The following is a 113,909-nucleotide window of genomic DNA, read 5'->3' as shown; positions in this document are numbered from 1 at the left end:
GAAGGCAGCGGCCAAGGCTAAAACAGAGTCATCCTTTAATTCTTCTCAGCCGTCTTATCCTGCCGGAGAAGTCGATGAATCCGCGCCAGCAATGCATTGCCTGTCTAGAACGGAACCCGCCCTCCACATTCGACGCTGCGGTATGGATCGCTGCGGAGCACGACGGGGAGGTTGATGTTCAGGTTATTCGCGATCAGCTCGCCGCGCTGGAGCGCAGTGTCAGTGCGGCATTACCTTTATTGCCGGTCGCCGAGCTTGCCCAGCCCTTGCTTCGGCAACTGGCGACGCTGGGGTTCCAGCAAGACGATGCCGCTCAGCCCAAACCCCAGGCTGCCTTGATTCACAAAGTGCTTGAACGTCATCGCGGCCAGCCGCTGGGGCTGGCGCTGGTTGCGCTGGAGATAGCGAAGCGACTGGAGATTCCCCTCGAAGGCGTGAACTTCCCGGGGCATTTTCTGCTGCGGGTGCCCGGCGCCGACCATACCCTGGACCCTTGCGGCGGACGCAGGCTCTACCCCAAGGACTGCCGTGAGTTGCTCCTGCGTCAGTTCGGCGCGGACATGCCGCTCAAGGCTGAGCACATGAAAACCGCGACGCCTGCAGCCATGCTTCAACGCCTCTCGCGAAACCTGCGCTATCTGCATCAGTTAAACGATGATTTGCTCGCGGCACTTAAAGACGCAACCCGCGTGATGGAACTGGGCCAGGCCAGCACCAGCGATTACCTCGCCCGTGCCAGCCTGTACCAGCATCTGGACTGCCCCCAGGCCGAACGTTTCGACCTGGAGCATGCGTTGATGTTGAGTGATGACCCGCTGCAGAAGTTGCGCCTGACGCAGCGTTTGCAGTCTCTGCCGAGTGGGCGCGCCATCCATTAAACGGTCTGGGCTGCCAGTTTTTTTACCGCCCACTGACCGACTTTGATAACCAGTGCCTGATCATGAGTCAGGACTGTCTTGACGCCGGTGCCTCCCAGTATTGATCCAAAGACAGCAGATCCAAAAAACCAGGACGCGGTCGCGCGGTCTCCGTCGTGATAGGCGAGCATGCCTCGTTGTATATCAATGGCGGTGTGAAGCACTGTCCATGCAAGCGCTCCACCGGGAAACGGCATCAGCAGCGCGGAGCCGAGTAACCTTACAACCGAATAAACCTTCTCGACCCAGCGCTCCGTCCGGCTTTTGGTCTGAGCATCGACATCGGCAATGATGCGACTGATTTGCTCGTTGTAAAGATCATGGATGTCAGTGATTCGATCGGTATTCTGGTACTCCCTGTTTTCAACGCGGACCCACTGCACCGGGAGATTGCGGTCCATGGCGTCGAAACGAGACCCCACACTCGGCTGTCCTTTGTAGGGAACACGAAGGTAGTAATAGTGGCGCATGGCAGGCGAGCGCATAAGTTGCACGTAGTCGGTCACCTTTCGGAAGCTGACGCCATCGGGAGCATCAGGGGTATATAACAGATTGAAGTCGCCATCCGAGGAGCTGAAATCCCGGAGCATATAAACGCCTTGAACGATGTAACCGGCAAAGCGGAACATTGAAGCGCTGCTGCGGCTGATACGGCGTTGCAGCCCCTCGTTTTTGTCGAGCACCTGCTTATCCAGCGAAACAATCAATGGCACCAACCATTGATATTGCGCAGTGGATAAATTGCCTTTCAAAAATTCTCGCATCGCCGCTGAGCGCATATCGAACTGCAGACGCCTGCCAAATAACGCCCTGCGATAGCGATACTGCTCGTGAGAGGTGTCCAGGAACTCTCTCCTGATCCACTGGATGTAACGCTCACCCAACGCCGCTTCCCGCAACGATTTGTCCACTCGTTGGACGAAGTACAAGGGCAGCGCCCTGAGGTCCTGCCCTACCGAGGAGTACATCGGCGCCGCAGGAGTAAAAGCGTACTGGTCGGAAAACCCTTCCATGAACAGGCTGGTCAGGGACCTCAACCGCGTGTACGCACTGAAGTCCGGATTCGCGACGTACGCAGCGTTCTCCAGATCCACGAAGATCGTATCGGTATCGACGCGCTCGTTGATGCCTTGGCTGGCAATGTAATCATTGAGCAGCTTGCTGCCTTCGCTCCTGGCGAATTGCTCGAAAGACACCATCGCCTGCGTTGTGTGCACAAACGCCTTGTTCAGTTCGCTGACCCGATGATCAAGCAATGCAAGGGCGCCACGGTTCGCATAAGCAGTTTCCATGGTGAACCCCAACAAATCAGCATCATCCCGAGTCAGCGTCCGGTCGACCTTATGACGAATTGCATCTGAGAGACGATCTTCGAAGTTGTCCCCTTCCAGCTCATGGAAAACGACACTGGAGTCACCCCACAACGTGCCCTTGAGACGAACTTTTTCCAGAAAATCGGAATGGTCAGCCTCGGCGGTTAAAGCCGTCTGGTCTTGCACATAATTGCCGCCCGCATCGGTCGCCAGCCAGCTGCCGACTTCGAAGGACAACTGGCGCCACGAGCTGAACCCGAACATATCCTGGCCGCCTGGCGCACCGGGTGCGTAAAGAACGTAATGATCGTCGCCTGCCGCATCCTGCTTACGGAACACCAGCAGATCTTTGAAGCGCATGCCGTTGACAGCCAGTTTCAGGCTGCCCAGCGTCATCACTGCACCGTCTTGAATAATGTCGGCGCGCACCAGATGGATGAGGTCCTGGCTTCGGTCGTCCATCAGATGGCCTTGCAGCACAGCAGCCCAAGCACTCAGCGCCAACGCGGCGTCTCGCCTGTGGGTCAGGGCTCGCAAGGTCTCTTCATGGGTAAACTGCGCCCTGAGCTGCTGCAGGTAACGGCGCTGCACATCCAGCTCATCAAGCATTGTTTTCACAAACTCGAATGTAAACGCAGGATTCGAATACGCAACAGGGACCATCACCTTGCCGGGACCTGAAACTGCCGGCAGGCCATGCATCGCGAAATCAAGCAGCGACTTGCGGTGGTTCGCCGAAAAAATGCCGCCCTGAAGGTCGAACTCATCCGGCACGCTGATCATTATTTGCTGCGCGTCGATCGAATAGCCCAGATGCCTGCGCACATAGCGATCAATCTCATGACGGGCAAATACTTCCAACGATTCCAGCCCCTCAAACAGCGCATCAACTGCACGCTTGCGTTCGCTGAATTGGTTATTGAGGTTCGCATAGTGCTCGCGCTTCTCGGGGGCCGCGTATTTAAGCCATTGAGGCTGAGTGAGATCCTCGGCACGAATGGAAAGGCTCCTGAATCGGTGCCCCATCCCTTCATCAATATGAGCACACACCTGCACTTCACTGACTTTTTTCAAAAAGGTGTGATTGCCCTCGCTGTTCGCTCTGGCCTGTTGCACCAGAAACTCGAAGTCCATGGCCTGCTTGTTACGAAGTCCCTGAACATGGCAGTGCAGCAGTGGCTCGATACAAGGCTCGTATTCAAGATCGTCGTTGCCGAATACATGATTTTCGGGCAATCCCGCAAGATCCGATAAATAAAGGTTTTTCAGCAACGGCTCCTTACCCGATGGCCAGGACAGTCGCCGAGCCAGCTGGCTGTTGAGCTCAGAAAAAGACTCATACCGCTCAACTCCGCCTGCGGCCATGACCAGATAACAGGGTCCGGAGGCGTGGCGGACATCGACCGCCTGTTCATCCCGCGCGACCGCGAAGACCGAGAGCAGCGGTGCTGTCATTTCGCGCGACAGACGCAGGGATATCTTGAAAAGCCCGCCAGTGGGTTGGTGACTCAATGCATGCAGCAGGCGTGTTTTTTCCTCGTCGTTGAGTCGCTGCTCAATAACCTGAAACTCAATGTCGTGCTTGAGCGCCGAATGATGATGCGCACTGACGATTTCGTGGCGCGCCGCACTTTTGCCGCCCGCCGGGGAATGCTCACGGCTGTCCCATGCCCAGCCAAGCGCCGCGTGATAAGCCCCGGGAAACATCGCCAGCACTTGGCCAAAAATACTTTTGATCGTGGAGAAATCTTTTTCTGCCACCAGGTGCTGCACCTCGGTGCTGTCGTGGCGGTAATACAGGCGCTGGGAATCTTGATCGAAGGCGCTGGCCCCTTGCGTCATTGCCTGAATCAGGGCATCAGTAAGTGAACGCGAACTTTGCACCGCTCCGGACACGGACGCGGTGTTCAGAAAAATAATGTCCGGGTTCCACACTGATACATTCCCGCGCAGAAAGCTTGAAAGACGGTCAAAAGCGACATCACGAAGCGAGGGGAGCTTGTCCAGTACCGAGGTGCATTGCGAGCACGCCGTGGTAAAGGCGAGAAAGTGCCGGGTGGTGGCGTGCTGCTGAAGCGCACCTTGGTTATTGAAGGGAATTGCAGCAGATAAATCATTCATGGATACAGCTCCGATAAAGAACCGTCACGCCCACCGGCATCCGGCCAATGGGTACAACGTGAGCGGTTCGAGCGGGCTATTGTCCGACGTTTGCTCAGCTTGGTAAGCGGTACATATTGCTTGGCTCATGAGGCTGGACGGACGCAGTTCGCAGGAAATGAACACCGTACTCGACTGACTGGAGTCTTCTCCTACTGTTGAGATGTCAGAGTGCACGGCGGAAATCCAGCCGTCTGCGGCCCCCGAAAACATCGATGGGCGCATTCAAAGTTGAGGGTTTGAAGTCTGATGAATGACTGATTTTTCTTAATGGCTGAAGCAGTCACTCAACGCTGTATTGTTAGCGCCTGAATCAACGTTTGGTTTGCGCTGCTGCGATTGCTGATGGGCTTGCCTCAGTCAAGAGCGCCAATCGAGTGATAGTACTGGGCCAGGCCAGCACCAGCGATTACCTCGCCCGTGCCAGCCTGTACCAGCATCTGGAATGCCCGCAGGCCGAACGGTTCGACCTGGAGCATGCATTGATGTCGAGTGATGACCCGGTTCAACGGGTGCGACTCACTCAACGTCTGGTTCAGCTCCCCGGAATGGGTGCGCTGCATTGATCATCGGAACTGCGGCAGCCCAACCGACGATGGCTTTGACGTCTTGCCCAGGCGCTTCAATTTCTCCGCCTTACGGATCTTGCGGACTTGCTTGGCGGTTTTGTAGGCGCCCTTCGCAGCATCGATGAAGTAGCGTTTCGCGCGTTCATGGTTGCCGTCCTGGTAGGCGTAAATGCCCCGAAACAGATCGACCGTCGCGTGCAGGGCTGTCCACACCGCTTTGGTTTTCGGGTTCAGATTTGCAACATAGCCGCCGTATTTGCGAACAAAGTTGTACGTCTTGAGCAAGCGCCGCTCGTTGACACTCTCGGTCTGAGCATCAATGTCCACCATCAAGTGGGTAACGATGAAGTCGTGCAGATCTTCGAAGTTCCTGACCGACGGCACTGAGTGAGCGACCTTGTAGAATGTGTTCCCCACCATGGGCGACTGTTCAAGTTTTTGCAGCAATGGGCCGATGGTGCCCTGAGCCCTGAAGTTCGCGCGGTCGTAGTAATACCGGTTCATGCCAGGGCGCGACACCGAGCGAACAATGTCGTCCTCCTGACGAAACAGATGACCGTCAGGCGCGTCAGGCGTGTAGGCCAGCGTCCCAAAGCGGGCGTGGGTGGCGTCCGGTTTGAAGAGGTAGATATCGACAAGTGTCTTGTGCTCCATCACCAACCGATGAAACGTTCCCGGAGTCTCCACCGTATTCCCGACAATGCTGCCATCCAGCCCTGCAATCATCCGTACGAGCCAGTTGTACTGATCGAGCGCAAGGCGCCCGGCGACATATTCGTCCAGCGCGTCACGGCGCATCTGGTAATGAGTCTTGCGGGAGAACAAGGCGACGATCGTCTTGGGCGGGGAATTGGAAATGCTCCAGGTATGTCGGCGCAGCTGCGTCAGGTACTCATCCGCGTAATTTGAGCCGCGGATCATGCTGTCAACGATTGCGCCGGAAAGTGCGGAAAGGTCCTGGCCGATGGATGAGTGCAACGTGGCGGCGGGGTGAAAGGCGTACTCTTCCTCCGAGTAACCCACCATGAACAGATCTGTCAGGCACTTGAGCGTGGTATAGCGGCCAAAATCGGGCTGACCCTCAGCCGTTGCGTTCTCCAGATCGCAGAACACGGTATCCGGGTCGATACTTCCCGGTATGCCGGAGGCCCTCAAGTGCGCAGTGATCAAGCGTTCGCATTCACGCCGGGCCGCTTCACGCCAAGGCGTGATGCCGAATTTGTCGTAAGCGGCATTCAGTGCCTCAATCCGGTGGTCCAGCAACACCTGCGCGGTCCGCTGCTGATCGGTAACGTGCTGCATCCGCGCACTGGACACACTCGGATCCCGCGCCAGAATTTGCTCGATCTTGTAATAACTCAGGCCCGACAGTGCGTCCGTAAGGAAGGAGCCATTGATGGAGATGAACTGCACGCTGTCGGCAGTCCACTCCGAGGGCACCAACTGAACTCTCGCGATATAAGGGACGACGTGATGATCCGGGTTGACGACCGTTTGATCCAGCAAGTACTGCGCGCCCTGTGGGGTCGCCAGCCAACTGCGGATTTCAAACGACAATTCACGCCAGGTGGAGAAATCGAACAGATCGCGGCCGCTCGGGTGGCCGGGCGCATAAAGCACATAGAATTCATCCTTGCCGCGGATCTCACGCAGAACAACCACATCCTCGAGCCTCCGGTTGCCGCCCTTGAGGTACAAGGCTCCGATTTTCAACGTGCTGTCTCTGCCTAGATTGGCCTGCACGCGCTCAATCAGCGCCTGGCCACGTTCCGACAGCTGCCCTTGCAGCGTTGCCGCACAGGCACTCAATGCGATATCGCTCGCGCGCAAGGCACTCAGGGCTTTCAGGGTGTCCTGCTCGCGGTAGCGACGCTCCAACTCGAGCCCGTAGCGGCGCTTCAAATCGAGGTCTCGCACCAAGCGGCAGACAAAATCGAAATTCAGGCGTAGATGGGAGTACGCGGGGTCAATCTCAATACTCGGCCCCAGGCGAAGCTCGACCTCGGGCATGCCTTCGAGGGCAAATCCAAGCAATGTATTGGTGTAAACGCTTCTCAGCGGCGCATCAGCGAAGGACATTTCATCCGGTAGATTGATCCTCAGGCTGGAAGGATCGAACGTATAGCCCAGGTGCTTCATGAGGTAGGCGGCGATTTCTCGACGCGCATGGATTTCAGCCGTTTCGGTGCCAACCAGTTGCGCCTGCACACGCTCTTCACAACGCGCCTGCTCTTGCGCGAGCGCGTCATAGCGCTGACGGTCAGCAGCAGGGGCGGACATGAGCCAATCCGGCAGGCTGCGCTCCTGCACGAATGCCAGCAGCGCCAGATAGCGAACATTCAGGGCCTGCTCCAGATCATCCAGGCGGCTGACGTCGTCGAACATCCGCAGCAGTGCCTGCGAGTCGCCACTGCTCAGCGATGCCTGGGCACTGAGGTGATCGAAGTCATTGATCTGTTTCTCTTGCAAGCTCGCGATAAAGCGCGCAGCGGGCGTATCGTTTAGCGGCGAGTAACTCAGCTGCACCGAGCCCGGGGCGGCCTCGGCGATCAGCAACTGGTGTTCGAGCGAGAGGTAACCCGCCAAGAGTTCGCGTGAGTCCTCTTCGCCAAGGCGGTGATACAGAGAAGCCTCCATCGCCCCAAGCGTAGCGAACTTTTCCACCCCGCCCGCAGGGGTCATGAGGAACACGGGTGAGCTGTTTCCATCGGCAGCCAGGGACGAGCTGTCGGTATTTTCAGCGGTTGCCACAAAAGCGCCGATCAGCGGGAGCGCAGCGCCTTCCGATGTGCGCAACGACAAGGCATAACGACCTTTGCAATCGACATCGTCAACCACCTGTCGCAGCCGAGTCCGGTCCGCCCCGTCCAGCTCACGTTCGCCGACGGCCAACTGGATGGCATGGTGGAAAACCCAGGACTGCAGCTTCTCCAGCACAACATCGCGCGTACCCGTCACAGCGTCCTCGCCGGGAATGGGCGTGAAGGTCTGCTCCTCGAAGGTCCAGTACTCGTCGAGACTGAACTTGAAGAAACCCGGCAGCTTGCTCAGCAGGCTCGGAAACAGCGTCCTGATGGCTTCGATGTCCCAGCCCGGCAAGGCGTGAGCAGGATGAGCAGAGTCTCGACGGGTGGACACCACGGCCTGTTTATCGTCGAGGTACGCGCGGTCCCCGATAAAGGCGTGCAGCAGCGCCTGAGTCAGCGCAAGCGGCTGCGGATCAAACCCGGCCGTGTTTTTCCTGTGAATGAACAGCGCGTCAGGGTTTGGAAACCGGGTGCTTCGAGCAAGGGCGTCGACCAGCATCTGCCTCGCTGCCTCCTGCAAGGTGGGGGCTTGGCGCAGTTGCTCGACGATCGACGCCGACAGCTCGCCTTCGCTTTTTGCATGATCGAGCAGGGAGCCCGCATTCTGGCGGGCACTGTTTTCAACAGAACGATAAGTCATCTTTACAGCTCCAGGATAACCATCCACGCCACCCAGGCATCCAGCCAAAGTGTGAAAAACGTGAACAGTCCAAATGAGCCGTCATCTAACCCGCTGAGTCGCAGAACGATGGAATAACTATTGATTGAGATGAGCGGCAGGCGCCGACCCGTTGTGCAGGAAATAAAGTTGAACATCGCCTGTTTGTGGTGCCGTCCTACTGTTGCTGCGGCGGTAACACTGCTTGTCACAAAATGCGCTTTTTCGCTTACAGCAAACCCCTTAACCTTCGCGCCATCCGAGCAGCCCCTCACCCTCTGCCAACCGTGGCAAAGGAAGGGGGTGCTCAATCGTCGTTACCGACGTTGTGTTTTGAAGCTCCTGGATTCAACGTCTTATTTGGCCGCTGCGATTGCAGCGGCTTTTTTTTGTGGGACCAAATGACGATTTCCGAGAGTCCTTATGACCACCGTGGGTCCAACCTTCACTCTCAAAAACAAGCTCAGAAAAATCCCACAGCATGTCTAGCGACATTCCTACGCAACGTTCTGTTTAAACATTAGTCATCGGCGAGGTGGAGACACCACGCGACGATACCCAACAAAAAATGGCTAATGGAGCTCTAATATGTTCAAGAAAAAAATGACCTCACTGATTCTGGTGGCAAGCCTGGTGTCGCTTGCTGGTGCAACTGCTGCGCAACCTATTGCAAGCACGATGAATTTCTGCACGAAAGTTTCGGGCGCTATACCGGCCGGCACCGTAAACCCAGGTGAGCAACAGGTGATCTATGGTCCGTACACGGTCACATGCGGGACGACTTCCCATCACTTCAATGTGACCGGCGCTTCAGGACAAGTTCCTGTGTTCGTCCAACAGCTTCAAGGTGGCAGTTGGTCTTCGGTGACTGGTAAAACGTACGACCCATCAGGCTTGTTCGGCGCTGGCACATTTCGACTGGTAATCGATAACGTACAAAGTCCTGTGCCGACCAGTTACTCAGGGAGTTACGTCGTCCCCATGTAACAGCTGAAAGCTTGGGGCACTCTAGTGGTGCCCCACGCCCGAACTCATATCCTCAGGCGCGAATATTCACCAATGAACGCTCGCGAGGTCGCTTAGCATGCTCATCCAGCGCCATCAGCACAGAAACCGCGGTGTTCAAATCCACCACGGCGCCTTTTGCCATCTCATTGCCTTGCTTGATAGCGCCCTGCAGTCGAACAAAGTGGTCGGTAAAAAATTCGTACGCATTGACCTCCTTGTCGATATTGATTTCTTTTCCCAGCGCATCGAACTCGACATTGATGCCGCCCAGAGTGCCAATAAGGTCTCCATCAATAATTCCTTGCTCGGCCAGTAGAGCGCCGATATCCCTCAACTGCCGGTTACTGGTCTTACGCGGATCAAATCCAGCCAGATTGATGTTCAAGCCCTCCAGCTTTTTAACATCAGGAATGCTCTTGTCCGCCCAGTACTGACGTACTTTCTGCTTCACCGCTTCCTCTTGAGGGTTGAGGCCGGAGCGCACGTTAAATTGCTTGTCCGGGACAGCGCTGTATACCCTCAGCCGCTCTTGCACCTTACTCAAATTGCCAATCATAAAACCTCCTGAAAATCGGTTGATCCTCAGGCATGTCGGGCGACTGGGGGCGGGGTTTAGGCTGAAAAAGTGAAGACGGAATCATTGCCTCATTCAGAGACCGTTCCTACGTCGCGGCAAATAACCTTCCTACAAAAACGGCCAGTTCGATCGCCGAACTGGCCGCTTATTGATCAAAGCCTGATCAGGCAAATCTCTGCAGATTGGCCATCATTTCCTTGAGCGCTTCGACGTTGTCAGCAGGATGCACCGCATCGCTGAAGTCACTGATGGTTTGCCATTGCGCCGCGACGTCTTCCGGCGAAAAGCCTGCGTGCGGGTCGAATCCGGCGCCCAGGCTGCGCTCCCAGCGGACCTTGCCGATCCAGCCGCCGCCTACTTCATACAGGCCGGCGCTGTCCTGACACTGCTCGCTGCCCAGGTACACCACGAGTGGGCTGACCAGTTCAGGCTTGAGCAGCTCGAACACGCTGGCGGGGATCAGGCCTTCAGTCATGCGTGTGCCGCCGGTGGGGGCGATGGCGTTGACGAGGATGTTGTTCTTGCGCCCTTCAACCGCGAGCGTGCGCGTCAAACCATATAGACCGAGTTTGGCCATGCCGTAGTTGGCCTGACCGAAGTTGCCGTAAATGCCGGAAGTGGACGAGGTGAAGATGATGCGGCCGTAGCCCTGATCCCGGAGATGGGGCCACGCTGCGCGGGTGACTTTGTAGGCGCCTTCGACGTGGACGCGGTAAACCAGGTCCCAGTCGGCGTCTTCCATTTTGGCGAAGCTTTTGTCGCGCAGAATGCCGGCGTTGTTGACCACGACGTCGACGCGGCCGAAGGCATCCAGAGCGTTCTGGACGATCTTGTCGCCGTCGGTGACCGAATCATGATTGGCAACCGCTTCGCCGCCCGCTTCACGGATTTCCGCGACCACCCGATCCGCCGCCGAGGCATTGGCCCCTTCGCCATGGGCCGAACCGCCGAGGTCGTTGACGATCACCCGCGCGCCGTGTTTCGCGAACAACAATGCGTGGGCTCTACCCAACCCGCCGCCCGCACCGGTGACGATTACCACTTTGTCTTCGAAACGTACGGACTCGCTCATGCTGCTCTCCCCGATGATGAAGCCGGCGCTGCGCCCACGGCCCCTGACTCATCAGGAGCCATGAAGGGCAGCAGACGCGGGCGTGATGGTCATCGAGTGTCAACGACTCGGCGCCGGGTCACAATCAACAGGGGACACGCTGAATGGTGGTCGATAACGCCGGGGGATGGCTCTGTCATGCCTCGTCAGAGACGGGGCATGGGCGCGCCATTCAGCTATTCAGCTATTCAGCTATTCAGCTATTCAGCTATCAAGCCGGCCAATGAACTCCGCCAGCCACGGCTCGGCATCGCTTTCCGGGGTCACGGTTTCGCTGGCATCGAGTCGCAGCATTTCCTGCACCTCGCGGATCCCCAGTTCGCCGAACAGCTCGCGCATCAATTCGCCGCCCGCACAAAACGTGTCGCCATAACTCGCGTCGCCCAGGGCGATGACGCCGCCAGGCAGCCCGCGCCATCCAGCAGGCAGTACGTCACGGATCTGGTGATAGAGCGGCTGAATGTTGTCCGGCAGCTCGCCCATTCCGGTGGTGGAGCTCACTGCCAGCAGAGCCTGGGGTGCAAAGGCCTGCAGATCGGCAAGGGCAGCGCGCGGATTGAACAGCACCTCGTGCCCTGCATCCTTGATGATCTGTTGGGCGTGGCGAGCGACCTCTTCAGCCGAGCCATACACCGAGCCCGCAATAATCGCGACTTTCATGGGTTAATCCTGTGACGGGTAAAATCGTGCGGCATTATGCCCCAGCGCGCCGCGATGTCATGGTCTCCCGCTTGTTGATGCCTGATAGGAGCGCCAGGTGATCAGAGCACCGCTGATGCAAATGGTTTTCAACGATGTCGGTCATCTCCTGTCCTATACTCTCAAGCAATTCACGTTCGGATCGTCGCCGCAGATCCACAGCACGCCGAGTGGAAAAGCCTCGAGTTAAATGATCAACGGGCACACGCTCGGCTGGAGATGAAAATCCTGAAGGAGTAACATCCTGCAACTGACGAACGGTCGCAACCAACATGCGAACCATCTGTCTGCTCTCTCAATAACCGGTTACTCGAGCTTGGCCATGCAGCGCGACAATATCCTCACGCCGGATGAACTGGAGTTCATCCAGAACATGCAGCACAACCCCACGCTGAATTTGCGAGACAAATCCAGCAGTCTGGTGGTTAACGGCGGCGTGCAGATTCAAGATCTGCTGACCCGTCTCGCTGCCCATGAGCAAGTCACGATTCAGGCCCAGTTTGATAATCAGCAAATGACCTTCCCGCTGCATCTTGTCGAAGACGAGTTTCACGCGCTGCATCTGGAGCTGGGTGCGCCAAGCATCTTCGAGGAAGGCCCGCGCATTCGCCCATGGCGTCTGATCCTGCCTGAGCCGATTCCGCTGGAGACCGCAAAGGGCTCGCTCACCGCACTCTGGGTTCATGAAATCTCGTTCAAAGGCATCCTGCTGGAGATGCGCAAGCAGACCAAACCGCCGAAGTCATTCGCCGCGTGGTTCACGCCTCAGGGCTATGCGCCCATCGCGTTGCGTGGCAACTTCGAACGCCTGAACCATCATGGTCTTGCGGCGTATCGGTTGAGCCAGAACAGTAAAGAAGACACTGAACGTCTGCGTCAGTACATCCTTCAGGAACACCGCAAGATTCACCCCTCGATGCACCTCTAGGATTGCCTGATCATGCGATCCCTCCCGGCACCCTCTTCCGTCCGATAAACACCTCTGGCTTTATCGCAGGTTTCAGGAATAATCCTTGCTTGCTTTTCCCAGTGAAGCTGACGCATCGCCACCACCCCGGCGACCCGTCATGTGATTTCCCTACCCGGGAAGCTCACTTGTTTATCGGAGATACACAATGTCTACCTCACCCGTCACGCTGATGGTTGCCCGTCGCGTCGCCCATGGCCGCTATCAGGAACTGATTGCCTGGCTGCATGAAGGCGAACAACTCGCTACAGACTTCCCCGGCTATCTAGGGTCAGGTGTGCTCGCTCCTCCGCCCGGGGATGACGAATTCCAGATTATTTTCCGCTTCGCCGATGAAGCCACCATGCACGCCTGGGAGCATTCTGCCTCCCGACGCTCCTGGTTGGTGCGCGGCAGTGGTTTGTTTGCCAAGAATTCTGTGCACCGGGTGAGCGGTATCGATGGCTGGTTCGGCGCCGCTGGTCAGCGTCCGCCGCGCTGGAAGCAAGCCGTTGCCATCTGGCTGGCGTTCTTTCCGGTGTCGCTGATCTTCAACTTCGTGCTGGGGCCACTGCTCGGTCAGCTGGAGCTGTTCCCGCGCATCATGATCAGCACGTTGATCCTCACGCCGCTGATGGTGTTCTGGTTCATTCCGCTCTCGACCCATCTTCTGGCGGGGTGGCTGCACAGCAACGTGCCTGCTCAGGTCAGCGGAACAGAGCCGGCATCTACCCGCTAGCGCTCAGCGACAAACGCTTTCCCGATCTGGACGCCGCCGACCTGCGATACAGCGGCCCGGCGTGGCGCCGTTTCAAAAAACATGTACAGCCCTGTCGGTGTTGTACAAGAACCGACCGTTGGGGTAACTTTGCCCCACGGTCGTTTTCGATGGTGCACGCGAGCATCCACTGTTCGCCATTCAGCACCGACTCGCCCGACCTCTCTCCCCCGTTGATGAATGCGTGACGACCATGGCCTGCTCCCCTGCCCCTGTCTTAATCACTGGCGCCAGCCAGCGCGTCGGCCTGCATTGCGCCGAGCGTCTGTTGGCGGAAGGCCAGCCGGTGATCATCACCTACCGCAGTGAGCGGCCGGGCGTGCAACGCTTGAAGGCGCTGGGCGCGGTAATACTTCAGGCTGATTTTTCGTCGGAGACGAGCGTGCTGGATTTCATCGCCCGACTCAAAGAGCAGACCGACAGCCTGAGGGCCATCGTGCACAACGCGTCCGACTGGCTCGCCGAAACGCCGGGGGACGAGGCGGATGTATTCATGCAAATGTTCAACGTCCACATGCTGACGCCTTATCTCATCAATCTGCACTGCGCAGAGCTGTTGAGGCGCTCGGAGACGGCCGACATAATTCACATCAGCGACGATGTCACCCGCAAGGGCAGTAGCAAGCACATCGCTTACAGCGCCAGCAAGGCGGGGCTGGAAAACCTGACCCTGTCCTTCGCAGCCCGATACGCGCCCCATATCAAGGTCAACGGCATTGCCCCGGCCATGCTGATGTTTCAACCCGACGACGATGCGGCATACCGCGCGCGCACGCTGGAAAAATCGGCACTGGGGATCGAACCCGGCGCCGAGGTGATTTACCAGAGCCTGCGCTATCTGCTGGATAACCCCTACGTCACCGGCACCACTCTGACCGTAAACGGCGGACGGCACGTCAAGTAAGCCGCCCCGAGGAACCATTGATGACCCTGTCACTGCCACAGCATTACCGTGAAATCCTCGTCGGACTGGGTGAAGATCCTGAACGAGAAGGCCTGCTGGATACGCCCAAGCGCGCGGCCAAGGCCATGCAGTACCTGTGTCATGGCTACGAGCAGACACTGGACGAGATCGTCAACGGCGCGTTGTTTGCCTCCGCGAGCGACGAGATGGTGATCGTCAAAGACATCGAACTGTATTCGCTGTGCGAGCATCACCTGCTGCCCTTCATTGGCAAGGCCCACGTCGCGTATATCCCCACCGGGAAAGTCCTTGGCCTGTCGAAAATCGCGCGCATCGTCGATATGTTCGCGCGGCGCCTGCAGATTCAGGAAAACCTCACGCGGCAGATCGCCGATGCGATTCAAGACGTGACCAAGGCCGCAGGCGTGGCCGTGGTGATCGAGGCTCAGCACATGTGCATGATGATGCGCGGCGTTGAAAAACAGAACTCGACCATGAACACCTCGGTGATGCTCGGCGCCTTCCGCGAGTCGACCACGACCCGCATGGAATTTCTGCAATTGATCGGACGGAGCAAGTAGTCCATGGCAAGACTCGAACCCGGCACCGCACGCATCAGGGTCAAAGACCTGTGCCTGCGTACGTTTATCGGCATCAACGAAGCCGAAATTCTCAACAAGCAGGACGTGCTGATCAACCTGACGATCCTGTACGCGGCGCAGGAAGCGGTGCGCGACAACGACATTGATCACGCGCTGAACTACCGGACCATCACCAAGGCCATCATCCAGCACGTGGAAAGCAACCGCTTTGCACTGCTTGAGCGCCTGACCCAGGAAGTGCTCGACCTGGTGATGACCCATGAGGCGGTGCAATACGCCGAAGTCGAAGTGGACAAGCCCCACGCGCTGCGTTTCGCCGAGTCGGTGTCGATCACCCTGGCGGCAGCCCGCTGATTCCTTCGCTCGCCGGTGAAGGCCCACGCTTGCCCGGCCTGCCTGCCACTCTTATCATCCGCCCATCTTTACTTCCCACAGAGCACACCATGACCGAGCAACAACGTCTTGAACTCGAAGCCGCCGCTTTCCGCCGTCTGGTTGCGCACCTGGACAGCCGCAAGGACGTGCAGAACATCGACCTGATGAACCTCGCCGGTTTCTGTCGCAACTGTCTGTCCAAGTGGTACAAGGCCGAGGCCGACGAGAAGCACATCGACATCACGCTCGATGACGCCCGCGAAGTGGTTTACGGCATGCCGTACAGCGAGTGGAAATCCACGTACCAGAAAGAAGCCAGCACCGAGCAGCAAGCTGCGTTCGCCAAGGAACCCAAGCATGACTGACCTGCCCGGCCTGCGCGCCAGCCTCGCCAGCGGCAATCATCTGTTCGCAGACACCCTGGCCTTCATCGCCGCGCATTACGACTATCAGCCTCAGGCGTTCAGCAACGGCCCGGTGGAAAACGCCGCTGGCCAGAACGAAGGTTCGTGCAAGACCCTCGGCCTGGCGCTGCTGGAAGGCCTGAGCGATGAAGAAGCGCTTCTGGCTTTTGGCGAGCACTACCGTTCTGTGCTCGATACACCGGACGGTTCGGACCACGGCAACATCCGCGCGCTGATTGCCAACGGGCTGGCCGGTGTGAAGTTCTCAGCCGAGCCGCTCAAGCCCAAGGCCTGACCGCGCGCTCGACGCTGATGGGGCCGTTTGCCCGATATAAAAAAACCGGCTCAATGAGCCGGTTTTTTTGCAACTGGAGGTCAGGTCAGAACGAAACGTTCGCCAGGCCGTCCAGGTAGCGCTCGACGTCCAGTGCCGCCATGCAGCCTGCGCCAGCCGAGGTGATTGCCTGACGGTAAACATGATCCGCCACGTCGCCGGCCGCGAAAACACCGTCAACGCTGGTGGCTGTCGCATTACCTTCGCGACCGCCTTGAACGACCATGTAGCCGTCTTTCAACGCCAACTGACCGTCAAACAAGCTGGTATTCGGCGTATGGCCGATGGCGATGAATACGCCGTCGACGGTCACTTCGGAATAGGTGCCGTCATTGTTCTTCAAGCGCGCACCGGTCACGCCCATGTTGTCGCCCAGCACTTCGTCCAGGGTGGCGTTGAGTTTGAGCTCGATCTTGCCCTCGGCAACACGTGCATGCAGTTTGTCGATCAGGATCTTCTCGGCGCGGAAGGTATCGCGACGGTGAACCAGGGTGACCTTGCTGGCGATGTTGGCCAAGTACAGGGCTTCCTCGACGGCAGTGTTACCGCCCCCGACCACTGCGACCGGCTTGTTGCGATAGAAGAAACCATCGCAGGTCGCGCAGGCCGACACACCTTTGCCCATGAACGCTTCTTCGGACGGCAGACCCAGATAACGGGCGCTGGCGCCGGTGGCGATGATCAGCGCGTCGCAGGTGTAAGTGGCGTTGTCGCCTTTCAGGCTGAACGGTTTGCCTGCCAGATCCACTGCATTGATGTGATCGAAAACGATCTCGGTCTCGAAACGCTCGGCGTGTTCACGCATACGCTCCATCAAGGCCGGGCCGGTCAGGCCATGGGGGTCGCCCGGCCAGTTGTCGACTTCGGTGGTGGTGGTCAATTGACCGCCCGCCTGCATCCCGGTGATCAGCAACGGCTTGAGGTTGGCGCGCGCGGCATAGACTGCAGCGCTGTAACCGGCAGGGCCGGAGCCGAGAATAATCACTCGCGAATGACGTACATCAGACATGACACACTCCTATTGACCGGCCATCGTTACGCGTGGTCGGAGTCACTGGGTCTGAACCGGCGTACCGGTTGAGAGGGTTGGGACTGACGGGGCCTGTGGCAACACGAGGCGCCCGCCGATCCTGAAAACGAGAAGCTGCCACTCGGGGCACAGCAACGGTGAAAGTTGGCCGCAAGCTTATCGGGGCGGAGAAGATTAAGGAAATATCGTTTCACAATCCAGCTCATAGGCCAGCCCTATGTGCGTCCTCCGCTTTGCACATGCAGTCCTGCATAGACTTTATCGCTGCACGATTGTTTCAGCGAATGTCGCACCTGCAGCGGCGCTTCCGCCCTCGTCGCAAAGCCGGTAAGGTCGGCGCGATATCACTGCCTGGAGGCACACATGCCTGCACCCGTCCTGTCTGGCCCTCAATACCTGCGCGAAGGCCTGAAACTGGTCCTTAGCCCCGGCCTGCGTTTATTCGTCCTGCTGCCATTGGTTATTAATCTGGTGCTGTTCAGCGCCATGATCTACTTCGCCGGCCACGAATTCAGGCTCTGGGTTGACTCCTTCATGCCGACCCTCCCCGGCTGGCTCAGCTTTCTCAACTACATCCTGTGGCCGTTGTTCGTGGTGCTTGTGGCGCTGATGGTGTTCTTCACTTTCACCATGATCGCCAACATCATCGCCGCGCCGTTCAATGGATTTCTCGCCGAGAAGGTGGAAGTGGTGTTGCGCGGGACGGACGATTTTCCTGCCTTCAGCTGGGGTGAGCTGGTGGAAATGGTGCCGCGCACCCTGAGCCGGGAAATGCGCAAACTGGGCTACTTCCTGCCCCGCGCCATTGGCCTGTTCATCCTTTCGTGGATCCCCGTGGTGAACCTTGTCGCCGCGCCGCTGTGGCTGATGTTCGGCGTGTGGATGATGGCTATCCAATACATCGACTACCCCGCCGATAACCACAAAATGAGCTGGCAAGACATGCTCGCCTGGCTGCGTGCCAAACGGTGGCAAAGCATGAGTTTCGGCGGGATTGTTTATCTGGTGCTGCTGATACCGGTGGTCAACATCCTGATGATGCCGGCGGCGGTGGCCGGGGCGACGTTGTTCTGGGTGAGGGAGCGTGGTGCGGAGACGCTGGCGGAGCGCATCCGCTGATGAAGAGAAAAGGCCTCGATTGAGGCCTTTTTTATACGCACGCTTTTTTAAACGGGACGATCAGCGCGCTGGGAATCCAGGGTTGCTGCCGACTATTCGACGTATTTTAAGCAGCCCGTTTCCGGAAAGCTGGCTCGCGCCACATCAAACTGCACAACTCTGCTTCCGCCTTCAGCCGGGAGCGTCGGGCGGCTCAAACGCCGTGCCCCTTGCGATCTGTGTAGGGCATTTCCTGATCTCCATTAGGACGCGTCCGGTTCGTGTTTTGCCTATGGAATGACGGTGAGGAATGCCTCATCTTCGCCCGCTTCAGCCCCTGTCATGGATGAGTTGATCGGTTCTTTATGGACCGGTCGGGGGTGCATTCTCCTGCCAGGGACGCTCATTCATGCTCACCGTATTGCCGCCTTTTTTCGATCACAGTCGCCATAAACTCGTCGTTCATAACCTGCCGGTGGCGCTTGATGTGCTGACGTTTGAGGGTGAGGAGCGGCTGAGTCAGCCCTTTCATTACCGCGTGGAATTTACCTCGGTTGAACGGGACATCGGCGCCGAGCGGATGCTCGGGCAGGATGCGCACTTCAGTCTGCATGCGGCGGCCCACACGTTGCCGACTGCGATTCCAGGCTTGCCGGTGCCTTCGGTTAAACCGTTGCGCACGTTGCATGGGGTCATCACCGGCTTCAAGCGCCTGTCCGGTTCCGCTGATGAGGCGCGCTATGAAGTGACACTGGAGCCGCGACTGGCATTGCTGGGGCGTGGAAAGCAGTTTCGGATTTATCAGCATCAGTCGGTGCCGCAGATTGTCGAGAGCATTCTGCGCACACGGCATGATTTTGAGGGGCAGGATTTTCTGTTTTCGCTGGTGCGGGAGTATCCGAAGCGTGAGCAGGTGATGCAGTACGGCGAGAGCGATCTGGCGTTTGTTTCGCGGCTGCTGGCGGAAGTGGGGATCTGGTACCGCTTCACTAACGATGAGCGATTGGGCATTGCGGTCGTCGAATTTCATGATGATCAGCGTCATTACGTTCGCCCTCGGATCAGTCTGCCCTACCGGCCCCAGTCGGGTTTGGGCAGCAGCGGCGCGGATGGGGTCTGGGGTTTGCAGTCCAGTCATGGAGTGGTGGAAAAGAGTGTTCACTTTCAGGCTTATCACCACCGTGACGCCAGTGCTTGGCTGGACGGGGATGTAGATCAGACGCGTGGGGATTCCACGACTTATGGCGAGGCGTATCACTATGCCGAGCCGTACAAAGTGCTGGGAGACAAGCTCGATCAGGATGAGGATTTAGAGGGCGAAAGCGGGTTCTTCTACGCCCGCCTGCGGCATGAGCGGTATCTGAATAACCAGACGCGGCTGACCGGGATTAGCAGCAGCGCTTCGTTGGGATTGGCGCAGGTGCTGGCGATTTCCGGTGGTGCGCCTCAGGCGTTTGAGCCGGGTGCTGTGATCACGCGATTGCATTTGCGTGCAGCGCGGGATCGAAGCTTTGAACTGAGTTTTGAGGCGATTCCGTATTCCGAAAGCTTGTGTTTTCGGCCGCCTTTGCTGGCAAAGCCTGCGATAGCCGGCACCGTTCCGGCCTGTGTCACCAGCTCGCTGGCCAACGATCCCTATAGCCACATCGACAGCGAAGGCCGCTACAAGGTCAGCTTTCTGTTCGACCGCGACAGCTGGAAACTGGGTGAGGAAAGCCTGTGGTTGCGCCTCGCCCGCCCCTATGCCGGGGATACCCACGGACTGCACCTGCCACTGATCTGCGGCACCGAGGTGGCGATTGCCTTCGAGCAGGGCGACCCGGACCGGCCCTACATCGCCCATGCACTTCACGACAGCCGACATCCTGACCATGTGACGCTGCTGCGCAGCGATTACAAACGCAACGTCCTGCGCACCCCTGCCAACAACAAGCTGCGTATGGAGGACAATCGCGGCAAGGAACACATCAAACTCAGCACCGAGCACAGCGGTAAGAGCCAGCTAAACCTTGGGCATCTGGTCGACAACGAGAAAGACAAGCGCGGCGAAGGGTTTGAATTGCGCACCGACGGCTGGGGCGCGATTCGGGCGGGGCGCGGGCTTTTCATCAGTGCGGATGAACAGACCAGAGCCCACGGTCAGCAGCTCGACATGGACGCTGCAATCGACCAGCTCGAAACCGCACTGTCCCTGGCCCGCACCATGGCCCAGGCTGCAAAGAGTGCGGGCGCCATTCCCGCCGATACGAGCGGCCAAACTCAACTGAACGATGCGCTGACTCACCTCACCGAGCCCGGTCTTCTGCTGCACGCACCGGCCGGCATTGGCATGGTCAGCCCCGAAGCGATCTGCCTGTCCTCTGGTCGCGAAAGCGTCGCCATCACCTCGTCACGCTCAACCGACCTCAGCGCCGGACGCAACATCACCGGCACTGCCGAAGGTGCAATCAGCCTGTGCGCCGTCACCAAGGGCCTGCAACTCAAAGCGGTTCAGGGCGACCTGCAAGTGCACGCGCAAACAGGCGCACTGCACGCACTGGCCAACAATGACATCAAGATTGAAAGCCTGGCCGGCCGGATCGAAATCAGCGCCCCGAAAGAGCTTGTTTTCAGCTGCGGCGGAGCCTTCATCCGCATCAAGGATGGCGAGATCGAGCTGGGTGCGCCCGGCAACATCTATCACCGGGCCGCTTATGTGTTGAAGGCCGGTGCCACCACGCTTACGACTCCGGTGACGCCAATACCTTATGGCTATGGGGCGGGGTACACCCTGGTCGATGCGCAACAGGCCGCCGCCCGTTTCGTCCGTTACCGGATCACCACGCAGAACGGCGAGGTGTTCAGCGGCGTGACCGACAAGGACGGTAAGACCATGCCCGTCCACACAATGTTGCCTGGAAACATCGCGATCGACTTTCCACGGCCCGAAGAATGGCTGACACCGCGTCCCGCACCTGAACTTGAGGAGGAAGAAGAGGAAGAGGTTGAACTGGAGCAGTTGATCACGTTGCGCATCGGCATGTTCTTCGATGGCACGGGTAACAACCGCGATAACAGTGAAAAAGCACGCGCTTGCTACGCCCGTGACGTGAATCTCGCAGAGGCAGCGCCTGACATTGTCGCGTTCTGCCAGAAGCACGGCTTTGATGGCAATGGCGGCGCACCGGACGACAGTTTCGGGAATGACAGCAGCAATGTGGCGAAGCTGTTTGAGCTCTACAGAGACGACAGCGACAAGCAAATTCCAGATGAGGAGATAGAGGCCGCACTTCGAGTCTACGTCGAAGGCATTGGCACGAGCAGCACGAAAGGTGACTCGCTGTATTCCCAAGCCACCGGGCTCGGCGCGCAAGGGGTCAGAGCCCGTGTTGAAGAAAGTCCCGGCCTGTTTCTTGAAACACTACGTAAGTTTGAACAGAACAATCCCAATAAGCGCATACAACGCATCGAATTCGACATCTTCGGATTCAGTCGAGGCGCTGCAGCAGCAAGGGATTTCGCAAATGAGCTGCTAAAAGGGGAAGAAAGCATTCTTGCAGCAGCCCTGCCTACCGGATCGCCCGTTTTGGCTGACAGGTTCGCTTGGCAGCGTCAAAAAGATTTCTGCATCAACTACATCGGCATTTTTGACACCGTGGCCGCCATTGCGGACTGGATGCACGGAGACTTCAACGGTAATAACGCCATCAACCCCGGAATCGATATTCGGCTGGCGCCGGGTACTGCGCGAAAAGTTGTACACCTCGTTGCCAAAGACGAGCGCCGCTTTAACTTTTCGTTAAATCAGGCTGGCGGTACCGAGATCTCTCTCCCAGGCGTGCATTCTGATCTGGGCGGCGGATACCTGCCCGATATGGTCGAGCGCGTGATGCTGAGCAAACCTCGCAACAACGAAATCGCTAAAAACGCACCTAACCACAGCGCTGTCAGTTATCAACTCACCCAGCAAGACTTGCAACTGGTCGAAGCGATCTACGCCAACTACGCCCTGCCGCTGGTAATCCGCACCTGGCATGTCGACGTCACCCACAACGCCAAAGGCGATGTCTCTCACACCAAGCGGGTTTATGCCGCAGTAAGCTGCCAGCGGGAAGTGCGCAACGATCTGGCGCTTGTTTACCTCAGGATCATGCGTGAGCTGGCGGTGCAGCATAGCGTGCCGTTTCGAGAAGTTCCTGACGAGGATAAACGGCTTGCCTTGCCTTCTGAGCTCCAGCCTATCCACGAGAAACTCAAGGCTTATGCGTTGGGAAAATCCAGCTCCTACGGTTTAAGCCCAACCGAAGAGGCATTGCTCTACCAACGTTACATTCACCTCTCTGCTCACTGGAATCCCGTCACTAACCCATCGGCTGAACGCGACACGCTGTTCACCAACCGGCCTGGCGAAAACTACCTGCGAACGGTGCATCTCAATGAATAAGCTCGTCCTAGGGGTCGCACTGATACTGCTGCTCACCAGTTGCACGACTGCTAGCAGCCGGTCAATGCCATATGACGCATGGCGCCTTGGCTTCTTCGCTCCCGATTACATGGAGGTCTGGATTGAGACAGCCAATGTGTTGGATAACAGCGGTTATGTAATTTTTGAAGCAGGCAGGGGGATACCCTCAATGACGTATCCCCGCGCTTTTAGCAAAGGGATTCCCGAGGTGTTCAAGGGCGACCCGAAGGGGTGGCCAGAGCGCCCCGGATGGGGCGCTGGGAAATACGTCAAGCGCGCAGACCTACCCAAAGAACTCTATATCCGCTGGCAATCGCTGGTTGAACCGCAGATTTATCACGCCCGTATCGATATTCCGGAGTCAATGAGGAAACTTATGCTTAAAGGAGAGAAAACCTTTTGCCGTGCCGATGCGAAATGGATCACCGATTACCGCAAAGCCATTGTCATCGGCCTGGCACCGGGCGGCATTGTAAAAGTTTGGGTAACAGGCCCCTGCTTGTCTCCCATTGAAGTTAAGAGGGTGCAGGCCACAGTTGATCCGACCGGGCCAAGTGACGGCTTATCTGATGGCAAGTTCGTTCAGCCATCGGCTGAGTCCAGAGCCTATGTCGAGAAATTCGGCATTCCGTATGGTTCGTGGTGAGAAATTAATGAAGGTGTTCATTGCTGGATGGACTACCGCCCGTTGCAGGGGAGCTCACCGCTTACGGGTTAGGGAAGTCCAACACCTACGTATTGAGTCCGGCCGAAGAGACATTGCTCTATCAACGCTATGTCTAGCTCTCCTACCACTGGAATCCGGCCAATGACTGGAACAGTAAATTCGATACCGTATTCATCAATCGCCCAAGTGATAACGGTCTGCGCATGGTGCATCCCAATGAATAAACTTTTGTTGCTAGCCCTGTCCTTGATGCTGCTCACTGGCTGCACTGCCGCAAACAGTCGCTCAATGCCATACAACGCGTGGCGCCTGGGTGTATTTGCCCCTGATTATACGGAGGCCTGGATTGAAACAGTCAATGTCCTAGACATCAGCGGTTATGTCAGCTTTGAAGCAGCCAGAGGTGTGCCGTCTATCGGCTATCCAAGAGCGCGAAGCAAGGGTCTACCAGACAAATTCAAAGGCGATCCCAAAGGCTGGCCCGAGCGCGTGGGATGGGGCAAAGGCAAATATCTCAAAGCTGACCTTCCTAAAGAGATTTATGTTCGCTGGCAATCACTGCTCGAACCACAGATCTATCACGCGCGCATCGACATCCCCGAATCAACCCGAGAGATCATGCGCAAAGGCGAAAAAGTATTTTGCCGTGCCGATGCGAAATGGATCACCGACTACCGCAAAGCCATCGTCATTGGCCTGGCACCGGGCGGCGTTGTAAAAATTTGGGTAACAGGCCCCTGCTTGTCTCCCATTGAGGTCACGAGGGTTCAGGCCAAGGTCGATCCGACCGGGCCAAGTGACGGCTTATCGGGTGGCAAGTTCGTTCAGCCATCGGCTGAGTCCAAAGCCTATGTTGAGAAATTCGGCATTCCATATGGTTCATGGTGAATAGTCGCTCTGAAATTCAGTTACCAACATCGATGGCCAATCATTCAAAGAACTTTTCTCAGCGCTTGAGGCGCGACATATGAAAGGGATGTTATGAATTTACTCAAGTTAACGGGCAGTTCTAGTTTCAAATTCTGCCTTATCGTTCTCCTATGGGTAATCGCGACTTGCACTCGCGCTGAAAGCCAAGCGTTGGAAGGACGATATTACCTGTACGGCGTGATGGAAATGGCGGCTGGACTGCAGCTGGAAAAAGACGGCACATTTACGGCGGGAGTCGAATATGGAAGTGCCAGTGGCTATGCAAAAGGGAAATGGTATGTCGAAGACGACGTCCTGACGTTAGAAAGCGAACCCACTCTTCGACCCGCTCATGAGCTTGCCTTCGACTCATTCAGGGAGCGGCCCAGGGATGCACTCTTGGAATACGCCATCCAGAATAAATACTCTCCATTGGATTTCTGGACAAGTCACTACATTTTGGAAATGCGTTACGCTCGTTACCGTGAGCCTCCTCGCATCAAGCCGGAGTTCGTCCACTTCCAATTTGACCATGGGCCCGCTGCCTCTATAAAGCTCACACCTGACCCATCGTCCCGTGCACTGCTTCACTACGACCCCGACAGGACAATTACAAAAATGGGGCTCAGTACTTCTCAAATGGCCACCCCGACACGCTGGTTCGACGTAGCACCCAGTAGCCGCATGTTCAACCTTTGGTGGAAAAAACCAACGAAGCAGCCGATCACTTACACAGAACCTGATGAGTTCACTTTAGCTGAGGCCCATCGAAGACTCGAAGAGCAAGATGCTCAGCAAATCGACACTCACTACCTGGTTGAAGTCTTTCATTACGATCCGATGAAGCCGCCTCCCATTAAGCCGATGACGGTGTATTGGCAATTCAAGGACGGATCGACCGTATCGAGTGTCTGGACGGATTCGGGTCAAGAAAGGATAGCCCTGCCCTACCAGGCCAACAAAGAACTGGAGAAAGTTGGCATGGGGATGGAGGGGGCGACCGAAGCCATTGAGTGGTTTGAGGTTACCCCGGAGGCGAGGTGGCTAATCGTAGAGTGGGACGCCAAGCCCGACCCGGCATTCGGAGCGCTATCGGATCTGTTTCAGTATCTGCAACTGGACGTCGCGCCCGGCTGCCTCGCTTTGGAGATAGGCGGCAGCACAGGTTGCTTCCGGCCTGGGTGACCCAGCGCGACCTGCTTGGCATGCTACTCGTAAGGCGGTGGCGGGAGCGACGTTTTTTCGGGTGAGGAAGCGTGGGGCGGCGACGCTGGCAGAGCGCATTCGCTGATGAAGAGAAAAGGCCTCGATTGAGGCCTTTTTTGTGTGAGACGCAGGGGTTCTATTTGTAATACCAGTAGAGCCCATACAACCCGCAAGTGATGAACATCATCACCGTCAGCTTGACCAGCGACACGGTTTAAAACGGCGGGCCGATTGTAGGCAAAGCCGTCAAATCGGCAACAGGTGGCGCGTTGAATTGCTCGGACACAGTGTTTCCTCCAGAAGTGAGGCGACGCATGCTAAAGGCGGAAACACTCTTTTAATCAACCTTGAGAAAATCAGGACGATTCCTACGACAGTATTCGCCACGTCCCACAGCCTTCCTGTTTAACCATGGGCATGCCCACTCCGGGCGAGCATTTGCCGCCGCGTTCGATCGCCCGGCGTGTTCATCAGCAGGAGTTAGATGCCCATGGATTCAACCCCACTGAACACCCTGATCAAAACCACTGTCAGTCCTGCGTCCTTTGCAATGGACCGACAGAAGAAGCCGGAACCCCATGCCCCCGCGTTCATGCAGGCACTGGCGCAGGCGACTCAGCCGTTCGTTTCGAACACCCTCAAAGCTGAATCCGCGAACCTTGCCAGGCCCGCAGAACCCCGTTCGCACCTGCAACTGACCAGCCTGAACCCGCTGCAGACCCATTACGTGCCAGAACCGGCTGCCTTCGAACGCATCGGCGAGTCGAGGCTTGTGCCCTTCACTGTTGGTGGCTGACGCGTCCCGTGTCACCGCAGTCTTATTCGAACCTGACCGGGTCGTATGTCGCTCTTAAATCGGTCAGGTTCGAGCGACGCCAATTCCAAATCCCGGCCAGTCATTTGCAGTCACAAATCCATCACTGAACCGCCACACAAGCGCAACGACCCCCTCAGAAACTGATGTCATGAGTAAATCCCTGCGCATTACCCTGATCACCGAAACCTATGCCCCGGAAATAAACGGCGTGGCCAACACGCTCAGCCGTTTGTGCGACGGTCTGCGCCTGCGGGGGCATCGGGTTGAGGTGATTCGGCCACGGCAAAGCGAGGACGAGCTGCGCGCGGCCGGGGAGGATTTGATGTTGTGCCGTGGCTGGCCGATTCCGGGGTATCCCGGGTTGCAGTGGGGGCAGTCGTCGATGCACAAACTCCTGCGTCGATGGCAGCGCAATCGTCCGGACGTGCTGTATATCGCCACGGAAGGCCCGTTGGGGCTGTCGGCGCTGCGTGCCGCACGGCGACTGGGGATTGCCATCGTCAGCGGTTTTCACACCAACTTCCAGCAATACACCCGGCAGTACGGGCTGAGCTTCGTCACTCGCCTGCTGACGACCTACCTGCGCTGGTTTCACAACCGCTCCAACGCCACCCTGGTGCCCAGTTTCACGCAGAAATCCGAACTCGAACGCCGAGGCTTCGAGCGATTGGAGTTGCTGTCCCGGGGCGTTGATTGCCAGTTGTTTCACCCGTCGAAGCGTTCGAGTGCGCTACGTGAAAGCTGGGGCCTTGAACCGGGCGATACGGCAGTCCTGCATGTGGGACGGCTGGCGGCGGAGAAAAACCTGGGGCTGCTGAAAATCACCTTTGACGGACTGGTGAGCACCTATCCCGAGAAAAACCTGCGCCTGGTGATTGTCGGCGACGGACCGGTCAGGCCGACGCTGCAACGTCAGCTCCCGAACGCCATCTTCTGCGGCACCCAGCGCGGGGATTCGCTGGCGGCGCACTATGCGTCGAGTGATCTGTTTCTGTTCCCGAGCCTGACTGAAACCTTCGGCAACGTCGTGCTGGAAGCGTTGGCGTCAGGGCTGGGGGTGGTCGCCTATGACGAAGCCGCAGCGGCCCAACATATTCGCCACGGCCACAATGGCGCGGTGGCGATGCCCGGGGATGAGGAAGGGTTCATCGACGCCGCACGCTGGATGCTGGAAGATGAAGAAACCTTGCGTCGGGTCAGGCTGAATGCCCGGCAACACGCGAGTCGTCAGGGATGGGCCGGGATTATCGACTCATTCGAGACTTATTTGCGCGCTGCGAGCGAGACGCGGGATGGGGTTGTTTTGGGGGTGTGAACGGGACAGTAGCGACCCAGCGATGGGTGCAGTCAGGGACAGATTAATTTACGGTGAAGCGCTGTAAATAAATCAGTCCCTTTTCTTGCAAATAAATCAGTCCCTTTTCTTGCATTTCCTTCACTAGTCCCTTTCCTTCACTCCAATCGGCTCAGGGCTTCGCGGCTGAACGGCAAGATGTCGTGCTCGCGGCCTTCCTTCACTTTCATGGCCCAGTCCGGGTCGACCAGCAGCGCACGGCCGACTGCGACGAGATCGAACTCCTCGTCACCCAGACGCTTGAGCAGGTTTTCCAGGCTCGCGGGCTGAGCGACTTTGTCGGTGTTGACCATGAACTGCAGAAACTCGCCGTCCAGTCCGACACTGCCCACCGTGATGGTAGGTTTACCGGTGAGCTTGCGCGTCCATCCGGCCAGGTTCAGGTCGGAGCCTTCGAACTCAGGCTCCCAGAAACGCCGTGTCGAGCAGTGGAAAATGTCGACGCCTGCGTCGGAAAGGGGCTTGAGGAACGCGTCGAGCTCTTCCACCGTTTGCACCAGCCGTGCGCTGTAATCCTGCTGTTTCCACTGCGAGTAACGAAAGATGATCGGATAATCCGGGCCCACTGCTGCTCGTACGGCCTGGATCAGTTCGATGGCAAAGCGTGAGCGGTGCGCGAGGTCTCCGCCGTACTCGTCGGTGCGCTGATTGGTGCCTTCCCAGAAGAACTGATCGACCAGATAGCCATGGGCGCCATGGATCTCGACGCCGTCCATGCCGATGGCCTTGGCGTCTTTCGCCGCCTGGGCGAACGCCGCGATGACCTCGTCGATGTCTTGCTTGCTCATGCCATGAACGACAACGTTGCCGTCCTTGAGCTTCTCGGTCGGGCCATAGGCCGGCACCGTGCCATCCGGCTCAGTGCCCAGCCGACGCACAGCGCCCACGTGCCAGAGTTGCGGCACAATCTTGCCGCCTTCTGCATGAACCGCTTCCACCACTTTGCGCCACCCCTCCAGCGCCGCGTCGCCGAAGAACTGCGGCACGTTGGGGTAGCCATTTGAAGCCTTGTGCCCGACCGTGGTGCCTTCGGTGATGATCAAACCAACGCCCGCAGACGCACGACGACGGTAGTACTCGATGACGTTGGAATTGGGTACGCCGCCGGGTGAAAACGAGCGGGTCATCGGCGCCATGACGATGCGCGTCGGCAACTCGAGGCTGCCCATATGGAAGGGTTTGAACAAGGCTTGAGCAGGCATGCAGGCGTCCTCGGCATTCTGGAAATATGATGAAGGTCATACAGAATGAGCCGAAGCGCAGGTGATACGAAGCACTATTGACTGGAGTGATTAAGGCTCAGAAGACGCGCAGCAAAGCGAAATACTAGGGCAGCGCCTTCTCGATCGCGCTCACCACCTTGGCGTCATCCGGGAGCGTACTTGGGGAGAAGCGTGCCAGAACGCGGCCATCCTTGCCGACGAGAAACTTCTCGAAATTCCAGGTGATGTCCCCGGGAAACTCGGCGCCTTCGCCTGCGAGCATCTGGTACAGCCGATGCCGGTGCGGTCCGTTGACGTCGAGCTTGTCGCCCAGCGGAAAGGTCACGCCGTAGTTCAGCGAACAGAACGCCTGAATCTCTTCCTGAGTACCGGGCTCCTGACCAGCGAACTGATTGCACGGCAACCCGAGAACGCTGAAGCCTTGATCCTTGTACTTCTGGTACAGGGTTTCCAGCCCGGCGTATTGCGGGGTCAGGCCACATTTTGAAGCGACGTTGACCACCAGAACCACTTTGCCCTTGAGCGGCGCGAGGGGTAGCTCCTGGCCATCCAGAGCCTTCAATTTCAGCTCGTGAAATACACTCATGACGACTCCCCTAGAAACCCTTGGCCGAAAAAGGCGCCCTGTCAGACTGCAAAAACAAATGTTTTCACAAGACCGCGAGGACGCCTGGCCAGCTCACTCAGCTTAGCAGGACAATCAGTGGTGATGACCACCTTCGCCGTGCACGTGACCGTGGGCCACTTCTTCTTCGCTGGCATCGCGGATGTCGACGATCTTCACATCGAAGTTCAAGCGCTGACCGGCCAGTGGGTGGTTGCCGTCGACGGTGACGTCGTCGCCGTCCAGATCACGGATGGTCACGATCTGCATCTGGCCGTCCGGAGCGGAGGCATGGAACTGCATGCCGACTTCCAGTTCGTCGACACCTTCGAACATGCTGCGGTTCAGGGTGCTGACCAGTTCGGCGGAGTATTCGCCGTACGCATCTTCAGGCTCGATGGCCACTTTCAGTTCGTCGCCGACTTCCTTGCCATCCAGTGCCTTTTCCAGACCCGGGATGATATTGCCTGCACCTTGCAGGTAAACCAGCGGCGCGCCGCCGGCAGAACTGTCGATGACCTCACCAGCGTCATTGGTCAGGGTATAGTCGATGGAGACAGCCTTGTTGGCGGCGATCGGCATGGGGCGAGACCTTTTGCAAATAGATATGAGCGGCCAAGTCTAACCAAGCAGTCGCGCGAAAGCGAACGCAACTCAGACGGACGGCCCCGATTGGAATCCCCTAAAGCTCCCTCCCCCCACTCAATCATTACCGGCTTTGTTCAGGACGAGGACGGTCATTGGGTGGTTGAACTGTCCTGCGGTCACACCCAGCATTTGCGCCACGACCCGCCTTGGCAATCCCGGTCCTGGGTGCTTGATCCCGCGCAGCGCCAGGCAACAATCGGCCAGTCCTTTCACTGCGGCTGGTGCGCGTCGGGGTCAGATAACGATAACCTTGGGCCCCCTTGAGACGCTGCGACTGAACAGCGTCCTGGTTTATCCGGTCCGATGGCTGAATTCATAGCGCCATGACCCTTGCACTGCTCATTTTCGAGAAGCCCGCATGCAGACTTTCTTTATCGCGCCCACAGATTTTGGTGTGGGCCTGACGTCCATCAGCCTGGGGCTGGTGCGCACCCTGGAGCGTGCCGGGCTCAAGGTTGGTTTTTTCAAGCCGATCGCCCAGCCTCATCCCGGGGACGTGGGCCCCGAACGCTCGACTGAACTGATCGCCCGCACCCACGGCCTCAAGCCGCCCAAGCCATTGGGGTTGAGCCACGTCGAGCGCATGCTCGGCGAAGGCCAGCTCGACGAGCTGCTGGAAGAAATCATCCAGCTGTATCAAGAGGCCTCGATTGGCCGCGACGTGCTGATCGTAGAAGGCATGGTCCCGACCCGCAGCGCCAGCTACGCGGCGCGGGTCAACCTGCACATGGCCAAGGCGCTGGACGCGGAAGTCATTCTCGTATCGGCCCCGGAAAACGAAGTGCTGACCGAGCTTTCCGGCCGCGTGGAGCTGCAGGCGCAGATGTTCGGCGGCCCGAAAGATCCGAAGGTGCTCGGTGTGATCCTCAACAAGGTCCGCACCGACGAGAGCATGGAAGCCTTCTCGGCACGGCTCAAGGAGCACTCGCCACTGCTGCGCAGCGGTGATTTCCGCCTGCTCGGCTGCATTCCGTTTCAGGCGGACCTGAACGCACCGCGCACCCGTGACGTCGCCGACCTGCTCGGTGCGCAAGTGATCAACGCCGGCGATTACGAACAGCGGCGCATGTCGAAGATCATCATCTGCGCCCGCACGGTGCTCAACACGCTGCAACTGCTCAAGCCGGGCGTGCTGGTGGTCACACCGGGGGATCGTGATGACATCATTCTGGCCGTGAGCCTGGCGACGCTGAACGGCGTGCCGTTGGCCGGACTGCTGCTGACCAGCGACACCCTGCCCGATCCGCGCATCATGGACCTGTGCCGAGGCGCACTGCAGGCCGGGTTGCCGGTCCTGTCGGTGAGCACCGGTTCCTACGAGACCGCGACGCAGCTCAATCAGCTGAACAAGGAAATCCCCATCGATGACCGCGAACGCGCGGAGATCATCACCGATTTCGTCGCCAGCCACCTCGATGCCAACTGGCTGCATCAGCGCTGCGGCACGCCGCGTGAGATGCGCCTGTCGCCCGCAGTGTTCCGCTATCAACTGATCCAGCGCGCCCAGGCGGCAAACAAACGTATTGTGCTGCCCGAAGGCGCAGAGCCATTGACCGTGCAAGCGGCGGCCATTTGTCAGGCCCGCGGCATTGCCCGCTGCGTGCTGCTGGCCAAGCCCGAAGAAGTGAACGCCGTCGCGCGAGCCCATGGCATCGAACTGCCGCCGGGGCTGGAGATTCTCGATCCGGATCAGATCCGCGAGCGCTATGTCGGGCCGATGGTGGATCTGCGCCGCAGCAAAAACCTCAATGCGCCGATGGCCGAGCAGCAACTGGAGGATCCGGTGGTGATCGGCACCATGATGCTGGCCCTCGACGAAGTAGACGGGCTGGTGTCGGGGGTGATCCATTCGACCGCCAACACCATTCGGCCTGCCTTGCAGCTGATCAAGACGGCGCCAGGCTGCACCCTCGTTTCATCGGTGTTTTTCATGCTGTTTCCGGAGCAGGTGCTGGTGTACGGCGACTGCATCATGAACCCGCACCCGACCGCCACCGAGCTGGCGGAGATCGCCGTGCAGAGCGCGGATTCGGCCGTGGCGTTCGGCCTGTCACCGCGGGTGGCGATGATCAGCTACTCCAGCGGCAATTCCGCCAGCGGCGAAGAAGTGGAAAAGGTACGAGAGGCCACGCAACTGGCGCGCGAGACCCAGCGTGGTTTGTTGATCGACGGGCCTTTGCAATACGATGCCGCCGCCAACGAGCACGTCGCCCGGCAACTGGCGCCGGACAGCCCGGTGGCGGGTCGCGCCAATGTATTCGTGTTTCCGGACCTGAACACCGGCAACACGACGTACAAAGCGGTGCAGCGCAGTGCGGATTGCGTAAGCCTCGGCCCGATGCTGCAAGGCCTGCGCAAGCCGGTCAATGATCTGCCGCGCGGCGCTCAGGTCGACGACATCGTCTATACCATTGCACTGACGGCGATTCAGGCGGCCACGTTGCCGCAATAACATTGCGCTGCAATATCGCTTGCCCACAATAACCCCGCCGGGACCCACCGGCGGCCGACTGCCCCCCGGAGTTCGATTCACATGGATTTCCTGCCCGCCCCTTTGCGCGGCGTCATCGCCTCGTTGCTGTTGGCGCTCAACACAATTCTCTGCTGCACGCCGCTGTTCGTCGTTGCCATCTTCAAGCTGTGCCTGCCCTTCCAGGCCGCGCAAAAGGTGACCGACTGGCTGATGAGCCACATCCACGAAGCGTGGATCAGCAATAACAACGTCTGGATGGACGTGATCGGTCACACCCGCTGGCACCTGAGTGGGCTGGACAGGCTGGACTATCAGCACTCGTACCTGGTGACGAGCAATCACCAGAGCTGGGTTGACATCATGGTGCTGCAGTACGTGCTCAACCGGCGCATCCGCCCGCTCAAGTTCTTCCTCAAGCAGGAGCTGATCTGGGTGCCGGTGATTGGCCTCGCCTGGTGGGCGCTGGGCTTTCCGTTCATGAAGCGCTACAGCAAGGCTTATCTGGCCAAGCACCCGGAAAAGAAAGGCAAGGACCTCGCCACCACCCGCCGCACCTGTGCGAAGTTTCGCAACAATCCGGTGGGCATTTTCAACTTCGTCGAAGGCACGCGCTTCACCGAAGCCAAGCACGCACAGCAGAACTCGCCATTCCGTTATCTGTTGAAACCGAAGGCAGGCGGCATCGCCTTTGTGCTGGACGCCATGGGCGAGCAGCTGGAATCCATCGTCAACGTGACCATTCATTACCCGGCCGGTCGGCCAGGGTATTGGGACTTGCTCTGCGGCAACGTGCGCGAAGTGGTCGCGCATTTCGAAGAAGTGCAGATCCCGCCGCAGTTCATTGGCAAAAGCTACGACCAGGACGATGCCTACCGCCTGGAGTTTCAGCAGTGGATCAATCGGCTATGGGAAGACAAGGACGCGTTGCTCGCGCAGATGCATGAGCGGTATCCAGGCTGAACGCTTGTAAACCACAAACAAAAACCCCGGCTCACTGGCCGGGGTTTTTGGTTTCACGTCACGCGTTTATTGCTGCTGTTGGTATTGCTGGCCAGGAATCGGCTTGAGGTTGACCTCAACGCGGCGGTTCTGGGCGCGACCGTTGACGTCGGCGTTGCTGGCGATCGGCGAATCAGGACCGGCACCGCGCACCGACAGGTGAGCCGCATCAACCCCCTGGGAGGTCAGGTAGGTCGCGACGCTCTGAGCGCGCTGCTGCGACAGGTCCATGTTGTGCTGACGGCTGCCGGTGCTGTCGGTGTAGCCGACGATCTCAATCATGTTCTGGTTGTATTGCTTCAGCGAGCCAGCCAGGTTGTTCAGCGGCGAGTAGAAGCTGCTGGCAATGGCCGAGGAGTCGGTGGCGAACGTGATGTTGCCCGGCATCACCAGCTTGATGTTGTCGCCCTGACGTTGCACTTCAACACCTGTGTTGGCCATGCTCGCGCGCAGCGCGGCTTCCTGCTTGTCGGCGTAGTAACCGTAACCGGCCGATGCGGCACCCGCCACGGCCGCGCCAATCAGCGCACCTTTGCCACGGTTGTTGTGATCGATGGCAGCACCGGCGACGGCGCCGGCCAATGCACCCAGGCCGCCGTACTTGGCAGTCTTGCTCATGCCGCCGGAGTTCTGCGCCTGCCCCTGATTGTCGTATGGGTTCTGCGTTGCGCATCCGGAAAGCACGGTCAGTGCGGTGGCAGCAATGATTAAACGGCGAAAGGTCAACATCAAGGAGAGCTCCTGTTTTGCTTTTCTCGGGCCAAACATAAAGGCCGACGATTTGGGCAATTAGAGCATGCACCCCGTCAAAAATTCCTTAACGCGGGCTGAACCGCCAGTGCACGACCAGAGGCCGCATTTCTTTACTCACAAAAGCAAATATTTAGGTGCGTTTTTGACATGCTGTTCATCGTATTTATTGACTGATCCGAACCTTGGTGGTTGCCCATAATCTACATAAATCATTGATGCAGATGCGTTTATGGCAGCGCCACCCTAATGCACTCAGAATTTAACAGGGTTTAATTTCTCCAGCGCTTTCCTATACTGGCAATGCGCAAGTACTGGAAAGCGCAGTGATGAAGCACTCAACAAAGATCGCTCTCACTTTCAGGTAAGGCAGCGCTGTATAACCGCGCAAGAGCTGACTCTATGCTAAGAAAAATCCCCGTTTCCGACCTCACGCTGGGCATGTACATCCACGAGTTCTGCCGCCCCCGGATCAACGATCCGTTCTGGACCGCGCACGTCGAACGCGAACTCAGCGACGACGCGGTGTTGCGGCACATTCAGGCGTCGACCCGTGAAGTCTGGATCGATACCCACCTTGGCAAAAGCCCTGCCGACAGCTCGCCAGCCGAACAGACCTTCCCTGAGTGTCCCGACCCATCCGAAACTGCGCCGTGCAGCCTGGAAATGGAACTGGCCCGCGCGCGCCTGATTTGTGGGCGCGCGAAAGCGTTAGTGATGACCATGTTCAGCGATGCCCGGATGGGCCGGGCGATGAACACCGAAGACGTCGATCTGCTGGTGGAGGAAATTGCCACGTCCGTGATGCGCCACCCCCACGCACTCATCAGCCTGTCGCGCTTGAAGACGACCGATGAGTACACCTATATGCACTCGGTGGCGGTGTGCGCACTGATGGTCGCGCTCGCGCGGCAGATGGATCTGGATGAGGACCAGGTGCGGGAAGCCGGCGTTGCCGGGCTGATGCATGACGTCGGCAAAATGATGATCGACCCGGCCATTCTCAATAAGCCCGATCGCCTGACCTACGAAGAGTACGAAGTCATGAAGCACCATCCGCAGGCCGGTCTGGAAATCCTCCAGGGCTGCGAGCGGGTGACCCGACTGGTGATGGACGTGTGCCTGCATCATCACGAAAAAATCGACGGAAGCGGTTATCCCCACGGGCTGAAAAGTGACGAGATCAGTCTGCTGGCGAAAATGGGTGCTATCTGTGACGTCTATGACGCGGTGACTTCGGACCGGCCCTACAAGAAAGGCTGGGACGCCGCGCATTCGGTTCGCGAGATGGCGTCCTGGAAAGGCCACTTCGATGCGACGGTATTCCAGCACTTCGTCAAGACCGTCGGTATCTACCCCGTGGGCGCGTTGGTTCGTTTGAAAAGCGAGCGTCTGGGCGTGGTGGTCGAGCAGGATGAAAAGTCCCTGCTGCACCCGAAAGTGAAGGTTTTTCTGTCTACCCGGACCCGCATGCCCTTCGAGCCGCACGTCATCAACCTCGCCTGCCCCTCGGTAAGCGATGGCATCCTCAAGTTCGAACTGGCTGAAGACTGGGGCCTTCTGGACGTGGTCAGCATGTGGGCGGGTCAGCCCGCCGCCTGAGTGTACCGTCGGGCCGATCATGCATCAAAGGCTGGTCGCCGCCGGCCTGGGTCGCAACGGGATAATGCCGACCTGCATGCCGAAGGGTCTGAACACCGCGTTGAGGGTCTGCACCGTCGGATTCCCCTCGTCCTGCTCGATCTGGCGCAGCGTGCGCAACGAGATTTTGCACATGCGCGCGAACTGTTCCTGGCGCAATCCCGTGATTTCGGTCCGCAGCCGTTTGACGGCAGCGCCCATCGAAACGGTCCCGTCCAAAAGCTGCTCCCGAAGTTCGTCGAGGATGATGCCGCGCTGGCGTATGTCGTCGTTCATCGCAGGCCCCATCCCTTGAGCGTTGCATCCAGCTGCCCCAGCCTGATCCGTGGATGATTCAAGGTCTTTTGCGGCAAGCCCATTTCATTCAGCAAATCAGGCAATGCCCGCAGGCGTTCGGCATCGGTTCTGAGGCCCTCAAACAATTCGTCGGGGTCGGCCCATGCGGATAACGCCTGGCAGGCCTCACGCCAGTCCACGTCGCCGGCGCGTTCGATGGGGTCAGGCCATTTGGTGGTGCGCGTCACGCCTTCATCGTCCATGACCATAGGCGCCAGGTCGTAAATCGGCGCCAGAGCGAGTCGCTGTTCATTGCGCAGGATCGACGTGTTGCGCCCATGGTTGTCGCTGTTTCCCAGAATCTGATTGATCAGGTCGCGCCTTATGTACTCGGCAACCATTTGAGGGATGTCCCCCTGCTGAGCATTCGCCGACCAGGCGTTAGCCAGCGCGGCGACGGCTTGCACGTGCGTCATGTACGCGCCGGGGCGGGTGATGTCGGCGAGCGAGTACACCGATTCGACAGCCAGCCGGCGGAGGCCCTGTTCATCGACGCTGCGGTCGAAGCGTTTCATCCACAGGCTGGGCTTGCGGGCCTCTTCAAGGCTCATGCCATCACAGGGAACGGTGTATTCACCGATGCGTTGGAGGGCCTGGTAATAGCAGAACTCGCTTCTGAGAATGGTGCGATCCGTCTCGTTGCCTTTGTTGCGACAGAATTTCACGAACCAGTGTTGACGGACTTCGCTGTCGGCGAGCGTTGCATCAGGGTGCATGAGTCCTGCGGTGTCCTCGGCCAGCAACAGCTTGGGCGCCTCGCCGCCCGCTCCCGTCGCACCCCCTACGGCTGCGCCTTGTTCATACGCGTATTCGAAAAAGCGGCTGTCCCGAGCAACGACCTCACCCCGGTCAAAACCGATGCTGCTGGCCTTGGGCAAAGCTTCGAACGATTCCTTGATGCGCAGATGCCCGACGGGCGCAGGGGTGCAGCGCTGCAAGAGCACCAGATCGGCCGGGGTGTTTTCGCCTTCAGGCACTGCCAGACGCGCCAGCAGGAAACGGCGTGCCGCTCCCGCGGGAACGATGTCATGCAAAAACGCCGGCAGCCCCGCCGTTCTGAACAAATCCCAGCCCAGTGGAATTCGAGCGCTTACGGATGGCGAGGTGGGACGATCAAGCGCATCGAGGTGGTCAATTAGAAATGCCTGCTCATACGCAAAGCTGCACGGGCTGTTCTGCCCTGACTCTGGCTTCTCGATGTCGAAACGCATCGCATCGTGCCATCGTCCCGACAGGTAGAGTTGGAGGGTCAACTGCATGACAGGGCGCTCGGCAATTTAATGCCTAAACCTTACGGCCTGAGCGCATAAAAGGCAATTAAATGCCTAAAATGGGTAGTATTTGAAAAAAAAGGGTATTTAAGTGCCGATCGCTCAGCCCAGCAGTCCTAGCTCTTGCGCCCGGGCCACTGCTTGCGTGCGTCGCTCGACGCCCAGCTTGCCGTTGATGTGGCTGGCGTGGGTTTTGACGGTGTGCAGGGAAATGAACAAGCGCTCGCTGATCTCCTGATTGGAACAGCCTTGCGCGATCAACTGCAGCACGCTGAGTTCTCGGGCGCTGAGGTGGTCGCCGCCGTTGCAGCCGAGCGGTTCAGGGGTGACGCGCAGGCATGGCAGCCTCTGACCGGGAGCAGCTTCAGGCAGTTGCTGAAGCAGGTAATCGACCAGCCGGCATGGGGGGCGTTTGTGCAGTTGCTCGCGCAGCCAGTCGGGATGACCACGAATCAGGCGCTGGAAGGGCAGAACCGCACCGCCCGAGGCGAGCAGAAGGCTCTGTTGAAACAGCTCATCTGCCTCGGGCCCGCGTGATGTGTCGAGCAACAACAGGATGCGCTGACTCAGCGCATTGAGTCCGAGCAGTCCTGCGCCGATCCGCCGGGCGTACTCCACCAGACTGAGCAGCCGCGCCATTGCCTCTTCGGTACGGCCCTGAACGTGGTCAAGAACCGCCCGCAGCGTTTCGATCTGTTGAGGCAGTTGCGGCGAGCATTCGGGGGCGGCGGCAGGTTGATTGCCGCCATAGGTCTGTCCCAGTCGCAGCAGCCAGGCGTCAGCCAAGTCGATGCGGCCCTGGGCCAGCCAGAGCTCGCATTTGGCGAGAGTGATCATTGCCAGGTAATAAACCGGCGGCACGTCCCAGATGTGCATCAGCCGCTCGGCCTCGGCCAGCTCGGCGAAGGCTTCGGCGTAGCGTCCTTCGCGCCCCTCCATTCCGGCAATCACGCAGTGGCCGATCAGCACGCTGATGTCACGGCAGGCGCGCGCCTCGGCGAGTCCGGCGCTCAAGCGCTCGCGGCCTGCCTCCGGTTGAAGGCACTGCACCAGCAGATAACCTTCGTACAACGTCAGTCGCGCGCGCACCGCGTATAACTTTTGTGAAGACAGGCCGTTCAAACGTCTTAAGCCCTGGCGCACCTCCTCCATCGAGCGAAGCGTTTCGCCACGGGCCTGCAACGTGCGGGCCCGGTCGTAGTGCGCCAGTGCTTCAAACAACGGATTGGCCACCCGTTGCGCCAACTCCAGGGCGTCACGGTTCAGCGCCCGGGCGCGCCATAAATCTCCATCGGCGATGGCCAGATTCGCCAGCGTCGACAGGCACAGCAAACGCTGACCGTACCGCTTGGGCGGCAGACTTACCAACGCTTCGCTGCAATAACGTCGGGCCGTTTCACTGTCGCCGCGGCCTCGGGCGATGATCCCGCTCAGCGCCAGCCACTGCGCCAGCATTGAATTTTGCGCGGTCGCGGAAGGGGCCGGCAGGAATCGACTGAGGTGGTTGCCCAGCTCCTCGGCTGCGTCCAGCTGACACGCCAGGCCCAGGGCCCAGGCGTACAGCACGATCAAACGCGGCGTGCTGACCAGCAGGCTGTCGGGCAAGTCCATTTTCCAGCGCAGCAGCATGCCGACGTTTTGCTCGGCAAGCAGTTGTTCTTCGGACAGGTTCTGCACCAGATTGGCCGCCACATCCAGATGTCCCGCGCGCAACGCCTGCTCAATGGCTTCGTCGAGCAGCCCCTGGTCGCTGAACCAGCGGCAGGCATTCAGGTGCACGCGCCGTTGTTGCGGTGTGACACTGGGTCCGGCGCGCGCGCGCAGCAGGTCAGAAAACAAATGGTGATAGCGAAACCAGCGGCCATGCTCGTCCAGCGGGACCAGAAACACCTGATGGGCTTGCAGGTACCCAAGCATCTCATCGCTGTCATGACTGTCACGTGCGGCATTGCACAGGGCACCGCTTAAGCGCTCCAGACAGGCGGTTTCATAGAGAAAAGCCTGAACGTCGGCCGGCAGACAATCAATGACCTCTTCGAGCAGGTAATCACGGATCAGCCCTTCCCCGCCGTTGAGCCCTTGGGTCAGCGCGTTACTCCCCGCTTCGTTGGCCGCCAGCAGCCAGAATCGCAGGCCGGCCACCCAACCTTCACTGCGTTGCAGCAAGGCGTGCAGTGCTTCATCGCTCAAGCCATGGCGCTGCGGATCCAGCACCGCAAGCGACTCGTCGTCGGTCAGACGCAGGTCCTGCTCGGACAACTCCAGCAATTGACGGGACAGCCGCAGCCGCGCCAGGTGCCAGTTCGGCCTCTGCCGGCTGGTGACCATGATGTTCATGCCCGCAGGCAGATGATTGAGCAGAAATTGCAGGCAGCGATCCAGCACGGGGCCCTGCACCAAGTGATAGTCGTCGAGCACCAGCAGCAGCGGTTTGCTCAGCATCAGGTGCATCGCCAGTTCGTCCAGCAAACCGTCCAGCCACTCTTCGAAGGCAAACGGCTGGTGACGCTGACGCATCTTCAGAAGGCCGAGCGCCTGGGCGCCGAGTTGGGGGAAAAACTGCTGGAGACCGCAGAGAAGACGTTCGAGAAAACGGCCCGGGTCGCTGTCCCGGTGGCTCAGACCCAGCCAGAGGTTCTGCCACTGATCGGGCAGGCTCTCGCAGAACTCCACCGCCAGTGAGCTTTTACCGAACCCGGCCGGCGCGCTGACCAACAAGAGGCGCCCGGACAGACCCGCACTCAGCCGCTCGCACAATCGAGGCCTCGATACGTAACCTTCAGGCAGTGGCGGACGGAAGAAACGGCCTTCCAACGCAGTGACGGCGTGATTTGCGAATCCTTGCAAACGCGACAGATCAGTCATGGCCGGCTCTTGTTGGAGTGCTTGTTGTTCGGCGTTCAGATGTCGGGAGACTAGCGGCTATGGGAAGCCTTTTGAACATTGTTAGACGAAAGACTGTAAGAAAACGTATCCCATCAACAGGGGGAATGTTGGTTTATATGTCTGGAGAGGTACATTCACGGCCGTCGGGAGACTCGGCATGTGGCAAAGGAACGCTGCGCAGGTTGCCTGACAGCGAGAACCTGTCAGCTCAGGCAAAAAAAAACACCCCGACCACTCGGGGTGTTTCCTTTCTGCGCTATGGGGTTCAGCCATAGGGTGAAACAGCGAAGGACTTCAGTGCGCTGTAGCTGTGATCAACATTGCACGCTCTCCGCTTGTACGGTCAGCCGTTAGCGCACGCCTTCCTGGCGCAGCGCGTTGGGCGAGAAGTCGCTGGCAGTGGCGGTGAAGCCGAAGTCATACGCCCTCTTCTCTTCGTTCTTCATGCCCAGCGCCAGGTAGCGACCTGATTGCAAGTCGTACAGGGCTTCGAGGGCGTACCACGGCACTTGCTTGTCGTAGTAGTTTTCGGCGTGGGCTTCAGCCACGCGCCACAGTTGACCACGACCGTCGTAGTGATCGATGACCGCTGCCTGCCAGGTGTCTTCGTCGATGAAGAAGTCACGTTTGGCGTAGATATGGCGCTGGCCTTCTTTCAGCGTGGCGGTCACGTGCCAGACCCGACGCAGTTCATAGCGCGCCAAGTCCTGATTGATGTGGCCGGCCTTGATGATGTCGGCGTATTTCAATTTCGGATCGTCGAGCTTGTAGCTGTCGGACGCGATGTACATCTCTTGTTTGCCGATCAGCTTCCAGTCGTACCGATCAGGCGCGCCGTTGAACATGTCGAGGTTGTCGGAAGTACGCAGGCCGTCGGCGGCGGTGCCCGGCCCGTCATAGGACACTTGCGGCGCACGGCGTACACGACGCTGCCCGGCGTTGTAGACCCACGCCGCACGCGGCTCTTTGACCTGATCGAGGGTTTCGTGCACCAGCAGCACCGAGCCTGCCAGACGCGCTGGCGCCGTCACTTCCTGCTTGAAATAGAACAGGATGTTGCCCGGATTCTTTGGATCGAAATCCTTCATCTTGTCGCGAAAGACGAACTCATCGTGGAAGTACACCGGGTTGAACGAGCCGTTGGTCTGCGGCGTGGCCTGGGTGACCAGACGCGAGACGCTGCCGCCACGATAACGGGTGATGTGGTTCCAGATCACCTCGAGGCCGTCTTTCGGGATCGGGAACGGCACCGCGGTCTCGAAATTCTCCAGGCCGTTACCGCCGCCCACCAGCTTGGTCCTGGTGGCGTTGTTCTTGATCGCAGCGAACACGTCAGCCGGCACAGTGGCGCCACGGTGGGACGGGTAAACCGGCATTTTGTAGGTGTCCGGGTAGCGCTTGAACATCGCGTACTGGCCCGGGGCAAGTTTGTCCTTGTACTGATCCACGTTCTGCGCCGTGATGGTGAACTGCGCTTTTTCACTGGCGTATGGGTTGGCCAGGAAACCTTTGTCGTCCACCGCGCCCGCGTTGGTCGGCATCGGGCTCCAGGCCGGGATGGTGTTGGCAGCGTTGCCGGCTTTCTCCGCGCCCATTGGCGTCAGCGTGGTGCCCAGCTTGGCGGCTTCGGCGTCGGACACCGCCGCCATCACGCTGGTCGCCAGCAACGACAGCCCCAACACGCCCACCTGCAACAGACCCTTCGTGATTTTCATTTTCATTATTGTCCTTAGAAGTTCATGCCGAAGCTGAGTGCTACGAAGTCGCGGTCGTCCACGGTGGTGTACTTGCCGTCGAAGAAGTTGGTGTAGGAAAGGTTGGCGGTGTAGGTGTTCTGGTACTCGGCGTCGAGGCCCAGACTCACGGCCTTGCGACCTTCCTCGAAGTTGCCGCCAGGACCCGGCGAGTAGCCGTCGACGTCGTGGGACCAGGCCACGCTCGGGCGCAGGTTCACACCGGCGAAGACGTTGTTGTAATCCCAGATGGCGCGGGCGCGGTAACCCCACGAATCGGTGGTGGTGAAGCCATCGTTTTCGCAGTAGCGGCTGAGGTTGTTCTGCGCGGCAGCGCCCAGGGTGCTGGCGTTGAGGGTCTGGCACTGACCACCCGGCAGCGGGCCAGGGCCATAGCTCGGGTCGCGGCCATAACGCAGTTTCGAGGTGCTTTCCAGACCGCCGACATGGGTCCAGCCGACCTCACCCACCACGGTCAGACGTTCGGCGCCCATCACTTGGTCGAAGAAGTGCGTGAAAGTGGTCTGCGCCTGGCTGATTTCCTTGCGGCGATAGCCTTTCTGGTCCTGGCCGGGTGCGCCCTGCAGCAGCGACACGTTCGAGTTCAGCGGCGACAGGCCGGAATACAGAATGTCGGTGGTGTTCAACTGCACCGGTGCGTTCGGGCGGTAGCTCAGTTCACCGCTCCACGCCGTGCCGGTGGGCAAGGTGGTGGAGAAGCTCAGGCCGAACAGGTGGATGTCTTCCGGGTATTCAACGTAGTAACTGGAGTTGCCGGCGACCACGACGGGCAACAGGGTTGGCGCGAGGGCCGCAGCAACACCCCGAGGAACGCCATTGGCCGCCAGACCGCCCACCAGACCCGCTGCGCTGTAGGCGCTCGCCGGCCCGCCCTTGCCGCTGAAGATCGGCAGACGGCTGTGGTAATTCATGTAATAAGCGCCGAACTCGGTGTCCAGCGGCTCGAAGTTATAGTGCATGGCCAGGCCGTACTGGCCGCTGTCCCGGGCATCGCGATCAGGGCCGCGGGCAACCACGGCGCCCTCGTCAGGGCTGCCGAAACTCACGCCGCGGGCTGCCAGCGTTCTTTGAACGGGGCCACGCAACGCGGCTGGCAGAGCCGAATTGAGGCTGTCGCGGGTGCGCAGCACGGCAAGGTTGCTGTTGCAGCCGTCCGCGATGACGTCCGGTTGCGAGAAGAAGGTGCCGCAGTTGTCGACGACGGTCTGGTCCCATTCCAACTGGTAAAAGCCTTCTGCCGACAGGTTTTCGGTCAGGCTTTGCGACAGGTAGAACATGTTGACCGGAATCAGGCCTTCCTTGATTTCCGAGCCAGGACGCCGGAACGCGGACACGTCGACCGGGTTGATGCTGTTGATGCCGCCCTGGATGAAGGTACTTTCACCCCAGCTGACGACTTGCTTGCCCAGACGCACCGAACCCGGTTCATCGGCAATGGAATAGTTGTGATAGACGAAGGCGTCGAGCAGCTCGAAACCTGAGGATTTGGCGCCCTCTTTGCGGCCGGAATCGCTGATGTCCTTGAAGTCGCGGCCTTCATCCTTGAGCTCGAAGTCGTACCAGTACTTGCCCCGCAGGAACACACCGGTGTCGCCGTACTTCAGTTCGAGATCGTGAATGCCCTTGAAGATCTTCGAAAACGTTTCTCCGCTTTTGAAGTTCAAGTGACCGTCGTCGGAGGTTTGCGAAAGACCGTGACCGCCGTTGTTGGAGCCGATCAGGTTCTTGTTGGCATTCTGGGTGGACCAGCTTGCCCCAACTGAGAGCGACGAGTCGAAGTTGCCTTCGATTTCTCCGATATTGAAACTGACGCCGAATGCAGGGCCGGCGAGCGTGGAAGCGAGGCTGACGGCCAAGGGCAATTTAGCCCGGCGCCAGAACTGGTTAGCTGATGTCATCGACGCTACTCCATGTGCTTTTATTTTTATGGCAGTGGGTGCTTCCGGAAACGACTCAGGCGGACGGGCCGCAGTGCCTGGTGTCAACGCTGATCGGGCAGCCAATCAACTGCGAAACGATCGATGCGCTTTCTCCGGTACCAACCTACTGCCGACTATAGCCAGCAGGTGCTGCTGCTTGATCCCTCTAAAGTGTGATTTATAGCGCCGACACCTCTGGCACGCCGACTCCAGAGTGGCCAATCACATCGCAGGGGGAGCATGGCTGAAAAAGAAGAATTGGCAAGGAAGACGCCGGAGTAGAGCCTTCGCGGCACATTTTCAAAGCAATGAACGATGAAAATGGCCGCGAAGGAAAGCGTCAGAGCGTGGAGAGGAAAGCGCTGTTGCTGCCCTGCCATTCGAGGATGTTCTGGCGGATCTGCTTCTTGTCGAGCTTGCCGACGCTGGTCTTGGGAATTTCGGTAACAAGGGCGATCTGGCTCGGAATGGCCCACTTGTTAATGTGCCCCTGTTCCACAAACGGCTTGAGGTGTTCCTTCAGGATCTTGGCATCCAGAACGTGACCCTCGCGGGCGACCAACAGTGCAAACGGGCGCTCGCCCCACTGCGGGTCAGCGATGCCGACCACAGCCACTTCACGGACACCGGGATGGCGACTGCAGAGATCCTCCAGCTGCAGCGAAGACACCCACTCGCCCCCCGTCTTGATGACATCTTTGATGCGGTCGCGAATGTCGATCCCGCCCATGCTGTCCAGCGTCGCCACGTCACCGGTGTGCAGCCAGCCGCCGGCCCACAGTTCGGCGCCCTTCTCCGGCTCCCGGTAATACCCTTCGCTCAGCCACGGCGCACGCAGCACCAGTTCGCCCTGGGTCTCGCCGTCGGATGGCAGAAAGTTGCCCTCGCCATCGACAATCGCTGCCTCGACCAGCACCCCCGGCGCCCCGGCCTTGATTCGGTACGTGGTGCGTTCGTCTTCACTGGCGGCCATCAGGTCGTCGTTCAAGTGCGCAACCGACACCAACGGCCCGGTCTCGGACATGCCGTAGGCCGCAGACAGCTGAATGCCCTTGGCCTTGGCCGCTTCGTACAGCGAACGATTGAGCGAGCTGCCGCCGATGATGATGTGCCAGCCGGTGAAATCCATGTCCTGGGCGGCTTTGGCGTTGAGCACCATCTGCATAATGGTAGGCACGCAGTGCGAGAAAGTGACCTTTTCCTTTTGCCAGAGCGCCACAAGCAACTCGGGGTCGTAGCGGCCGGGATACACCTGTTTGGCGCCCAGCATCGTTGCGGCATATGGCACGCCCCACGCATGCACGTGGAACATCGGCGTGATCGGCATGTAAACCTTGTCGCCGCCAAGGATGCCTTCGACGCTGCCCATGATCGTCGCAACGGCCAAGGTGTGCAGCACGAGCTGGCGATGGGTGAAATACACCCCTTTGGGGTTGCCCGTGGTGCCGGTGGTGTAGAACGTGGTCGCCACCGAGTTCTCGTCGAAATCCTCGAACTGATAGTGCGGACTCGCCGCGGCCAGCAACGCTTCGTACTCGCCGACGAGATTGGGCAGGCCGGTGGTAGCGCCATCGGTATCGGTCAGTAACAGTGTCTTTTCCACCGTCGTCAGTTGCCCGGCGATGGCGTTGTAGAGGGGCACAAACTCGCTGTTGACCAGCACCAGCTTGTCTTCAGCGTGGTTCATGGTGAACAGGATCTGCTCGGGCGACAGCCTCACGTTGATGGTATGCACCACCGCACCAATCATTGGAATGGCAAACATGCATTCCAGGTAACGATGGCTGTCCCAATCCATCACCGCCACGGTGTCACCCGCCTTGACCCCCGCCGCGGTCAGCGCACCGGCCAGCCGGCAGATGCGCTCGTTGAGCATTTGATACGAATAGCGCGAATGGTCCCGGTAAACGATCTCACGGGTCTTTTCGTAGCGCACGCCTGACAGCAGCAGTCGCTTGATCAACAGAGGGTACGGGTACGCCCCTTCGGCGGGCGGAATCACGCGGGTGTGCAGCATAGGAATCCCTTTTCACGGTGCAGGTGCGGGCTTGAAAATATGCACTGTAGGGGCTTGATGCGTCGATCGGATCAGCCGAAGGGATGAATTGTGTCAGCGCACGTCACCGAGCCTACACGTGTGAGATACCAGCCAAAGGATACAAAAATAAGACCAAACGCAGACGAATTGTCTGCGTTGGGCTTTTTGGGGCAGCTAGCCGGCCATTAAGTCTTCAAGGGGCAAGACTGGCCGACATGCTCGGCGTGTTCAGGTAAGGCCCGATTGAGGATGCATATTCAGCCACCGCAGCATCAATCCGTTGCTTCAGCAGGACCGTGGCGCGCTCGACTTCCGCCATCGCCAGTGGACCTGGAACAAAAAGCAAATGGCGAAGCGCTTGGCTGTCAGCAAGGTCATCTTCCGGCTCACCGCTTCCGTCCGAACGCGTCTGTGGAATGGGTTCCCTGGTAGCCGCTACTAACTCTGTCGCCAGTCGGGCTTCTCGCAACGCTGACTCTTGGGCTCGCTGATTGATCAGTGCTTGAGCCGCAGCTTCGGCCTGTTGCTCGGCGAGCTGGCGGGCGGCCAATTCAGCAGCCTCCTTCGCCCGACGCTGCTGAATCTCGCGGGCTTGTTGCTCCGCAAGCTGTTGAGCGTGGAGGCGAGCCGCCTCCTCCGCTCGTTGTCGCGCCAACTGACGAGCTGCTTCCTCTGCCTGTTGCTGAGCAAGTTGGCGCGCGGCCTCCTCGGCCCGTCGTTGAGCCTCTTGCCGGGCTGCCTCAATCATTTGCGCATGAGTCGATGAAAGCTGATTGATGAAGTTGCTCAAATACCAAACAACCTCACTGGCAATGATTTGGCGATGCACCTCCACAAGGGGGGCGGACATAAAAGAAAGATCCGCCCCTACCATGCTATTGAACTGATCCAAGGTGAGATGCCCTGCATCGTCACGTTCCCCAGGGGCATAAGGGGGAATAGACGCAAGCTTGGCTGCTCTCAGTTGCGATGCCGCGTCCCGATACCGCTCAACAATCTGAAGATCAGACATTCCAGTTGTTGAGCCTAAGTGAGCGATAACTTCGCTCTGGATTGAGCCTGGAAGCTGCTGAAGTAACACTGTGTAATGAGCCATTGATAAATTCCTTTTAAATAAATATGGAGATGCCCAATTGGTAGTCAATCAGACGCCGACTTGAAACCAGCTTTACCATTAGCTGTTCGCCAGGCCTTGACTTCTTTTACTATTCCTTCCGGAGAATCATCAGCACCGGGTTTGGGGTAGTAAATCAAATCGGAGCCATCAGGGTGTTCGCCGAGGCGCTCAAAAGTCATTACCGCTTGGGTGTGCTGATACTCGGTTTTGTAGTCCACAACACAGATTTTTCTAACGAGTTCTAGAAACTCTGCTTCGGTGAAGTCTTGAATCGTTTCAGCGTTCATTGTCACGTCCCTCATTACGTAAATCTCTGTGGATTGCGTCGTGGTTAGCTGGGGTATTGAGTCTTAAATTATCAACGCCGTACACATCTCCTCCCTGTGAGATTGGAACAACGTGATGTATTTCGAGTTTTACCCTGCCGCCTTTCCTATCTTGCCTTGCCGCAAAAGGCGCGAGGCCAGATTTGATGAGAGCAATGTTCCTCTCACTCATATTTGCAGTGATCTCAGGGTGTTTCGACATCTCGCGCCATATGGCCCGCTTCAGATTTCGAAATTCAGCATAGTTCTTACCTCGCAGTGCGTCTGCAATCACTGACGGCACTGGCGAACCCAGACCATTGGATGCCGACGCCTGCCAGTTAGGATCGATATCGCCACCGAAACCGCTCACAACCCCTGGCAAATACCTGGGGCTGTTGAACATGACATACACAGGCGGAAGGCCCGAGTCCGCCGGAAAGACAAGTATGTAGTCCTCAAAATCCTCTATGTCATAAGTCGGGAAATGTCCAAGCTGCTCCGAAACGGGCAAAATAGCGGCCCCGGAATATTCAGGGCCCTTGGAATCATCCGCCGGTAAAACAGTGGGACTGCTCTCTGGGCTAACCGCGGGTGTCCAGATCAGCGCGGGGCGGTCTGCCCCGTCCTGTTTGAATTCATACGCTTTGATGCTCGCGTTATAGACAAACGTTCGCACACGGACTTTGGAGCTGACCATCAAACCGTCGGCTTCAGCCCAGACCGTTTTTAGTTCGCCTTCACCCTCCTCAATCCTTAACCGGTGGGTAACCTCAACCGTTCCAACGCGGCCTGCGATGAAATCGAGGTCGACATTGCCAGAGACCCCAATTTCCGACGCAGGCGAAGCAATCAGTGGGGGCGCGAGTTCACCGTCAGCCAACTCGGTTGGATAAAGTAAAGCAAGTTGCGGAAACGACCGCCCTAGTGCCTTGGCTGCCTGTCGGGTGAACAGCCTCTGCGCGATAGCTTTGGCTGTTTCAGACGCAGTGGGAAAGTTCTGCGTTGGAGCATTCGGTCCTGCCACCATCGACCAGAGTCGGCTTGCTTCAGTAGCATGCTTTAAGACCAGAGACTCGTCATTGGCTACGGAGTTACGCGTCTTCCAGGCTTGCTCGGCATAGTGTTCTGAAAGCGCCGCAGATTTATCGAGCAACTGAGTCACTGCTTTTGCGTGCAAGTCGGCTTCAAGCGCCTGCTCATAGGCAAGACTCCACGCTTGGTGAGTCTGAAAAGCTTGTTCTGAGCTAACGCTTCGACTTTGTAAGATTGCTCCGTAGTGCTCGCTGGTTATTTGGAGAGGATCACCCCCAGTAAAAGCATGCGAGCTCTGACGATTACTTTCAGAAGCCGCTTTTTTTTGGGCGATCAAGTAGTTGATCCGGGCTTTATGCTCAAGTATCGCGTTCAGTGACTGTTGACGCTGGGCGTCGTATAACAAGCTGTCTTCGCCTAGTTCGGACATGAGCGAGACAGTTAGTGCGGCTACATTGTGATCATGCTGAAGATCAAGCTCACGTTTTCGAGTTGCTTGCGCGAGAGGTAAAGATTCCAGGGCTTGACGGTGAGCCGCTGCTTGACGCTCTTGCTCGGCTCTCGCGTTTGCCGCAGCCATAGCCGCTTGAGCTTGCGCCTCCCTTCTGGCTTCTTGCTCAGCCGCAGCGTGAGTTTGGGCTCGAACCCGTGCCTCAGCGTCAGCAACGGATTGCTCGTTAGCTTCTTTTTGAGCCTGTAACTCAGCGGCTGCCTTGGCCCGGGCAGCTTCAGCTCGCTGACGCGCTTCCTGTGCGCGGCGGCGCTTATCGCGAATGCGCAGACGGCGACGTTTGGAGCTAGACAATGTCCCGGCTCTGCCACCCTCACCGCCTCTGCCACCCCCCCATCCAATGCTCCATCCATCACGGGAGGGTCGAAGCCCCCCGCCAGAGCCGTAAGGATTACCAAGAGGTATTCCTCGATTGACTACAATATTTTTTTCTCCGGTGTTGCTCATACAGGTTCTCCTTTTTGTCTGTATGGCAACCACGTAACGCTCATCCCTCTGATGTCAGGTAATACATAGTTATGGAGATTTTTTTATTTGTTGTGATATAGGGCGCAGCACTGCGAGCCCTGCCTTTTTCACATCGGAATAAAAAGCAAGGACGAAAAAAACCCGCCGTTAAGGCGGGTATGTTTCCAAACAGGTTACCTAGCAACTGTCCAAGTCTTTTTTGATCGAATCGCATTGCTCAGCATTCACCTTAAGGCGCGACGTCGCAACAGACCATCACATCAACCTCAATGCATTTCCGTCAACGCCAGCTTCAAGCCCAGCGCAACCAGCACACCACCCATCGCCCGATCAAACCAGTGACCCATCCGCGCAAAGCCCGCGCGCACCCGGGGCTGGCTGAACAGGCGTGCCACCAGGCAGAACCACGCGCCGGTCGCGAATGCCAGGTAAACCCCGTAGCCGGCTTGAACCAGCATTGGCGTGTGCGGATTGATCACGACGGTGAACAGTGAGAGGAAAAACAGCGTTGCCTTGGGGTTCAGGCCGTTGGTGACGAACCCGGCCGTGAAGGCGCCCCGCGCGGTGCGCTCGCCTTTGGCGATGTCCACGGGCGCATCCGATGCGCTGGCAGGTTTGGCGCGCAGTGCTTTGATGCCGACGTAAATCAGGTAAGCCGCTGCAGCCCATTTCAAGGCATTGAACAGGACGATGGATTGCGAAACGATCAAGCCAATCCCCAGCAGCGAATAGCCGACGTGCAGGAAAATCGCGGTGCCCACACCCATGGCGGTGTAGGTGCCGGCCTTGCGCCCGTGGGTCACGCTCTCGCGCACCACGACCGCAAAGTCCGGTCCGGGACTGGCGACGGCCAGCAGGTGGATCAGCGCAACGGTTAAGAATTCGGGCCAGTACATTGAAGTTCTCCAGGCGTTATGGCGAGCGGCAGGCTCTGGTAGGCTCGTCACATTACGCTTCCCACCCACCGAGCAAAAGGTACAGCTGATGCCCAGTCAACGCCGAGCAGTTTTCCTGGATCACACCTCTCTGGATCTGGGGGATCTCGACCTCGCGCCGTGGCGTGAAACCTTCAGCGAACTGGTGCTGCACGCGAGCACCACGGCCGATCAGGTGGCCGAGCGCTTGAAGGACGCCGACGTGGCCATTTCCAACAAGATCATGATTGATGCCGACACGTTCGCCGCCTGCCCGAAGTTGAAACTGGTGCTGGTGACCGCAACCGGCGTCAACAATGTCGACCTCGATGCCGCGCGTAAACACGGTGTGGTGGTGAGCAATTGTCAGGGCTATGGCACGCCTTCCGTAGCTCAACACGCAATGATGTTGCTGCTGGCGATGGCCACCCGCTTGCCTGACTATCAAAAAGCGATTCAACAGGGCCAGTGGCAAAAATCGAAGCAGTTCTGCTTGCTGGACTTCCCCATCGTCGAGCTGGAAGGCAAGACACTGGGGCTACTGGGCCATGGCGAACTGGGCGGCGCCGTCGCGAAGCTGGCGGAAGCCTTCGGCATGCGCGTGCTGTCGGGTCAGATTCCCGGTCGTCCTGCCCGCCCTGATCGCGTGCCACTGAATGAGCTGCTGCCACAGGTCGACGCCCTCACCCTGCATTGCCCACTCAACGAGCACACCCGGGACATGATTTCCGCCCACGAGCTGAGCTTGCTCAAACCCAAAGCCTTCATCGTCAACACCGCTCGCGGTGGCTTGATCAACGAGCAGGCACTGGCCGATGCCCTGCGCAACGGTCATCTCGGCGGCGCGGCCACCGACGTGCTGACGGTCGAGCCACCGGTCAACGGCAATCCGCTGCTGTCGGGCGATATTCCGCGATTGATCATCACGCCCCACAGCGCCTGGGGCAGTCAGGAAGCGCGGCAGCGCATCGTCGGCCAGATCAACGAAAACGCTTTGGCGTTTTATGCAGGCGACCCCGTTCGGGTCGTGAGCTGACACGCAGCGCTTTGCAGGCCCGCCACTCCGTTGCACAGGGCACGTGCGCGGCGCGGCAGGCCTGTTAAACTTCGCCCTTTTTTTAAGGAGCCGACGATGGACCCGCGCAGTGAAGTGTTACTCCGGCAGGCCGATTTGTTTCAGGGCTCCTTGTTGCTGACCGGCCTCCCCGCCGACGACTTGCTGGGCACGCTGCCCAAAGCACGTGGCTGGAGCTGGCACGCTGGCGACTTCGACACCCTCGGTACGCGGTTTCCCGAGCGCGTGCACTTCGGCACCGAAGCACCGGCCGAACCCTTTGAAGCGGCGGTGCTGTTTTTGCCCAAGGCCCGCGACCTCGCCGATTACCTCATCAACGCGCTCGCTTCGCGTCTGGCCGGACGTGAGCTGTTTCTGGTCGGTGAAAAACGCGGCGGCATTGAAGCCGCGGCCCGCCAGCTGAGCCCGTTCGGGCGCACGCGCAAGCTCGACAGCGCGCGTCATTGCCAGCTCTGGCAAGTCACCGTCGAAACGCCTCCGCCAGCCGTTGAACTCGACAGCCTGGCTAAACGTTTCGACATTGAAATCGAAGGCGGCGCGTTGAAGGTGGTGAGTCTGCCGGGCGTGTTCAGCCACGGCCGTCTGGACCGGGGTTCGGCTCTGCTGCTGGAGAACATTGATCGGCTTCCCGCTGGCCATCTGCTGGACTTCGGCTGCGGGGCGGGCGTTCTCGGCGCGGCGGTGAAACGCCGCTACCCCGAAACACGCGTAACGATGCTGGACGTCGATGCGTTCGCCACCGCCAGCAGCCGCATGACCCTGGCTGCCAATGGCCTCGAAGCCGACGTGCTGACGGGCAATGGAATCGACGCCGCGCCGCACGACCTGGACGTGATTCTGACCAATCCGCCGTTTCATAGCGGCGTGCATACCGACTATGCAGCGACCGAGAACCTGCTGAAAAAAGCACGGGAACATCTGAGAAAAGGTGGTGAACTGCGCTTGGTAGCCAATAGCTTCCTGCGCTATCAGCCGATCATCGAGTCTCATCTGGGGCCGTGCGCAATCATGGCCGAGGGCCAGGGTTTCCGGATTTACCGCGCGAAACGTGCGTGATAATTAGCGCTTGCCGAACGGCAAACGGCTAGGCAGAATCCGCTCCGTCCTAGGGGAGTAGTCTCCCACGAGCGCCATGCTCGTCCGGCACGCATCAACATACTTGGTCCTCAGACCATGGTGCGTGCGACCCCAGATCCGCTCAGACGGATCGGTGGTTTGACAAGACCTATGACACGAACATCCTGACCCGGGGCGGGGAGGTTGTACGTGTCATAGCCGTGTTGACCCGCCCCTTAGGAAAACCCTGATGCTGGAATCCCTGTTGGTCCCCACCACCGTCGTCGCACTGGCTGAAATCGGTGACAAGACCCAACTCCTCGCACTCGTGCTCGCCGCTCGCTTCCGCAAACCCTGGCCCATCATCGCCGGGATTGTCGCCGCCACGCTGGCCAACCACGCCGCAGCCGGTGCCGTTGGCGCATGGTTCAGCAGCTACCTTTCAGACGCCGTTCTGCACTGGATCCTGGCCGCCAGCTTCACCGCCACCGCGCTGTGGACGCTGGTTCCGGACAAGCTGGACGACGATGAAGCCAGTACGGGGCGCAAGTACGGCCCCTTCCTGACCACGCTGATCGCGTTTTTCATCGCGGAAATCGGCGACAAGACGCAGATCGCGACCGTCATGCTGGCGGCGCAGTACCCAAGCTTGTGGCTGGTGATCCTGGGCACGACGCTGGGCATGTTGCTGGCCAACGTGCCGGTAGTGCTGGCGGGTAATTTCGCTGCGGAGAAACTGCCGCTGACGCTGATTCGTCGTCTGGCAGCAGGGGCATTTTTCATTCTGGCGATCGTTGCGGTGTACAAGGCGATGCAGATCAGCGGCTGGGTGTAGTCACAGACCCCATGCCCTTGCAGGAGTGAGCTGGCTCGCGATGCTTTTCAATCGCTCCGCAGATACGCGGCGACCGTTCGAGGATCGCGAGCAAGCTCACTCCTACAGCGTTTCATGCACGCACCCGCTCCGAAAAACGCCGCGCCAGCTCACCTATCGGCGTCAGGCGCTGATCAACCCTTCGGCGCCTGCTGATACAACGGCATCACTTTCGGAATCGCCGCTTGCAGCGAGGCGATCCGGTTGGACGAGGCCGGGTGGGTGCTCATGAATTCAGGCTGCGACGCGCCGCCCTGAGCTTCCATCTTCTGCCACAGCGTGATCGCGGCGTTCGGGTTGTAACCGGCGCGAGCCGCCAGTTCGAGGCCCAGCAAGTCCGCTTCGTTTTCATTCGCGCGGCTGTTCGGCAGTGTCAGGCTGTAGTCGACCACGGTGTCGGCCAACGCCAGACTGTCCTGCCCCAACCCCAATAAGGCACCGGCGCCCTGCTTCGCCATCTGCACACCGTAGGCCTTGGACATGGCTTCACGACCGTGTTCACGCAAAGCGTGGGCGATTTCGTGGCCCATGACCGCCGCCAGTTCGTCATCGCTGAGCTTCAACGTATCGATCAGGCCGCTGTACACGATGATTTTGCCGCCCGGACCGCAGTTGGCGTTCAGCTCATCGCTTTTGATCAGGTTTACATCCCACTGCCACTGCGCCGCGTCGGGCCGCAATTTCGGCGCCTGAGCAATCAGCCGCTTGGCGATGGCCTGCACGCGCTTGCCCTCGGCGCTGCCGTTGTCGAGCACGCCTTTGGACGTGGCTTCGCTGACCGTCTGCTGATACGACTGGGCGTACATCTTGTTGACTTCGTCAGTCGACAGCATGCTGAACATGTATTGCTTGCGCTCGACACCCACCGAATCGCCGGTGGTGGTATTGACCGCCTGACACCCGGCGATCAACAAAGCTGCCGTCACACCACAAAGAGCAAAAATCCCGCGCATCTCGTATCTCCATTGAAACAATCGCGCCATCCTAGGCAATACGCACGCCGAGCACCAGATGCCAGCCGTCTGCGATGTGAAAAGGCGCAAGAAAACCCAGGCGTGTAACAGGAAAGAAATATCCGGATCGCGATTCACTTCGGTAGAGACAGCGCTACAACGGCGTCAGGCATTCCGGGGCGTTGAGCTTCGGATCATTCACCAGATTGGCCAGAGGCCGTTCGCGCAGTTGCGTCTGCGGGGCGGCGAGCAATGATTGCAAGGTGATCAGCGGGCAGTCCGGATCAAGCCAGGCGCGCTGACCTTCCTCGTCGAGGATCAAAGGTCGGCGCTGGTTCATGGCCGACTGCGTGACCACGGCAACGCTCAGGTAGGTGTGGCCTTCCACGGGATAGGCTTCCCAGATCGCCGCAAAATACAGCGTCGATCCTTCGGCCGGCGTTAGCCAGAACGGCCGTTTGCGCACGCTGCCGCGCCATTCATAGAAGCCGTTGGCCGGGAGCAGGCAGCGTCGCTCCCGAAAGGCCTGCTTGAACATCGGTTGCTCGGCCACGGTTTCAGCGCGGGCGTGGGCGGGTGTGCGCGACATATCGGTCAACCAGGGCGGCGTCAGCCCCCAGCGTGCCCTCGCCACCTCCCGCCCTCGCTCGGCGTCCTCCTCGACCTCGCCCGACGTTGCCCGGACCATCAAGACAGAGGCAGCAGGAGAAATATTCCACTGCGCTTGCTGGTCGCTCGGAAATCCGGGCAAGGCCGCAAAGGCAGGCGACCAACGAAACAGCGCATAGCGTCCACACATGGGTTCAGCACAACTCTTTTTGAAAGCGAATGAGGCGTGCGCGAACCGGATTCAGCACAGCAACACATCGGGGTAGCTGTCCGGCTCGTCACCGGGCAGCGGAAAGGCGGCATTGTACTCGGTGATCAACAGACGTGCCTGCTCGGCCTGGTCGTCAGCGACCGTCAGGCCCAGTAACCCGAACGCCGGCAAATCCCCGACCGCGCCCAACAGATGACGCCCGGTGATGTGGGACTCGATGCCTTCACTGGCCAGCATGGCCTGCAGCAGCTCGCCTTCCATGAGGTGCTCGGGCTCATAAATCTTGCGCATCACTCGTTCTCGCTGCGCACGTTCAGCGACCAGTCTTCCCCATCGGTCTGCAGACTGAAGACGATCGGCCGGCAGCAGACGGGGCAATCCTCAATGTAGGTCTGATCGCCACCGGACAGATCCAGCACCGCCTCCACCGGTTCGCCACAATAAGGGCAGTCGTAATCCTGTATTTCCTGCATCGCAGTCTCCGGGCCCAGTTTTGCGTATAATCGCCGACTTGTTTGCGGGTCGAGCTTTATTCCTCAGCATCCGGGCATCAGCCTGAGTCGCCATCTTGAGCGAAGCCGCTTTGTTGCGCGGCCGCCGCCCAGGCACCACGCCTGTGGTGTCGTGACTCGCTGCTGCAACCGGACTCGACCTCCTTTACCTTAGCCGTTTCCGACAAGAGAGCATGATGGGCGAATTCGATGCCATCCGACCGTACGACGACACCGAAGTAAAAGCCGTGCTTGATCGGCTGCTGGGTGACAAGGCGTTCCTCGCGATCCTCACGCATTTCCGATTTCCGCGTCTGGCCGGCTCCCTCGGCTGGATTCTGCAGCCGGCCATCGCGCGCAAGCTGCGTCGCCAGTTCGCCGGTATCGATACCGTCGCGGCCTTGCAGGACAAGGTCGAGCATTACGTCGACCACACCATCGAACGCGCCACTGACGGTGTGACCTACACCGGCGTCGAGCAGTTCAAGTCCGGGGTCGCGTACCTGTTTCTGGCCAACCACCGCGACATCGTGATGGACCCGGCCTTCGTCAATTACGCGGTCTACCACGCAGGTCTGCCAACGCCGCGCATCGCCATTGGTGACAACCTGCTGCAAAAGCCCTTCGTCAGCGACCTGATGCGCCTGAACAAGAGCTTCATCGTGCACCGCTCGATCATCGGGCGACGGGAGAAGATGGCCGCCTACCAGTTGCTGTCGGCGTACATCAATCATTCGATCCGCAATGACTGCCAGTCGATCTGGATCGCCCAGGCTGAGGGCCGCGCCAAAGACGGCGACGACCGCACCGAATCGGCCATCCTCAAGATGTTCCACATGAGCCGCAAGGACGAGCCGTTTGGCGAGGTCATTCAGTCGTTGAACCTGACGCCGGTGTCCATCAGCTATGAGTACGATCCGTGCGATCACGCCAAGGCGCGGGAGCTGTACATCCGCGCCACCACCGGCAGTTACACCAAAGTGCCGGGCGAGGACGACGTCAGCATCGCGCTGGGGATCACCGGCTACAAAGGCCGCGTGCACGTGAACTTTGCCCCGCCGATCACCGAGCTGTTCGAGGACACCAAATTGCTGGCCACCGAAATGGATCGGCAGATCCTCGGCGGCTATCGACTGTTCCCGGTGCATTACCTGGCGTACGCGCAGTGGGCCGACGCCGACCCCGAACTCAAGGTGCCGAAGGCCGCCGAGGTGTTCCCGGCGGACGAGCTGGAGCGTGCGGAGGATGAATGGCAGCGCCGCCTCAATGGCTGCCCCGCCGAGCACCGTCCGTTTCTGATTCAGCAATACGCCATGCCGGTACGCAACCAGTACCGCGTGAAGGCCGGTTTGCCACTTTAAGGCCGCCTTCCCTTCCACGAATAAACGGCGCTCTCAGGGCGCCGTTTTTCGTTGTGCGCCTCCGTTGGCGGTCGATCCCGCCTTCACAAATGTGTCACCGCTGACACACTCAAGCGTAAGACTGGCTTGCTAGGGTCGTCGCCTATCCAAACGAGTGAAGGCGTACGCTATGCGATCCAGCAAACCGGTTGCCCATGTGATGGTGTCTTCCCTGGTACTTTCGTTGCTCGCCGTGTCGGTTCAGGCAGCGAGCCGTGCGGGAGACGACACCATCAACGGTGTCGACCTGCTTTCCGGATTCGACACGCTGTGGACGACCGGTGCGACCTGGGACACGGGCACACCCACCGCCCTGGGTCAGAGCCTGCTACGGCGCAACCTGCAAATCGTGGTCGACCGCGCCAACACCCGGACCCTCGCCCAGGAAACCGCCGCCTACTTCGACGACCGTCGCGACCAGAGCTATAGCGCAATCAGCGGCCTCGGCTCGTTGAGCGCTGCCTTCAAAGCGGGCGCTGGAGCCTTCACGACCATCACCCAGTTCGACGACAGCAACAAAACCGTCAAATACGACGACAAAGGCAACGGCGCAGGCAGTTCGTCTTCGGCACTGGGCAAAGTCGTCGATCTGGTCAGCGCTGTGCGCAACGATGCCTCGACCACGCCCGCCAAATCCCACTACTTGTATCCGCGACCGTGGCGGCAAAGTCTCGACGGCCAGAGTCTGGCCTTTGTGGTTGCGCCCTCCCTGCGCCCGGCAGAAAGCACCACGCCAGCCAGCGACTCGGGATTCCCCAGCGGCCATACCAACGCCGCGTACCTGTCTTCATACGCCCTGGCCTACGCGATTCCCGAGCGTTTCAGCGAGTTGATGCTGCGCGCCTCGGAGATTGGCGACAACCGCATCGAGGCCGGCATGCATTCGCCGTTCGACGTGATGGGCGGGCGCATCACCGCAACCTATTTCGCCATCGATAACCTCTCCAACCCGGCCAATGCCCAACTGCGCGCCGATGCTCGCGCACAGGCACTGGGCTATTTCACGGCGCAGTGCGGCGGTGACGTCAACAACTGCATGGCCACCATCGACCCGGCGACCGATGGCACGTCTCAACACGCTCAGGACAAGGCGCTGTTCACCTCGCGCATGACCTACGGATTCGATCCGGTGGGCCCGACCAACCTGGCCGCCGTGGTGCCGACCAACGCCGAAGTGTTGCTGGAAACCCGCTTCCCGTACCTGGACGCCAGCCAGCGCCGCGAGATTCTGGCAACCACCGAGATTTCGTCCGGCTATGCGGTGATCGATCAGTCAGGGGGCTACGGCCGTCTGAACCTGTACGCAGCGGGCGATGGTTATGCGGCGTTCAACTCCAACGTCACGGTCAACATGGACGCCAGCCTCGGCGGCTATAACGCCATCGACGCCTGGCGCAACGACATCAGCGGCAGTGGCGGGCTGATCAAGAACGGCAGCGGCAATCTGATCCTGACGGGCGACAACACGTACTCGGGCGGCACGGTGATCAACGGTGGCGTGCTGACCGGCCATGCCAAGGCATTCGGCAGCGGAACGATCACCGACAACGCGACGCTGGTACTCGATCAGTCGACCAACGACACCCTTGCCAGCACCCTGGCGGGCAACGGGGCGTTGATCAAACGGGGCGTTGGCTCGCTGAACCTGACCGGGAACAACAGCCTGTCCGGCGCAACGACGGTGCAAGCAGGTCGGCTGGCGGTCAATGGCAACCTGGGCAACTCCATCGTCAGCGTGCAGCAAGGCGCAACGTTGGGCGGCAATGGCACCGTCGGCGGCATCAATGTCGCTCAGGGCGGCGTGGTGGCACCGGGTAATTCGGTCGGGCAACTGAACGTCAATGGTGACGTGAACCTTGCTCAGGGCTCGGTCTATCAGGTCGAATCGGACGCCAACGGCAAAGCCGACCGCATCGTCGCCAGCGGCCGTGCAACCCTCAATAACAGTACGCTGTCGCTGGTTGAGGGCGGTAACTGGGTGGCCGCAAGCCGTTACTCGATTCTCTCGGCCGCCGGCGGCGTCAGCGGTGCATTCGCCAATGTGCAAACGAACTTCGCGTTTCTCACCCCGACGCTGAACTACACGGCAACCGATGTCGGACTGACGCTGGACCGCAACGCACAGACCTTTGCCAGCCTGGCGACGACCCGCAATGCCAGAGCCGTCGCGCAAGGGCTGGACAGCGCCGGGGCTGGCAACGCGCTCTGGGGTCAGGTGGTGCAGGACGACGCGTCGACCGCGCAGGCCACGTTCAAGGCGCTGTCCAATGAGCTGCATGCGTCGACCCAGTCCGCGCTGATCGAAGACAGCCGCCTGGTGCGCAACGCGGTGAACGATCGCTTGCAGCAAGCGCAGTCGGCACCGGCACTTCGCGGCACGACGCAGACCCTCGCCGGAGATGATTCCCGTGGCGTGGTGTGGACTCAGGCCATCGGCGCGACCGGCAAAACCGACAGCACCGGTGACGTTTCGGGCCTCGATACGCACACCAGCGGCTTGTTGTTCGGCGCTGACGTGCCGCTCGACGAGACCTGGCGCGTGGGTGCGCTGGCCGGTTTCAGCCACAGCAGCTTCGACCTGCGCCATGCCTCCGGTTCCACTGACAGCGACAACTACCATCTGGGCGTCTATGCGGGCGCCAAGTGGGGCCAACTGGGCCTGCGCCTCGGCGCGGTTCGCACTTGGCACGAGCTGACGGCCAAGCGCACGCTGGACTTGCCGGGTGCTTCCGAGCGTTTCAAGGAAGATTACAACGCAGCGACCAATCAGGTGTTTGGCGAACTGGGTTACGCCATCGAGCTGGGCAACGCGCAGGTTGAACCCTTCGCCAACCTCGCCCATGTGCGACTGGACACGGACTCCTTCGATGAGAACAGCAGCGCGATCAGACTGGAGAACAAGTCTCAGGACAACAACATTACCTTCAGCACCCTCGGCCTGCGTGCCGCCACGCGGTTGAACGCTGGCACCGTCGCGATCAAGCCCAACGCGACACTGGGCTGGCGTCGAGCCTACGGCGACGTGACGCCAGAAAGCCGTGCGGCCTTCAGCGGCGGCGACACTTTCGAACTCTCCGGCGCACCGATTGCCCGCAGCGCAGCGGTCCTTGGTGCAGGTGTCGATCTGGGCTTGAGCGACACGCTGAGTGTCGGGCTGAGCTACAACGGACAGGTGAGCAACGATGCGTCGGATCAGACGTTGAATGCGCGGGTGACGCTGGCTTTTTAAGCCATCAAAGCTTGGTGCTCACCCACGACAGCAACAGCGCGAACGCCAGGCACGCCGTGCCGAACCGATAGCTCAGGCGGATCATGCGCAAGGTGGGCACATCCATCAGGTGCATGGGCTCGTCGATCTGGGCTTGCTCGGTGAGGTGGTGCAAGTGGGCCATCTCTCGCTGCTCGCGAGTGCGGGTGGTATGGAGCAGCCAGATGCCGGGGCCCGCAGCGAGCAAGGCGCAGAGGTTGATGGCGATGCCGGGGGCGTGATGGATAAGCGACATGGTGCCTCGATGGCGCCTGGTTCTTGGGCGCCGCAGACTCGGTTTGGATCTGCCGCTCACACTAATCGCTGTCACCTTAACGTCACCTGAACCGGGCACTGTGTGGGACCTCAAACCGACCCACCGCCACGGAGAGCGTCATGCTGCACGCCCACAACCAGGACCGCCTTTACCTCATCGCCCCCAGCGACGAACAGGAAGCATTGATCGACGCGCTGGCGTTCAACGTCCAGGACAGGCACTGGCTGGTGTATTGCGCCCTCGGCGGCCATGCGCACAACGACCTGCCGGAAGTGGATCTGCAAACCGGTTTCAGTTTTCTGGATTTCTATCAGGCGGCTTGAATGCGCCGCGATGAAGATCCCGAGTGCCCTCCCGCTGAATGAACAAAAGCCCCGGCTTCTCGCGAAACCGGGGCTTTTTGTTTATCAGCATCAGGCGTTGAGCTTATTGGCCGAGGGTGCGGCCAATCGTCTGATCCTGGAACAGGCGAGTCAGGGCGTCGCTGAGCACGTCGCTGATCAGCTTGGTATTGGTCTCTTCGTTTGGCGCCATGCCGAAACGTTGATCCATCGAAGCCGCATAACGGCCGCTGTAGTTACGACCGCCATTCTGAACGTCAGCGCGGAACGTGGAACTGATGTTGGCTTCGGTGACGTACAGGCCTTCTTTCGGCGACTGATACTTCAGGTCAGCCAGGGTGACGGTCAACTGCGGGCCACTACCGTTCGGCACGGGCGTGAAACCGAGCAACCGCACACCTGCTTCAGCCTGAGCCTGCAACCTTGGCAGCAACTGCTGACCGTTGACAGTGATCGAACTGGTTTCCGGGTACAGGCCACCACGGGTGCCAAGCTGCTGCGACTGACGACCGTCAACCACGCGCACGACCACTTGCTGGCCGTGACCGACCGGAGCCAGTTGAGCGTTCAGCTTGGGTTCCGGGGTGAGGGATTGCGGGCTGTGGGCACAGCCCGCCAGGGTCAGACTGCCAGCGGCAAGCAAACCGAACAGAACGCGACGCAACATGCTCATTTCTCCATGGGCCAAGGCACAAAATGTGCCGCAGTATAGCGACCTCCCAAGGCCGCTCACTAGGGTAAACATACGACAAAGTGCCATTGCGGCGGTTCCGGCCAGGCAGGAATGCTCCCGCAGTCAAAATGAACACAATTGCGCAATCGCAACGTCACAGCGGTGTCATCCCTGCCGGCCATACTTTTTTTAACTCTCCAGCAAGGAGTCCTGCCATGGACTTTCTTTGGTCGTTGTTCTCGCTGCGCCGCCGTCATCGCCACTATGCACGTCTGGACACCCACGGCATCTGCATGGCGTTCAAGCACTGCGCCGAAACGCCTTGCGGTCAGGGCTGGGTCGAAGTCCACGAGGCAAACCTGTGCTGGCTGCAGCGCCCGCTCCCTGCGAGCGCCCGCGTGACTTCCCGGTCACGTGCGATTACCGCCCGGCATATGCTCAGCATCTGACCAAAAGCCGAATAAAAGTCATTTTTCCTGGATCATTTCTGCCCGTTTCATCGCTATAATCTTCCCCCGATTATAAGGACGTCTCCTGATCGGGCCTCGCAGCATCGTCGATAACCACTATCGACTCCTCCGTACCGCCCACAGAGAGCCTTCCACACAGACATGTGCAGCCCGATGTGGCCGCGGCGCAGACGCCGGATCGTCGATCCATTCGATCGTCCTGCGCCAGTCCTTGCCTCACATCGCGTATGAACCTGATCTGCCAGAGCTGCCATCGCGCAGCCCTTTTTGAGGTTCGCGTCTCCAAAAGAGCGTGAAAAAAACGGGTTTTCACAACTTCACAAGAGTGTGGCAAGCAAATGAATAGTTTCGCGTTTGTAAATGCACCGTTAGCGTCTGACCCAGCCCCCTTGCAAAGGACCGACCGCAACGCAGTCTCCGTCAAAAGAGCCTGAAGCCTGTCCGCTACGGATTTGGTTGCACAACCGGACGCCTTGACGATAGTCGAATGGCTGCACGGGCCGAAAAATGCGTTCATGCTTGCCTCATAAAAGCATCAACCAGGCTCGTTCGGTGGCGTCCGCTGAAGATGCAAAAAATTGCGAAGAATCGGACATGGCGATCCCGGCCAGGTTGAACGAGGCACTGCGCGAACACCGCGCCGCCCGAACCTGGCGACTGACCACGGGAACGCATGCCGTCAATTTGGTGCTGCAGATTTTGGAGACGCGTTAATGGCGTATAACGAAGCAGTCGACGTAGTGCTGGTCGGGGCAGGCATCATGAGTGCCACCCTCGCCGTACTGCTCAAAGAGCTGGACCCGAACCTCAAGGTTGAAGTCGTCGAGCTGATGGATTCCGGTGCTGCAGAGAGCTCCAACCCCTGGAACAACGCAGGCACCGGCCACGCCGGGCTGTGCGAGCTGAACTACACGCCGGAAGCGGCCGATGGCTCGATCGATACCAAAAAAGCGATTCACATCAACACCCAGTTCGAGGTCTCGAAACAGTTCTGGGCCTACCTGGCCCGCAAAGGCACGTTCGGCTCTTCGCGCTCGTTCATCACGCCGGTTCCGCACCTGAGCTTCGTGCAGGGTGAAAAGGGCATGGCGTACCTGAAAAAGCGTTACGAAGCCCTGCGTACCCACCACGCCTTCTCCTCCATGGAATACACCGAAGACAAAGCCAGACTGGCCGAGTGGATGCCGCTGATGATGCCTGGCCGTCCTGTCGATGAGCCTATCGCAGCGACCCGGGTCATGCACGGCACCGACGTCAACTTCGGCAACCTGACCAACCTGCTGCTCAAGCATCTGGCCAGCGCACCCGATGCGCAGGTCAAATACTGCAAACGGGTTACCGATCTGAGCCGCAAGGGCGACGGCTGGACCGTCACCATCAAAGACGTGAACAGCGGCAGCACCCGTGACATCGACGCCAAATTCGTGTTTCTGGGCGCGGGCGGTGCAGCACTGCCATTGCTGCAGATGTCCGGCATCGAGGAAGGCAAGGGTTTCGGCGGCTTCCCGGTGAGCGGCCAGTGGCTGCGTTGCGACAACCCTGAAGTGGTCAAGCGCCATCAGGCCAAGGTGTACAGCCAGGCGGCGGTGGGTTCGCCGCCGATGTCGGTGCCGCACCTGGACACCCGCGTCGTTGACGGCAAGACCTCCCTGCTGTTCGGCCCGTACGCCGGTTTTACCACCAAGTTCCTCAAGCACGGTTCGCTCATGGACCTGCCGCTGTCGATCCGCGCGGCCAACATCGCGCCGATGCTGGCGGTGGCCCGCGACAACATGGACCTGACCAAATACCTGATCAGCGAAGTGCGGCAGTCGATGGAGCAGAGGCTCGATGCACTGCGCCGTTTCTACCCGGAAGCCAAAGCCGAAGACTGGCGTCTGGAAGTGGCCGGCCAGCGCGTACAGATCATCAAGAAAGACCCGAAAAAAGGCGGCGTCTTGCAGTTCGGTACCGAGTTGGTGTCGGCGAAGGACGGTTCCCTCGCCGCACTGCTGGGCGCCTCGCCAGGCGCTTCAGTGACCGTCTCGATCATGCTGGATCTGATCGAGCGCTGCTTCCCGGACAAAGCCCGTACCGAGTGGGCCGCCAAGCTGAACGAGATCTTCCCGGCGCGGGAAAAGGCACTGGAAACCGATGCGCAGCTTTATCAGCGCGTCAGTGCCCAGAGCGACGCCAGCCTGGATCTGGCGCAGAACAGCGCAGCGGCAACGTTCGCCTGATCGCTGGCCTGCTCTAAGAAAGCTGTAAAACAAAACCCCGCCACATCAGGCGGGGTTTTGTTTTTTGCATTAGGCCGGATCGGCTGTAGCCGCAAAGCAATTTTGCGGCTTGAACATCACTTCATCACGAATCTGACGGAATACGCCTGCATCGAGTTCGTGCCTTTGATCACCGAGGCAATGCACTCGGCTGGGACCTTCCCGATTGATGTGCCCGTTGCAGATTTCTCCGGCGCCGGCGTGATCGAGACCCAACTGAACGTCACTGAGTGGGCCGCCCTGAACTCACAGACTTTGCCCTCGCCGCTCACGCGAAAGCTCGCCGCATCATTGCGCGGATTCTTCAGCGGGATGGACACAGACGCGGTGGGTGCGTCAGCCGAAAAGCCATAGCCGGTGTAATCGGCATTGGCCGGCGCCCAACTGGCCCATACCAGCGCGAGGTCGGTGCCAGACTGATTCCACATTTCGATGTTGAGCTGGATTTTGCTGGGATAAGCCGCCTGAGCGGATACTGCCGCAACCATCATGGTGATGACGGCGATACTGCGAGTGACGTAATTTCCTATCGTTTGCATGTCATGAATTCCCTTTCCAATCATTAAGGCGAGCGTCCTGCTCGCGTCCTTGTGAACGGTGTCACAGGTCTGATTATGGTTTGACGCACGGCTTTCGGTAGTCGCAAACGCCGAAGGCTGCGGTAGGAAGGGTCTTTCGATTATGTAGTGACGGGGTGGAAGCAGGAACCTGCTGAATAACCGGAGGGGAGCATTGGGCGCCGGAGGATGGCGCCCGGGAATTGCATGATTCAGCCTTTAGCGTTCTTGATCAGCTCAATGTATTCGTCGGCGTTGCGTTGATCCTTGATCAGCGTAACGAAGTCATCGCCGTGCTCGTCTTTGCCGTCGAGGTCGTAACCGGCTTCCTTGAAGAACGTCAGAAAACGCCCGAAGTCGTCGACGCGCAGGCCACGGTAGGCCTTGATCAGCTTGTGCAGCGAAGGCGAAGTGGCGTCGACCGGTTCGAAATCGAGGAACAGCTTGATCTGGGCGTCGCCGATTTCATCGCCAATCACCTGCTTCTTATCTTTACGCATTGCTGACTCCAACTGACTTGCGGGACATATCACGGGCGGGCAGTTTACCCCCCGCCCGGCCGCGGGCTCAACGCGCGCGTACGCTGCCGGTGTGCAGGTCAGCCCAGACGTGACCGTTGGCATAGCTGAGGAACTGGCAGTAGACCTTTTCGTTACGCAGCAAATCCACGAGCACGCGGTATTGCGTTGCCGGGTAATACAGCGTCAGCGTGCGCGAAGGTTCGTCGTAGGTCGGTTTTTTCAGGCTTTTGCTTTCGCCGTCGAAGTGGATCAGCACGTCGGCAATGGTCGCCCCCTTGTTCATGGGTTTGCCTTTGAGGCGCAGGATCAGCGGTGAAGTGACCGGGATCGGCTGCTGATTCGACTGCCGCTGGCTGCCGACCACCACCGAATACTCGGTGATCTGCAGCAATTGCTGCTGCTCGGGTTCGCCCTCGCGCACAGACAACTCGTCCGGCGGCAGGTATTGCGCGTGCATGGGTTCAGAGAAGGCGGGGAGTGGCAGCGTCAACAGCAACATAAACGCAGCGGTACTTCGAAACGATAACGTCATGGGCGCCTCCCGAAAAAGTGGGGGGCACTCTAGCATGCGGAGTCATGCCGCCCCTCCACACTCTCCGGTCCCTGCAACACCCGAAATCTTTGTTGACTGTGGCATCTGTGGAGCGAGCAAGCTCACCCCGACACTATGATGATGCTTGTCTTACATGCCTTTGACGGCATAGATCCCGGCTGCGTTGCGCCAGTAGCCTTTGTAGTCCATGCCGTAACCGAAGATGTAGCGGTCGATGCAAGGCAGGCCGACGAAATCGGCCTTCAGGTCAGGACGCGCCTTGCGGTCGTGGTCCTTGTCGATCAGCACCGCGGTGTGAACAGCGCGCGCGCCGGCATGTTTGCAGAAGTCGATGATCGCGCCGAGGGTGTGACCTTCGTCGAGGATGTCGTCAATGATCAGCACATCACGGTCGATGAACGAGACTTCGGGCTTGGCTTTCCAGAACAGGTCACCGCCGCTGGTTTCGTTACGATAGCGGGTGGCGTGCAGGTAGGACGCTTCCAGCGGGAAATTCAGATGAGTGAGCAGCTTGCCGGCGAAGATCAGGCCACCGTTCATGACGCAAAACACCACCGGGTTACGGTCGGCCAGCACGCCATTGATTTGCTCGCCGACGCGGGCGATGGAGGCCTCGACTTCGGCCTCGTTGTAAAGGCAGTCAGCCTCGCGCATGACTTGACGGATATGCTCGAGATCAGCGGACATGACTCTCTCCAAGGGGGCTGTGTAAGGAAAAGCGGGCAAAGGTACGCATCCGCCGACATCAGGGCAAGTGTTTCTGGACTAATGTTGCACTGCCGTTCCAGAAATGTCGGCGCCCGAACCTAACCGTAAGGACAAGTTACAGCTGAATAGATTAATCTAAGCCGTTTTTTTTGCCCGCCCGCTGGAGCCTTTCCCCTATGCCCATTCGTGAGATCCGCCATCCGCTGATCCGCCACAAGCTCGGCCTGATGCGCCGTGCCGATATCAGCACCAAGAATTTTCGTGAACTGGCTCAGGAAGTCGGCGCGCTGCTGACGTACGAAGCGACCAAGGATCTGCCGCTGGAAACCTACGAGATTCAGGGTTGGGCCGGCACGGTTCAGGTCGAGAAGATCGCCGGCAAGAAGATCACCGTGGTGCCCATCCTGCGGGCCGGCATCGGCATGCTTGAAGGCGTCCTCAGCCTGATCCCGGGCGCCAAGGTCAGTGCCGTGGGCGTCGCGCGCAATGAAGAAACCCTCGAAGCCCACACGTATCTGGAAAAGCTCGCTCCCGAGATCGACCAGCGTCTGGCGCTGATCATCGACCCGATGCTCGCCACCGGTTCCTCCATGGTTGCCACCATCGACCTGCTGAAAAAAGCCGGTTGCCGCGACATTCGCGCGATGGTCCTGGTGGCTGCGCCGGAAGGCATCGCCACGGTCGAGAAGGCCCACCCGGACGTCAACATCTATACCGCGTCCATCGATCAGCAACTGAACGAACACGGCTACATCATTCCGGGCCTGGGCGACGCCGGCGACAAGATTTTCGGCACCAAGCAGAAGGACGCCTGATGAAGCCGGATGAGTTCAACGATCCACTCTGGCGCACGATCTTGTCGGGCGCGCAGATGCTGTTCGTGGCATTCGGCGCGCTGGTATTGATGCCACTGATCACTGGCCTCGATCCCAACGTGGCGCTGTTCACGGCGGGTCTGGGCACCTTGTGCTTCCAGGTGGTGACAGGCCGTCAGGTGCCGGTCTTCCTTGCGTCGAGCTTTGCGTTCATTACCCCGATCATCCTCGCCAAGGGCCAGTTCGGTCTTGCTGCGACCATGGGCGGCGTGATGGCAGCGGGCTTTGTCTACACTTTCCTTGGCCTGGCCGTGAAGGTCAAAGGCACCGGCTTCATCGACCGCCTGCTGCCGCCGGTAGTGATTGGCCCGGTGATCATTTCCATCGGTCTGGCGATGGCACCCATTGCCGCCAACATGGCGATGGGCCGGACGGGTGATGGAGCCGCTGAGCTCATCCCATACAACACCGCCATCATCATTTCGATGGCGGCGCTGCTGACGACGTTGATCGTCGCGGTGTTCGGCAAAGGCATCTTTCGCCTGGTGCCGATCATCTCGGGCGTACTGGTGGGTTTTGCGCTGTCGTTCTATTTCGGCGTGGTCGATGTAGCGAAGATCGCCGCCGCACCCTGGCTGGCCTTGCCGCACTTCACGGCGCCGGAATTCAACTGGCAGGCCATCCTGTTCATCGTGCCGGTGGCACTGGCTCCGGCCATTGAGCACATCGGTGGCGTGATTGCAGTGGGCAGCGTGACGGGCCGTGATTATCTGAAGAAGCCCGGCCTGCACCGGACATTGCTGGGTGACGGCATCGCGACCACCGTGGCCGGCGCCTTCGGTGGCCCGCCCAACACCACCTACGCCGAAGTCACCGGCGCGGTGATGCTCACGAAAAACTACAACCCGAAGATCATGACCTGGGCGGCAATCTTCGCCATTACCCTGGCGTTCATTGGCAAGTTCGGCGCGTTGCTGCAGAGCATTCCGGTGCCGGTCATGGGCGGGATTCTGTGCCTGCTGTTCGGCTCGATCGCGGCGGTGGGCATGAACACGCTGATCCGCCACAAGGTTGATCTGGCCGAAGCGCGCAATCTGGTGATCGTGTCCGTCACGCTGGTGTTCGGCATTGGCGGCGTGCTGATCGGCACCGGCAACGGCCCTGATGATTTCGGCATGAAAGGCATCGCGCTGTGCGCCGTCACAGCCATCGTGCTGAACCTGATCCTGCCGGGCAATGACGCTTGGAAGAACAAGCACCTGGATGATCAGCTGCCGTAGTTCTACAGCGTTATGAAAAGGGGGCATCATTCACGTGATGCCCCCTTTTTTTTGGGATTCTGTGGGAGTAGCTTAGATTTGCGGCGTACACCGAAACTGTGGGAGTGAGCTTGCTCACGAAGGCGGCGCATCAGGTTCATCAATGCCGCTTGAGCAGACGCATTCGCGAGCAAGGTGGAACGCCACCCCGGTCGCTCCCACGGGGAATGAACACAACACCTAATTTCAGGTTATTACACCACCATCGCCGGTGCCTTTTCGCACAATGTATTCAGCGCCTTCGCCCAGTTCGGGTCGTCGTTGAGGCATGGAATAAGCACCAGCTCCTCGCCCCCGGCTTCCCTGAACACTTCAGCCCCGCGATCACCAATTTCTTCCAGCGTTTCGATGCAGTCCGCGACAAACGCCGGGCACATGACCAGCAGTCGCTTCACGCCTTGAGCAGCAAGCTCCTCCAGATGCGGTTCGGTGTAGGGTTCGATCCACTTGGCGCGGCCCAGGCGCGACTGAAACGACACTGACCACTTGCCATCGGCAATCCCCATCAGCTTGGCGAACTCTGCCGCTGAGCGCATGCACTGCGCGCGGTAGCAGACCGCCAGGACCTCGGGCGACGCTGTTTCGCAGCAGTTGCCGCTTTTGAAACAGTGATTGCCCGTCGGGTCGAGCTTGGTGAGATGCCGCTCGGGCAAGCCGTGAAAACTCAGCAACAGATGATCGTATTCCTGCTGCAAATGCGGTCGCACACTGGCCACCAACGCGTCGAGGTATTCCTGCTGATTGAAGAACGGTGTCAGCAGCGAGAAATCGAAATTCAACTTTTTGTCACTGACGACGCGTTTGGCGTCTTCAATCACCGTGGTCACTGTGCTGTCGGCGAACTGTGGATACAGCGGCGCCAGGGTGACCTTTTTGATGCCCTGGGCTGCCAGGCGCGTGAGCACGGTCTCGATCGAGGGCTCGCCGTAACGCATCGCCAGTTCGACCGGGCCGTGTTTCCATTCCTTGACCATGGCCTGCTGAAGTCGCTTGCTCAGCACCACCAGCGGCGAACCCTCGTCCCACCAGATTGACGCGTACGCATGGGCCGACTGCTCCGGGCGCTTGATCAGAATCAGCGAGACGATCAAGCGACGTACTGGCCACGGCACGTCAATAACGTAAGGGTCCATCAGGAACTGATTGAGGTAGCGGCGCACGTCAGCGACCGACGTGGACGCCGGTGAGCCCAGGTTAACCAGCAATAAAGCGTGATCGGTCATGCAACACCTTGATGTCAGTGGCGGCCCAGAAGATTTTCCAGGGCTGCGCGCAGATCAGTGAATCGGAAAGTGAAACCCGCCGCTTGCAGACGGTCTGGCCGAGCGCGTTGACCGCCCAGCAGCAGGATTGACAGCTCGCCCAGCAATAAGCGAAGTGCTACGGCCGGCATCGGCATGAATGATGGTCGGTGCAGCACGGACGCAAGCGTCTTGGCAAAATCCCGATTGCGAGCCGGTGAAGGCGCGCAGGCATTATATGGACCTCGTGCGTCATCCCGGTTCATCAGAAAATCAATCAGGGCGATTTGATCCTCGATGTGAACCCACGGCATCCACTGGCGTCCGTTGCCGATCGGCCCGCCCATGCCCATCTTGAAGGGCGGCAGCAGGCGTTGCAGCATGCCGCCTTCGTCGGCCAATACCAGACCGGTGCGCACCAGCACCACGCGAATGCCCAGCGTTTCCGCACGTTGCGCGGTTTCTTCCCAGGCAATGCACAGGCGACTGGCGAAATCCTCGCTGACCGGTTGCGCGTCTTCGTCGAGTTCGCGCTCACCGCCATCGCCATACCAGCCCACCGCCGACCCGGAAATCAACACGCCGGGTTTCTGCTCGCGGCGTTCAAGCCAGGTGACCAATTGCTCGGTGAGGGTAATGCGACTGTCCCACAGCAGTATTTTCCGTTTGCGGGTCCACGGGCGATCCGCGATGGGCGCGCCGGCCAGATTGACCACAGCATCGACGTGCTGACTGCCGATGTCATCGAAGTGTGCAATCCCGCGAACACTGGCGCCGCATAGCCGCTCCACTTCCTCGGGTTTGCGACTCAAGACCGTCAGTTGATGGCCCTGCGCGAGCCAGTGTTTACACAAACGACGCCCTATCAAGCCTGTACCGCCGGTCAGCAAGATGTGCATGACTGAGTTCCTTACGTGGCGTTCATCGCAATTGCGGAGTCTATTTCTTCACAAGCCATGAGCTCGTGCGCGGAATGATCACTCAACTTTAGGTCAAGTTACGGCGCTTCACTCCACCGCTGTTCTTTAGGACAGCCCGATCGTGCAGTTGAACGATTGCAGCAAAGCGTCAGACTTGTCAGCGAGCCCTTGGAAGTCCGCGTCCTGCCTCTGCAGGGCGACAACTTATACCGAAAAACGGCATTGTACAGCTTTTGCCTGAGGCGTAGTCTGTGCAGACAAGGTAACGAGGCCCCTATGACTGTTCCCATCGCAATCATCGGTACCGGCATCGCCGGACTCTCCGCCGCCCAGGCGCTGCAAGCCGCCGGGCATAGCATTCATCTCTTCGACAAGAGCCGCGGCAGTGGCGGCCGCATGTCCAGCAAACGCAGCGATGCCGGCGCACTGGACATGGGTGCGCAGTACTTCACCGCCCGCGATCGCCGCTTTGCCGCCGCCGTGCAGCAGTGGCAGGCCGAGGGCCACGTGGCCGAGTGGAAGCCGCTGCTTTACAACTATCATGGTGGAAAACTCAGCCTGTCGCCCGATGAGCAAGTGCGCTGGGTCGGCGCGCCGCGCATGAGTGCAATCACCCGGGCCATGCTCGGCGACCTGCCGGTGACCTTTTCCTGCCGCATCACCGAAGTCTTTCGTGGCGAACAACACTGGAATCTGCTGGATGCCGACGGCCAAAGCCATGGCCCGTTCAGTCATGTCGTCATCGCCATTCCCGCGCCCCAGGCCACTACCCTGCTGGCCGACGCACCGAAACTGGCAAGCGTTGTGGCGGGCGTGAAAATGGAGCCGACCTGGGCCGTCGCGCTGGCCTTCGACACCCCGCTGGATACGCCACTTGAAGGCTGCTTCGTGCAGGACAGCGCCATCGACTGGCTGGCCCGCAACCGCAGCAAGCCCGGACGCGACAGCCAGATGGATACGTGGATTTTGCACGCCACCAGCGCCTGGAGCCGTCAGCACGTCGACATGCCCAAGGAGGACGTCATCGATCAGTTGCACGGCGCATTTGCCGAGCTGATGAATTGCGCAATGCCGGCCCCGGCGTTCACCCTCGCCCACCGCTGGCTGTACGCTAGACCGGCTGGCGGGCGCGAAGTCGGCGCGTTGTCGGATGCGGATCTGGGCCTTTACGTCTGCGGCGACTGGTGCCTGTCAGGCCGTGTCGAGGGCGCATGGCTGAGCGGCCAGGAAGCCGCACGGCGTTTGCTGGAACACCTCAAATGAATCGACTCAATCCGCGCAAGCTGCTGCTGTCGAAGTGGACGGCAGCATCCCCTCAACATCGTGAGAAGCACTTTCTGGTCACCGAACTTTTTTGTGATGAAGAAGGCACAGTGCTGGAGATTGAGCTGCAGGCGGTGATGACCAAACGCAGCCAGAAGCTGCCCTGGCAGACGCTGCAAAATGACCAGAGCTGGAAGATGGGCTGGAAATAATCCCCTCCAAATCGTCCCACCACCCCCGTAATTTCAGCTAAATCCCCGCATCTTGTCGTTTCATTCCGCGATCTTGTACAAATTATTTGACTTGCACTGCCACAAACCTATCATGGGCAAATGTTGTACAGAGAAACGAATCTGTATAAGAAGTCCATCGAGGGTTTGTCCATGTCTGCTGTACTCGATCATTCATCAGATCAAGCCTCCAAACCCAGGTTGGGCGTCAGCGCCTGCCTGATGGGTGTGGAGGTCAGGTTCAACGGCGGGCATAAGGAATCTCACCTTCTGACCCGAGCCCTCACCGAATATTTCGATTTCGTGCCTGCGTGCCCCGAAGTTGCCATCGGCATGGGCATTCCTCGCGAAGCCATCCGTTTGGTGGGTGACCCGGAGCATCCCCAGGCGGTCGGCAGTGTTCACCACGCCATGAACGTGACCGAGCAACTGGCTGATTACGGCGAACACATGGCCACCGAGATGTCCGACATCTGCGGCTACATCTTCATGCAGAAATCGCCGTCGTGCGGCCTGGAGCGCGTGAAGGTTTACCGCGACAACGGCGTGCCGTTTGAAACCGGCGGACGCGGCATTTATGCCCAGGCGTTTTGCGCACGCCACCCTGATCTGCCGGTGGAAGAAGACGGTCGCTTGAACGATCCGGTCCTGCGAGAGAACTTCATTACCCGTGTGTTTGCCTATGCCGCCTGGCAGGCGCTGCTGAAAAACGGCATCACTCGCCGCGCGCTTACCGAGTTTCATGCCCGCTATAAATACCAGCTGATGGCCAACGACCCCATCCAGTACAAGACGCTGGGGAATCTGCTGGGCACCATGGGCCGAAATGACCCGGCCGAGATCGCCCCGCGCTATTTCAGCCAGTTGATGAGCGCGCTCAAGAAACCGGCGACACGGCGCACCCATACCAACGTCTTGCAGCATCTGTGCGGCTATCTGCGCCAGACACTCAGTGCGTCCGACAAGAAAGAAATCCAGGGCCTCATCAATCAGTACCACCAGGGCATCGTGCCGCTGGTTGTACCGCTGACGCTGCTCAAACACCATTTCCGTCGACACCCCGACCCGTACATTGCACTGCAGGTGTACCTGCAGCCGCATCCGGAAAACCTCAGTCTGCGCAACGCGATTTGACCATGACCCCTAATGAGCAACAACCGCCGGAAGGCGACCCGCAGGACCCCGCGAGCGCGTTTGAAAACGGCTGGCTGCCGATTCGCGAAATCGCCCGCCTGACCGGCGTAAACGCTGTGACATTGCGCGCCTGGGAACGCCGCTACGGCCTCATCGTTCCCCACCGCACGCCCAAGGGCCACCGGCTCTACAGCCACGAGCATGTCGACCGCGTGCTGACCATTCTTACGTGGCTGAACCGCGGCGTGTCGGTCAGTCAGGTCAAGCAACTGATCGACGATCAGCAGGCACCCGCGCCGAGTGTCGAGAACGATTGGGACATTCTTCGCCAGACCCTTCAGGACGCCATCGGCGCCCTGGCCGAGCGACGCCTGGATGATTCGCTCAACCGCGCGATGTCGCTGTATCCACCGCGCACGCTCTGTGAACAACTGTTACTGCCGTTGCTGGCGTCCCTCGAGCAGCGCTGGCAAGGCCAGTTCGGCGCGCAGCTGGAGCGGGTGTTTTTCTACTCGTGGCTGCGCAGCAAGTTCGGCGCCCGGCTGTATCACAACAATCGTCAGGTCAGCGGCGCGCCCTTGCTGCTGGTCAACCAGTCCGATCTGCCGCTCGAACCGCATTTGTGGCTGACCGCGTGGCTGCTCAGCAGTGCCGATTGCCCGGTTGAAGTGTTCGACTGGCCTTTGCCCGCCGGCGAACTCGCCCTGGCCTGCGAATACCTCAAGCCACGCGCCGTGCTGTTGTATTCCAGCAAATCACTGAATGTCGGCCACTTGCCTCGTCTGCTGCACAACATCGAGTGCCCGAAGTTGATCGTCGGGCCCGCGGTGCGCATTCATTCGACGGAATTATCCGCAGCCGAGGCTGAAGTCTCCGGCCTCTCCCTCGCCGAAGACCCTTTGACCGCCCAGGCCGCGTTGCAGCGGCTGGGGCTCATCTAAGGAATAACCATGCAATTGATATGGCTGCGCAGCGATCTGCGTGTGCACGACAACACCGCGCTGAGCGCTGCCATGGAGCAGGGCCCGACTCTGGCTGTGTACATGATCAGCCCGGGCCAGTGGCAGAGCCATGACGATGCCCCATGCAAAGTCGATTTCTGGCTGCGCAACCTCCGCGAATTGAGCAAGGCACTTGCGGCGCTGAACGTCCCTCTGCTGATGGTCCAGGCAGACACGTGGGCGCAGGCACCCAAGGCGATCCTTACCTTGTGTCAGCAACACGGGATCGACAGCGTGCACGTCAACGACGAGTACGGCATCAACGAGACCAAACGTGATCGTGAGGTGGAGAGCGCACTCAACGGCGCGGGCATTCTGTTTCATCGCCACCTCGACCAGCTGTTTTTTCAGCCGGGCAGCGTGCTGACCAAAAGCGGCGGTTACTTCAAGGTCTTCACGCAATTTCGCAAGGTCTGTTACGCCCGCTTGCATTACTCCATGCCAGCGATGGTTGCATTGCCCAAGGCACAGCAGAAGCTGTCCATCAAAAGCGATGTCGTGCCGGACGCGGTCAAGGGTTTCGCCGCGCCAACCGAAAGCCTGCGCTCGCTCTGGCCTGCCGGTGAGGACGAAGCGCGTGATCGCCTGCACAACTTCACCGACGAGCAAGTGCATTACTACGATCAAGAGCGCGACTTTCCTGCCAAGCCTGGCACCAGCCAGCTGTCTGCGTACCTGGCGGCCGGTGTGATTTCGCCCCGCCAGTGTCTGCATTCGGCGCTGCGCAGCAACAATGGGGAGTTTGAAACCGGCAATTCGGGTTCGGTGACCTGGATCAACGAGCTGCTATGGCGTGAGTTCTACAAGCATGTGCTCGTAGGCTTTCCCCGTGTCTCCCGTCATCGCGCCTTCCGGCCGGAAACCGAAGCGCTGAAATGGCGCCATTCGCCGGAGGATCTGGAAGCCTGGCAACAGGGCCGTACGGGTCTGCCGATTGTCGATGCAGCCATGCGTCAGTTGCTTGAAACCGGCTGGATGCACAATCGCCTGCGGATGATCTCGGCGATGTTCCTGACCAAGAATCTGCTGATCGACTGGCGTGAAGGTGAACGCTATTTCATGCAGCACCTGATCGACGGCGATCTCGCGTCGAACAATGGCGGCTGGCAATGGAGTTCATCAACCGGCACCGACGCGTCGCCTTACTTCCGGATCTTCAATCCGCAAAGTCAGTCGGAGCGCTTTGACCCGGAAGGTCGATTCATCAAGCAGTGGGTGCCTGAACTGGCTGAGTTGAACAAGCGCGACATCCATAACCCCACCGCGCAGGGCGGGCTGTTCGGCGTGGAAAGTTACCCCGCGCCCATCGTCGATTTGAGAGCCAGCCGCGAACGCGCGCTGCAAGCGTTCAAGTCGCTGCCCCAGCGCAAGGCCGAGACGCAGGAGAATGGGTGAGCATTCGTCACACCGGTTAGCCGTCCGCTGCGCGGTGATTTAAACTGCCGCCCATGACGACTGTGATCCCTTCGCTTCAACTCCCTGCCGAACCCGCTATCACGTGTTCCACCTGTGCGGCCTGCTGCTGTCAGCTGGAAGTCATGCTGATCACCGACACCGGGGTGCCCGAGCGGTACATTGACACCGATGACTGGGGCGGCGAAGTCATGCTGCGCCTGGACGATGGATGGTGCGCAGCGCTGGATCGCGACACGATGATGTGCACGATCTACGACCGTCGGCCGTTGATTTGCAGGGAATTCGAAATGGGTGCGCCGGAGTGCATTGCCGAAAGAGAAGGGATTGCGACGGCCTATTTGTGATGGTCGCGACAAGCAGGAAGCCTGGGGTTTGATGTTCGCCTGCACCAGCCGCGTTGGCTGATACATTCCCGGCCAAAGCCGGTCCTACGAGGTGATTTTTCAGTAGGACCGGCCTCAGCCGGGAAGAAGCGGGTGGTACGTTGCAGGTGCGGTTAAACCCGCTCGCGCAATACGCAATCAAACGCTTAGAACGGCATCGTGTAGTGAATCGCGTAGCTTTCGATACCGTCGTTATTTGTGGTCATGCCGCCGTTGGAGTAGTGAGTGGCGCGCAGGCCAACTTCATGTCCGCCCGCGAAGCGCAGACCAAAACCCAGACGGTCTTCAAACTGGAACGCGCTGCCCAGTTTGTTGCCTTCCACTTCGGTGCGCTGGAATACAGCGGCGCCGATACCGGCCTCGATGTACGGCTTGACGCTCTCACCCGAGAACTCATAAACGAATACCGGGGAAAAAGACAGGCTGTTATTACTGGAATTCTTGTCGCCTTCCCAGTATGTATAGGCACCGCTCCAGTAGCCGGTCAGGCGACCAACACCGGTTTGCCACCAGCTTTTATCCCAATCAAACTGCGCGCCCAGACGATAAGTCATGGTGGATTCGCCAGTCTGTCCTACGGAAAACTCGACCCCATCAGCTTGTGCAATTGCGCTTTGCCCCAACAAAGCAGCCGCAATCGCAGCCAAACAAAACAGTCGCTTCATCTGAAACATCCTATTTTCGAAAGCAGTTAGAAATTTTTTATATCGACAGAAGTGCTGTAGAAGCCGGCGGCTGAACTTTAGTTCACCCACAGGCGAAGCGATTCACGTTTTTTTCACGAAACGAAGCTTCGCACATTGTCGGAGTTGTTACAAAGCACGCGTAGGACGTTTCTGAAATCTTCTGGATCGCCGGTCGTCCAGAACTGGGCAGTCCGAGGATGACCGCTCGCCAGCAGCTCGCGCTCACCCAATAACCGCTGCAACTGCCGGGCTACAGCGGCGCCGGTATCGATGAGCGTAATGGACGCCGGGATCATTTCCCGCAGCAACGGCTTGAGAAACGGGTAATGGGTGCAGCCCAGAATGATGGTGTCGCAGCCCGCGGCGAGTAGCGGCGCGACGTAGCCCTGCAGCAGCTGGCGAATCGTCGGGCTGACCAGATCGCCCGTTTCGATCAACTCGACCAGTCCCGGACAAGGCTGCGTAATGACGTGCACGTCTGCCGCGAAGCGATCGAGCAATGCGGCAAACTTGGCGCTTTGCAAGGTGCCCGTGGTCGCCAGCACACCCACGACACCGGTTCGTGTCGCTGCGGCCGCAGGTTTGACCGCCGGCTCCATTCCCACCAGCGGCCAGTCAGGATAGCGGGCGCGCAAGTCAGCGATGCCCGCCACCGTCGCCGTATTGCAGGCGATCACCAGCGCCTTGGCGCGCTGAAGCTGGAAGAACTCGGCAATCGTCGCGCATCGTTCGCGAATGAATTCGGGGGTTTTCTCGCCGTAGGGGATGTGGCCGCAGTCGGCGACGTAGAGCAACGATTCCCGTGGCAGCAACTGCTGTATTTCCGCCAGCACCGACAACCCGCCGACGCCGGAATCGAACACCGCCACCGGGGCATCGCTGTCTCTATTCATGCTCGGCGGCAGCTCGGAGCCCGGTACCGCAGACGCTGCAGCCAGGATCGCGTTTGACTTTCAATTCGCGGAATCGCGTGCTCATGGCATCGATCAGCAGCAGTCGCCCCACCATTGGTTCGCCAAAGCCGGCCAGCAGCTTGAGGGCCTCAAGGGCCTGCAAACTGCCGACCAACCCTACCAACGGGCCGATCACGCCGGCCTCGCTGCAGGTCAGTTCGGTCTCGCTGCCGTGCCCGTACAGGCAGTGGTAGCAAGGACTCTCCGGACGGCGCGGGTCGAATACCGAGAGTTGCGCTTCGAGGCGGATCGCAGCGCCGCTGACCAATGGCTTGCACGCGGCGACGCAGGCCGCATTGACCGCCTCGCGCGTCGAGAAATTGTCCGAGCAGTCCAGGACCAGATCGACCCCGGCAACGGCTGCCGCCAGTGAGTCGACATCAAGGGCCGCGCGATGGGCGACCAGTGTGATCTGTGGATTGATGGCGGTCAGCCGGGTGATGGCTGAATCGACTTTGCTTAACCCCACGCTCGGGGTGTCATGAATGATCTGGCGTTGCAGGTTGGTCAGATCGACGCTGTCGAAATCCGCCAGATGCAATTCTCCGACGCCGGCCGCCGCCAGGTACAACGCCACCGGCGAACCCAGTCCGCCGAGGCCGACAATCAACACGCGGCTTTGCTTGAGGCGCAGCTGACCCTCGATGTCGACTTGTTGCAGAAGGATCTGCCGGCTGTAGCGCAGCAGCTCCTCGTCCGTCAGCACGGCACCCGCCCGAAGGTGATGCGTTCGTGGTCGCCCAGATCGCGACGGGTCTTGATCTCTTCGAACCCGTGCTCAAGCAACAGCTCGCGCACTGCTGCACCTTGATCGTAGCCATGCTCCAGCAACAGCCAGCCACCGGCTTCAAGATGCGCGGGCGCTTGCGACACAATCAGACGCAGATCATCCAGGCCATCGGTGCCGGAGACCAGCGCGCTGCTTGGCTCGAAGCGCACGTCACCTTCGACCAGGTGCGGGTCGTTGGAGGCAATATAAGGCGGGTTGCTCAGGATCAGGTCAAAACGCTGACCCTCGACAGCACTGAACCAGTGGCTGTGCAGGACCTTGGCGTTATCCAGGTGCAGGCGCTGGCGATTGCGTTCGGCAAGCTCGACCGCCTCTTCAACGCGATCCACCGCCGTGACGTTCCACTGCGGACGATCCTTGGCCAGCGACAGCGCGATGGCGCCGGTGCCAGTGCCCAGATCGAGCAGCGTGTGGGGAATCGCACCGGGCAAAAGCTCCAGCGCGGTTTCCACCAGCATCTCGGTTTCAGGCCGCGGGATCAGCGTATGGGGCGCGACTTCCAGGTCGATATTCCAGAACCCTTGCAGGCCCAGGATGTACGCGACGGGTTCGCCGGTCCGTCGACGCTTGAGATAGCCGTCGAAGGCATGCGCCGCTTCGGTGCTGACAATACGCTCGGGCCAGGTGTGGAGAAAACTGCGCGGCTTGCCCAGGGCAGCGGCCAGCAACAATTCTGCATCCAGACGCGCTGTCGGAGAGTCCGGCAGCTCGGCGCTTCTTAACAAGCTGGCGATGATGGTCATTTAATCACCCAGTGCCGCAAGTTGATCTGCCTGATACTCGGCAAGTAACGGTTCTATCACTGCATCGACCCCGCCGGCCAGAACTTCATCAAGGGAATAGAGCGTCAGGTTCACGCGGTGATCCGTGACTCGCCCCTGTGGAAAATTGTATGTACGAATGCGTTCCGAGCGATCCCCGGAACCTACCAGCAATTTACGCTCGCTGGCGATAGCGTTGGCCGCCGCAGCGGTCTGCTGATCGTTGAGCTTGGCCGACAGCCAGGACATGGCCCGCGCGCGGTTCTTGTGCTGCGACCGTTCTTCCTGACACTCCACCACAATGCCGGACGGCAAGTGCGTGATGCGGATGGCCGAATCGGTCTTGTTGACGTGCTGACCACCGGCGCCGGATGAGCGATAGGTGTCAACGCGCAAGTCGGACGGGTTGATCTCGATGGTCTGCTGTTCGTCAGGCTCTGGCAACACCGCCACCGTACACGCGGAGGTGTGAATTCGGCCCTGGGATTCGGTTTCCGGGACGCGCTGAACACGATGCACACCCGACTCGAATTTCAGCTTGCCGTAGACGTGCTCGCCTTCGACCCGCGCGATGACTTCCTTGTAGCCGCCATGTTCGCCTATGTTCTCGGACAGGATCTCGACACGCCATCCACGTCGCTCGGCATAGCGGGAATACATGCGGAACAGGTCGCCGGCGAAAATCGCTGCTTCGTCGCCGCCGGTGCCGGCGCGGATTTCCAGAAACACGTTGCGGCCATCGTTCGGGTCTTTGGGCAGCAGCATTTTCTGCAGATCAGCCTCAAGCACCAGCAACTGATCCTTGGCATCGCGCACCTCTTCGACTGCCATTTCGCGCATGTCGGGATCGCTGTCCTTGAGCAGCGCCTGCGCGCCTTCGAGGTCGGCCTGCACTTTCTGCAGTTGCCGGTACACCTGAATCACGGGCTCGACTTCGGCGTACTCGCGGGAGTACGCGCGAAATTTGGTTTGATCAGAGATGACTTCGCCATCGCCGAGCAGCGCGGTCAATTCCTCGAAACGGTCGCTGAGCACGTCCAGCTTATTAAGCAGTGAAGCTTTCATTGCGGGGATTTATCCGTGGAGCCCTCGTTGAGGGCAAAGAGTTCCTGGGCCATGGCCAGCGCATCGACGCGGCCTTCAGCGGACAGCTTTTTGAGTTGCACGCTGGGGGCGTGCATCAATTTATTCGTCAGGCCACGTGCCAGCGCCATCAACACGTCTTCGGCGTTGCTGCCATTGGCGAGCATGCGCTGGGCCTTCTGCAGTTCTTCGTCACGCAGGCGTTCGCTCTGCTGACGATACGCCTTGAGCACGTCGACCGCCGCCAGTTCGCGCAGCCTCGACATGAAATCGTCGACGCCCACGCTGACCAGTTCCTCGGCCGCCTGCGCTGCGCCCTGACGGCTCTTGAGGTTTTCGGCGACGACTTCGTGCAGATCGTCCACGGTATAGAGGTAGACGTCGTCGAGCTCGCCGACCTCAGGCTCGATGTCGCGCGGCACGGCGATGTCGACCATGAAGATCGGCTTGTGCTTGCGCAGTTTCAGCGCACTTTCAACGGCGCCCTTGCCCAGAATCGGCAACTGGCTGGCCGTGGAACTGATGACAATGTCGCTGTTGACCAGCTCGGCCGGAATGTCGGCCAACAGCACCGCGTGGGCACCGAACTGCTCGGCGAGAATGTTCGCGCGTTCGAGGGTGCGGTTGGCAACGACGATACGCTTGACCCCGAGATCGTGCAGGTGACGCGCGACCAGAGTGATGGTCTCCCCTGCCCCGATCAGCAACGCCTGACTGCGCTGCAGGTCGCTGAAAATCTGCTTGGCCAGGCTGACGGCGGCAAAGGCGACGGAGACCGGGTTCTCGCCGATGGCTGTGTCGGTGCGCACCTGCTTGGCAGCGCTGAAGGTGGCCTGAAACAGTCGCCCGAGCAACGGCCCAACCGTGCCGGCCTCCCGGGCCACGGCATACGCCGATTTCATCTGGCCAAGGATCTGCGGCTCGCCGAGCACCAGCGAATCCAGCCCCGACGCCACGCGCATCATGTGCCGCACCGCCGCGTCGTCTTCGTGCACATAGGCACTGGCGCGCAGCTCATCGACATTCAGGTGGTGATAATCCGCCAGCCAGCGCAACACGGCTTCGGCGGTCAGCTGATCCTGCTCGATATACAGTTCGCTGCGATTGCAGGTGGAGAGAATGGCCGCTTCCCGGCTTCGGGTCAGGCGGCAAAGCTGCTGCAGCGCCTCAACCAGCTGTTCAGGCGTAAATGCCACGCGCTCGCGGACATCGACTGATGCAGTCTTATGGTTGATACCCAGAGCAAGAAAGGCCATTCAAGGTCGCTGATGGTGACGTGAAGCCGGCAATTGTCCTACTTCGATAGAGGGAGGACAACCACCGCAATACATTCAGAACGTCCGCAGCCCGCTATTGTCCCTATACAGATTGCGTATCACCGCGTCCGGCCTGCGACAAAATGTCCGCGCGCAGGCTGTAGATTGAGCGTATCCAGATTTCGCGCGGGCTGTGGGTTTGCTCCCGGCCTTGTGTCATGATGCTTCCAAACCGCAGGTAAGCCGCCCCTCTTCTATATGAATAAATCCTCCGCGCTGTTCCTTGCCCTTGTCGCTCTGAGTGGCTGCCAGTCTACGGCCTCCGTTTCTACGGAGCCCTCCGCTCCGGCGAAAGAAGCGCCGCCCGCACCCGATGCCAAACCTCAGGTGTACGGCTCGTTTACTCAGGAAACCGTCGTCAGCCTGCTGACAGCCGAACTTGCCGGCCAGCGCAACCGTTTCGACATCGCGCTGGACAACTATGTGACCCAGGCGATTCAGACACAGGATCCAGGGATTTCCGAGCGTGCCTTCCGCATCGCCGAGTATCTGGGCGCCGATCAGGCGGCCCTCGACACATCGATGATCTGGGCGAAAAACGATCCGAGCAATCTCGAGGCACAGCGCGCGGCAGCGATCCAGCTGGCGCGAGCCGGGCGCTACGACGACTCCATGCGCTATATGGAGAAGGTCCTTCAGGGCCAGGGCGACACGCATTTTGATTTTCTCGCGCTGTCGGCGTCGGAAACCGATTCCAATACGCGCAAAGGGCTGATAACCAGCTTTGATCGCCTGCTGATGAAATACCCGAAAAACGGCCAGCTGATCTTCGGCAAGGCGTTGCTCCTTCAGCAGGAAGGCGACAGTGCCGCCTCCCTGAAACTGCTCGAAGACAACCCGCCGGGCGAAGGCGAAGTGGCGCCGATCCTGCTGCGTGCTCGCTTGCTGCAAAGCATGGACCGCGGCAAGGAAGCGATCCCGCTGCTGGAAAAAAGCATCAAGAAATACCCGGACGACAAGCGTCTGCGCCTGACTTATGCGCGCATGCTGGTGGAACAGAACCGCATGGAAGACGCCAAAGTGCAGTTCTCCAGCCTGGTTCAGCAGTACCCGGATGACGACGAGTTGCGCTATTCCCTTGCCCTCGTGTGCCTGGAAAACAAGGCATGGGACGAAGCGCAGGGTTACCTCGAAGACCTCGTCGCCCGCGGCAGTCACGTCGACTCGGCCCACGTCAACCTCGGTCGCATCTACGAAGAGCGCAGCGACCCACAGACGGCGCTGGCCGAATACGCTCAGGTGGGCCCCGGCAATGACTTCCTGCCTGCGCAACTGCGTCAGGCCGATATCCTCATGAGCAACGGCAACAGCGCCGAAGCCTCGAAGCGGCTGGCTCAGGCCCGCGCCGACCAACCCGACTACGCCATTCAGCTGTTTCTGGTCGAAGCCGAGACCCTGGCCAACAACAACCAGAGTGATCGCGCCTGGCAAGTGTTGAGCCAGGCGCTCAAGCAGTACCCGGACGATCTGAATCTGCTCTACACCCGCTCGATGCTGGCGGAGAAGCGCAACGATCTGAAACAGATGGAGAGCGACCTTCGGGCGATTCTCAAACGCGAGCCGGATAACGCCATGGCGCTGAACGCGCTGGGCTACACGCTCTCGGATCGTACGACGCGCTACGCCGAAGCCAAGGAACTGATCGAGCGCGCGCACAAGATCAATCCGGAAGACCCGGCGGTGCTCGACAGCCTCGGCTGGGTCAATTACCGCCTGGGCAATCTGGATGAGGCCGAACGTCTGCTGCGCCAGGCGCTGGAGCGTTTTCCGGACCACGAAGTCGCTGCGCACCTGGGCGAAGTCCTCTGGGCCAAAGGCGAGCAGCGTGAAGCCCGCAAAGTGTGGGCCAAGGCCCTTGAACAACAACCTGACAGCCCGGTCCTGCGCAGCACCATCAAACGCCTGACCGGCGCCGAGACTCTTTGAATTTATGCAATTGCGCCACGTACTCGTATTCAGTCTGATCGCCCTGCTCGCTGGCTGTGCCGGCATGTCCTCCCGCGAAGCCGTACAAGGCAAGGGCGACGCCAATCAATGGCGTGCGAACAAGGAACAACTCAGCAGCCTTGATGGCTGGCAGATCAACGGCAAGGTTGGCATCCGCGCACCAAAGGATTCCGGCAGCGGCACGCTGTTCTGGCTGCAACGCCAGGATTACTACGACATTCGCTTGTCCGGCCCGCTGGGTCGCGGTGCTGCCCGCTTGACCGGTCGCCCTGGCGCAGTCTCACTGGAAGTGGCCAATCAGGGCCGCTACGAAGCGCCGGATCCGGAAACCCTGCTCAAGGACCAACTGGGCTGGAAACTGCCGGTGTCCCACCTGGTCTGGTGGGTGCGCGGCTTGCCCGCCCCGGACAGTAAAAGCAGCCTGACGCTCGACGGTGACAGTCGCTTGTCCAGCCTGGCGCAGGATGGCTGGCAGATCGAATACCTGAGCTACACCCAGCAGAACGGTTTCTGGCTGCCTGAACGCATGAAGCTGCACGGGCAGGACCTGGACGTCACGCTGGTCATCAAGGACTGGCAACCACGCAAACTGGGGCAATGAGCATGTCGCAACCACGACTGACACTGCCCGCCCCTGCCAAACTGAATCTGATGCTGCACATCACCGGGCGCCGCGCTGACGGTTATCACGAACTGCAGACGCTGTTTCAGTTTGTCGATTACGGCGACGAGCTCAGTTTCGCGCTTCGGAACGACGGAGAGGTGCGCCTTCAGACGGAAATCGCCGACGTCCCCCACGACAGCAATCTGATCGTCAAAGCGGCTCGCGCCCTCAAAGAGCAATCCGGTTGCTCGCTTGGCGTTGATATCTGGCTGAAAAAAGTCCTGCCCATGGGTGGCGGCATTGGCGGCGGAAGCTCCGATGCGGCAACGACATTGCTCGGCCTGAATCATCTCTGGCAGCTTGGCTGGGATGAAGATCGGCTAGCGGCGCTGGGCCTCAAGCTTGGGGCAGACGTGCCGGTTTTCGTGCGTGGACATGCCGCTTTTGCGGAGGGCATCGGCGAGATACTGACCCCCGTAACCCCAGAAGAACCTTGGTATCTGGTGCTGGTGCCGCAAGTATCTGTAAGTACAGCAGAAATTTTTTCAGATCCGCTGTTGACACGTGACACTCCGCCCATTAAAGTGCGCCCCGTTCCCAAGGGAAACAGTCGAAACGACTGCTTACCGGTTGTAACAAGGCGGTATCCAGAAGTTGGTAACGCTTTGAATTTGTTAGGTAAATTTACCGAAGCAAAATTAACCGGAACTGGAAGTTGTGTGTTTGGGGCCTTCCCAAGCAAAGCTGAAGCTGATAAAGTCTCGGCCCTTCTTACAGAGACCCTTACGGGGTTTGTAGCAAAAGGCGCAAACATCTCGATGTTGCACCGGAAGTTACAAACGCTGCTCTAAAAGGAACCGAGTGCCAGGCACTCGTGCAACAGATACAGGGGCGTCGCCAAGCGGTAAGGCAGCAGGTTTTGATCCTGCCATGCGTTGGTTCGAATCCAGCCGCCCCTGCCATTTTCCTATAGTCATCCAGGCATACCCTAAGCCTCCAGGTACTGCGCGTGTCCAAGATGATGGTCTTTACGGGGAACGCCAACCCCGATCTGGCTCGGCGTGTCGTACGTCAGCTGCATATCCCTCTCGGTGACATCTCTGTTGGAAAGTTTTCCGACGGTGAGATTACCGCTGAGATCAATGAAAACGTTCGCGGTAAAGACGTCTTCATTATCCAGCCGACCTGCGCTCCGACCAACGATAACCTGATGGAACTCGTCGTGATGGCTGACGCCTTCCGTCGCTCCTCGGCCACTCGTATCACTGCTGTAATCCCTTACTTTGGTTATGCCCGCCAGGATCGCCGTCCGCGTTCCGCCCGTGTGGCTATCAGCGCTAAAGTGGTTGCGGACATGCTCACCGTCGTCGGTATCGACCGTGTGCTGACTGTCGACCTGCACGCCGACCAGATTCAAGGCTTCTTCGATATTCCGGTAGATAACATCTACGGCTCCCCGGTTCTGGTGGATGACATCGAAGACCAACGCTTCGAAAACCTGATGATTGTCTCCCCGGATATCGGCGGCGTCGTGCGTGCACGTGCTGTTGCCAAGTCCCTGGGCGTCGATCTGGGCATCATCGACAAGCGCCGCGAGAAGGCCAACCACTCCGAAGTGATGCACATCATCGGTGATGTCGAAGGCCGTACCTGTATTCTCGTCGACGACATGGTCGATACCGCCGGCACCTTGTGCCACGCGGCCAAGGCGCTGAAAGAACACGGCGCTGCCAAGGTTTTCGCGTATTGCACACACCCTGTTCTGTCGGGCCGTGCAATCGAGAACATCGAAAATTCCGTGCTGGACGAATTGGTGGTGACGAACACCATCCCGTTGTCCGCTGCAGCACAGGCCTGTGACCGTATCCGTCAACTGGATATCGCACCGGTAGTCGCTGAGGCGATGCGTCGCATCAGCAATGAAGAATCGATCAGCGCGATGTTCCGATAAGGGCCCTGCCCTGCCGAACCATCCGTTGACGAAAAGCGCCCCGCCCCGACACTCAATGCCGGGGCGGGGCTTTTTTGCCCATACCGTGTCTGGCGCTGGTCGCAAACGCCGCTCGGTCATGGCTATATTGGAGATGCAAAATGAACGAATTTACTCTGAACGCCCAAGCGCGTACTGACCTGGGGAAAGGTGCGAGCCGCCGCCTGCGTCGTCTCGCCGCCTCCGTCCCAGCCGTTGTTTACGGTGGTGGCCAGGAAGCAACTTCGATCACCATCGAAGCCAAAGAACTGGCAAAAATGTTCGAAAACGAAGCTGCCTACAGCCACGTTATCGAGCTGAACATTGCTGGCGCCAAGCAGAACGTCATCGTTAAAGCGATGCAGCGTCACCCTGCCAAGCAGTTCATCATGCACGCTGACTTCATCCGCGTCGTGGCTGGCCAGAAACTGACCGCTATCGTTCCAGTGCACTTCATCAACGAAGAAGCACCGGTCAAGAAAGGCGGCGAGATCTCGCACACCACCACCGAGCTGGAAGTGACCTGCCTGCCGAAAGACCTGCCTGAGTTCATCGAAGTTGACCTGGGCGCTCTGGAAATCGGCGACAACGTTCACCTGTCCGACGTTAAAGCACCTAAAGGTGTTGAATTCGTTGCTCTGGCGCACGGCAAGGACCTGGACATCGCTAACGTCCACGCTCCTCGCATCGTCCAGGACGAAGAAGAAGGCACCGCAGAAGGCGAAGCAGAGTAATTATTACTCGCTAGCCGGTTGAACCCGTGATGATGCTCGCCATCATCACACTCGACCCAAGGAAGAGCCCCTGACGTGACCGCCATCCAACTGATCGTCGGCCTGGGAAATCCAGGCCCCGAATACGAACAGACCCGGCATAACGCAGGGGCTCTTTTCGTTGAGCGCATTGCCAGCGCACAGCGTGTCAATCTGACCGCTGACCGCAAATATTTCGGCCTGACGGCTAAATTCAGTCATCAGGGCCAAGACGTTCGTCTGCTGATCCCCACCACCTACATGAACCGCAGCGGCCAGTCCGTGGCAGCTCTGGCGGGTTTCTTCCGGATTCCTCCGCAAGCCATTCTGGTGGCCCACGACGAACTCGACCTGCCTCCGGGCGTCGCCAAACTCAAACTGGGTGGCGGGCACGGCGGGCATAACGGGTTGCGCGACATTATTGCGCAGCTCGGCAACCAGAACGGCTTCCACCGCCTGCGGCTTGGCATCGGCCACCCGGGCGACGCCAGTCTGGTGTCCAACTTCGTCCTGGGTCGAGCGCCACGCGCCGAGCAGGAAAAGCTGGATGCCAGCATCGACTTTGCCCTCGGCGTGCTGCCGGATGTACTCGCTGGCGACTTCGCCAAGGCGATGCGCGTCCTGCACAGCCAGAAGGCCTGACATCACTCGAGGGGAAACACCATGGGATTCAACTGCGGCATCGTCGGCCTGCCCAACGTCGGCAAGTCCACCCTGTTCAACGCCCTGACCAAATCCGGTATCGCGGCGGAGAACTTTCCCTTCTGCACCATCGAACCGAACACAGGCATCGTGCCCATGCCGGACCCGCGCCTGCAGGCCCTGGCCGACATCGTCAACCCGAAGCGCATCCTGCCGACCACCATGGAGTTCGTCGACATCGCCGGGCTGGTAGCCGGTGCATCCAAAGGTGAAGGCCTGGGCAACAAGTTCCTCGCCAATATCCGCGAGACAGACGCCATTGCTCACGTGGTGCGCTGCTTCGAAGACGAGAACGTGATTCACGTCTCCAACAGCGTCGACCCGAAGCGCGACATCGAGATCATCGACCTGGAACTGATTTTTGCTGACCTCGACAGCTGCGAGAAGCAACTGCAGAAAGTCACGCGCAATGCCAAGGGCGGCGACAAGGACGCAGTGGTCCAGAAAGGCCTGCTGGAGCAACTCATCGCTCACTTCACGCTGGGCAAACCCGCGCGCAGCCTGATGAAGAGCATGAGCGCCGATGAGAAAGCCGTCATCAAGGGCTTCCATCTGCTGACCACCAAACCGGTCATGTACATCGCCAACGTCGCTGAAGACGGTTTCGAGAACAACCCGCACCTTGACGTGGTTCGCGCGATCGCCGAAGAAGAAGGCGCCATGCTGGTGCCGGTCTGCAACAAGATCGAAGCGGAAATCGCCGAACTCGACGACGGCGAAGAAAAGGACATGTTCCTGGAGGCTCTGGGCCTTGAAGAACCTGGTCTGAACCGCGTGATCCGTGCCGGATACGAAATGCTGCACCTGCAGACCTACTTCACTGCCGGCGTCGAAGAAGTGCGTGCATGGACAGTCCGTGTCGGCGCCACCGCGCCACAGGCCGCCGGCGTGATCCACACCGACTTCGAAAAAGGCTTCATCCGCGCCGAGTGCGTCGCCTACAACGACTTCATCCAGTACAAGGGTGAAGCCGGTGCCAAGGAAGCGGGCAAATGGCGTCTGGAAGGTAAGGATTACATCGTCAAGGACGGCGACGTTCTGCACTTCCGCTTCAACGTCTAACGCCCTCGTGGACCTCCACGAACCTCGTTGAACGTCAAAGCCCGCGTATCACTCAGTGATCCGCGGGCTTTGTGGTTTTAGTGCAACTCAGACAATCGGCTGCGCTACGCGAAACAGCAGCACCACGCCTTCGCGCTTCAGCGTGACCTCGCGAAAGTGCGTCCGCAAATGCGCTTCGAAGCCGGCCTGAGTGTCCCCGCTATTTCCGAAAATGCCTTTCTTGTTGTAGACCGCCATCAGCTTGCGACCGAAGCCGTTGTGCCCCGCCTCGTCCCCTAGAATCGTTGCGCCAAACAAAACGCCGTCCGGGTTCAGGTTGTGCTTGAGCTGAGCGAAGATCGCCGCCTTGGCATCCGTCGGGCCTGGCAGGCAGTGCAGCAGGTAAAACAGCGATATCGAGTCGAAGCGTTCGTTGCCCGGGATCGGCGTCATTACGTCATGCTGAAGGGTGTGCGTGTCTGGCCGGCCGATCCTGCTTTTAGCGGCGGCGAGGCTGCTTGGATTGAGGTCCATGAGGGTGATGCGGGTGTTCGGCGGCAGCTTGGCTTTCGCCAGGTAATAACCCGTGCCGACGCCGATATCCAGATGGTGGGCACGCACACTGGCGCGGAAGAACGGCAAAAGCACCTCATCGGTTGGGCAGCGCCAGGCATACCGATTGGAAATGCCCAACACCCAGGCGTCGTACAACGCTAACGTCAGGGGCGAATAAACCGCCGCACCTGCGGCACTGCTGTCGGTCATGGAGAAATCCCCTACGGCGATGGGTATCAGAAGACGATGAGAAGGCGACGAATCTTATACGTCGCCAGCCGTTCCTCTTTCAACCCACGGCGCAGGGTGCGGCATGATGGCGCGCATGCAATCGCGGGCCGATCACCCTCACGCTTCGCCTGCGCGGCTTACCCCAACCGGAATCTCGCGGTGTTGTCGCTCAAGGCCCGGCTGCCTTTGGTCAGGGTGTCTGCGGCATGATTTACCGCACGCGCACCGTCAAGCAAGCGGCCAGCGGCCTGATCCACCTGCTGAATATTGCCGCTAACCTCGTCCGCCGTCGCGGCCTGCTCTTCGACTGCGGTGGCGATCTGCGCCAGCGTGTCAGTAACGATCTGCACCGCGCTGGCGATCTCTTCCAGCCGCTCGCCCAAGCCGGTCACCGACTGCGCGTCACTCACCGCCTGACCACACGCCGCCTCCATCAGGCTAACGGCCTGGCTGACGGTCGACCGCAGGCTGTCCACGGTCCCGGCAATTTGCGCGGTGGAAGCCTGTGTCCGCTGGGACAAACTGCGCACCTCGTCAGCGACCACGGCGAAGCCACGGCCTTGCTCGCCCGCACGCGCCGCTTCAATGGCAGCATTGAGCGCCAGCAGGTTGGTCTGTTCGGCGATGCCGCGAATGGTGTCCACCACGGACTGGATCTGCTGCCCCTGCTCGCTGACCTTGCTCAACGCATTAGCAGTGTCGGTCAACTTCTGGTTCAGTTGCTGAATACTCGCCGTGGTGCGCTGACTGTCGCGGCTGCTGTCTTCGGCGATGCGTCGGGTGGCCTGGGCGCTGCCGGATGCGGCTTCGCAACTGCGGGCAACCCCCATGGACGTCGCGGCCAGCTCGGTGGCCGCAGCGGCGATCTGGCTGATCTGCTGTTGTTGATCTTCCACTTCGTTGAGCGTGCTGCCTGACTGCGCATTGAGGGTCAGCACCGCAGAGCCCAGTTGCTGGGTTTCGTGGTTGACACCCAAGAGACTGGTGCGCAGTTGCACCACCGCGACGTTGAGGGCGGTGCTGATGGCTGCGAGTTCGTCACGCCCCTGAACGGCGACCTCGACGCACAGATTGCCGTCACGCAGCGACTCGGCCAGGGTCGTGATGCCCTTGGCGCTGCGCTGGATCGATGCCTGGAGGCACATGAAGAGATACAGCGCCGCGAGCGCTAGAATGCTGAAAATCGCAGCGATCGGCACGAACTGCAGAGTGGACTGCTCATGGTAATAATCGAGCCGGCTGGTCAATGATGAGAGCGATTGCTTGCGTAAGGCCGCCAATCCATCGCTGACACCGTCGACGCTGCGCTCGAACGCAGCAGGGTCGAGCTTGATGCTGCCGCCGAACACGCCGTCGTCGAGCACTTTCAATTCGTTATCAAGGCGCTGAAGACTGTCTTCATACTGACGCGTCCAGACCTCCATGCCCGGGTACGCTTTCGATTTCAGCGAGCTCACGGCTTTGACCAGTTGATCACGGGCGTCACCGATGCGACTGCGCAGGTCGCGCATCTGAAGACGGCTCTGCAACGAGAACTGCCCTGATGCGATCGACGACTGGCCGATACTCGCCATCCGCCCTACTCGCTCGACCAGTTCCGGCGCCTGCTGTGTGGCGATTTGCATCAGCAAGTAGGTTTCAAGCCAGGGATCAAGGATCAAGCCGCTGTCCATGGCGATCTGTTCACGCAGACTCTGCAGCGCCGTAAGGGCAGAGGTAAAACGATCGTAGCCGTCCGGCCACCAGCCGACGCTGCGCAGAGATTCCGAATCCATGCCTTTGACCGAGGCCTGCAGCGCTTGATACCGCGTCATGATGTCCGCGCTGGCGTTCTGTGCCTTGAGTTCATCGCCCAAGGACGCCAGGGTGCGGGTCAGGTCAGGGTTGGCGGCATCCAGCGCGTTCATGGCTGCCTTCGCGGCCGGCGTCGGATCACGAAGAATGTCGGCAGCCTTCCAGCGCGCGGCGCGGTTGCGCTGTGCTGTCAGTTGCACATCCAGCGCATCGAGTGCCATGAGCTGGCGCACACCGGCTTGCTCCTGAGAAATCACCTCCAGCTTGCTGCGGTAATCCTGGCCGATCATCCACAGGCTGCCCGCGAGCGGCAAGATGAACAGAAAGAAGAGCACCTGAAACTTGCGCGCGAACCCGAGACGTCCGAGCAGGCGGATGCCTGGCGACAAAAGACTCTGCATAACCGACCACTCCTCACCGACAGACGCTGCGCGACGAATGATCATCGCTGCGCTGCCTTACATTTTTTACCGGCAAAATGCCATGTCTATGTTTTAAAAACGATAACCGCCCATCTTTTGAACGAGGGGCGCACTCAGACTTATCGAAATCCGCAGCCACCTAGCTCTATAACGGCAGCGTTACGGCAGGCATAAGCAAGAACCGGACCGATAGCACGAGGCCATCAAACCGGGCACGAGATCGAGGACAGTGCACGCTGAGTGCGCGAAAGTGGGGCAAAAGCACTCAGCGCGAGGAGTGAAACTGTCACCAGCGTGCAGGGATGAGAAAATGGTAGAAGAGCCGGGAGGCTAACCGATTGATCGCGTGGATAAATTTTTTCAAAGAGACGCTTGACACATATCCGATCTGAGCGAATAATGCGCGCCACTTGGCTACATAGCTCAGTTGGTTAGAGCATAGCATTCATAATGCTGGGGTCCGGGGTTCAAGTCCCTGTGTAGCCACCAAGTACCTCAACAAAGCCCGCCTTGTGCGGGCTTTGTTGTTTCTGGCGTTCTGTGCCTAAGGCGGGATCCCAAATCGCCGATAGCCCTGTACTGCATCTCGCAGTGCACGGAGGCAATATGAAAAAGATCGCTATCGCTGGACTGGTCGCTCTGCTTTCAATCGTTTCACTTTCCGCGTCGGCGTGTCCGAAAGGGACGCATCCAACAGGCGGGACGGGCTCACACCATAAAGGTGGCACCTGCGTGTAAGACTAGCCCGGCAATTGCCGGGCTTTTTGATTCCGTAGTCTGCGCGCATCCAACGCCAATCGCCCTGCGGTCCGGGCGAAGACGGCAATCCGTGACAACGGCGCCCTCGTCCAATAGATTACGCCCCTCGAAACGCCCCGAGCTTTTCGCGCCTCAACCCCAGTTAACGAAGCAGTGGATGTTCAATGTCTGATTCCCATACCGATCCGGCGGCAAACGCCGTGTCGTCGAAGCAAGCCTACGAAGAAGCCATCAACCTTTCACAACATGTGCCACAGGCCAAAACCATCAGCGAGATGGTGCTGGACGCATTCCAGAGCGCCAAGGAAAGCGACCAGATTCGCGATCTGCGCCTGGCCATACGCGCCGCCCATGACCGATTCGATGATGACCAGGCCTACGAGCTGATGGGTCAGCTTAAGCAGCTCAAGGACGCCGAAGCCGCCGACATGGCCGCGCTCGAAGACCTGAGCGCGAAGTTTCCGATCAGCCGGATTCTCTCCAGCTATAAAGACGACCCGAGTTTTCAGGAGCTCGTCTACAGCCTGGCGTTGAAGGTGCTCAATCAGACGCATCAAGCGGTCAGCAACCCGAGCGGCGGCAAGAGCAAAGCGGCGCGGCCGAAGAAGGAAGCCGAGGTTTTCGTCATCAGCAAGGACGGCGCCAGCGTCACCCTGCCCCTGCGCACGCCGCGCTCGAAAGCCAACGCGGACCGCGAAGCCTTTGAATTCCTCGGCTTCTCGTTCATCGGTGAAGGCGATGACGCCGAGCTGCAGAGCGAAGTGTTCGTGGACAAGGACGGCAACCAGCAGCCGGCCACGCGCAAAAACATTGTCAGCGCGATCCAGCAGCAAACTGCGTTTGAGGGATTCAGCGCCGTTCAGCAATAAGCTGCAGCCATAGGCGCGTCCATAAGCTCAACAGCAAGCTCAACACCCGCACCGGTGGCGATCGCAGCGCCATGATGTAACCTCAATGGCTGGCCACAGCGGTACCCACTGGCGGTCGCCGCCCTCGAGAGGTGTTGAGCAATGCAGATTCTTGGTGAAACGATCATCGGACAACGCGCTGTACAAGGTCAGGGCGGAGAAGTTTTCGCCCTCGCCGCCGCCACCGGTGAACCCCTGACGCCGTCGTTTAGTGCCAGCACGCTGGAGGATGTAAACGCTGCGTGTGAACTGGCCGAAGCGTCATTCGACCGTTATCGGCAACTGAGTGACGACCAGCGCGCCAGCTTCCTTGAAGCCATCGCCCAAGGCCTTGTGGATCTGGGCGATGTGCTGACCGAGCGCGTTCATGTCGAAAGCGGCCTGCCCAAGCCACGCCTGGAAGGCGAGCGGATGCGCACGGTCAATCAGCTGAAACTGTTTGCCAGTCTGCTGCGTGACGGACGCTGGCACGGTGCCGTGGTCGACACTGCGATGCCGGAGCGCCAACCACTGCCGCGCGCCGACCTGCGTCTGCGGCGCATCGGTCTTGGTCCGGTGGCGGTGTTCGGTGCGAGCAACTTCCCCCTTGCCTTCTCGGTTGCCGGCGGCGACACCGCTTCTGCGTTGGCGGCCGGCTGCCCGGTCATCGTCAAGGCGCACCCGGCCCACTTGGGCACCAGCGAACTGGTGGGACGCGTGATCCAGAAAGCGGCGCGCGACACCGGCATGCCGGAAGGCGTGTTCTCACTGCTGATCGACAAGGACATTGCTGTCGGCCAGGCGCTGGTCAGTCATCCCTTGATTCAAGCAGTGGGTTTCACTGGCTCGCGTCGTGGTGGTTTGGCGCTAGTGGCGGCCGCCCAGGCGCGTCCGGTGCCGATCCCGGTGTATGCCGAGATGAGCAGCATCAACCCGGTGTTCCTGCTGCCGGCTGCTTTGCTGGCCCGCGCCGAAACCATCGCCAAGGGGTTTGTCGAGTCGCTGGTCATGGGCGCCGGGCAGTTCTGTACCAACCCGGGCATCCTGCTGGCACTGGAAAGCGACGCGCTGGAAACATTCGTGTCGGCCTCGGCCAAGGCGCTGTCTGACAAGCTGCCGACCACCATGCTGACGCCGAACATCCACGGCGCTTACTGCAACGGCCTGAATAACCTGCACAGCGCATCCGGCGTGACGCTGGTGGCTGAAGGTCAGGAAGCCGACGGTTCATTCCAGGCCCGCCCGGCCTTGTTCCGCACCGACTCAGCCACATTCCTCGCCAACCCCGCGCTGGAGGACGAGAACTTCGGCCCAAGCGCGCTGCTGATTGTCTGCTCCGACGTCGCCGACCTGCAGAAGGTTGCTGCCAGCTTCGATGGGCAACTGACCGTGACGCTGCAGTTCGACGACGGCGACGAGGCGACCGCCCAGTCGCTGCTGCCGATCCTGGAACGCAAGGCGGGACGGATTCTGTTCAATGACTTCCCGACCGGCGTCGAAGTGAGCTATTCAATGGTCCATGGCGGCCCGTTCCCGGCAACCTCCGACAGCCGCAGCACTTCGGTGGGCGCAACGGCCATTGATCGTTTCCTGCGCCCTGTTTGTTATCAGAACGTGCCGGACTCGCTGCTGCCTCCTGCGTTGAAAGCCAGCAATCCGTTGAAGACCTGGCGTCTGGTCAACGGCGAGCTGTCAAAGGACTGAGCGGCATCAACGCCGGCCATTGAAGCTGCTTCACCGCGCGCCTTCCAATCCGGGGCGCGCGCTTCCAAGCCGGGCGTGGGTCAGTCAGCGGATCGCTGCAGCACCTTGCCGTCCACCCCATCACCGATTACCAGAAAATGCCCGCCCGCCACATGGTGAAGGGTGCGCAGCGCGTCATGCCCCTCGAAATGCCAGTGCCCTTCGGAGAACACGCGTTCATCCGCCCACGCCGCAACCACTTCGCCGATGAACAGGTCGTGGGCGCTCTGATTATGTGGCTCGGGAATCAATCTGCACTCCAGCCAGCCTGCGCAACCTTCCAGCAGCGGCGCTTCAACGTGGGAGCCCGCGAAGGTCTCCAGTCCATACGCTTTGAATTTATCCAGGCCTTGCTCATGGGAGATGTCCAGCCCTGAGGTCGAGCCAACCGTTTCAACAATATCGATCTGGCTGAGGGTCGGCACGTTGATTACAAACGTCCCGGAGCCCTCGAGCAACTGCCGCGTCCAGACGGACTTATCCAGCACAACCGTGACTTTCGGCGGCTGGAAATCCAGCGGCATCGCCCACGCTGCCGCCATGATGTTGCGTTGCCCGTCGTGGGCAGCGCTGATCAAGACCGTCGGACCGTGGTTGAGCAAGCGGTAGCATTTGGCGAGGGGTACCGGACGCCGGTGAGAAACAGTCATGGCAATCATCCTGGCAACGAGAAAAGTCATCGAAAACTACAGGGTTTCTTGTGCCGGGGAAACGCCACCCTCCCCAGGGCGATGGAAACTGTCGCCTCCCTGAACTTCACCCAAATCACACTTTGCAGATCACGCTAAAGGTGATGTAATACTATAACAAATTATTTCAGGCAGTCCTTGTTGTGAAACGCGATCCCCGGCTTCCTCCCTCCCTTGCAACGTCCGCACTGGCTCAATCGGCCAGCAAGCGCGTGATGATTTCCCTCGCCGTGCTGGTCGTGCTGTGGATCGGCGTTACCTGGGCGGTAGCGATTCCATGAGCGCTGCCATCGACCTCCACGACCTGACACTGACCTACGAACGCCGGCCAGCGGTGCATCACGCCAACGGCCGATTCGCGGCGGGCAGCCTGACGGCGATCGTCGGCCCCAACGGCGCCGGTAAGTCCACGCTGATCAAAGCCATCGCCGGCACGCTCAAACCCGCGGTCGGACGCGTCGAGCGCAACCAGTTGCCAACGCGGCACATCGGTTATCTGCCCCAAGCCGCAGAGATCGACCGCAGCTTTCCGCTCAGCGTGGCCGACACCGTGATGATGGGCGCATGGCGCAGCATCGGCGCGTTCCGCGGCGCCACGCGCAAGCACGCTCAACAGGCCAAGGAGGCGCTGGGTGCCGTGGGTTTGGCGGGATTCGAGCAACGCAGCATCAGCTCGCTGTCGTCGGGGCAGTTTCAGCGCGTGCTGTTCGCCCGGCTGTTATTACAGGACGCTTCGGTGATTCTGCTCGACGAGCCCTTCACCGCCATCGATGCACGCACCACGCGGGACTTGCTGGAATTGATCCGCACTTGGCACGGCCAAGGGCGCACCGTCATCGCCGTCCTGCATGACATCGAGCAGGTGCGTCAGCACTTCCCGAGCACGCTGCTGCTGGCCCGGGAAATCATTGCCTGGGGCGACACCGCCGACATCCTCAACGACGAAAACCTGCGCCGCGCCAAGAACATGGCCGAGCACTGGAACCCTGACGCGCAGCCGTGCGACGCCGATGCGGAGCAAACCCTGTGACGCTCTATAGCCTGTTGATTCAGCCCTTTGTCGATTTTGGTTTCATGCGCCGCGCTTTGGTGGCGTGCCTGGCGCTGGGCATCGGCTCCGGCCCGGTCGGCGTGCTGCTGATGCTTCGCCGCATGAGTCTGGTGGGCGACGCCATGAGTCACGCGGTCTTGCCGGGTGCCGCCGTGGGTTTTCTGTTTGCCGGGTTGTCACTCCCGGCGATGGGCTTTGGCGGCCTGATCGCAGGCCTCGCCGTGGCGTTGCTATCGGGGTTGGTGAGCCGTTACACAACACTGCGTGAAGACGCCAGCTTCGCCAGCTTTTACCTGACGTCGCTGGCTGCCGGCGTGCTGATCGTTTCCCTGCACGGCTCCAACGTTGACCTGCTTCATGTGCTGTTCGGCACCATCCTGGCGATCGACGATCAGGCGATTTTCATGGTCGGCGGCATCGCCTCGTTCACCTTGATTCTGCTGGCGCTGATCTATCGCCCGTTGATCCTCGAATGCTTCGACCCGGGTTTCCTGCGCGCAGTGGGCGGTCGAGGTTCGCTGTATCACGTGCTGTTTCTGCTGCTGGTGGTGCTCAATCTGGTGGCGGGGTTTCAGGCGTTGGGCACGTTGATGGCCGTCGGCATGATGATGCTGCCCGCCACGGTCGCACGATTCTGGGCTCGCTCGCTCACCGGCATGATCGTGGTTTCGACCGCAGTGGCGACGCTTTCGGGCTTCATCGGGCTGATCGTTTCCTACCACGCCAGCGTTGCGTCGGGCCCGGCCATCGTGCTCACCGCCAGCGCCTTTTACGGGTTCTCACTGTTCTTTGGACGCAGCGGTTTTGTACGCCGACTGTTCCCGAGGGTTCATCTGTCCGGCTGATCGTCCTCTTACCGCAAGGAAACCACCATGAAACGTTTTACGCTTCTGACCGCCGCGCTGGCGTTGTCGGGCCTGGCCAACTTCGCCCAGGCAAAAACCCTGGAGACTGTCGCTTCGTTCACCGTTATCGCCGATATGGTGCACAACGTCGGTGGCGATCACGTGCACGTGACCTCGCTCATCGGGCCCAATGGCGACCCTCATGTCTACGAGCCCACGCCCAATGACGCCCAGGCACTGAAAAAAGCCGACGTCGTGTTCGTCAGCGGGTTGCATCTGGAGGGTTGGCTGGATCGGCTGATCACCGCCTCCGGCTACAAAGGCCAACCCGTCGTGCTGTCTGACGGGATCATGACCCGCAGCATGGAAGAAGACGGCAAGAAGATCACCGACCCCCATGCCTGGAACAGCGCGGTAAACGGCGTTGTTTACGTCAGAAACATCATCAAGGCCCTGCAGAAAGCCGACCCTGAAAATGCCGCCGATTACCAAGCCAACGGTGACAAATACATCGCCCAACTGCAGGACATGGACGCCTACGCCCGCGCGCAGATCAGCACCATCCCGGTCGCACAGCGCAAGGTGCTGACGTCCCACGACGCCTTCGGCTATTTCGGCGATGCCTACGGCGTGACCTTCCTCTCACCGCTGGGCTTTTCCACTGAAACCGAGGCCTCGGCGGCTGACGTCGGCAAGCTGATCAATCAGATCAAGCAGGAGCACGTCAGCGCCTACTTCTTCGAGAACTCCGGCGACCCGCGCCTGGTGCAACAGATCGCCAAAGCCAGCGGCGCGCACCCGGGCGGCGAGCTGTATGTGGAATCGCTGTCGCCCGCAGACGGCCCGGCGGCGACGTACGTAACGATGTTTCGCTACAACGTGGACAAGCTGGCGGCGGCCATGAAAGGCCAGTGATGCAACGTCGCAACGGCTGACTGATCTCTGCTGCGCGACGTGCGTGGCAGGGATCAGCAACCCGGCTCAGCGAACCGGCAGCGCTGATGCGGGTCAATCTGTATGCTGGCGCCCCGTTCGCCGACATCGACAGGATGATCCATGACCGCCCTCTCCTTCGCGCCTTTTCAGCCCCTCGCCGACCTCCTGATTCCCCACACCGTGGCAGAGAGGCTCGACGGCTCCCACGACGTATCCCATCTGCACCGGGTCTGGAGCAACGTCTGCGCCATTCGTGACACGGAGGGAGGCGATCACCAGATCCTGCTCGCCGCCACCCTGCTCCACGACTGCGTCTCCGTGGAAAAGAACTCGCCCTTTCGCTCAAGCGCCTCACGCCTGGCCGCGGCGAAGGCGACCGAACTGCTCGCAGAAATGGGCTGGGACGAAGAGCGGACCCAGGCCGTCGCCCACGCCATCGAGTGCCACAGCTATTCGGCCAACATCACGCCCACCTCGCTGGAAGCGAAGATCCTGCAAGACGCCGACCGTCTCGACGCCCTTGGCATGGTCGGCGTGGCGCGGCTGTTCTACGTGTCCGGGCGCATGGGCAGCCACCTCTACGACCCGGTCGATCCGCAGGCGCAACAGCGCGATCTGGACGACAAACGCTTCGCCGTCGATCACTTCACAACCAAGATCTTCACCTTGGCGCAGGGCTTTCAAACGGCCGCGGGGCGCAACATGGCGCAGGTCAGGCATGCACGGGCCGAGCGGTTCTTGCGGGAGTTTATGGAGGAGATTGGTGCCTAGGGTGCGTGGAAGGTCATAGCGATATTTCGGACGGCTCATGGGTTTTTAGCCAGTCGACCAGTGCAGCATTCATACGCGTTTGCCAGCCGGGTCCTGATGCCCGGAACTGCTCCACCACGTCGTGTTCCAGGCGAATGGTAATTCGCTCCCGCACAATCACAGAACGTGGTCGGCCACGCTTGACCAATTGGTCACCCACATATTCATCAGCATGATCGAAGTATGCATCTGACAATTCGGGTGCATCGCCGGGATCAACCCAGTCGGTGCCGGTAGAGGGTTTGTTCACGCTCATTGGCCTTTCTCATGGAAATGATACGGCGAGCCGCGCCGCGCGGTGTCCAGACCAGGACAACCATACGTTCTGACAACACTCCAACCGTGATATATCGGGTTTCCCCGTAGTCCTGCCGGCAATCTTCGAGGGTCAAATGCCTGCCGGCGATACCAAGCCGGCATCCCTAAAGTCGAGGCCACGCTTCAGAAAGGTGATGTCGCGTTTTGCAATGTCGAAGATTATCTGCATTGAATTATTGTATGTACAGCAAATAACGGAGCAAGGCCGCCGAGGCTTGCAAAGACGTATCCCACAATCAGCGCTGACAATGCCCACTCGTATCCCTGCTGACGTCACGCTGGCCTCCAGCATCTGACCGTACCGCAACAATTCAGAAACATCTCCAACAATGTCACAAAGACATCACGGAACACCTCTATAACCATCTCTCCGGTGTTTTCGTCGATGGGATGGGTGGCAGTGAAAAGGTTATTGCGTCGTGTGGTCCGTCCTTCTTCCAGGCCTGCTTTCCTGCGTCGCTTCAGGATTACCCAGCGGTTGGTGCTGTGCTTCGGGGTGACCGCGCTGTTGCTGGTGGCGCTTGGTGTGTTCTGCCTTTTGCAGATGCAGAGCATCCGCGATCAGGGGGAGGCGGTTGAGAGTGGATCGCTGCCCAGTATTGCCATGGCCGACGCGATCGCCATCGACCTGATCAAGCTGCGTGGCGAGAGCGCCAGGCTGATCGCCAATGCCGACGACCCCGGCGCGGTAGTGACCAGCAAAATCAACGTCGAGCAGCTGAAGAACGAAGTCGAAAAAGGCTTCGCCGATTATCTTGCCCACGCCACCGACAGCACCGAGCGCGACTCCATCAAGGCCCTTCAAGATGCTTATGGTGCCTTCATGCCGGGGCTGCACGACGAAATCGCTTTGATCGAGCAACGCAAACTCGACGACGCGCGCATGCTGCTCAACACTACGCTGAGCCTGCAGGGCGACCTGATGGACATGCAGGTGCAATTGCTGCGCGAGCTGAACAAGCAAAGTGCGGCGGGCACCGTCGAAGCGGCCGGCGCGCGGTTCCAGCAGACCCGGATCATCGCCGTCAGCGCCATCGTGGTGGCGCTGGTGCTCACCTTGTTACTCGCGTGGCGGCTCAGCCTGAGCATCATCCGCCCCCTGCGTCAGTCCCTGCACATTGCTAGCACCATTGCCCAAGGCGATCTGAGCCCGCAGCCGATTCCGGAAGGCAAGGATGAAACGGCTCAATTGCTGAAAACCCTGGGCCTGATGCGCGCCAATCTGCACGGCACGATCGATCAGATTTATGCCGCAGCTCGCCAGCTAAGCCAGTCCGTCCAAGAGATGGGGGCGATTGCCGATGCCAGTGCCAAAAACCTGCAACTGCAGAACGATGAGATCGAGCAGGCGGCAGTTGCCGTGAACCAGATGAGTCAGGCTGCCGGGGAAGTCGCCGACAATGCCAGCAGCACGTCGAGCGAATCGAAGGCGTCCAACGAAGCGGCCGCCGAAGGGCGTCTGCGCCTGACCGGCACCATCGATTCGATCAAGGAGCTGACCGACAACGTTCTTGATTCCTCTCACCAGGCCGACGGTCTCGCCGAGCGCACGCTGAGCATCAGCAAGATTCTCGAGGTCATCCGGGCGATCGCCAACCAGACCAACCTGCTTGCACTGAATGCCGCCATCGAAGCCGCACGGGCGGGTGAAGCGGGCCGCGGGTTCGCGGTGGTGGCTGATGAAGTCCGCTCACTCGCCCAACGCACCAGCGCGTCGACCACCGAGATCGAGACCCTGATCAACGATGTGCAGAAAAGCACTCAGGAAACCGCGCAAACGTTACGCGTCACCGCGGCCCAGGCCAATCTAACCCTGGAGCAAGCCGCTGCCACTGGTCACGCACTGACCGTCATCATCAGCGCAACCTCGACCATCAGCGACCGGAACATGCTGATCGCCAGCGCCGCCGAACAACAGGCGAAAGTGGCTAACGAAGTTGATCGCAACCTGAGCAGCATTCGTGACCTGTCGACGCAATCGGCGTCGGGCGCTCAGCAAACCACGGTGGCGAGCAATGCGCTGTCGATGCTGGCAACCGACCTGAACACGATGGTTCAGCGGTTTGTGCTGTAAGGCGCGCGCCATTAAAAAACAGCCCGCAGTCATCGCCGCCCATTCCCAGCCCTGTCCAAGTGTTTCATGATCGAAACACCACCCACGCAGAGGGGTGTCTACGCCAACAAGGACATGAGCATGAAAAAAACAGCCGTATTGAGCATCGCCCTGACCGCATTGACGCTGAGCATCACCGCCCAGGCTGAAGTCAGCGTAAAACTGGGGAGCAAGGAACGCGTCACACACCTGTTTGCCTACCCGAATAACTGCAATGTCATCTGCTTCCGAAACTGGACGCTCGAACAGACCGTCGAGCACTACCTCACACAAAGCGTGCAGCGTGACGGGTACGGCGCGGCCAAGGTTGCGGTACACAACGACAACGACGTGATTTACGCCAACATCAGCGGGGTGCCGGACGGCTACGACAAACCACTTTCAGCGCTGCTCGACGCCGGCGACCTGGCCTACGCCGGCGCGAGCAAACTCAACGCCGATAACAAATTTGCCTACAACTGGTATCTGTTTCTGCCGCTGGGTATGGCGCTGGAAAATCGCAAGAGCGTCGAGCTGCTGCATTTCCCGCCGGACTACTCCCTGACTCAGGCTCAGGACTATCTGTTCTCGGCCACGACCGACCGCTGGTCCGAGCTGCTGACGGATAACGGGATTCCCAAAGAGCAGACGCCGGCCTATCAGACCATCATCGACATCGCGCCCATTGCTGCGCCCTCCAACGCCGGTAAGGACCTCGAAAACGTTTACAGCTACTTTACCGATTACCAGACGAACATGGTCAAGCAGCTGACGCAAAGCGCGGCGGGCTCATCGCTGCCGATGGTCGCGTTCGGTGCGCCGGTACGCGCCTGGCTCAAGCAGCAGTACAACGTGACGGTTCCGGTGTTAGGTCTGGCGAGCATCAGCCCGGCTGGCGGGCAAAGCGTCGCGGTGCTGGGTTCGAATCACCCGAGCTATATCTGGAATGCAGCGGACAAAAGCAATTACGGCGGGGACGAAGCCAAGGCGAATGAAGCCGGTTTGAAGGTCATGGGCCAAGACCTGAGCGCGGCGTGCTGGCAAGCGGGCATGGGCCAGAAACCAACGACCGACCCGGCGGCGCTGTTGAACCAGTGCACGACCCACTGGCAGGTGACCAACAAGGTTGAAACCTGCAAGTTGTTCTTCAACACGGTCCGCAAGTTGACGCCGGATCAGGCGGCAGCGAAGTGCCGGACAGGCGAGGTGTCGCGGCAGATCAAGCAGCTGCAGAAGCCGCTGCCCCAGATGAAGAGCGCTCAGCTTTAACGCATCGATCCTGTAGGAGTGAGCTTGCTCGCGTTGTCTTCAACTCACATAGATGAGCCTGACTAACGCTATCGCGAGCAAGCTCACTCCTACCATTGGGTGGACGCTTGCCCTACCCGATCACTCCCCTTGCGGACGCAACCGATACTGCGGCGGCAATTGCTCCGGGCCGCTGATGGTCGCGTTCAGACTCTTCCAGCGCCCATCCTTGATGCCGTATATGCAGCCGTGGACCGACAACTTCTGCCCACGGTGCCAGGCGTTCTGCACAATGCTGGTGTGGCCGACGTTGGCGACCTGCTGAATCACGTTCAGCTCGCACAGCCGGTCGACTTGTTCTTCTTCCGTCGGCAGCTTTGCCAGCAGCTCACGGTTTTCGTAGTACAGATCGCGAATGGTGCGCAGCCAGCCGTCGATCAGGCCGAACTGGCGATCCTGCATCGAGGCGCGCACGCCGCCGCAACCGTAGTGACCGGTGACGAGAATGTGTTTGACCTTGAGCACATCGACGGCGTACTGAATCACCGACAGGCAATTGAGGTCGGTGTGCAGCACGACGTTGGCCACGTTGCGGTGCACGAACAGATCGCCCGGCAGCATGCCGACGATTTCATTGGCGGGTACACGGGCGTCCGAACAACCGATCCATAGGAATTCTGGCGTCTGCTGGCGCGCCAGCTTGGCAAAGAACTCGGGGTCTTCTTCCTTGATGGCGGCAGCCCAACGTTCGTTGTTGTCGATCAAGTCTTGTAGTTCGTTCATGCGTTGATGCCTCGGAAATGATGCTCAGCTATGACTGGGGCTCGGCGCTTCAAGTCACGCGCAGTGATCGTCCGCTGTGCGGCACCGATCAGGAACTGAATGGAATCTTCGCCATGTCGTCCGGTCCACCCATTAGGCCCGACATTATTGAGGATTTGCCATGAACGATTCACGCCGTCCATTCGATGCCACTCAACCTGAGCCCATCGATGACAACGAAGACCGCATGGGATCGATGGAGGAGCTCAACTTCAACGACAACAATGAGCCGAGCGGGCGCATTGGCGACGTTATTCCTGAAGATGAGCTTGAGACCTTGATCCCTGATGAACGCGTACGTGAAGCCGGGCTGACCGGTGCCTCCACCGATGATCACAACCCGACCGACGACGACATGAGCCCGGAAACACTGATCCGGGAGGACGGCGCACGATCGTCTCGTGAAGCTGGCGAAGGTGGCCCGGCTGATCTGGACCTGAGCATCGTCGATGAAGATGACATTGGCGGTGGCGATGGCCTGGACGAGGAAGAAATGGCCATTCTTGATCCGCTGGACGGCAAGCCTGGCGTCTGATCAGCGTCTTCAGTCTCGTGGGAGCGAACCCGGTTCGCCCCATGAAGGCCACCTACTCTTCGAACAGCGTGCAGGCCATGACGATTGCGTCTTCACGTCCGCCCACTGCAGGGTAATAGTCCCGACGTCGGCCTATTTCGTTGAAGCCATAACGTTCGTATAGACGGTAGGCCGATCGGTTACTGTCACGCAGCTCAAGAAAGCATTCCCGACCATTCATCTCATAGGCGCGCTTCATCAGTTGTTCAAGCAGCACCAGCCCCAGGCCGCGCCCCTGACTCTCCGGCTTGACGGTGATATTGAGCAAGTGCGCTTCATCGATGATCACGTTGATCACCCCGTGCCCCACTTGTTGACTGCCTTCGAACATCAGCCAGACTTCGTATGACTTCAGCGCATCAAGGTAAATGCCCCGCGTCCAGGGATGGCTGAATGCGGCGTATTCGATCTTCAGGACGGCATCGAGGTCAGCTTCGGTCATTCGGCGAAACGTTACTGCATCATTCATCTACGGTCTTCCAACGGCCCATCAACCGACGCATGGAGCGCCACACTTCGGCCTTGCGCTGCGGCTCGTCCATCAATAGTTCCAGACCCGGCAGCGCCCAGGCCAAGCCCAGGCCGTCAACCTGGAGTTCGAGATTGAAGGATTCCGCATCCGTTTCAGCCGCAAAGCGCAGCGCCGGAAGTCCGATCAGCCACAGGCAGGTGCAGGGTTGTTCTTCGACCCGGGCGTACAGAAAACCCTGGACGAAATCGCGCGCCGCTTCCGGACCTTGATCCATTTGCCCGCGCACCAGCAGCGGCCAGCGCACAGGCTCGCCGATGATCTGCGGGCTGTCCGGCAAACCGGCGGCGCGCAGCATGTCTTTGAGCAACAGATAGGAAGGGTCGCGGCTCTGAAACGGCTCGCCGGTCACCAACTCCACCAGCAACAGGCAACTCCCGGCGCGCAGCAGTTGCAGGGCAAACCGTGGCGGCGGCGCAACAGGCGCTTTGACCACGACCGGTGCGGCCTCTTCTTCCTGCACAGGCTTTGGCTTGGGCGCACTGGATGGGCGGGGTATATCGATCTTCGGCCGCTCGACCGTACGCACAACGGGTGTCGGCGCGCCGGAGGGCGAATCGCGATCCGGCGCGCGAGGCGCATCCGCCTGAACCACCGGCGCAGGCGCCTCCTCAATCTGCGGTACGGGCGCAAGCAGCTCGGGACGCGACGGCGCGGCGAAAGGCAATTCAGTGCGCGGCAGCCAGCTGACCACCTGCATGGCGGTCAGATAAGCGCGACGGCGAGGCTCGTTGAGCAAAGGTCAGCTACCTGTGGATAAAGTCAGGCGGGAGATTCTACAGGCCTTCATCGCTTCCCGCCGCTGTTGATCGACTGAGGGTGAAAAACGAGCCCGGCGATGCAGTACAATCGCCGCTTTTATTTGCCAGTCAGCGACCATCCGATGATCGAACCTAAGCGCGTCCTGCGCGCCCTTGCCGAACACTGGGCGCTTCTCGAGCCACTCTGCGAGCACTTCGACCAGGGCACTCTGAGCCTGAGCGAACTGCGCTTGCAGCTGGCGGCCCAGCAACTGGAGAGCACGCCCCAGGACATTACCACTCTGCTGGACGTCTGGATTCGCCTCGACATTCTGGTCCCGGTGGCGAAAAGCCCGAACCGTTTCGAGCTGAACGCGCAGATCCACGATTTCCTGTCGTACCTGCGGCGCGAGCATCGGCTGGGCCTGTGCCTGGAAATCGAAGCGTACCTGCGCCACCTCGAACGGCTGGCCGGCTACATACAGGAAGCCTTCGACGCCCGCGACGCCAGTGACCTCGCGCGGCAACTGCGCCTGCTCGATATGCGCGTGCGCGATGTACTGAAGAAGCTCGCCAACGATGAGCAGGCACTGGTAGCCGTGGCCGAACGCGCCAAGACCAGTGATCGACAGATTCCGCTGCGTCAGCGTTACGCAGAGGTGCTGGCGACCTGGGATGAATACGTCGAGCCGATGATCCAGTTGGTGAACGCCGATGGCGCCTTCGAACAGGGCGTGCGCAAGGTAGAGAACGTGCTGCTGCGCATGCTCACCGACCAGCAGCGTCTCGGCCATCTGGTAGACGACGATATGCTGCTGCGCACCCATGCGCGCATCCTCGAAATGCAGACCAGCGCGCAACTGACCTTGCGTCATGCGCGTGAACTGCTGCTGCCGCTGCGTGAAGAAGCGCGTCGCCACAACGCCGTGACCCGCGGTGCGGCACTCGCGCTGTCGGCGATTCGTCGACGAGGCCTGGACGCCGTGCCGCAGGCCGCGATGCCGATGTTCACCCGCCCGCAAAGCACCTTCCTCGGCAGTGCCAATCAGGTTGAAGCGTACGTGTATGCGCTGGCGCGCTTCGAGCCCAAGCCCGCGCGGTTCCCCAAGGCCAACATCACCCGAAAGGGCGAGCCGCCGCGCGCGCCGCGTACGGTCAAAGAGATGGTGGAGCGCTGCGAAGACGCCCTGCCAATGCCGGATCTGATGATCTGGCTTTTGGAACAGGAGCCCACCGGAGCGACTGATGAATTGCTGTACTGGTTTTCGCGGCTGTCGCGGGACAAACGCTTCAAGCGCGAGCGCCTTGAGCGCGGCGAATACCTGACCCGGGAGCACCGCGTCAGCCTGCGCTCCTTCGCCCTGCTCTCGAGCAAAGACGCCACCCCAGAGAATTCCGAGGGCACCGCCCATGCATCTTGATCTATCCGAAATGACCCAGCTGGCGCCGATCTTCCGCGAGCTGTTCAAGGGCTACCACGTCAGCCGCCGCGACCCCGAACTGTACGCGCAGCTGTCCAATCTGCAGGATCAGTACCGCGGCCTGTTCAAGGCGCTGGGCTTCGAGCTGGTCTGCGACACCCGTGGTTTCTACTACTTCGTGCCTGATCTGGCGGCCGCACAGGTCAACAAGACGGCCCAACGTCTGGCGCTGTTCACGTTCATCCTCGTCGAGCACCTGGCCGATCAGGGCCGCGACCCGGTCGCGGTGCTCGATGGCGGCAGCCTGGGCCGTGACGAGCTGCCCTCGCTGCTGGAAAAGTACCGCGATCTGTTCCTGCAAGCTGAAGTACAGACCCAGGAAGAGCTGGAAGAAAAAATCATGCGCCGCATGACCCAGCTGGGATTCGCCGCAGAAGAAGTCGGTATCTATCGCTTCCTGCCGCCCATGCATCGCTTCCTCGACGTCTGCCTGTCCGTACAGCAAGACCGTGATCTGGCGGCCAGCTTGCATAGCGCACTGCCGTTGCCAGCCCCGGTGTTGATCGACGATGACAGCGATGAGCGACTGCTGGAAACCGACGATCCGCTGGACCTCACCGAATTCGATGAACCCGCAGAAACCGAAGAGCAAGCGCTAGCCCGGGCGATCGCTGAAGAACAGGAGCATGACGCATGAGCCAGGAACGCTACGGCATACGCCGTTTCGCGCTGCTGAACACGGCCGGTTACAGCCTCGGGTTGTTCCCACTGGAGCATCCGCTGTCGGTCTACGGCGCGAACAACCTGGGCAAGAGTGCGTCGATCAACGCTTTGCAGTTCCCGATTCTCGCGCGCATGTCGGACATGAGCTTCGGCAAATACAGCCTTGATCAATCGCGCCGCTTCTATTTCGCCTCTGATACCAGCTACATCCTCGTCGAGGTCTCCCTGCCCCACGGCCCCCATGTGATTGGCGTGGTCGGTCGCGGCCCGGGCGGCGGTTTCGGTCACCAGTTCTTCGCCTATGCCGGCAAACTGGACTTGGCTCACTACCAGAAGAACGACACCTGCCTGCGCCAGAAGGAGCTGTTTGCCAATCTGGAAAGCCAGGGCCTGAAAGCCTATGAGCTGAAGCCCGATGAACTGCGCCGTTTGCTGGTCGGTGGCCACACGTCGATCCCGCTGGACCTGACGCTGATTCCCTTGCGCTCGACCAGTGAACAGAGCCTGAAGACCTTCCGCGCACTGTTCATCAACTTGCTGCACATGCGCGAGATCACTGCTGCCAAACTCAAGCAGCTGTTCCTCGACGCCTTCGAGCACAGCCTGCGTTCCGGCAGCGTCGATTACATAGCAGCGTGCGAAGAAGCGTTCCGTGACGTACGCCGCATGGAGCAAGACTACAACGCACTGGTGCTCGCCGGGCCGCTGGTCGAAGCGTTGGCCAATGGCGTCAGACAGCGCGACATCCTGCGGGGCAAGCTGCATCGCCTGTCGCCATTGCTCGACTCGTTGCTGGGCACATGGCAGGACTACTCCAATGCGCGCAAAGAAGAGCTGGTCATCCAGAGCGAGCACTACCGTAACGAACAGGATTCGCTGCAGAACGATCAGCGCGGCGGCACGCAAGAGCTGATGCGGCTGGAGCGCGAAATCAGCAACATCCAGCGCTGGATCGGCGAACTGGCGGTCCTGAAGAACCGCTTCGCTCTGGTCGACGACGTCAGGATTCTGGAACAGCAGCTACTGGCTGCAAAAGATGCTCATGATGAACTGGCCGGTGCCCTTGCGCAGTCGCGCCAATTCAGCGCCGAGGATCTGGATGAGCGTCTTCGTGATCTGGAAAAACGTCTGAAGTCAGTGAAGCAACAGCTCGATCATGCGGACAACAACAGCTATGCCCGCCTGCGCGAAGAGTTCTCGCAACCTGATGTCGAGCGCCTCATGCGCCTGTTCAACAGCGCGCTGTTCAGCTTGCCACTGGGCGAGCAAGGCATCGCGCTGGATGATGGCGACGCGTGGGTCAAATCCCTCGAAGCGATTCTCGATGGTTTCAAGGGCGAGCGCTTCGAAGTGCCCGGCCTGACGGTCAATCTGTCGAACATCGAGCCCCCTGCCCTCCAGGCGCTGGCCGATCGCGCCGCGCTGCGGGATCAGAAGGAGCGCCTGGAGAAAGAGCTCAAGCAACTTAAGACGCAGCAAGCCGTAGCAGCGGACCGTGCGGCGAGCAAAACCCAGACTGAAGCGCTGTACCAGCAGGTGCTGGATGCGCAGAAAGCGCTCGAAGACTTCCGCCGCGCTCAAACATTGAGCGCTGAAGAAGGCGAGAAGCTTGAGCAGCTGGCTCAGATGGAAGCGGCGCAAGACGAGCTCAAGCGCGCCAGTGATGCTTTCACCGAGCGTGTTCAACAGCTGTCAGCCAAGCTGCAGCTGATCGGTCGTCAGATCGGCGATCTCGAATCCAAGCAACGCACGCTGGATGACGCGCTGCGTCGTCGACAGCTGCTCCCCGCCGATCTGCCCTTCGGTACGCCGTTCATGGAGCCGGTGGATGACTCGCTGGAGAACTTGCTGCCGCTGCTCAATGACTACCAAGACAGCTGGCAGGGCCTCTTGCGCTGCGATGGTCAGATCGAAGCACTGTACGCGCAGGTTCGTTTGAAAGGCGTTGCGAAGTTCGACAGCGAGGACGACATGGAGCGGCGTCTGCAATTGCTGATCAACGCCTATGCTCATCGCACTGATGAAGCCCTTACTCTGGGCAAGGCGCGGCGTGCCGCTGTGACCGACATCGCTCGGACGCTACGCAACATCCGCAGCGACTACGACAGCCTTGAGCACCAATTGGCGTTATTCAACCGAGAGATCAATCGCCGGCAGGTTTCCAACCTGGAGAGCTTCCGCATTGTGCTCGCGCCGAACAAGGAAGCACTCAAGCACATCGACCAGATCATTCACAGCGCCGGTCAGTACGAAGAGGGCGAAACACTGTCGGTGTTCGATCTGAGCCAGAGCGCCGAGCAGGACAACAAGAACGAGGAAGCCAAGGAGTATCTGGCACGCCTGGTTGCGGCTAACCACAACCAGCTCGGTCTGAAAGACTTGTTTGAACTTGCATTCGAGATCACCAAGGTCAACAGCCAGCCGGTTATCCACACCGACATTGATGGCGCCGCGTCCAACGGCACGACCATGACCATCAAGGCACTGACCAATATGTACCTCTTGCTGCACCTCATGGATCGCGAGCAGGCCGGGCGAATTCGTCTGCCCTACTACCTCGACGAAGCCGCTGACATCGATGAAAGAAACCAGGCAGCCCTGCTGGAAACAAGCTTGCAGCTGGGCTTTGTCCCCATTCTGGCGAGCGTTAAGCCCCAAGTCTCGGCCCATGTGGCGATTGACCTCGAAGGCGGCAGTGGGCCTGCCGGGATCTACATCGACGAGGCGGACTGGAAATACATTCAGCGTCGTGACGAGGTTGCTCCGGTGAAAGTAACCCCAGCCACTGAAACGCTCAGCGAGTAACTAAAGCATGTAAAAAAGCCCCGCAGTGATGCGGGGCTTTTTTATGGGCGTGAGTTGGGCGACTGTTGGCTGTTGGCTGTTGGCTGTTGGCTGTTGGCTGTTGGTACAGCCTGAAACTTTTTCGCGCGCAAAAACAAAACCCCATCTGCTTTCGCAAATGGGGTTCTGGAATTTAATCTTGACGATGACCTACTCTCACATGGGGAAACCCCACACTACCATCGGCGATGCATCGTTTCACTGCTGAGTTCGGGATGGGATCAGGTGGTTCCAACGCTCTATGGTCGTCAAGAAATTCGGGTACTGACTCGTTCTCTCGAACGCTTCAGCAAATCGGGTATGTGATCAAGGTACCGCTTGTGTGTACGCAAACTTTCGTCTTCATGCGTCTTCACACACCGTAATCTGCTGTCTTTGTGCAGATTGCTTGGGTGTTATATGGTCAAGCCTCACGGGCAATTAGTATTGGTTAGCTCAACGCCTCACAGCGCTTACACACCCAACCTATCAACGTCGTAGTCTTCGACGGCCCTTCAGGGAACTCAAGGTTCCAGTGAGATCTCATCTTGAGGCAAGTTTCCCGCTTAGATGCTTTCAGCGGTTATCTTTTCCGAACATAGCTACCCGGCAATGCCACTGGCGTGACAACCGGAACACCAGAGGTTCGTCCACTCCGGTCCTCTCGTACTAGGAGCAGCCCCTCTCAAATCTCAAACGTCCACGGCAGATAGGGACCGAACTGTCTCACGACGTTCTAAACCCAGCTCGCGTACCACTTTAAATGGCGAACAGCCATACCCTTGGGACCGGCTTCAGCCCCAGGATGTGATGAGCCGACATCGAGGTGCCAAACACCGCCGTCGATATGAACTCTTGGGCGGTATCAGCCTGTTATCCCCGGAGTACCTTTTATCCGTTGAGCGATGGCCCTTCCATACAGAACCACCGGATCACTAAGACCTACTTTCGTACCTGCTCGACGTGTCTGTCTCGCAGTCAAGCGCGCTTTTGCCTTTATACTCTACGACCGATTTCCGACCGGTCTGAGCGCACCTTCGTACTCCTCCGTTACTCTTTAGGAGGAGACCGCCCCAGTCAAACTACCCACCATACACTGTCCTCGATCCGGATGACGGACCTGAGTTAGAACCTCAAAGTTGCCAGGGTGGTATTTCAAGGTTGGCTCCACGCAGACTGGCGTCCACGCTTCAAAGCCTCCCACCTATCCTACACAAGCAAATTCAAAGTCCAGTGCAAAGCTATAGTAAAGGTTCACGGGGTCTTTCCGTCTAGCCGCGGATACACTGCATCTTCACAGCGATTTCAATTTCACTGAGTCTCGGGTGGAGACAGCGCCGCCATCGTTACGCCATTCGTGCAGGTCGGAACTTACCCGACAAGGAATTTCGCTACCTTAGGACCGTTATAGTTACGGCCGCCGTTTACCGGGGCTTCGATCAAGAGCTTCGCGTTAGCTAACCCCATCAATTAACCTTCCGGCACCGGGCAGGCGTCACACCCTATACGTCCACTTTCGTGTTTGCAGAGTGCTGTGTTTTTAATAAACAGTCGCAGCGGCCTGGTATCTTCGACCGGCATGAGCTTACGGAGCAAGTCCTTCACCCTCACCGGCGCACCTTCTCCCGAAGTTACGGTGCCATTTTGCCTAGTTCCTTCACCCGAGTTCTCTCAAGCGCCTTGGTATTCTCTACCCAACCACCTGTGTCGGTTTGGGGTACGGTTCCTGGTTACCTGAAGCTTAGAAGCTTTTCTTGGAAGCATGGCATCAACCACTTCGTGTTCTAAAGAACACTCGTCATCAGCTCTCGGCCTTGAAACCCCGGATTTACCTAAGATTTCAGCCTACCACCTTAAACCTGGACAACCAACGCCAGGCTGGCCTAGCCTTCTCCGTCCCTCCATCGCAATAACCAGAAGTACAGGAATATTAACCTGTTTTCCATCGACTACGCTTTTCAGCCTCGCCTTAGGGACCGACTAACCCTGCGTCGATTAACGTTGCGCAGGAAACCTTGGTCTTTCGGCGTGGGTGTTTTTCACACCCATTGTCGTTACTCATGTCAGCATTCGCACTTCTGATACCTCCAGCAAGCTTCTCAACTCACCTTCACAGGCTTACAGAACGCTCCTCTACCGCATCATCCTAAGATGATACCCGTAGCTTCGGTGCATGGTTTGAGCCCCGTTACATCTTCCGCGCAGGCCGACTCGACTAGTGAGCTATTACGCTTTCTTTAAAGGGTGGCTGCTTCTAAGCCAACCTCCTAGCTGTCTAAGCCTTCCCACATCGTTTCCCACTTAACCATGACTTTGGGACCTTAGCTGACGGTCTGGGTTGTTTCCCTTTTCACGACGGACGTTAGCACCCGCCGTGTGTCTCCCATGCTCGGCACTTGTAGGTATTCGGAGTTTGCATCGGTTTGGTAAGTCGGGATGACCCCCTAGCCGAAACAGTGCTCTACCCCCTACAGTGATACATGAGGCGCTACCTAAATAGCTTTCGAGGAGAACCAGCTATCTCCGAGCTTGATTAGCCTTTCACTCCGATCCACAGGTCATCCGCTAACTTTTCAACGGTAGTCGGTTCGGTCCTCCAGTTAGTGTTACCCAACCTTCAACCTGCCCATGGATAGATCGCCCGGTTTCGGGTCTATTCCCAGCGACTAGACGCCCTATTAAGACTCGCTTTCGCTACGCCTCCCCTATTCGGTTAAG

Annotated in this window: 101 protein-coding genes, 2 tRNA genes, 2 rRNA genes, 4 pseudogenes and 1 riboswitch (1 of these 110 running past the window's edge); of the genes and pseudogenes, 60 read left to right on the top strand and 49 right to left on the bottom strand. The window is 59.5% G+C overall.

Going from position 1 to position 113,909, the window contains the following annotated elements; translation table 11 throughout:
• Window positions 1-74: 74 nt before the first annotated feature.
• Window positions 75-878 (top strand): SirB1 family protein, encoded by an 804-nt coding sequence (locus M1E04_RS04075; protein ID WP_456292437.1) that lies wholly within the window; start codon window positions 75-77, stop codon window positions 876-878.
• On the opposite strand, the gene M1E04_RS04070 is transcribed toward M1E04_RS04075, so the two are convergent.
• Complete coding sequence (locus M1E04_RS04070) at window positions 875-4,351, bottom strand: dermonecrotic toxin domain-containing protein (protein ID WP_456292436.1); 3,477 nt, start codon at window positions 4,349-4,351, stop codon at window positions 875-877. The genes M1E04_RS04075 and M1E04_RS04070 overlap by 4 nt on opposite strands.
• Window positions 4,352-4,734: 383 nt before the next feature.
• Between M1E04_RS04070 and M1E04_RS04065 the strand changes: the two are divergent.
• Window positions 4,735-4,956, top strand: a pseudogene (locus M1E04_RS04065) (hypothetical protein); the annotation flags it as partial.
• Here M1E04_RS04065 and M1E04_RS04060 read toward each other — a convergent pair.
• Together M1E04_RS04060 and M1E04_RS04055 are read right to left on the bottom strand one after the other, a co-directional pair.
• Window positions 4,957-8,406, bottom strand: a complete 3,450-nt coding sequence (locus M1E04_RS04060) for a dermonecrotic toxin domain-containing protein (protein ID WP_456292435.1) — start codon at window positions 8,404-8,406, stop codon at window positions 4,957-4,959.
• 2 nt (window positions 8,407-8,408) lie between these two features.
• Complete coding sequence (locus tag M1E04_RS04055; protein ID WP_206758796.1) at window positions 8,409-8,735, bottom strand: hypothetical protein; 327 nt, start codon at window positions 8,733-8,735, stop codon at window positions 8,409-8,411.
• Between the two features lie 277 nt (window positions 8,736-9,012).
• Between M1E04_RS04055 and M1E04_RS04050 the strand changes: the two genes are divergently transcribed.
• Window positions 9,013-9,411 carry a hypothetical protein gene (locus M1E04_RS04050; RefSeq protein WP_192132610.1) on the top strand — a complete coding sequence of 133 codons (399 nt, stop codon included), beginning with the start codon at window positions 9,013-9,015 and terminating at the stop codon, window positions 9,409-9,411.
• Between the two features lie 52 nt (window positions 9,412-9,463).
• On the opposite strand, the gene M1E04_RS04045 is transcribed toward M1E04_RS04050, so the two are convergent.
• The 3 genes from M1E04_RS04045 to M1E04_RS04035 all read right to left on the bottom strand — a co-directional run bounded on the left by M1E04_RS04045 (window position 9,464) and on the right by M1E04_RS04035 (window position 11,780).
• A complete protein-coding gene (locus tag M1E04_RS04045; RefSeq protein WP_192132608.1) occupies window positions 9,464-9,988 on the bottom strand; it encodes a hypothetical protein in 525 nt (174 codons plus the stop codon).
• Window positions 9,989-10,172: 184 nt separating this feature from the next.
• On the bottom strand, window positions 10,173-11,081 hold the full coding sequence (locus tag M1E04_RS04040) for an SDR family oxidoreductase (RefSeq protein ID WP_065991873.1): 909 nt from the start codon (window positions 11,079-11,081) through the stop codon (window positions 10,173-10,175).
• Between the two features lie 243 nt (window positions 11,082-11,324).
• Complete coding sequence (locus tag M1E04_RS04035) at window positions 11,325-11,780, bottom strand: flavodoxin (protein ID WP_192132606.1); 456 nt, start codon at window positions 11,778-11,780, stop codon at window positions 11,325-11,327.
• A gap of 361 nt (window positions 11,781-12,141) precedes the next feature.
• On the opposite strand from M1E04_RS04035, the gene M1E04_RS04030 reads away from it, so the two are divergent.
• The 7 genes from M1E04_RS04030 (at window position 12,142) to M1E04_RS04000 (ending at window position 16,123) form a co-directional block, all read left to right on the top strand.
• Entirely contained in the window at window positions 12,142-12,747 is a 606-nt protein-coding gene (locus M1E04_RS04030; protein ID WP_065991868.1) for a hypothetical protein, read from the top strand.
• 187 nt (window positions 12,748-12,934) lie between these two features.
• Window positions 12,935-13,504, top strand: a complete 570-nt coding sequence (locus M1E04_RS04025; RefSeq protein WP_065991866.1) for an antibiotic biosynthesis monooxygenase — start codon at window positions 12,935-12,937, stop codon at window positions 13,502-13,504.
• A 232-nt stretch (window positions 13,505-13,736) separates the two neighbouring features.
• On the top strand, window positions 13,737-14,447 hold the full coding sequence (gene folM / locus M1E04_RS04020; RefSeq protein ID WP_065991864.1) for a dihydromonapterin reductase: 711 nt from the start codon (window positions 13,737-13,739) through the stop codon (window positions 14,445-14,447).
• Window positions 14,448-14,467: 20 nt separating this feature from the next.
• On the top strand, window positions 14,468-15,028 hold the full coding sequence (gene folE / locus M1E04_RS04015; RefSeq protein WP_192132604.1) for a GTP cyclohydrolase I FolE: 561 nt from the start codon (window positions 14,468-14,470) through the stop codon (window positions 15,026-15,028).
• A 3-nt stretch (window positions 15,029-15,031) separates the two neighbouring features.
• Window positions 15,032-15,403, top strand: a complete 372-nt coding sequence (gene folX, locus M1E04_RS04010; protein WP_065991860.1) for a dihydroneopterin triphosphate 2'-epimerase — start codon at window positions 15,032-15,034, stop codon at window positions 15,401-15,403.
• A gap of 89 nt (window positions 15,404-15,492) precedes the next feature.
• The gene (locus tag M1E04_RS04005; RefSeq protein ID WP_065991857.1) at window positions 15,493-15,789 is read left to right on the top strand and encodes a DUF1244 domain-containing protein; all 297 of its coding nucleotides are present in this window, start codon (window positions 15,493-15,495) and stop codon (window positions 15,787-15,789) included.
• Entirely contained in the window at window positions 15,782-16,123 is a 342-nt protein-coding gene (locus tag M1E04_RS04000; RefSeq protein ID WP_065991855.1) for a HopJ type III effector protein, read from the top strand. The genes M1E04_RS04005 and M1E04_RS04000 overlap by 8 nt, the downstream gene beginning before the upstream one ends.
• An 85-nt stretch (window positions 16,124-16,208) precedes the next feature.
• Here the strand turns inward: M1E04_RS04000 and trxB are convergent, their stop codons facing one another.
• Window positions 16,209-17,171, bottom strand: a complete 963-nt coding sequence (gene trxB / locus M1E04_RS03995; RefSeq protein ID WP_296311850.1) for a thioredoxin-disulfide reductase — start codon at window positions 17,169-17,171, stop codon at window positions 16,209-16,211.
• 384 nt (window positions 17,172-17,555) lie between these two features.
• On the opposite strand from trxB, the gene cysZ reads away from it, so the two are divergent.
• The 7 genes and pseudogenes from cysZ to M1E04_RS03960 all read left to right on the top strand — a co-directional run bounded on the left by cysZ (window position 17,556) and on the right by M1E04_RS03960 (window position 27,648).
• Complete coding sequence (gene cysZ, locus M1E04_RS03990) at window positions 17,556-18,311, top strand: sulfate transporter CysZ (protein WP_065991850.1); 756 nt, start codon at window positions 17,556-17,558, stop codon at window positions 18,309-18,311.
• Window positions 18,312-18,699: 388 nt separating this feature from the next.
• Window positions 18,700-20,952: pseudogene (locus M1E04_RS03985) on the top strand (type VI secretion system Vgr family protein); the annotation flags it as partial.
• A 1,753-nt stretch (window positions 20,953-22,705) separates the two neighbouring features.
• On the top strand, window positions 22,706-23,380 hold the full coding sequence (locus tag M1E04_RS03980; RefSeq protein ID WP_296306659.1) for a DUF2931 family protein: 675 nt from the start codon (window positions 22,706-22,708) through the stop codon (window positions 23,378-23,380).
• A 237-nt stretch (window positions 23,381-23,617) separates the two neighbouring features.
• A complete protein-coding gene (locus tag M1E04_RS03975) occupies window positions 23,618-24,289 on the top strand; it encodes a DUF2931 family protein (protein ID WP_369318519.1) in 672 nt (223 codons plus the stop codon).
• A 93-nt stretch (window positions 24,290-24,382) separates the two neighbouring features.
• A complete protein-coding gene (locus tag M1E04_RS03970; protein WP_296306663.1) occupies window positions 24,383-25,495 on the top strand; it encodes a hypothetical protein in 1,113 nt (370 codons plus the stop codon).
• 511 nt (window positions 25,496-26,006) lie between these two features.
• On the top strand, window positions 26,007-26,312 hold the full coding sequence (locus M1E04_RS03965) for a hypothetical protein (RefSeq protein WP_192132596.1): 306 nt from the start codon (window positions 26,007-26,009) through the stop codon (window positions 26,310-26,312).
• A gap of 169 nt (window positions 26,313-26,481) precedes the next feature.
• Window positions 26,482-27,648 carry a glycosyltransferase family 4 protein gene (locus tag M1E04_RS03960; RefSeq protein ID WP_192132594.1) on the top strand — a complete coding sequence of 389 codons (1,167 nt, stop codon included), beginning with the start codon at window positions 26,482-26,484 and terminating at the stop codon, window positions 27,646-27,648.
• A gap of 137 nt (window positions 27,649-27,785) precedes the next feature.
• On the opposite strand, the gene M1E04_RS03955 is transcribed toward M1E04_RS03960, so the two are convergent.
• The 3 genes from M1E04_RS03955 to M1E04_RS03945 form a co-directional block, all read right to left on the bottom strand.
• A complete protein-coding gene (locus tag M1E04_RS03955) occupies window positions 27,786-28,889 on the bottom strand; it encodes an NADH:flavin oxidoreductase (RefSeq protein WP_192132593.1) in 1,104 nt (367 codons plus the stop codon).
• Window positions 28,890-29,013: 124 nt separating this feature from the next.
• Window positions 29,014-29,496, bottom strand: a complete 483-nt coding sequence (locus M1E04_RS03950) for a glutathione peroxidase (protein ID WP_065991844.1) — start codon at window positions 29,494-29,496, stop codon at window positions 29,014-29,016.
• A gap of 114 nt (window positions 29,497-29,610) precedes the next feature.
• Window positions 29,611-30,096 (bottom strand): FKBP-type peptidyl-prolyl cis-trans isomerase, encoded by a 486-nt coding sequence (locus M1E04_RS03945; protein WP_065991842.1) that lies wholly within the window; start codon window positions 30,094-30,096, stop codon window positions 29,611-29,613.
• On the opposite strand from M1E04_RS03945, the pseudogene M1E04_RS03940 reads away from it, so the two are divergent.
• From M1E04_RS03940 to M1E04_RS03930, 3 genes and pseudogenes are all read left to right on the top strand, one after another.
• Window positions 30,065-30,426, top strand: a pseudogene (locus tag M1E04_RS03940) (DUF3565 domain-containing protein). The gene M1E04_RS03945 and the pseudogene M1E04_RS03940 overlap by 32 nt on opposite strands.
• Before the next feature lie 94 nt (window positions 30,427-30,520).
• Window positions 30,521-32,614: a phosphate acetyltransferase gene (pta, locus tag M1E04_RS03935; RefSeq protein ID WP_065991837.1), complete on the top strand. Its 2,094-nt coding sequence runs from the start codon at window positions 30,521-30,523 to the stop codon at window positions 32,612-32,614.
• Window positions 32,615-32,695: 81 nt separating this feature from the next.
• Window positions 32,696-33,595 (top strand): acyltransferase, encoded by a 900-nt coding sequence (locus M1E04_RS03930; RefSeq protein ID WP_192132589.1) that lies wholly within the window; start codon window positions 32,696-32,698, stop codon window positions 33,593-33,595.
• 66 nt (window positions 33,596-33,661) lie between these two features.
• Here the strand turns inward: M1E04_RS03930 and M1E04_RS03925 are convergent, their stop codons facing one another.
• A complete protein-coding gene (locus tag M1E04_RS03925) occupies window positions 33,662-34,363 on the bottom strand; it encodes an OmpA family protein (protein WP_065991834.1) in 702 nt (233 codons plus the stop codon).
• 423 nt (window positions 34,364-34,786) lie between these two features.
• On the opposite strand from M1E04_RS03925, the gene M1E04_RS03920 reads away from it, so the two are divergent.
• Window positions 34,787-35,986: an HD-GYP domain-containing protein gene (locus M1E04_RS03920; RefSeq protein ID WP_456292434.1), complete on the top strand. Its 1,200-nt coding sequence runs from the start codon at window positions 34,787-34,789 to the stop codon at window positions 35,984-35,986.
• A 24-nt stretch (window positions 35,987-36,010) separates the two neighbouring features.
• Here the strand turns inward: M1E04_RS03920 and M1E04_RS03915 are convergent, their stop codons facing one another.
• The 10 genes from M1E04_RS03915 to M1E04_RS03870 all read right to left on the bottom strand — a co-directional run bounded on the left by M1E04_RS03915 (window position 36,011) and on the right by M1E04_RS03870 (window position 50,561).
• Window positions 36,011-36,301, bottom strand: coding sequence for a helix-turn-helix domain-containing protein (locus tag M1E04_RS03915; protein WP_065991825.1), 291 nt, complete (start codon window positions 36,299-36,301; stop codon window positions 36,011-36,013).
• Window positions 36,298-37,620, bottom strand: a complete 1,323-nt coding sequence (locus M1E04_RS03910) for a type II toxin-antitoxin system HipA family toxin (protein ID WP_456292433.1) — start codon at window positions 37,618-37,620, stop codon at window positions 36,298-36,300. Before M1E04_RS03910 ends, M1E04_RS03915 begins: the two co-directional genes overlap by 4 nt.
• A 114-nt stretch (window positions 37,621-37,734) precedes the next feature.
• The gene (locus M1E04_RS03905) at window positions 37,735-40,497 is read right to left on the bottom strand and encodes a LuxR C-terminal-related transcriptional regulator (RefSeq protein WP_456292432.1); all 2,763 of its coding nucleotides are present in this window, start codon (window positions 40,495-40,497) and stop codon (window positions 37,735-37,737) included.
• 371 nt (window positions 40,498-40,868) lie between these two features.
• On the bottom strand, window positions 40,869-42,233 hold the full coding sequence (locus M1E04_RS03900) for a DUF1329 domain-containing protein (RefSeq protein ID WP_369318527.1): 1,365 nt from the start codon (window positions 42,231-42,233) through the stop codon (window positions 40,869-40,871).
• A gap of 14 nt (window positions 42,234-42,247) precedes the next feature.
• A complete protein-coding gene (locus M1E04_RS03895) occupies window positions 42,248-44,170 on the bottom strand; it encodes a DUF1302 domain-containing protein (protein WP_065991819.1) in 1,923 nt (640 codons plus the stop codon).
• A gap of 361 nt (window positions 44,171-44,531) precedes the next feature.
• Window positions 44,532-46,208 carry a fatty acid--CoA ligase gene (locus M1E04_RS03890; RefSeq protein ID WP_456292431.1) on the bottom strand — a complete coding sequence of 559 codons (1,677 nt, stop codon included), beginning with the start codon at window positions 46,206-46,208 and terminating at the stop codon, window positions 44,532-44,534.
• A 214-nt stretch (window positions 46,209-46,422) separates the two neighbouring features.
• The gene (locus M1E04_RS03885; RefSeq protein WP_456292430.1) at window positions 46,423-47,325 is read right to left on the bottom strand and encodes a hypothetical protein; all 903 of its coding nucleotides are present in this window, start codon (window positions 47,323-47,325) and stop codon (window positions 46,423-46,425) included.
• Between the two features lie 44 nt (window positions 47,326-47,369).
• The gene (locus M1E04_RS03880) at window positions 47,370-47,633 is read right to left on the bottom strand and encodes a bacteriocin immunity protein (RefSeq protein WP_456292429.1); all 264 of its coding nucleotides are present in this window, start codon (window positions 47,631-47,633) and stop codon (window positions 47,370-47,372) included.
• Window positions 47,623-49,644: an S-type pyocin domain-containing protein gene (locus tag M1E04_RS03875; protein ID WP_456292428.1), complete on the bottom strand. Its 2,022-nt coding sequence runs from the start codon at window positions 49,642-49,644 to the stop codon at window positions 47,623-47,625. The genes M1E04_RS03880 and M1E04_RS03875 overlap by 11 nt, the downstream gene beginning before the upstream one ends.
• A gap of 287 nt (window positions 49,645-49,931) precedes the next feature.
• Entirely contained in the window at window positions 49,932-50,561 is a 630-nt protein-coding gene (locus M1E04_RS03870; protein WP_456292427.1) for a LysE family translocator, read from the bottom strand.
• An 88-nt stretch (window positions 50,562-50,649) separates the two neighbouring features.
• On the opposite strand from M1E04_RS03870, the gene M1E04_RS03865 reads away from it, so the two are divergent.
• The 3 genes from M1E04_RS03865 to M1E04_RS03855 all read left to right on the top strand — a co-directional run bounded on the left by M1E04_RS03865 (window position 50,650) and on the right by M1E04_RS03855 (window position 53,545).
• On the top strand, window positions 50,650-51,615 hold the full coding sequence (locus tag M1E04_RS03865) for a 2-hydroxyacid dehydrogenase (protein ID WP_456292426.1): 966 nt from the start codon (window positions 50,650-50,652) through the stop codon (window positions 51,613-51,615).
• A gap of 96 nt (window positions 51,616-51,711) precedes the next feature.
• A complete protein-coding gene (locus M1E04_RS03860; protein WP_456292425.1) occupies window positions 51,712-52,710 on the top strand; it encodes a methyltransferase in 999 nt (332 codons plus the stop codon).
• Window positions 52,711-52,749: 39 nt separating this feature from the next.
• Window positions 52,750-52,871: riboswitch (yybP-ykoY riboswitch) on the top strand.
• A gap of 89 nt (window positions 52,872-52,960) precedes the next feature.
• A complete protein-coding gene (locus tag M1E04_RS03855; RefSeq protein WP_065991811.1) occupies window positions 52,961-53,545 on the top strand; it encodes a TMEM165/GDT1 family protein in 585 nt (194 codons plus the stop codon).
• Window positions 53,546-53,718: 173 nt separating this feature from the next.
• On the opposite strand, the gene M1E04_RS03850 is transcribed toward M1E04_RS03855, so the two are convergent.
• The 4 genes from M1E04_RS03850 to M1E04_RS03835 all read right to left on the bottom strand — a co-directional run bounded on the left by M1E04_RS03850 (window position 53,719) and on the right by M1E04_RS03835 (window position 55,830).
• Complete coding sequence (locus tag M1E04_RS03850) at window positions 53,719-54,537, bottom strand: M48 family metallopeptidase (RefSeq protein WP_065991810.1); 819 nt, start codon at window positions 54,535-54,537, stop codon at window positions 53,719-53,721.
• Between the two features lie 154 nt (window positions 54,538-54,691).
• Window positions 54,692-55,336 (bottom strand): SOS response-associated peptidase, encoded by a 645-nt coding sequence (locus M1E04_RS03845; protein WP_065991809.1) that lies wholly within the window; start codon window positions 55,334-55,336, stop codon window positions 54,692-54,694.
• Window positions 55,337-55,387: 51 nt separating this feature from the next.
• On the bottom strand, window positions 55,388-55,648 hold the full coding sequence (locus tag M1E04_RS03840; RefSeq protein ID WP_065991808.1) for a putative signal transducing protein: 261 nt from the start codon (window positions 55,646-55,648) through the stop codon (window positions 55,388-55,390).
• The gene (locus M1E04_RS03835; RefSeq protein WP_065991807.1) at window positions 55,648-55,830 is read right to left on the bottom strand and encodes a CPXCG motif-containing cysteine-rich protein; all 183 of its coding nucleotides are present in this window, start codon (window positions 55,828-55,830) and stop codon (window positions 55,648-55,650) included. Before M1E04_RS03835 ends, M1E04_RS03840 begins: the two co-directional genes overlap by 1 nt.
• 215 nt (window positions 55,831-56,045) lie before the next feature.
• Between M1E04_RS03835 and M1E04_RS03830 the strand changes: the two genes are divergently transcribed.
• Together M1E04_RS03830 and M1E04_RS03825 are read left to right on the top strand one after the other, a co-directional pair.
• Window positions 56,046-57,209, top strand: coding sequence for a 1-acyl-sn-glycerol-3-phosphate acyltransferase (locus tag M1E04_RS03830; protein ID WP_456292424.1), 1,164 nt, complete (start codon window positions 56,046-56,048; stop codon window positions 57,207-57,209).
• Window positions 57,210-57,378: 169 nt separating this feature from the next.
• A complete protein-coding gene (locus M1E04_RS03825; RefSeq protein ID WP_456292423.1) occupies window positions 57,379-60,477 on the top strand; it encodes an autotransporter domain-containing protein in 3,099 nt (1,032 codons plus the stop codon).
• A gap of 4 nt (window positions 60,478-60,481) precedes the next feature.
• On the opposite strand, the gene M1E04_RS03820 is transcribed toward M1E04_RS03825, so the two are convergent.
• On the bottom strand, window positions 60,482-60,751 hold the full coding sequence (locus tag M1E04_RS03820; protein WP_369318534.1) for a hypothetical protein: 270 nt from the start codon (window positions 60,749-60,751) through the stop codon (window positions 60,482-60,484).
• A 140-nt stretch (window positions 60,752-60,891) separates the two neighbouring features.
• On the opposite strand from M1E04_RS03820, the gene M1E04_RS03815 reads away from it, so the two are divergent.
• Window positions 60,892-61,095, top strand: coding sequence for a hypothetical protein (locus tag M1E04_RS03815; protein ID WP_065991803.1), 204 nt, complete (start codon window positions 60,892-60,894; stop codon window positions 61,093-61,095).
• Between the two features lie 103 nt (window positions 61,096-61,198).
• Here M1E04_RS03815 and M1E04_RS03810 read toward each other — a convergent pair whose 3' ends face one another.
• A complete protein-coding gene (locus M1E04_RS03810; protein WP_065991802.1) occupies window positions 61,199-61,780 on the bottom strand; it encodes a YajG family lipoprotein in 582 nt (193 codons plus the stop codon).
• Between the two features lie 221 nt (window positions 61,781-62,001).
• Between M1E04_RS03810 and M1E04_RS03805 the strand changes: the two genes are divergently transcribed.
• Both M1E04_RS03805 and mqo read left to right on the top strand, forming a co-directional pair.
• On the top strand, window positions 62,002-62,235 hold the full coding sequence (locus M1E04_RS03805; protein WP_456292422.1) for a hypothetical protein: 234 nt from the start codon (window positions 62,002-62,004) through the stop codon (window positions 62,233-62,235).
• 734 nt (window positions 62,236-62,969) lie between these two features.
• The gene (gene mqo / locus M1E04_RS03800; RefSeq protein ID WP_456292421.1) at window positions 62,970-64,475 is read left to right on the top strand and encodes a malate dehydrogenase (quinone); all 1,506 of its coding nucleotides are present in this window, start codon (window positions 62,970-62,972) and stop codon (window positions 64,473-64,475) included.
• A gap of 116 nt (window positions 64,476-64,591) precedes the next feature.
• On the opposite strand, the gene M1E04_RS03795 is transcribed toward mqo, so the two are convergent.
• From M1E04_RS03795 to M1E04_RS03780, 4 genes are all read right to left on the bottom strand, one after another.
• Window positions 64,592-65,053, bottom strand: a complete 462-nt coding sequence (locus M1E04_RS03795; protein ID WP_192132553.1) for a hypothetical protein — start codon at window positions 65,051-65,053, stop codon at window positions 64,592-64,594.
• Between the two features lie 230 nt (window positions 65,054-65,283).
• Window positions 65,284-65,571, bottom strand: coding sequence for a PA4642 family protein (locus M1E04_RS03790; RefSeq protein WP_192132551.1), 288 nt, complete (start codon window positions 65,569-65,571; stop codon window positions 65,284-65,286).
• 67 nt (window positions 65,572-65,638) lie between these two features.
• The gene (locus tag M1E04_RS03785; RefSeq protein WP_065991795.1) at window positions 65,639-66,124 is read right to left on the bottom strand and encodes a hypothetical protein; all 486 of its coding nucleotides are present in this window, start codon (window positions 66,122-66,124) and stop codon (window positions 65,639-65,641) included.
• A 150-nt stretch (window positions 66,125-66,274) separates the two neighbouring features.
• Window positions 66,275-66,832 (bottom strand): hypoxanthine-guanine phosphoribosyltransferase, encoded by a 558-nt coding sequence (locus M1E04_RS03780; RefSeq protein WP_037018287.1) that lies wholly within the window; start codon window positions 66,830-66,832, stop codon window positions 66,275-66,277.
• A 197-nt stretch (window positions 66,833-67,029) separates the two neighbouring features.
• Here M1E04_RS03780 and upp point away from each other — a divergent pair, with 197 nt between their 5' ends.
• Window positions 67,030-67,668: a uracil phosphoribosyltransferase gene (upp, locus tag M1E04_RS03775; RefSeq protein ID WP_065991794.1), complete on the top strand. Its 639-nt coding sequence runs from the start codon at window positions 67,030-67,032 to the stop codon at window positions 67,666-67,668.
• On the top strand, window positions 67,668-68,948 hold the full coding sequence (locus tag M1E04_RS03770; RefSeq protein ID WP_369318538.1) for a uracil-xanthine permease family protein: 1,281 nt from the start codon (window positions 67,668-67,670) through the stop codon (window positions 68,946-68,948). Before upp ends, M1E04_RS03770 begins: the two co-directional genes overlap by 1 nt.
• Window positions 68,949-69,181: 233 nt before the next feature.
• Here the strand turns inward: M1E04_RS03770 and hemH are convergent, their stop codons facing one another.
• Entirely contained in the window at window positions 69,182-70,210 is a 1,029-nt protein-coding gene (gene hemH / locus M1E04_RS03765) for a ferrochelatase (protein WP_456292420.1), read from the bottom strand.
• Window positions 70,211-70,224: 14 nt separating this feature from the next.
• The gene (locus M1E04_RS03760; protein WP_456292419.1) at window positions 70,225-71,127 is read right to left on the bottom strand and encodes a TIGR01777 family oxidoreductase; all 903 of its coding nucleotides are present in this window, start codon (window positions 71,125-71,127) and stop codon (window positions 70,225-70,227) included.
• Between the two features lie 297 nt (window positions 71,128-71,424).
• Here M1E04_RS03760 and M1E04_RS03755 point away from each other — a divergent pair, with 297 nt between their 5' ends.
• From M1E04_RS03755 to M1E04_RS03730, 6 genes are all read left to right on the top strand, one after another.
• Window positions 71,425-72,411: an NAD(P)/FAD-dependent oxidoreductase gene (locus tag M1E04_RS03755; protein WP_456292418.1), complete on the top strand. Its 987-nt coding sequence runs from the start codon at window positions 71,425-71,427 to the stop codon at window positions 72,409-72,411.
• A complete protein-coding gene (locus M1E04_RS03750) occupies window positions 72,408-72,623 on the top strand; it encodes a TIGR02450 family Trp-rich protein (protein ID WP_065991789.1) in 216 nt (71 codons plus the stop codon). The genes M1E04_RS03755 and M1E04_RS03750 overlap by 4 nt, the downstream gene beginning before the upstream one ends.
• Window positions 72,624-72,794: 171 nt before the next feature.
• Window positions 72,795-73,775, top strand: coding sequence for a 2-thiouracil desulfurase family protein (locus tag M1E04_RS03745; protein ID WP_456292417.1), 981 nt, complete (start codon window positions 72,795-72,797; stop codon window positions 73,773-73,775).
• Between the two features lie 2 nt (window positions 73,776-73,777).
• On the top strand, window positions 73,778-74,716 hold the full coding sequence (locus M1E04_RS03740; RefSeq protein ID WP_456292416.1) for a MerR family transcriptional regulator: 939 nt from the start codon (window positions 73,778-73,780) through the stop codon (window positions 74,714-74,716).
• 9 nt (window positions 74,717-74,725) lie between these two features.
• A complete protein-coding gene (gene phrB, locus M1E04_RS03735; protein WP_456292415.1) occupies window positions 74,726-76,171 on the top strand; it encodes a deoxyribodipyrimidine photo-lyase in 1,446 nt (481 codons plus the stop codon).
• 53 nt (window positions 76,172-76,224) lie between these two features.
• A complete protein-coding gene (locus tag M1E04_RS03730) occupies window positions 76,225-76,536 on the top strand; it encodes a YkgJ family cysteine cluster protein (RefSeq protein WP_074883972.1) in 312 nt (103 codons plus the stop codon).
• Window positions 76,537-76,721: 185 nt separating this feature from the next.
• Here the strand turns inward: M1E04_RS03730 and M1E04_RS03725 are convergent, their stop codons facing one another.
• The 6 genes from M1E04_RS03725 to hemA all read right to left on the bottom strand — a co-directional run bounded on the left by M1E04_RS03725 (window position 76,722) and on the right by hemA (window position 82,104).
• A complete protein-coding gene (locus M1E04_RS03725; RefSeq protein ID WP_065991785.1) occupies window positions 76,722-77,240 on the bottom strand; it encodes an acyloxyacyl hydrolase in 519 nt (172 codons plus the stop codon).
• A gap of 113 nt (window positions 77,241-77,353) precedes the next feature.
• On the bottom strand, window positions 77,354-78,154 hold the full coding sequence (murI, locus tag M1E04_RS03720) for a glutamate racemase (RefSeq protein WP_065991784.1): 801 nt from the start codon (window positions 78,152-78,154) through the stop codon (window positions 77,354-77,356).
• Window positions 78,147-78,920, bottom strand: coding sequence for a molybdopterin-synthase adenylyltransferase MoeB (locus tag M1E04_RS03715; protein WP_369318545.1), 774 nt, complete (start codon window positions 78,918-78,920; stop codon window positions 78,147-78,149). The genes murI and M1E04_RS03715 overlap by 8 nt, the downstream gene beginning before the upstream one ends.
• Window positions 78,914-79,747: a peptide chain release factor N(5)-glutamine methyltransferase gene (gene prmC, locus M1E04_RS03710; RefSeq protein ID WP_065991782.1), complete on the bottom strand. Its 834-nt coding sequence runs from the start codon at window positions 79,745-79,747 to the stop codon at window positions 78,914-78,916. The genes M1E04_RS03715 and prmC overlap by 7 nt, the downstream gene beginning before the upstream one ends.
• Entirely contained in the window at window positions 79,748-80,830 is a 1,083-nt protein-coding gene (gene prfA / locus M1E04_RS03705; protein ID WP_065991781.1) for a peptide chain release factor 1, read from the bottom strand.
• A complete protein-coding gene (hemA, locus tag M1E04_RS03700; RefSeq protein WP_065991780.1) occupies window positions 80,827-82,104 on the bottom strand; it encodes a glutamyl-tRNA reductase in 1,278 nt (425 codons plus the stop codon). The genes prfA and hemA overlap by 4 nt, the downstream gene beginning before the upstream one ends.
• Before the next feature lie 258 nt (window positions 82,105-82,362).
• Here hemA and M1E04_RS03695 point away from each other — a divergent pair, with 258 nt between their 5' ends.
• The 8 genes from M1E04_RS03695 to ychF all read left to right on the top strand — a co-directional run bounded on the left by M1E04_RS03695 (window position 82,363) and on the right by ychF (window position 89,200).
• Window positions 82,363-84,090 (top strand): tetratricopeptide repeat protein, encoded by a 1,728-nt coding sequence (locus M1E04_RS03695; RefSeq protein WP_083233232.1) that lies wholly within the window; start codon window positions 82,363-82,365, stop codon window positions 84,088-84,090.
• A gap of 4 nt (window positions 84,091-84,094) precedes the next feature.
• Complete coding sequence (gene lolB, locus M1E04_RS03690) at window positions 84,095-84,712, top strand: lipoprotein insertase outer membrane protein LolB (RefSeq protein WP_410928377.1); 618 nt, start codon at window positions 84,095-84,097, stop codon at window positions 84,710-84,712.
• A gap of 2 nt (window positions 84,713-84,714) precedes the next feature.
• Complete coding sequence (ispE, locus tag M1E04_RS03685) at window positions 84,715-85,566, top strand: 4-(cytidine 5'-diphospho)-2-C-methyl-D-erythritol kinase (RefSeq protein WP_456292414.1); 852 nt, start codon at window positions 84,715-84,717, stop codon at window positions 85,564-85,566.
• A gap of 36 nt (window positions 85,567-85,602) precedes the next feature.
• A tRNA-Gln gene (locus M1E04_RS03680) sits at window positions 85,603-85,677 on the top strand.
• 47 nt (window positions 85,678-85,724) lie between these two features.
• The gene (locus M1E04_RS03675) at window positions 85,725-86,666 is read left to right on the top strand and encodes a ribose-phosphate pyrophosphokinase (RefSeq protein WP_037018241.1); all 942 of its coding nucleotides are present in this window, start codon (window positions 85,725-85,727) and stop codon (window positions 86,664-86,666) included.
• Between the two features lie 140 nt (window positions 86,667-86,806).
• Window positions 86,807-87,418, top strand: a complete 612-nt coding sequence (locus M1E04_RS03670) for a 50S ribosomal protein L25/general stress protein Ctc (protein WP_065991778.1) — start codon at window positions 86,807-86,809, stop codon at window positions 87,416-87,418.
• A 75-nt stretch (window positions 87,419-87,493) separates the two neighbouring features.
• The gene (gene pth, locus M1E04_RS03665) at window positions 87,494-88,078 is read left to right on the top strand and encodes an aminoacyl-tRNA hydrolase (protein ID WP_108120616.1); all 585 of its coding nucleotides are present in this window, start codon (window positions 87,494-87,496) and stop codon (window positions 88,076-88,078) included.
• 21 nt (window positions 88,079-88,099) lie between these two features.
• Window positions 88,100-89,200, top strand: coding sequence for a redox-regulated ATPase YchF (ychF, locus tag M1E04_RS03660; protein WP_065991776.1), 1,101 nt, complete (start codon window positions 88,100-88,102; stop codon window positions 89,198-89,200).
• Between the two features lie 87 nt (window positions 89,201-89,287).
• Here ychF and M1E04_RS03655 read toward each other — a convergent pair whose 3' ends face one another.
• Window positions 89,288-89,944, bottom strand: a complete 657-nt coding sequence (locus M1E04_RS03655; RefSeq protein WP_410928376.1) for a class I SAM-dependent methyltransferase — start codon at window positions 89,942-89,944, stop codon at window positions 89,288-89,290.
• A gap of 158 nt (window positions 89,945-90,102) precedes the next feature.
• Complete coding sequence (locus tag M1E04_RS03650) at window positions 90,103-92,160, bottom strand: methyl-accepting chemotaxis protein (protein WP_456292413.1); 2,058 nt, start codon at window positions 92,158-92,160, stop codon at window positions 90,103-90,105.
• A gap of 433 nt (window positions 92,161-92,593) precedes the next feature.
• Between M1E04_RS03650 and M1E04_RS03645 the strand changes: the two genes are divergently transcribed.
• The 3 genes from M1E04_RS03645 (at window position 92,594) to M1E04_RS03635 (ending at window position 95,531) form a co-directional block, all read left to right on the top strand.
• Window positions 92,594-92,670, top strand: a tRNA-Met gene (locus M1E04_RS03645).
• A 434-nt stretch (window positions 92,671-93,104) separates the two neighbouring features.
• Window positions 93,105-93,809, top strand: coding sequence for a hypothetical protein (locus tag M1E04_RS03640; RefSeq protein WP_369318549.1), 705 nt, complete (start codon window positions 93,105-93,107; stop codon window positions 93,807-93,809).
• A 141-nt stretch (window positions 93,810-93,950) separates the two neighbouring features.
• A complete protein-coding gene (locus tag M1E04_RS03635) occupies window positions 93,951-95,531 on the top strand; it encodes an aldehyde dehydrogenase (NADP(+)) (RefSeq protein WP_456292412.1) in 1,581 nt (526 codons plus the stop codon).
• 80 nt (window positions 95,532-95,611) lie between these two features.
• On the opposite strand, the gene M1E04_RS03630 is transcribed toward M1E04_RS03635, so the two are convergent.
• Window positions 95,612-96,220, bottom strand: coding sequence for a flavin reductase family protein (locus M1E04_RS03630; protein ID WP_065991771.1), 609 nt, complete (start codon window positions 96,218-96,220; stop codon window positions 95,612-95,614).
• 182 nt (window positions 96,221-96,402) lie between these two features.
• On the opposite strand from M1E04_RS03630, the gene M1E04_RS03625 reads away from it, so the two are divergent.
• The 5 genes from M1E04_RS03625 to M1E04_RS03605 all read left to right on the top strand — a co-directional run bounded on the left by M1E04_RS03625 (window position 96,403) and on the right by M1E04_RS03605 (window position 99,862).
• On the top strand, window positions 96,403-96,540 hold the full coding sequence (locus M1E04_RS03625) for a hypothetical protein (RefSeq protein ID WP_167355827.1): 138 nt from the start codon (window positions 96,403-96,405) through the stop codon (window positions 96,538-96,540).
• Entirely contained in the window at window positions 96,537-97,289 is a 753-nt protein-coding gene (aztA, locus tag M1E04_RS03620; RefSeq protein ID WP_456292411.1) for a zinc ABC transporter ATP-binding protein AztA, read from the top strand. The genes M1E04_RS03625 and aztA overlap by 4 nt, the downstream gene beginning before the upstream one ends.
• Complete coding sequence (locus M1E04_RS03615; protein ID WP_065991769.1) at window positions 97,286-98,155, top strand: metal ABC transporter permease; 870 nt, start codon at window positions 97,286-97,288, stop codon at window positions 98,153-98,155. The genes aztA and M1E04_RS03615 overlap by 4 nt, the downstream gene beginning before the upstream one ends.
• A 27-nt stretch (window positions 98,156-98,182) precedes the next feature.
• A complete protein-coding gene (locus M1E04_RS03610) occupies window positions 98,183-99,070 on the top strand; it encodes a metal ABC transporter substrate-binding protein (RefSeq protein ID WP_369318552.1) in 888 nt (295 codons plus the stop codon).
• 141 nt (window positions 99,071-99,211) lie between these two features.
• Window positions 99,212-99,862 (top strand): HD domain-containing protein, encoded by a 651-nt coding sequence (locus tag M1E04_RS03605; RefSeq protein ID WP_065991767.1) that lies wholly within the window; start codon window positions 99,212-99,214, stop codon window positions 99,860-99,862.
• 13 nt (window positions 99,863-99,875) lie between these two features.
• Here M1E04_RS03605 and M1E04_RS03600 read toward each other — a convergent pair whose 3' ends face one another.
• Together M1E04_RS03600 and M1E04_RS03595 are read right to left on the bottom strand one after the other, a co-directional pair.
• Window positions 99,876-100,157, bottom strand: a complete 282-nt coding sequence (locus tag M1E04_RS03600) for a BrnA antitoxin family protein (RefSeq protein ID WP_065991766.1) — start codon at window positions 100,155-100,157, stop codon at window positions 99,876-99,878.
• A complete protein-coding gene (locus M1E04_RS03595) occupies window positions 100,117-100,293 on the bottom strand; it encodes a BrnT family toxin (protein ID WP_456292410.1) in 177 nt (58 codons plus the stop codon). Before M1E04_RS03595 ends, M1E04_RS03600 begins: the two co-directional genes overlap by 41 nt.
• Window positions 100,294-100,604: 311 nt before the next feature.
• On the opposite strand from M1E04_RS03595, the pseudogene M1E04_RS03590 reads away from it, so the two are divergent.
• From M1E04_RS03590 to M1E04_RS03580, 3 genes and pseudogenes are all read left to right on the top strand, one after another.
• Window positions 100,605-101,435 (top strand): annotated as a pseudogene (locus M1E04_RS03590) (MCP four helix bundle domain-containing protein); the annotation flags it as partial.
• Window positions 101,430-102,293: a methyl-accepting chemotaxis protein gene (locus M1E04_RS03585; RefSeq protein ID WP_456293148.1), complete on the top strand. Its 864-nt coding sequence runs from the start codon at window positions 101,430-101,432 to the stop codon at window positions 102,291-102,293. The pseudogene M1E04_RS03590 and the gene M1E04_RS03585, both read left to right, overlap by 6 nt.
• A gap of 120 nt (window positions 102,294-102,413) precedes the next feature.
• Window positions 102,414-103,580 (top strand): hypothetical protein, encoded by a 1,167-nt coding sequence (locus tag M1E04_RS03580; protein WP_456292409.1) that lies wholly within the window; start codon window positions 102,414-102,416, stop codon window positions 103,578-103,580.
• Between the two features lie 120 nt (window positions 103,581-103,700).
• Here M1E04_RS03580 and can read toward each other — a convergent pair whose 3' ends face one another.
• Window positions 103,701-104,342 carry a carbonate dehydratase gene (gene can / locus M1E04_RS03575; protein ID WP_065991764.1) on the bottom strand — a complete coding sequence of 214 codons (642 nt, stop codon included), beginning with the start codon at window positions 104,340-104,342 and terminating at the stop codon, window positions 103,701-103,703.
• 160 nt (window positions 104,343-104,502) lie between these two features.
• Between can and M1E04_RS03570 the strand changes: the two genes are divergently transcribed.
• Window positions 104,503-104,916, top strand: coding sequence for a serine kinase/phosphatase (locus M1E04_RS03570; protein ID WP_065991763.1), 414 nt, complete (start codon window positions 104,503-104,505; stop codon window positions 104,914-104,916).
• Window positions 104,917-104,968: 52 nt separating this feature from the next.
• Here M1E04_RS03570 and rimI read toward each other — a convergent pair whose 3' ends face one another.
• Together rimI and M1E04_RS03560 are read right to left on the bottom strand one after the other, a co-directional pair.
• Window positions 104,969-105,424 (bottom strand): ribosomal protein S18-alanine N-acetyltransferase, encoded by a 456-nt coding sequence (rimI, locus tag M1E04_RS03565; RefSeq protein WP_065991762.1) that lies wholly within the window; start codon window positions 105,422-105,424, stop codon window positions 104,969-104,971.
• Complete coding sequence (locus M1E04_RS03560) at window positions 105,417-106,223, bottom strand: energy transducer TonB (protein ID WP_456292408.1); 807 nt, start codon at window positions 106,221-106,223, stop codon at window positions 105,417-105,419. Before M1E04_RS03560 ends, rimI begins: the two co-directional genes overlap by 8 nt.
• A 144-nt stretch (window positions 106,224-106,367) precedes the next feature.
• Here M1E04_RS03560 and mksB point away from each other — a divergent pair, with 144 nt between their 5' ends.
• Genes mksB through mksF form a run of 3 tightly spaced genes read left to right on the top strand, consistent with a single transcriptional unit; the run spans window position 106,368 to window position 111,173 of the window.
• Window positions 106,368-107,645, top strand: a complete 1,278-nt coding sequence (gene mksB, locus M1E04_RS03555; RefSeq protein ID WP_456293147.1) for an Mks condensin complex protein MksB — start codon at window positions 106,368-106,370, stop codon at window positions 107,643-107,645.
• Window positions 107,635-108,342 carry an Mks condensin complex protein MksE gene (gene mksE, locus M1E04_RS03550; protein ID WP_065991760.1) on the top strand — a complete coding sequence of 236 codons (708 nt, stop codon included), beginning with the start codon at window positions 107,635-107,637 and terminating at the stop codon, window positions 108,340-108,342. Before mksB ends, mksE begins: the two co-directional genes overlap by 11 nt.
• A complete protein-coding gene (mksF, locus tag M1E04_RS03545; RefSeq protein ID WP_456292407.1) occupies window positions 108,339-111,173 on the top strand; it encodes an Mks condensin complex protein MksF in 2,835 nt (944 codons plus the stop codon). Before mksE ends, mksF begins: the two co-directional genes overlap by 4 nt.
• A 176-nt stretch (window positions 111,174-111,349) precedes the next feature.
• Here mksF and rrf read toward each other — a convergent pair.
• Window positions 111,350-111,465 (bottom strand): 5S ribosomal RNA (gene rrf, locus M1E04_RS03540).
• 146 nt (window positions 111,466-111,611) lie between these two features.
• Window positions 111,612-113,909, bottom strand: a 23S ribosomal RNA gene (locus tag M1E04_RS03535); it runs 595 nt beyond the window's last position.

The organism is Pseudomonas sp. AK106 (assembly GCF_053903055.1).
The sequence above is the reverse complement of the archived record's forward strand: the minus strand, read 5'-3'. Positions and strand labels throughout refer to the sequence as shown.

Excerpts from the sequence above, each read along its gene's own strand:
- M1E04_RS04075 (WP_456292437.1), top strand. The coding sequence starts at position 75 with ATGAATCCGCGCCAGCAATGCATTGCCTGTCTAGAACGGAACCCGCCC.
- M1E04_RS04070 (WP_456292436.1), bottom strand. The coding sequence starts at position 4,351 with ATGAATGATTTATCTGCTGCAATTCCCTTCAATAACCAAGGTGCGCTT.
- M1E04_RS04060 (WP_456292435.1), bottom strand. The coding sequence starts at position 8,406 with ATGACTTATCGTTCTGTTGAAAACAGTGCCCGCCAGAATGCGGGCTCC.
- M1E04_RS04050 (WP_192132610.1), top strand. The coding sequence starts at position 9,013 with ATGTTCAAGAAAAAAATGACCTCACTGATTCTGGTGGCAAGCCTGGTG.
- M1E04_RS04045 (WP_192132608.1), bottom strand. The coding sequence starts at position 9,988 with ATGATTGGCAATTTGAGTAAGGTGCAAGAGCGGCTGAGGGTATACAGC.
- M1E04_RS04040 (WP_065991873.1), bottom strand. The coding sequence starts at position 11,081 with ATGAGCGAGTCCGTACGTTTCGAAGACAAAGTGGTAATCGTCACCGGT.
- M1E04_RS04035 (WP_192132606.1), bottom strand. The coding sequence starts at position 11,780 with ATGAAAGTCGCGATTATTGCGGGCTCGGTGTATGGCTCGGCTGAAGAG.
- M1E04_RS04030 (WP_065991868.1), top strand. The coding sequence starts at position 12,142 with ATGCAGCGCGACAATATCCTCACGCCGGATGAACTGGAGTTCATCCAG.
- M1E04_RS04025 (WP_065991866.1), top strand. The coding sequence starts at position 12,935 with ATGTCTACCTCACCCGTCACGCTGATGGTTGCCCGTCGCGTCGCCCAT.
- folM (WP_065991864.1), top strand. The coding sequence starts at position 13,737 with ATGGCCTGCTCCCCTGCCCCTGTCTTAATCACTGGCGCCAGCCAGCGC.
- folE (WP_192132604.1), top strand. The coding sequence starts at position 14,468 with ATGACCCTGTCACTGCCACAGCATTACCGTGAAATCCTCGTCGGACTG.
- folX (WP_065991860.1), top strand. The coding sequence starts at position 15,032 with ATGGCAAGACTCGAACCCGGCACCGCACGCATCAGGGTCAAAGACCTG.
- M1E04_RS04005 (WP_065991857.1), top strand. The coding sequence starts at position 15,493 with ATGACCGAGCAACAACGTCTTGAACTCGAAGCCGCCGCTTTCCGCCGT.
- M1E04_RS04000 (WP_065991855.1), top strand. The coding sequence starts at position 15,782 with ATGACTGACCTGCCCGGCCTGCGCGCCAGCCTCGCCAGCGGCAATCAT.
- trxB (WP_296311850.1), bottom strand. The coding sequence starts at position 17,171 with ATGTCTGATGTACGTCATTCGCGAGTGATTATTCTCGGCTCCGGCCCT.
- cysZ (WP_065991850.1), top strand. The coding sequence starts at position 17,556 with ATGCCTGCACCCGTCCTGTCTGGCCCTCAATACCTGCGCGAAGGCCTG.
- M1E04_RS03980 (WP_296306659.1), top strand. The coding sequence starts at position 22,706 with ATGAATAAGCTCGTCCTAGGGGTCGCACTGATACTGCTGCTCACCAGT.
- M1E04_RS03975 (WP_369318519.1), top strand. The coding sequence starts at position 23,618 with ATGAATAAACTTTTGTTGCTAGCCCTGTCCTTGATGCTGCTCACTGGC.
- M1E04_RS03970 (WP_296306663.1), top strand. The coding sequence starts at position 24,383 with ATGAATTTACTCAAGTTAACGGGCAGTTCTAGTTTCAAATTCTGCCTT.
- M1E04_RS03965 (WP_192132596.1), top strand. The coding sequence starts at position 26,007 with ATGGATTCAACCCCACTGAACACCCTGATCAAAACCACTGTCAGTCCT.
- M1E04_RS03960 (WP_192132594.1), top strand. The coding sequence starts at position 26,482 with ATGAGTAAATCCCTGCGCATTACCCTGATCACCGAAACCTATGCCCCG.
- M1E04_RS03955 (WP_192132593.1), bottom strand. The coding sequence starts at position 28,889 with ATGCCTGCTCAAGCCTTGTTCAAACCCTTCCATATGGGCAGCCTCGAG.
- M1E04_RS03950 (WP_065991844.1), bottom strand. The coding sequence starts at position 29,496 with ATGAGTGTATTTCACGAGCTGAAATTGAAGGCTCTGGATGGCCAGGAG.
- M1E04_RS03945 (WP_065991842.1), bottom strand. The coding sequence starts at position 30,096 with ATGCCGATCGCCGCCAACAAGGCTGTCTCCATCGACTATACCCTGACC.
- pta (WP_065991837.1), top strand. The coding sequence starts at position 30,521 with ATGCAGACTTTCTTTATCGCGCCCACAGATTTTGGTGTGGGCCTGACG.
- M1E04_RS03930 (WP_192132589.1), top strand. The coding sequence starts at position 32,696 with ATGGATTTCCTGCCCGCCCCTTTGCGCGGCGTCATCGCCTCGTTGCTG.
- M1E04_RS03925 (WP_065991834.1), bottom strand. The coding sequence starts at position 34,363 with ATGTTGACCTTTCGCCGTTTAATCATTGCTGCCACCGCACTGACCGTG.
- M1E04_RS03920 (WP_456292434.1), top strand. The coding sequence starts at position 34,787 with ATGCTAAGAAAAATCCCCGTTTCCGACCTCACGCTGGGCATGTACATC.
- M1E04_RS03915 (WP_065991825.1), bottom strand. The coding sequence starts at position 36,301 with ATGAACGACGACATACGCCAGCGCGGCATCATCCTCGACGAACTTCGG.
- M1E04_RS03910 (WP_456292433.1), bottom strand. The coding sequence starts at position 37,620 with ATGCAGTTGACCCTCCAACTCTACCTGTCGGGACGATGGCACGATGCG.
- M1E04_RS03905 (WP_456292432.1), bottom strand. The coding sequence starts at position 40,497 with ATGACTGATCTGTCGCGTTTGCAAGGATTCGCAAATCACGCCGTCACT.
- M1E04_RS03900 (WP_369318527.1), bottom strand. The coding sequence starts at position 42,233 with ATGAAAATCACGAAGGGTCTGTTGCAGGTGGGCGTGTTGGGGCTGTCG.
- M1E04_RS03895 (WP_065991819.1), bottom strand. The coding sequence starts at position 44,170 with ATGACATCAGCTAACCAGTTCTGGCGCCGGGCTAAATTGCCCTTGGCC.
- M1E04_RS03890 (WP_456292431.1), bottom strand. The coding sequence starts at position 46,208 with ATGCTGCACACCCGCGTGATTCCGCCCGCCGAAGGGGCGTACCCGTAC.
- M1E04_RS03885 (WP_456292430.1), bottom strand. The coding sequence starts at position 47,325 with ATGGCTCATTACACAGTGTTACTTCAGCAGCTTCCAGGCTCAATCCAG.
- M1E04_RS03880 (WP_456292429.1), bottom strand. The coding sequence starts at position 47,633 with ATGAACGCTGAAACGATTCAAGACTTCACCGAAGCAGAGTTTCTAGAA.
- M1E04_RS03875 (WP_456292428.1), bottom strand. The coding sequence starts at position 49,644 with ATGAGCAACACCGGAGAAAAAAATATTGTAGTCAATCGAGGAATACCT.
- M1E04_RS03870 (WP_456292427.1), bottom strand. The coding sequence starts at position 50,561 with ATGTACTGGCCCGAATTCTTAACCGTTGCGCTGATCCACCTGCTGGCC.
- M1E04_RS03865 (WP_456292426.1), top strand. The coding sequence starts at position 50,650 with ATGCCCAGTCAACGCCGAGCAGTTTTCCTGGATCACACCTCTCTGGAT.
- M1E04_RS03860 (WP_456292425.1), top strand. The coding sequence starts at position 51,712 with ATGGACCCGCGCAGTGAAGTGTTACTCCGGCAGGCCGATTTGTTTCAG.
- M1E04_RS03855 (WP_065991811.1), top strand. The coding sequence starts at position 52,961 with ATGCTGGAATCCCTGTTGGTCCCCACCACCGTCGTCGCACTGGCTGAA.
- M1E04_RS03850 (WP_065991810.1), bottom strand. The coding sequence starts at position 54,537 with ATGCGCGGGATTTTTGCTCTTTGTGGTGTGACGGCAGCTTTGTTGATC.
- M1E04_RS03845 (WP_065991809.1), bottom strand. The coding sequence starts at position 55,336 with ATGTGTGGACGCTATGCGCTGTTTCGTTGGTCGCCTGCCTTTGCGGCC.
- M1E04_RS03840 (WP_065991808.1), bottom strand. The coding sequence starts at position 55,648 with ATGCGCAAGATTTATGAGCCCGAGCACCTCATGGAAGGCGAGCTGCTG.
- M1E04_RS03835 (WP_065991807.1), bottom strand. The coding sequence starts at position 55,830 with ATGCAGGAAATACAGGATTACGACTGCCCTTATTGTGGCGAACCGGTG.
- M1E04_RS03830 (WP_456292424.1), top strand. The coding sequence starts at position 56,046 with ATGGGCGAATTCGATGCCATCCGACCGTACGACGACACCGAAGTAAAA.
- M1E04_RS03825 (WP_456292423.1), top strand. The coding sequence starts at position 57,379 with ATGCGATCCAGCAAACCGGTTGCCCATGTGATGGTGTCTTCCCTGGTA.
- M1E04_RS03820 (WP_369318534.1), bottom strand. The coding sequence starts at position 60,751 with ATGTCGCTTATCCATCACGCCCCCGGCATCGCCATCAACCTCTGCGCC.
- M1E04_RS03815 (WP_065991803.1), top strand. The coding sequence starts at position 60,892 with ATGCTGCACGCCCACAACCAGGACCGCCTTTACCTCATCGCCCCCAGC.
- M1E04_RS03810 (WP_065991802.1), bottom strand. The coding sequence starts at position 61,780 with ATGTTGCGTCGCGTTCTGTTCGGTTTGCTTGCCGCTGGCAGTCTGACC.
- M1E04_RS03805 (WP_456292422.1), top strand. The coding sequence starts at position 62,002 with ATGGACTTTCTTTGGTCGTTGTTCTCGCTGCGCCGCCGTCATCGCCAC.
- mqo (WP_456292421.1), top strand. The coding sequence starts at position 62,970 with ATGGCGTATAACGAAGCAGTCGACGTAGTGCTGGTCGGGGCAGGCATC.
- M1E04_RS03795 (WP_192132553.1), bottom strand. The coding sequence starts at position 65,053 with ATGCAAACGATAGGAAATTACGTCACTCGCAGTATCGCCGTCATCACC.
- M1E04_RS03790 (WP_192132551.1), bottom strand. The coding sequence starts at position 65,571 with ATGCGTAAAGATAAGAAGCAGGTGATTGGCGATGAAATCGGCGACGCC.
- M1E04_RS03785 (WP_065991795.1), bottom strand. The coding sequence starts at position 66,124 with ATGACGTTATCGTTTCGAAGTACCGCTGCGTTTATGTTGCTGTTGACG.
- M1E04_RS03780 (WP_037018287.1), bottom strand. The coding sequence starts at position 66,832 with ATGTCCGCTGATCTCGAGCATATCCGTCAAGTCATGCGCGAGGCTGAC.
- upp (WP_065991794.1), top strand. The coding sequence starts at position 67,030 with ATGCCCATTCGTGAGATCCGCCATCCGCTGATCCGCCACAAGCTCGGC.
- M1E04_RS03770 (WP_369318538.1), top strand. The coding sequence starts at position 67,668 with ATGAAGCCGGATGAGTTCAACGATCCACTCTGGCGCACGATCTTGTCG.
- hemH (WP_456292420.1), bottom strand. The coding sequence starts at position 70,210 with ATGACCGATCACGCTTTATTGCTGGTTAACCTGGGCTCACCGGCGTCC.
- M1E04_RS03760 (WP_456292419.1), bottom strand. The coding sequence starts at position 71,127 with ATGCACATCTTGCTGACCGGCGGTACAGGCTTGATAGGGCGTCGTTTG.
- M1E04_RS03755 (WP_456292418.1), top strand. The coding sequence starts at position 71,425 with ATGACTGTTCCCATCGCAATCATCGGTACCGGCATCGCCGGACTCTCC.
- M1E04_RS03750 (WP_065991789.1), top strand. The coding sequence starts at position 72,408 with ATGAATCGACTCAATCCGCGCAAGCTGCTGCTGTCGAAGTGGACGGCA.
- M1E04_RS03745 (WP_456292417.1), top strand. The coding sequence starts at position 72,795 with ATGTCTGCTGTACTCGATCATTCATCAGATCAAGCCTCCAAACCCAGG.
- M1E04_RS03740 (WP_456292416.1), top strand. The coding sequence starts at position 73,778 with ATGACCCCTAATGAGCAACAACCGCCGGAAGGCGACCCGCAGGACCCC.
- phrB (WP_456292415.1), top strand. The coding sequence starts at position 74,726 with ATGCAATTGATATGGCTGCGCAGCGATCTGCGTGTGCACGACAACACC.
- M1E04_RS03730 (WP_074883972.1), top strand. The coding sequence starts at position 76,225 with ATGACGACTGTGATCCCTTCGCTTCAACTCCCTGCCGAACCCGCTATC.
- M1E04_RS03725 (WP_065991785.1), bottom strand. The coding sequence starts at position 77,240 with ATGAAGCGACTGTTTTGTTTGGCTGCGATTGCGGCTGCTTTGTTGGGG.
- murI (WP_065991784.1), bottom strand. The coding sequence starts at position 78,154 with ATGAATAGAGACAGCGATGCCCCGGTGGCGGTGTTCGATTCCGGCGTC.
- prmC (WP_065991782.1), bottom strand. The coding sequence starts at position 79,747 with ATGACCATCATCGCCAGCTTGTTAAGAAGCGCCGAGCTGCCGGACTCT.
- prfA (WP_065991781.1), bottom strand. The coding sequence starts at position 80,830 with ATGAAAGCTTCACTGCTTAATAAGCTGGACGTGCTCAGCGACCGTTTC.
- hemA (WP_065991780.1), bottom strand. The coding sequence starts at position 82,104 with ATGGCCTTTCTTGCTCTGGGTATCAACCATAAGACTGCATCAGTCGAT.
- M1E04_RS03695 (WP_083233232.1), top strand. The coding sequence starts at position 82,363 with ATGAATAAATCCTCCGCGCTGTTCCTTGCCCTTGTCGCTCTGAGTGGC.
- lolB (WP_410928377.1), top strand. The coding sequence starts at position 84,095 with ATGCAATTGCGCCACGTACTCGTATTCAGTCTGATCGCCCTGCTCGCT.
- ispE (WP_456292414.1), top strand. The coding sequence starts at position 84,715 with ATGTCGCAACCACGACTGACACTGCCCGCCCCTGCCAAACTGAATCTG.
- M1E04_RS03670 (WP_065991778.1), top strand. The coding sequence starts at position 86,807 with ATGAACGAATTTACTCTGAACGCCCAAGCGCGTACTGACCTGGGGAAA.
- ychF (WP_065991776.1), top strand. The coding sequence starts at position 88,100 with ATGGGATTCAACTGCGGCATCGTCGGCCTGCCCAACGTCGGCAAGTCC.
- M1E04_RS03655 (WP_410928376.1), bottom strand. The coding sequence starts at position 89,944 with ATGACCGACAGCAGTGCCGCAGGTGCGGCGGTTTATTCGCCCCTGACG.
- M1E04_RS03650 (WP_456292413.1), bottom strand. The coding sequence starts at position 92,160 with ATGCAGAGTCTTTTGTCGCCAGGCATCCGCCTGCTCGGACGTCTCGGG.
- M1E04_RS03640 (WP_369318549.1), top strand. The coding sequence starts at position 93,105 with ATGTCTGATTCCCATACCGATCCGGCGGCAAACGCCGTGTCGTCGAAG.
- M1E04_RS03635 (WP_456292412.1), top strand. The coding sequence starts at position 93,951 with ATGCAGATTCTTGGTGAAACGATCATCGGACAACGCGCTGTACAAGGT.
- M1E04_RS03630 (WP_065991771.1), bottom strand. The coding sequence starts at position 96,220 with ATGACTGTTTCTCACCGGCGTCCGGTACCCCTCGCCAAATGCTACCGC.
- aztA (WP_456292411.1), top strand. The coding sequence starts at position 96,537 with ATGAGCGCTGCCATCGACCTCCACGACCTGACACTGACCTACGAACGC.
- M1E04_RS03610 (WP_369318552.1), top strand. The coding sequence starts at position 98,183 with ATGAAACGTTTTACGCTTCTGACCGCCGCGCTGGCGTTGTCGGGCCTG.
- M1E04_RS03605 (WP_065991767.1), top strand. The coding sequence starts at position 99,212 with ATGACCGCCCTCTCCTTCGCGCCTTTTCAGCCCCTCGCCGACCTCCTG.
- M1E04_RS03600 (WP_065991766.1), bottom strand. The coding sequence starts at position 100,157 with ATGAGCGTGAACAAACCCTCTACCGGCACCGACTGGGTTGATCCCGGC.
- M1E04_RS03585 (WP_456293148.1), top strand. The coding sequence starts at position 101,430 with ATGCGCGCCAATCTGCACGGCACGATCGATCAGATTTATGCCGCAGCT.
- M1E04_RS03580 (WP_456292409.1), top strand. The coding sequence starts at position 102,414 with ATGAAAAAAACAGCCGTATTGAGCATCGCCCTGACCGCATTGACGCTG.
- can (WP_065991764.1), bottom strand. The coding sequence starts at position 104,342 with ATGAACGAACTACAAGACTTGATCGACAACAACGAACGTTGGGCTGCC.
- M1E04_RS03570 (WP_065991763.1), top strand. The coding sequence starts at position 104,503 with ATGAACGATTCACGCCGTCCATTCGATGCCACTCAACCTGAGCCCATC.
- rimI (WP_065991762.1), bottom strand. The coding sequence starts at position 105,424 with ATGAATGATGCAGTAACGTTTCGCCGAATGACCGAAGCTGACCTCGAT.
- mksB (WP_456293147.1), top strand. The coding sequence starts at position 106,368 with ATGATCGAACCTAAGCGCGTCCTGCGCGCCCTTGCCGAACACTGGGCG.
- mksE (WP_065991760.1), top strand. The coding sequence starts at position 107,635 with ATGCATCTTGATCTATCCGAAATGACCCAGCTGGCGCCGATCTTCCGC.
- mksF (WP_456292407.1), top strand. The coding sequence starts at position 108,339 with ATGAGCCAGGAACGCTACGGCATACGCCGTTTCGCGCTGCTGAACACG.